General features: G+C 71.6%; 109 protein-coding genes, 1 tRNA gene and 4 pseudogenes. 62 read left to right on the top strand and 52 right to left on the bottom strand.

The annotated features are described in order from the left end of the window. The first annotated feature begins 251 nt into the window (after window positions 1-251). Together gltB and MMR14E_RS06455 are read left to right on the top strand one after the other, a co-directional pair. Window positions 252-4,967: a glutamate synthase large subunit gene (gene gltB, locus MMR14E_RS06460; RefSeq protein ID WP_419539308.1), complete on the top strand. Its 4,716-nt coding sequence runs from the start codon at window positions 252-254 to the stop codon at window positions 4,965-4,967. A gap of 102 nt (window positions 4,968-5,069) precedes the next feature. Beyond that, window positions 5,070-6,503 carry a glutamate synthase subunit beta gene (locus tag MMR14E_RS06455; RefSeq protein WP_331313348.1) on the top strand — a complete coding sequence of 478 codons (1,434 nt, stop codon included), beginning with the start codon at window positions 5,070-5,072 and terminating at the stop codon, window positions 6,501-6,503. A 24-nt stretch (window positions 6,504-6,527) separates the two neighbouring features. Here MMR14E_RS06455 and MMR14E_RS06450 read toward each other — a convergent pair whose 3' ends face one another. The 3 genes from MMR14E_RS06450 to galE all read right to left on the bottom strand — a co-directional run bounded on the left by MMR14E_RS06450 (window position 6,528) and on the right by galE (window position 10,239). Next, complete coding sequence (locus tag MMR14E_RS06450) at window positions 6,528-7,958, bottom strand: DUF459 domain-containing protein (protein WP_331313347.1); 1,431 nt, start codon at window positions 7,956-7,958, stop codon at window positions 6,528-6,530. A 93-nt stretch (window positions 7,959-8,051) separates the two neighbouring features. Beyond that, on the bottom strand, window positions 8,052-9,242 hold the full coding sequence (locus MMR14E_RS06445) for a lytic murein transglycosylase (RefSeq protein ID WP_331313346.1): 1,191 nt from the start codon (window positions 9,240-9,242) through the stop codon (window positions 8,052-8,054). 4 nt (window positions 9,243-9,246) lie between these two features. Continuing rightward, the gene (gene galE / locus MMR14E_RS06440) at window positions 9,247-10,239 is read right to left on the bottom strand and encodes a UDP-glucose 4-epimerase GalE (RefSeq protein WP_331313345.1); all 993 of its coding nucleotides are present in this window, start codon (window positions 10,237-10,239) and stop codon (window positions 9,247-9,249) included. A 171-nt stretch (window positions 10,240-10,410) separates the two neighbouring features. Between galE and galU the strand changes: the two genes are divergently transcribed. Then, window positions 10,411-11,280: a UTP--glucose-1-phosphate uridylyltransferase GalU gene (galU, locus tag MMR14E_RS06435; protein ID WP_331313344.1), complete on the top strand. Its 870-nt coding sequence runs from the start codon at window positions 10,411-10,413 to the stop codon at window positions 11,278-11,280. 355 nt (window positions 11,281-11,635) lie between these two features. On the opposite strand, the gene MMR14E_RS06430 is transcribed toward galU, so the two are convergent. Continuing rightward, on the bottom strand, window positions 11,636-12,538 hold the full coding sequence (locus tag MMR14E_RS06430) for an N-formylglutamate amidohydrolase (protein ID WP_331313343.1): 903 nt from the start codon (window positions 12,536-12,538) through the stop codon (window positions 11,636-11,638). 206 nt (window positions 12,539-12,744) lie between these two features. On the opposite strand from MMR14E_RS06430, the gene cpdR reads away from it, so the two are divergent. From cpdR to MMR14E_RS06410, 4 genes are all read left to right on the top strand, one after another. After that, window positions 12,745-13,101, top strand: a complete 357-nt coding sequence (cpdR, locus tag MMR14E_RS06425) for a cell cycle two-component system response regulator CpdR (protein WP_003603128.1) — start codon at window positions 12,745-12,747, stop codon at window positions 13,099-13,101. Window positions 13,102-13,215: 114 nt separating this feature from the next. Next, window positions 13,216-13,485, top strand: coding sequence for a glutaredoxin 3 (gene grxC, locus MMR14E_RS06420; protein ID WP_331313342.1), 270 nt, complete (start codon window positions 13,216-13,218; stop codon window positions 13,483-13,485). Next, on the top strand, window positions 13,478-14,335 hold the full coding sequence (locus MMR14E_RS06415; RefSeq protein ID WP_331313341.1) for a carbon-nitrogen hydrolase family protein: 858 nt from the start codon (window positions 13,478-13,480) through the stop codon (window positions 14,333-14,335). The genes grxC and MMR14E_RS06415 overlap by 8 nt, the downstream gene beginning before the upstream one ends. Before the next feature lie 20 nt (window positions 14,336-14,355). Next, window positions 14,356-14,814: a DUF1178 family protein gene (locus tag MMR14E_RS06410; RefSeq protein WP_331313340.1), complete on the top strand. Its 459-nt coding sequence runs from the start codon at window positions 14,356-14,358 to the stop codon at window positions 14,812-14,814. Between the two features lie 23 nt (window positions 14,815-14,837). On the opposite strand, the gene MMR14E_RS06405 is transcribed toward MMR14E_RS06410, so the two are convergent. Both MMR14E_RS06405 and MMR14E_RS06400 read right to left on the bottom strand, forming a co-directional pair. Further along, window positions 14,838-15,326, bottom strand: a complete 489-nt coding sequence (locus MMR14E_RS06405) for a disulfide bond formation protein B (RefSeq protein ID WP_273561935.1) — start codon at window positions 15,324-15,326, stop codon at window positions 14,838-14,840. Window positions 15,327-15,328: 2 nt separating this feature from the next. After that, complete coding sequence (locus tag MMR14E_RS06400) at window positions 15,329-15,910, bottom strand: YqaA family protein (protein WP_020091426.1); 582 nt, start codon at window positions 15,908-15,910, stop codon at window positions 15,329-15,331. A 126-nt stretch (window positions 15,911-16,036) separates the two neighbouring features. Here MMR14E_RS06400 and MMR14E_RS06395 point away from each other — a divergent pair. From MMR14E_RS06395 to MMR14E_RS06375, 5 genes are all read left to right on the top strand, one after another. Then, a tRNA-Leu gene (locus MMR14E_RS06395) sits at window positions 16,037-16,121 on the top strand. A gap of 165 nt (window positions 16,122-16,286) precedes the next feature. After that, complete coding sequence (locus tag MMR14E_RS06390) at window positions 16,287-17,225, top strand: NAD(P)/FAD-dependent oxidoreductase (protein WP_331313339.1); 939 nt, start codon at window positions 16,287-16,289, stop codon at window positions 17,223-17,225. Further along, entirely contained in the window at window positions 17,225-18,142 is a 918-nt protein-coding gene (locus MMR14E_RS06385) for a histone deacetylase (RefSeq protein ID WP_331313399.1), read from the top strand. The genes MMR14E_RS06390 and MMR14E_RS06385 overlap by 1 nt, the downstream gene beginning before the upstream one ends. A 198-nt stretch (window positions 18,143-18,340) precedes the next feature. Further along, window positions 18,341-18,514 (top strand): hypothetical protein, encoded by a 174-nt coding sequence (locus MMR14E_RS06380; RefSeq protein ID WP_331313338.1) that lies wholly within the window; start codon window positions 18,341-18,343, stop codon window positions 18,512-18,514. A 145-nt stretch (window positions 18,515-18,659) separates the two neighbouring features. Further along, window positions 18,660-18,902 (top strand): hypothetical protein, encoded by a 243-nt coding sequence (locus MMR14E_RS06375; RefSeq protein ID WP_331313337.1) that lies wholly within the window; start codon window positions 18,660-18,662, stop codon window positions 18,900-18,902. A gap of 212 nt (window positions 18,903-19,114) precedes the next feature. Here the strand turns inward: MMR14E_RS06375 and MMR14E_RS06370 are convergent, their stop codons facing one another. Further along, entirely contained in the window at window positions 19,115-19,750 is a 636-nt protein-coding gene (locus tag MMR14E_RS06370) for a 2-dehydro-3-deoxy-6-phosphogalactonate aldolase (RefSeq protein WP_331313336.1), read from the bottom strand. Further along, window positions 19,747-20,625: a 2-dehydro-3-deoxygalactonokinase gene (locus MMR14E_RS06365; RefSeq protein ID WP_331313335.1), complete on the bottom strand. Its 879-nt coding sequence runs from the start codon at window positions 20,623-20,625 to the stop codon at window positions 19,747-19,749. The genes MMR14E_RS06370 and MMR14E_RS06365 overlap by 4 nt, the downstream gene beginning before the upstream one ends. 210 nt (window positions 20,626-20,835) lie before the next feature. On the opposite strand from MMR14E_RS06365, the gene MMR14E_RS06360 reads away from it, so the two are divergent. From MMR14E_RS06360 to MMR14E_RS06325, 8 genes and pseudogenes are all read left to right on the top strand, one after another. Next, entirely contained in the window at window positions 20,836-21,594 is a 759-nt protein-coding gene (locus tag MMR14E_RS06360) for an ABC transporter ATP-binding protein (RefSeq protein WP_026604669.1), read from the top strand. After that, complete coding sequence (locus MMR14E_RS06355; RefSeq protein ID WP_331313334.1) at window positions 21,587-22,327, top strand: ABC transporter ATP-binding protein; 741 nt, start codon at window positions 21,587-21,589, stop codon at window positions 22,325-22,327. Before MMR14E_RS06360 ends, MMR14E_RS06355 begins: the two co-directional genes overlap by 8 nt. Window positions 22,328-22,421: 94 nt before the next feature. Then, window positions 22,422-23,639 (top strand): ABC transporter substrate-binding protein, encoded by a 1,218-nt coding sequence (locus MMR14E_RS06350; protein WP_331313333.1) that lies wholly within the window; start codon window positions 22,422-22,424, stop codon window positions 23,637-23,639. 28 nt (window positions 23,640-23,667) lie between these two features. Next, a complete protein-coding gene (locus MMR14E_RS06345) occupies window positions 23,668-24,555 on the top strand; it encodes a branched-chain amino acid ABC transporter permease (RefSeq protein ID WP_043380394.1) in 888 nt (295 codons plus the stop codon). A gap of 19 nt (window positions 24,556-24,574) precedes the next feature. Further along, a complete protein-coding gene (locus tag MMR14E_RS06340) occupies window positions 24,575-25,561 on the top strand; it encodes a branched-chain amino acid ABC transporter permease (protein WP_331313332.1) in 987 nt (328 codons plus the stop codon). Between the two features lie 146 nt (window positions 25,562-25,707). Beyond that, on the top strand, window positions 25,708-26,061 hold the full coding sequence (locus MMR14E_RS06335; RefSeq protein ID WP_331313331.1) for a hypothetical protein: 354 nt from the start codon (window positions 25,708-25,710) through the stop codon (window positions 26,059-26,061). A gap of 59 nt (window positions 26,062-26,120) precedes the next feature. After that, window positions 26,121-27,892, top strand: a pseudogene (mutL, locus tag MMR14E_RS06330) (DNA mismatch repair endonuclease MutL). Between the two features lie 187 nt (window positions 27,893-28,079). Then, entirely contained in the window at window positions 28,080-28,847 is a 768-nt protein-coding gene (locus MMR14E_RS06325; protein ID WP_331313330.1) for an SDR family NAD(P)-dependent oxidoreductase, read from the top strand. Between the two features lie 42 nt (window positions 28,848-28,889). Here MMR14E_RS06325 and MMR14E_RS06320 read toward each other — a convergent pair. After that, window positions 28,890-30,528, bottom strand: a pseudogene (locus MMR14E_RS06320) (AMP-binding protein). A 219-nt stretch (window positions 30,529-30,747) separates the two neighbouring features. On the opposite strand from MMR14E_RS06320, the gene MMR14E_RS06315 reads away from it, so the two are divergent. From MMR14E_RS06315 to MMR14E_RS06300, 4 genes are all read left to right on the top strand, one after another. Next, complete coding sequence (locus MMR14E_RS06315; protein ID WP_331313329.1) at window positions 30,748-31,287, top strand: phasin family protein; 540 nt, start codon at window positions 30,748-30,750, stop codon at window positions 31,285-31,287. After that, entirely contained in the window at window positions 31,284-32,222 is a 939-nt protein-coding gene (locus tag MMR14E_RS06310; protein WP_331313328.1) for an alpha/beta hydrolase, read from the top strand. The genes MMR14E_RS06315 and MMR14E_RS06310 overlap by 4 nt, the downstream gene beginning before the upstream one ends. A gap of 397 nt (window positions 32,223-32,619) precedes the next feature. Continuing rightward, window positions 32,620-33,060 carry a helix-turn-helix transcriptional regulator gene (locus MMR14E_RS06305; RefSeq protein WP_331313327.1) on the top strand — a complete coding sequence of 147 codons (441 nt, stop codon included), beginning with the start codon at window positions 32,620-32,622 and terminating at the stop codon, window positions 33,058-33,060. 44 nt (window positions 33,061-33,104) lie between these two features. After that, window positions 33,105-33,479, top strand: coding sequence for a cupin domain-containing protein (locus tag MMR14E_RS06300; protein ID WP_331313326.1), 375 nt, complete (start codon window positions 33,105-33,107; stop codon window positions 33,477-33,479). A 7-nt stretch (window positions 33,480-33,486) separates the two neighbouring features. On the opposite strand, the gene rsmD is transcribed toward MMR14E_RS06300, so the two are convergent. The 4 genes from rsmD to MMR14E_RS06280 form a co-directional block, all read right to left on the bottom strand. Beyond that, window positions 33,487-34,044, bottom strand: a complete 558-nt coding sequence (gene rsmD, locus MMR14E_RS06295) for a 16S rRNA (guanine(966)-N(2))-methyltransferase RsmD (protein ID WP_331313325.1) — start codon at window positions 34,042-34,044, stop codon at window positions 33,487-33,489. Further along, complete coding sequence (locus MMR14E_RS06290; protein ID WP_419539307.1) at window positions 34,041-35,183, bottom strand: pseudouridine synthase; 1,143 nt, start codon at window positions 35,181-35,183, stop codon at window positions 34,041-34,043. The genes rsmD and MMR14E_RS06290 overlap by 4 nt, the downstream gene beginning before the upstream one ends. Before the next feature lie 132 nt (window positions 35,184-35,315). Continuing rightward, window positions 35,316-35,492, bottom strand: coding sequence for a DUF1328 domain-containing protein (locus MMR14E_RS06285; protein WP_012317097.1), 177 nt, complete (start codon window positions 35,490-35,492; stop codon window positions 35,316-35,318). A 77-nt stretch (window positions 35,493-35,569) separates the two neighbouring features. Beyond that, window positions 35,570-35,761, bottom strand: coding sequence for a CsbD family protein (locus tag MMR14E_RS06280; RefSeq protein WP_012317098.1), 192 nt, complete (start codon window positions 35,759-35,761; stop codon window positions 35,570-35,572). A 146-nt stretch (window positions 35,762-35,907) separates the two neighbouring features. Between MMR14E_RS06280 and MMR14E_RS06275 the strand changes: the two genes are divergently transcribed. Together MMR14E_RS06275 and MMR14E_RS06270 are read left to right on the top strand one after the other, a co-directional pair. Further along, window positions 35,908-36,396, top strand: a complete 489-nt coding sequence (locus tag MMR14E_RS06275) for a nucleoside deaminase (protein ID WP_331313324.1) — start codon at window positions 35,908-35,910, stop codon at window positions 36,394-36,396. 63 nt (window positions 36,397-36,459) lie between these two features. Then, entirely contained in the window at window positions 36,460-37,164 is a 705-nt protein-coding gene (locus MMR14E_RS06270) for an SDR family NAD(P)-dependent oxidoreductase (protein WP_331313323.1), read from the top strand. Window positions 37,165-37,171: 7 nt separating this feature from the next. On the opposite strand, the gene MMR14E_RS06265 is transcribed toward MMR14E_RS06270, so the two are convergent. Next, on the bottom strand, window positions 37,172-38,986 hold the full coding sequence (locus MMR14E_RS06265; protein WP_331313322.1) for an outer membrane beta-barrel protein: 1,815 nt from the start codon (window positions 38,984-38,986) through the stop codon (window positions 37,172-37,174). A gap of 283 nt (window positions 38,987-39,269) precedes the next feature. On the opposite strand from MMR14E_RS06265, the gene MMR14E_RS06260 reads away from it, so the two are divergent. Continuing rightward, window positions 39,270-39,770: a MucR family transcriptional regulator gene (locus tag MMR14E_RS06260; protein WP_331313321.1), complete on the top strand. Its 501-nt coding sequence runs from the start codon at window positions 39,270-39,272 to the stop codon at window positions 39,768-39,770. Window positions 39,771-40,175: 405 nt separating this feature from the next. Next, the gene (locus MMR14E_RS06255; protein WP_331313320.1) at window positions 40,176-41,351 is read left to right on the top strand and encodes an MFS transporter; all 1,176 of its coding nucleotides are present in this window, start codon (window positions 40,176-40,178) and stop codon (window positions 41,349-41,351) included. Between the two features lie 4 nt (window positions 41,352-41,355). Here MMR14E_RS06255 and MMR14E_RS06250 read toward each other — a convergent pair whose 3' ends face one another. Further along, the gene (locus tag MMR14E_RS06250) at window positions 41,356-46,200 is read right to left on the bottom strand and encodes an NAD-glutamate dehydrogenase (protein WP_331313319.1); all 4,845 of its coding nucleotides are present in this window, start codon (window positions 46,198-46,200) and stop codon (window positions 41,356-41,358) included. 159 nt (window positions 46,201-46,359) lie between these two features. Here MMR14E_RS06250 and MMR14E_RS06245 point away from each other — a divergent pair, with 159 nt between their 5' ends. From MMR14E_RS06245 to MMR14E_RS06230, 4 genes are all read left to right on the top strand, one after another. Next, entirely contained in the window at window positions 46,360-46,776 is a 417-nt protein-coding gene (locus MMR14E_RS06245) for a MarR family winged helix-turn-helix transcriptional regulator (RefSeq protein ID WP_331313318.1), read from the top strand. Between the two features lie 29 nt (window positions 46,777-46,805). Further along, a complete protein-coding gene (locus MMR14E_RS06240) occupies window positions 46,806-48,092 on the top strand; it encodes an MFS transporter (RefSeq protein WP_331313317.1) in 1,287 nt (428 codons plus the stop codon). A gap of 192 nt (window positions 48,093-48,284) precedes the next feature. Beyond that, a complete protein-coding gene (locus tag MMR14E_RS06235; RefSeq protein ID WP_331313398.1) occupies window positions 48,285-49,451 on the top strand; it encodes a multidrug effflux MFS transporter in 1,167 nt (388 codons plus the stop codon). A 75-nt stretch (window positions 49,452-49,526) separates the two neighbouring features. After that, window positions 49,527-50,054: a DoxX family protein gene (locus MMR14E_RS06230; RefSeq protein ID WP_331313316.1), complete on the top strand. Its 528-nt coding sequence runs from the start codon at window positions 49,527-49,529 to the stop codon at window positions 50,052-50,054. Here the strand turns inward: MMR14E_RS06230 and MMR14E_RS06225 are convergent, their stop codons facing one another. Beyond that, window positions 50,055-51,500 (bottom strand): MFS transporter, encoded by a 1,446-nt coding sequence (locus tag MMR14E_RS06225; protein WP_331313315.1) that lies wholly within the window; start codon window positions 51,498-51,500, stop codon window positions 50,055-50,057. 207 nt (window positions 51,501-51,707) lie between these two features. Here MMR14E_RS06225 and MMR14E_RS06220 point away from each other — a divergent pair, with 207 nt between their 5' ends. From MMR14E_RS06220 to panE, 3 genes are all read left to right on the top strand, one after another. Beyond that, window positions 51,708-52,598 (top strand): DUF3313 domain-containing protein, encoded by an 891-nt coding sequence (locus tag MMR14E_RS06220; RefSeq protein ID WP_331313314.1) that lies wholly within the window; start codon window positions 51,708-51,710, stop codon window positions 52,596-52,598. A gap of 218 nt (window positions 52,599-52,816) precedes the next feature. Next, on the top strand, window positions 52,817-54,310 hold the full coding sequence (guaB, locus tag MMR14E_RS06215) for an IMP dehydrogenase (protein WP_331313313.1): 1,494 nt from the start codon (window positions 52,817-52,819) through the stop codon (window positions 54,308-54,310). A gap of 7 nt (window positions 54,311-54,317) precedes the next feature. Beyond that, window positions 54,318-55,262: a 2-dehydropantoate 2-reductase gene (panE, locus tag MMR14E_RS06210; protein WP_331313312.1), complete on the top strand. Its 945-nt coding sequence runs from the start codon at window positions 54,318-54,320 to the stop codon at window positions 55,260-55,262. A 21-nt stretch (window positions 55,263-55,283) separates the two neighbouring features. Here the strand turns inward: panE and MMR14E_RS06205 are convergent, their stop codons facing one another. Then, a complete protein-coding gene (locus MMR14E_RS06205; RefSeq protein ID WP_165923052.1) occupies window positions 55,284-55,457 on the bottom strand; it encodes a hypothetical protein in 174 nt (57 codons plus the stop codon). A gap of 202 nt (window positions 55,458-55,659) precedes the next feature. Between MMR14E_RS06205 and MMR14E_RS06200 the strand changes: the two genes are divergently transcribed. Both MMR14E_RS06200 and MMR14E_RS06195 read left to right on the top strand, forming a co-directional pair. Beyond that, window positions 55,660-56,994, top strand: coding sequence for an RsmB/NOP family class I SAM-dependent RNA methyltransferase (locus MMR14E_RS06200; RefSeq protein ID WP_419539306.1), 1,335 nt, complete (start codon window positions 55,660-55,662; stop codon window positions 56,992-56,994). A 115-nt stretch (window positions 56,995-57,109) separates the two neighbouring features. Further along, window positions 57,110-58,123, top strand: coding sequence for an alpha/beta hydrolase (locus MMR14E_RS06195; protein ID WP_331313311.1), 1,014 nt, complete (start codon window positions 57,110-57,112; stop codon window positions 58,121-58,123). Between the two features lie 4 nt (window positions 58,124-58,127). Here MMR14E_RS06195 and MMR14E_RS06190 read toward each other — a convergent pair whose 3' ends face one another. The 4 genes from MMR14E_RS06190 to MMR14E_RS06175 form a co-directional block, all read right to left on the bottom strand. Next, entirely contained in the window at window positions 58,128-59,366 is a 1,239-nt protein-coding gene (locus MMR14E_RS06190; protein ID WP_331313310.1) for a peptide ABC transporter permease, read from the bottom strand. A 106-nt stretch (window positions 59,367-59,472) separates the two neighbouring features. After that, window positions 59,473-59,997, bottom strand: a complete 525-nt coding sequence (locus tag MMR14E_RS06185; RefSeq protein WP_331313309.1) for a DUF2937 family protein — start codon at window positions 59,995-59,997, stop codon at window positions 59,473-59,475. 90 nt (window positions 59,998-60,087) lie between these two features. After that, the gene (locus tag MMR14E_RS06180) at window positions 60,088-61,101 is read right to left on the bottom strand and encodes a WD40 repeat domain-containing protein (protein WP_331313308.1); all 1,014 of its coding nucleotides are present in this window, start codon (window positions 61,099-61,101) and stop codon (window positions 60,088-60,090) included. Then, window positions 61,098-61,772 (bottom strand): YoaK family protein, encoded by a 675-nt coding sequence (locus MMR14E_RS06175; RefSeq protein WP_331313307.1) that lies wholly within the window; start codon window positions 61,770-61,772, stop codon window positions 61,098-61,100. The genes MMR14E_RS06180 and MMR14E_RS06175 overlap by 4 nt, the downstream gene beginning before the upstream one ends. Window positions 61,773-61,979: 207 nt before the next feature. On the opposite strand from MMR14E_RS06175, the gene MMR14E_RS06170 reads away from it, so the two are divergent. Continuing rightward, on the top strand, window positions 61,980-62,411 hold the full coding sequence (locus MMR14E_RS06170) for a response regulator (protein ID WP_331313306.1): 432 nt from the start codon (window positions 61,980-61,982) through the stop codon (window positions 62,409-62,411). 24 nt (window positions 62,412-62,435) lie between these two features. Then, window positions 62,436-62,801: a photosystem reaction center subunit H gene (locus MMR14E_RS06165; RefSeq protein WP_331313305.1), complete on the top strand. Its 366-nt coding sequence runs from the start codon at window positions 62,436-62,438 to the stop codon at window positions 62,799-62,801. Window positions 62,802-62,827: 26 nt separating this feature from the next. On the opposite strand, the gene MMR14E_RS06160 is transcribed toward MMR14E_RS06165, so the two are convergent. The 16 genes from MMR14E_RS06160 to MMR14E_RS06085 form a co-directional block, all read right to left on the bottom strand. Beyond that, window positions 62,828-63,457 (bottom strand): DUF2939 domain-containing protein, encoded by a 630-nt coding sequence (locus MMR14E_RS06160; protein ID WP_331313304.1) that lies wholly within the window; start codon window positions 63,455-63,457, stop codon window positions 62,828-62,830. Window positions 63,458-63,481: 24 nt separating this feature from the next. Next, window positions 63,482-64,036 (bottom strand): RNA pyrophosphohydrolase, encoded by a 555-nt coding sequence (locus MMR14E_RS06155; RefSeq protein WP_331313303.1) that lies wholly within the window; start codon window positions 64,034-64,036, stop codon window positions 63,482-63,484. Window positions 64,037-64,130: 94 nt separating this feature from the next. Further along, a complete protein-coding gene (locus MMR14E_RS06150) occupies window positions 64,131-65,366 on the bottom strand; it encodes a divergent polysaccharide deacetylase family protein (protein ID WP_331313302.1) in 1,236 nt (411 codons plus the stop codon). Window positions 65,367-65,539: 173 nt separating this feature from the next. Then, the gene (locus tag MMR14E_RS06145; RefSeq protein WP_331313301.1) at window positions 65,540-66,880 is read right to left on the bottom strand and encodes a S41 family peptidase; all 1,341 of its coding nucleotides are present in this window, start codon (window positions 66,878-66,880) and stop codon (window positions 65,540-65,542) included. After that, a complete protein-coding gene (locus MMR14E_RS06140; protein WP_331313300.1) occupies window positions 66,880-68,241 on the bottom strand; it encodes a murein hydrolase activator EnvC family protein in 1,362 nt (453 codons plus the stop codon). The genes MMR14E_RS06145 and MMR14E_RS06140 overlap by 1 nt, the downstream gene beginning before the upstream one ends. Window positions 68,242-68,253: 12 nt before the next feature. Then, window positions 68,254-68,748 (bottom strand): 23S rRNA (pseudouridine(1915)-N(3))-methyltransferase RlmH, encoded by a 495-nt coding sequence (gene rlmH / locus MMR14E_RS06135; protein WP_331313299.1) that lies wholly within the window; start codon window positions 68,746-68,748, stop codon window positions 68,254-68,256. A gap of 16 nt (window positions 68,749-68,764) precedes the next feature. Then, on the bottom strand, window positions 68,765-69,064 hold the full coding sequence (gene rsfS, locus MMR14E_RS06130) for a ribosome silencing factor (RefSeq protein WP_419539305.1): 300 nt from the start codon (window positions 69,062-69,064) through the stop codon (window positions 68,765-68,767). Between the two features lie 162 nt (window positions 69,065-69,226). Further along, window positions 69,227-69,886 carry a nicotinate-nucleotide adenylyltransferase gene (locus MMR14E_RS06125; RefSeq protein WP_331313298.1) on the bottom strand — a complete coding sequence of 220 codons (660 nt, stop codon included), beginning with the start codon at window positions 69,884-69,886 and terminating at the stop codon, window positions 69,227-69,229. 19 nt (window positions 69,887-69,905) lie between these two features. Then, window positions 69,906-71,204 carry a glutamate-5-semialdehyde dehydrogenase gene (locus tag MMR14E_RS06120; protein ID WP_331313297.1) on the bottom strand — a complete coding sequence of 433 codons (1,299 nt, stop codon included), beginning with the start codon at window positions 71,202-71,204 and terminating at the stop codon, window positions 69,906-69,908. A gap of 159 nt (window positions 71,205-71,363) precedes the next feature. Continuing rightward, complete coding sequence (gene proB, locus MMR14E_RS06115) at window positions 71,364-72,479, bottom strand: glutamate 5-kinase (RefSeq protein WP_331313296.1); 1,116 nt, start codon at window positions 72,477-72,479, stop codon at window positions 71,364-71,366. Between the two features lie 70 nt (window positions 72,480-72,549). Further along, window positions 72,550-73,578, bottom strand: a complete 1,029-nt coding sequence (obgE, locus tag MMR14E_RS06110; protein WP_331313295.1) for a GTPase ObgE — start codon at window positions 73,576-73,578, stop codon at window positions 72,550-72,552. An 88-nt stretch (window positions 73,579-73,666) separates the two neighbouring features. Continuing rightward, a complete protein-coding gene (locus MMR14E_RS06105) occupies window positions 73,667-74,263 on the bottom strand; it encodes a GNAT family N-acetyltransferase (protein WP_331313294.1) in 597 nt (198 codons plus the stop codon). 186 nt (window positions 74,264-74,449) lie between these two features. After that, a complete protein-coding gene (rpmA, locus tag MMR14E_RS06100; RefSeq protein ID WP_331313293.1) occupies window positions 74,450-74,716 on the bottom strand; it encodes a 50S ribosomal protein L27 in 267 nt (88 codons plus the stop codon). Between the two features lie 86 nt (window positions 74,717-74,802). After that, window positions 74,803-75,117, bottom strand: a complete 315-nt coding sequence (gene rplU / locus MMR14E_RS06095; protein ID WP_331313292.1) for a 50S ribosomal protein L21 — start codon at window positions 75,115-75,117, stop codon at window positions 74,803-74,805. A gap of 189 nt (window positions 75,118-75,306) precedes the next feature. Continuing rightward, the gene (locus MMR14E_RS06090) at window positions 75,307-75,690 is read right to left on the bottom strand and encodes a hypothetical protein (RefSeq protein WP_331313291.1); all 384 of its coding nucleotides are present in this window, start codon (window positions 75,688-75,690) and stop codon (window positions 75,307-75,309) included. Window positions 75,691-75,974: 284 nt separating this feature from the next. Then, window positions 75,975-76,607, bottom strand: coding sequence for a YceI family protein (locus tag MMR14E_RS06085; protein ID WP_331313290.1), 633 nt, complete (start codon window positions 76,605-76,607; stop codon window positions 75,975-75,977). Between the two features lie 132 nt (window positions 76,608-76,739). Here MMR14E_RS06085 and ruvA point away from each other — a divergent pair, with 132 nt between their 5' ends. From ruvA to MMR14E_RS06040, 9 genes and pseudogenes are all read left to right on the top strand, one after another. Next, window positions 76,740-77,357, top strand: a complete 618-nt coding sequence (ruvA, locus tag MMR14E_RS06080) for a Holliday junction branch migration protein RuvA (protein ID WP_331313289.1) — start codon at window positions 76,740-76,742, stop codon at window positions 77,355-77,357. Between the two features lie 235 nt (window positions 77,358-77,592). After that, window positions 77,593-77,865 carry a (2Fe-2S)-binding protein gene (locus MMR14E_RS06075; protein WP_331313395.1) on the top strand — a complete coding sequence of 91 codons (273 nt, stop codon included), beginning with the start codon at window positions 77,593-77,595 and terminating at the stop codon, window positions 77,863-77,865. A gap of 44 nt (window positions 77,866-77,909) precedes the next feature. Continuing rightward, complete coding sequence (bfr, locus tag MMR14E_RS06070) at window positions 77,910-78,407, top strand: bacterioferritin (RefSeq protein ID WP_012317139.1); 498 nt, start codon at window positions 77,910-77,912, stop codon at window positions 78,405-78,407. Window positions 78,408-78,526: 119 nt separating this feature from the next. Continuing rightward, window positions 78,527-79,324: a 4-hydroxy-tetrahydrodipicolinate reductase gene (gene dapB, locus MMR14E_RS06065; protein ID WP_331313288.1), complete on the top strand. Its 798-nt coding sequence runs from the start codon at window positions 78,527-78,529 to the stop codon at window positions 79,322-79,324. Next, window positions 79,321-79,980 carry a 2,3-bisphosphoglycerate-dependent phosphoglycerate mutase gene (locus MMR14E_RS06060; protein WP_331313287.1) on the top strand — a complete coding sequence of 220 codons (660 nt, stop codon included), beginning with the start codon at window positions 79,321-79,323 and terminating at the stop codon, window positions 79,978-79,980. Before dapB ends, MMR14E_RS06060 begins: the two co-directional genes overlap by 4 nt. After that, window positions 79,981-80,628 carry an alpha-ketoglutarate-dependent dioxygenase AlkB gene (locus MMR14E_RS06055; protein ID WP_331313286.1) on the top strand — a complete coding sequence of 216 codons (648 nt, stop codon included), beginning with the start codon at window positions 79,981-79,983 and terminating at the stop codon, window positions 80,626-80,628. Further along, window positions 80,625-81,569, top strand: a pseudogene (locus MMR14E_RS06050) (DUF817 domain-containing protein); the annotation flags it as partial. The gene MMR14E_RS06055 and the pseudogene MMR14E_RS06050, both read left to right, overlap by 4 nt. A gap of 137 nt (window positions 81,570-81,706) precedes the next feature. Continuing rightward, window positions 81,707-81,982, top strand: coding sequence for a DUF2809 domain-containing protein (locus MMR14E_RS06045; protein ID WP_331313285.1), 276 nt, complete (start codon window positions 81,707-81,709; stop codon window positions 81,980-81,982). Window positions 81,983-82,057: 75 nt separating this feature from the next. Further along, a complete protein-coding gene (locus MMR14E_RS06040) occupies window positions 82,058-83,026 on the top strand; it encodes a hypothetical protein (protein ID WP_331313284.1) in 969 nt (322 codons plus the stop codon). Between the two features lie 4 nt (window positions 83,027-83,030). Here MMR14E_RS06040 and MMR14E_RS06035 read toward each other — a convergent pair whose 3' ends face one another. The 3 genes from MMR14E_RS06035 to MMR14E_RS06025 form a co-directional block, all read right to left on the bottom strand. Continuing rightward, entirely contained in the window at window positions 83,031-84,650 is a 1,620-nt protein-coding gene (locus MMR14E_RS06035; RefSeq protein ID WP_331313283.1) for a gamma-glutamyltransferase family protein, read from the bottom strand. Between the two features lie 157 nt (window positions 84,651-84,807). After that, complete coding sequence (locus tag MMR14E_RS06030; protein ID WP_331313282.1) at window positions 84,808-85,230, bottom strand: hypothetical protein; 423 nt, start codon at window positions 85,228-85,230, stop codon at window positions 84,808-84,810. Between the two features lie 136 nt (window positions 85,231-85,366). Further along, window positions 85,367-86,164, bottom strand: a complete 798-nt coding sequence (locus tag MMR14E_RS06025) for a hypothetical protein (RefSeq protein WP_331313281.1) — start codon at window positions 86,162-86,164, stop codon at window positions 85,367-85,369. Between the two features lie 361 nt (window positions 86,165-86,525). Here MMR14E_RS06025 and MMR14E_RS06020 point away from each other — a divergent pair, with 361 nt between their 5' ends. Both MMR14E_RS06020 and MMR14E_RS06015 read left to right on the top strand, forming a co-directional pair. Further along, window positions 86,526-87,563: an aspartate-semialdehyde dehydrogenase gene (locus tag MMR14E_RS06020; RefSeq protein ID WP_331313280.1), complete on the top strand. Its 1,038-nt coding sequence runs from the start codon at window positions 86,526-86,528 to the stop codon at window positions 87,561-87,563. A 128-nt stretch (window positions 87,564-87,691) separates the two neighbouring features. Beyond that, window positions 87,692-89,524, top strand: coding sequence for an alkaline phosphatase family protein (locus MMR14E_RS06015; protein ID WP_331313279.1), 1,833 nt, complete (start codon window positions 87,692-87,694; stop codon window positions 89,522-89,524). 197 nt (window positions 89,525-89,721) lie between these two features. Here the strand turns inward: MMR14E_RS06015 and MMR14E_RS06010 are convergent, their stop codons facing one another. The 3 genes from MMR14E_RS06010 to MMR14E_RS06000 form a co-directional block, all read right to left on the bottom strand. After that, window positions 89,722-90,000, bottom strand: a complete 279-nt coding sequence (locus MMR14E_RS06010) for a DUF2312 domain-containing protein (RefSeq protein WP_026604676.1) — start codon at window positions 89,998-90,000, stop codon at window positions 89,722-89,724. Window positions 90,001-90,116: 116 nt separating this feature from the next. Continuing rightward, window positions 90,117-90,425 carry a DUF1244 domain-containing protein gene (locus MMR14E_RS06005; protein WP_331313278.1) on the bottom strand — a complete coding sequence of 103 codons (309 nt, stop codon included), beginning with the start codon at window positions 90,423-90,425 and terminating at the stop codon, window positions 90,117-90,119. Continuing rightward, on the bottom strand, window positions 90,422-91,252 hold the full coding sequence (locus MMR14E_RS06000) for an N-formylglutamate amidohydrolase (RefSeq protein WP_331313277.1): 831 nt from the start codon (window positions 91,250-91,252) through the stop codon (window positions 90,422-90,424). Before MMR14E_RS06000 ends, MMR14E_RS06005 begins: the two co-directional genes overlap by 4 nt. A gap of 189 nt (window positions 91,253-91,441) precedes the next feature. On the opposite strand from MMR14E_RS06000, the gene MMR14E_RS05995 reads away from it, so the two are divergent. From MMR14E_RS05995 to pyk, 3 genes are all read left to right on the top strand, one after another. Next, window positions 91,442-92,761 carry a glycerate kinase gene (locus tag MMR14E_RS05995; protein WP_331313276.1) on the top strand — a complete coding sequence of 440 codons (1,320 nt, stop codon included), beginning with the start codon at window positions 91,442-91,444 and terminating at the stop codon, window positions 92,759-92,761. Next, entirely contained in the window at window positions 92,727-93,209 is a 483-nt protein-coding gene (locus tag MMR14E_RS05990; RefSeq protein ID WP_331313275.1) for a DUF1036 domain-containing protein, read from the top strand. The genes MMR14E_RS05995 and MMR14E_RS05990 overlap by 35 nt, the downstream gene beginning before the upstream one ends. A gap of 139 nt (window positions 93,210-93,348) precedes the next feature. Continuing rightward, a complete protein-coding gene (gene pyk, locus MMR14E_RS05985; protein WP_331313274.1) occupies window positions 93,349-94,785 on the top strand; it encodes a pyruvate kinase in 1,437 nt (478 codons plus the stop codon). A 36-nt stretch (window positions 94,786-94,821) separates the two neighbouring features. On the opposite strand, the gene MMR14E_RS05980 is transcribed toward pyk, so the two are convergent. The 6 genes from MMR14E_RS05980 to ubiG all read right to left on the bottom strand — a co-directional run bounded on the left by MMR14E_RS05980 (window position 94,822) and on the right by ubiG (window position 99,020). Then, window positions 94,822-95,838, bottom strand: coding sequence for an alpha/beta hydrolase (locus tag MMR14E_RS05980; protein ID WP_331313273.1), 1,017 nt, complete (start codon window positions 95,836-95,838; stop codon window positions 94,822-94,824). Further along, window positions 95,835-96,443 carry a tetratricopeptide repeat protein gene (locus MMR14E_RS05975; protein WP_331313272.1) on the bottom strand — a complete coding sequence of 203 codons (609 nt, stop codon included), beginning with the start codon at window positions 96,441-96,443 and terminating at the stop codon, window positions 95,835-95,837. Before MMR14E_RS05975 ends, MMR14E_RS05980 begins: the two co-directional genes overlap by 4 nt. Before the next feature lie 139 nt (window positions 96,444-96,582). After that, window positions 96,583-96,708, bottom strand: a complete 126-nt coding sequence (gene ykgO / locus MMR14E_RS05970; protein WP_003601867.1) for a type B 50S ribosomal protein L36 — start codon at window positions 96,706-96,708, stop codon at window positions 96,583-96,585. Between the two features lie 177 nt (window positions 96,709-96,885). Continuing rightward, a complete protein-coding gene (locus tag MMR14E_RS05965) occupies window positions 96,886-97,506 on the bottom strand; it encodes a PAS domain-containing protein (RefSeq protein ID WP_331313271.1) in 621 nt (206 codons plus the stop codon). A 133-nt stretch (window positions 97,507-97,639) separates the two neighbouring features. Beyond that, a complete protein-coding gene (locus MMR14E_RS05960) occupies window positions 97,640-98,212 on the bottom strand; it encodes a YbhB/YbcL family Raf kinase inhibitor-like protein (RefSeq protein WP_331313270.1) in 573 nt (190 codons plus the stop codon). A gap of 46 nt (window positions 98,213-98,258) precedes the next feature. After that, window positions 98,259-99,020: a bifunctional 2-polyprenyl-6-hydroxyphenol methylase/3-demethylubiquinol 3-O-methyltransferase UbiG gene (ubiG, locus tag MMR14E_RS05955; protein ID WP_331313269.1), complete on the bottom strand. Its 762-nt coding sequence runs from the start codon at window positions 99,018-99,020 to the stop codon at window positions 98,259-98,261. Between the two features lie 237 nt (window positions 99,021-99,257). On the opposite strand from ubiG, the gene MMR14E_RS05950 reads away from it, so the two are divergent. From MMR14E_RS05950 to MMR14E_RS05930, 5 genes are all read left to right on the top strand, one after another. Further along, window positions 99,258-100,493 (top strand): aspartate kinase, encoded by a 1,236-nt coding sequence (locus tag MMR14E_RS05950; RefSeq protein ID WP_331313268.1) that lies wholly within the window; start codon window positions 99,258-99,260, stop codon window positions 100,491-100,493. A gap of 186 nt (window positions 100,494-100,679) precedes the next feature. Further along, window positions 100,680-102,941 carry a phosphoenolpyruvate--protein phosphotransferase gene (gene ptsP, locus MMR14E_RS05945; RefSeq protein ID WP_331313267.1) on the top strand — a complete coding sequence of 754 codons (2,262 nt, stop codon included), beginning with the start codon at window positions 100,680-100,682 and terminating at the stop codon, window positions 102,939-102,941. A gap of 220 nt (window positions 102,942-103,161) precedes the next feature. Beyond that, window positions 103,162-104,247, top strand: coding sequence for a peptide chain release factor 1 (gene prfA, locus MMR14E_RS05940; RefSeq protein ID WP_331313266.1), 1,086 nt, complete (start codon window positions 103,162-103,164; stop codon window positions 104,245-104,247). Between the two features lie 8 nt (window positions 104,248-104,255). After that, complete coding sequence (gene prmC, locus MMR14E_RS05935) at window positions 104,256-105,122, top strand: peptide chain release factor N(5)-glutamine methyltransferase (protein ID WP_331313265.1); 867 nt, start codon at window positions 104,256-104,258, stop codon at window positions 105,120-105,122. Between the two features lie 420 nt (window positions 105,123-105,542). Then, window positions 105,543-106,448 (top strand): DUF4167 domain-containing protein, encoded by a 906-nt coding sequence (locus MMR14E_RS05930; RefSeq protein ID WP_331313264.1) that lies wholly within the window; start codon window positions 105,543-105,545, stop codon window positions 106,446-106,448. Window positions 106,449-106,487: 39 nt separating this feature from the next. Here the strand turns inward: MMR14E_RS05930 and MMR14E_RS05925 are convergent, their stop codons facing one another. From MMR14E_RS05925 to MMR14E_RS05915, 3 genes are all read right to left on the bottom strand, one after another. Beyond that, window positions 106,488-107,210: an RlmE family RNA methyltransferase gene (locus MMR14E_RS05925; protein WP_331313263.1), complete on the bottom strand. Its 723-nt coding sequence runs from the start codon at window positions 107,208-107,210 to the stop codon at window positions 106,488-106,490. 10 nt (window positions 107,211-107,220) lie between these two features. Further along, a complete protein-coding gene (locus MMR14E_RS05920; RefSeq protein ID WP_020091512.1) occupies window positions 107,221-108,303 on the bottom strand; it encodes a Ppx/GppA phosphatase family protein in 1,083 nt (360 codons plus the stop codon). Between the two features lie 110 nt (window positions 108,304-108,413). Then, complete coding sequence (locus MMR14E_RS05915; RefSeq protein WP_012317168.1) at window positions 108,414-108,887, bottom strand: response regulator; 474 nt, start codon at window positions 108,885-108,887, stop codon at window positions 108,414-108,416. A gap of 314 nt (window positions 108,888-109,201) precedes the next feature. Between MMR14E_RS05915 and MMR14E_RS05910 the strand changes: the two genes are divergently transcribed. The 4 genes and pseudogenes from MMR14E_RS05910 to MMR14E_RS05895 form a co-directional block, all read left to right on the top strand. Beyond that, window positions 109,202-109,981, top strand: coding sequence for a cold shock domain-containing protein (locus tag MMR14E_RS05910; RefSeq protein ID WP_331313262.1), 780 nt, complete (start codon window positions 109,202-109,204; stop codon window positions 109,979-109,981). Window positions 109,982-110,079: 98 nt separating this feature from the next. Then, window positions 110,080-110,346: a hypothetical protein gene (locus MMR14E_RS05905; protein ID WP_331313261.1), complete on the top strand. Its 267-nt coding sequence runs from the start codon at window positions 110,080-110,082 to the stop codon at window positions 110,344-110,346. 162 nt (window positions 110,347-110,508) lie between these two features. Continuing rightward, window positions 110,509-110,820, top strand: a complete 312-nt coding sequence (locus tag MMR14E_RS05900; RefSeq protein ID WP_331313260.1) for an iron transporter — start codon at window positions 110,509-110,511, stop codon at window positions 110,818-110,820. A 26-nt stretch (window positions 110,821-110,846) separates the two neighbouring features. Beyond that, window positions 110,847-111,524 (top strand): annotated as a pseudogene (locus MMR14E_RS05895) (PepSY-associated TM helix domain-containing protein); the annotation flags it as partial. Window positions 111,525-111,575: the final 51 nt, after the last annotated feature.

Here is a 111,575-nt window from a genome sequence, read left to right as displayed (position 1 = left end):
GGCCGTGCATCCCGGCCGTCGCCGTCTCGCGCGCGGGCGAGAAATTCGGCAGACGGACACGGGCGCGCCAGCGCACCGCTCCTCGAGCGGTCCGGGTCCTCGATGAACGCAAGCCGACGGACGCGTCCCCCCGGACCGGCCGGATGGCCTGCGGCAAGAGGCCGAGCGCGGGGCGCCGACGGCTTGCGGGCATGAAACATGCTCGCGGGTTCTTGGCTGCGGACGGGTTCGAGGGAAGGACGAGACGAAGCATGTCACAACGCAGGCCCGCCGAAGAGTTTGCTGCGTCCACGGCCCTGGCTGCCGCCCCCCGCGGCGGCGCGATGCCGCTCATCGTGCGCGACCCCGCCCTCCCGAAAGCCCAGGGTTCCTACGACCCGGCCCACGAGCGCGACGCCTGCGGCGTCGGCTTCATCGCCGACATGCACGACCGCCGGACCCACGCGATCGTCGAGCAGGGCCTGAAGATCCTGGAGAACCTCGATCACCGGGGTGCCGTGGGCGCCGATCCCAAGATGGGCGACGGCTGCGGCATCCTCACGCAGATCCCGCACGGCTTCTTCGCCGAGGAATGCTCGCGTCTCGGCTTCGAGCTGCCGCCGGCGGGCGCTTACGCCATCGGTCAGTTCTTCATGCCGAAGGCGGAGGAGCCGCGGGCGATCATCCAGGAGATCGTCGAATCGGCGCTCGCCGCCGAGGGCCTGCCGCTCCTCGGCTGGCGCGACGTGCCGGTGGACCCGGAGGATCTCGGCGACGCCGTGAAGGCGACCGAGCCGCACCACCGGCAGGTCTTCATCGGTCGTCCCGCCTCGGTCACCGACCAGGACGCGTTCGAGCGCCGGGTCTACGTCGCCCGCAAGGTGATCTCCAACAAGGTCTACGGCCTCGACGATCCGCGGGTGAAGGAGTTCTACCCGGTCTCGGTCTCGACCCGGACCATCGTCTACAAGGGCATGGTGCTGGTCACGCAGCTCGGCGGCTACTTCCTCGATCTCAAGGACGACCGCTTCGTCTCGGCGATCGCCCTCGTCCACCAGCGCTTCGCCACAAACACCTTCCCGACCTGGCGGCTCTCGCACCCGTACCGGATGGTCGCGCACAACGGCGAGATCAACACGCTGCGCGGCAACGTCAACTGGATGGCGGCCCGCCAGGCGAGCGTCGATTCCGACCTGTTCGGCAACGACATCTCGAAGCTGTGGCCGATCTCCTACGAGGGCCAGTCCGACACCGCCTGCTTCGACAACGCCCTCGAGTTCCTCGTTCAGGGCGGCTACCCGCTCGCCCACGCGATGATGATGCTCATCCCGGAGGCCTGGGCCGGCAACCCGCTGATGAGCGAGGAGCGGCGCGCCTTCTACGAGTACCACGCCGCCCTCATGGAGCCGTGGGACGGCCCGGCCGCCGTGGCGTTCACGGACGGCCGCCAGATCGGCGCCACCCTCGACCGGAACGGCCTGCGCCCGGCGCGCTACATCGTCACCGACGACGGTCTCGTGGTGCTCGCCTCCGAGATGGGCACCCTGCCGATCCCGGACGAGAAGATCGTGCAGTCCTGGCGTCTCCAGCCGGGCCGCATGCTGCTGATCGACCTGCAGAAGGGCCGCATCGTCTCCGACGAGGAGATCAAGGGCGAGCTCGCCGCCGCGCACCCCTACGCCGATTGGGTGAAGAACACCCAGATCGTGCTCGAGGACCTGCGCCCGGTCCAGCCGCGCGAATCCCGCGGCGACGTGAGCCTGCTCGATCGCCAGCAGGCCTTCGGCTACACGCAGGAGGACCTCAAGCTGCTGATGCAGCCCATGGCGGTGACCGGCCAGGAGGCGGTCGGTTCCATGGGCACGGACACGCCGCTCTCGGCCCTCTCCGAGAAGTCGAAGCTGCTCTACACCTATTTCAAGCAGAACTTCGCGCAGGTGACGAACCCGCCGATCGACCCGATCCGCGAGGAGGCCGTGATGAGCCTCGTCTCGTTCATCGGGCCGCGGCCGAACCTGCTCGACATGGAGGGGGCCTCCCGGCGCAAGCGCCTGGAGGTCCGGCAGCCGATCCTGACCAACGCCGACCTGGAGAAGATCCGCTCGATCGGCCATTTCGAGGACCGGTTCGACACCAAGACCCTCGACATGACCTACCCGGCCGAGACCGGCGCGGCGGCGATGGACGGGGCGCTCGATCGCCTCTGCGACCGCGCCGAGGCGGCGGTGCGCGGCGGCTACAACATCATCGTGCTGACCGACCGGGCCGTCGGGCCGGACCGGATCCCGATCCCGGCTCTGCTCGCCACGGCCTCGGTGCACAACTACCTGATCCGCAAGGGTCTGCGGACCTCGGTCGGCCTCGTGGTCGAGTCGGGCGAGCCGCGCGAGGTGCACCACTTCGCGTGCCTCGCCGGCTACGGCGCCGAGGCGATCAACCCGTATCTCGCCTTCGAGACGCTGCTCGATATGAAGGACGAGTTCCCGCCGGACCTCACCGACGACGAGATCATCTACCGCTACATCAAGGCGATCGATAAGGGCCTGCTGAAGGTGATGTCCAAGATGGGCATCTCGACCTACCAGTCCTATTGCGGCGCGCAGATCTTCGACGCGGTCGGCCTGAACTCGACCTTCGTGGGCCGGGACTTCTTCGGCACGGCGACGACCATCGAGGGCGTCGGCATGGCGGAGATCGCCGAGGAGACGGCCCGTCGCCACCGCGACGCCTTCGGCGACGCGCCGGTCTACCGGAACGCGCTCGATGTCGGCGGCGAGTACGCCTATCGGCTCCGCGGCGAGACCCATACCTGGACGCCCGACACGGTGGCGACGCTGCAGCACGCGGTGCGCCTCAACGTGCCCGAGCGCTACCGGGAGTACGCCGCCCTGGTGAACCGGCAGGAGAACCAGCTCAAGACCCTGCGCGGCCTGTTCCGGATCAAGTCCGCCGCCGAGCTCGGCCGCGCGCCGGTCCCGCTCGACGCGGTCGAGCCGGCCTCCGAGATCGTCAAGCGCTTCGCCACGGGCGCGATGTCGTACGGCTCCATCTCCAAGGAGGCGCACGAGACGCTCGCCATCGCGCTGAACTCGTTCGGCGGCCGGTCGAACTCTGGCGAGGGCGGCGAGGAGGTCGAGCGGTTCAAGCCCCTGCCGGACGGGCGCTCGCGCCGGTCCTCGATCAAGCAGGTCGCGTCCGGCCGCTTCGGCGTCACGACGGAATACCTCGTCAATTCCGACATGATGCAGATCAAGGTCGCCCAGGGCGCCAAGCCCGGCGAGGGCGGCCAGCTGCCCGGCCACAAGGTCGACGCCAAGATCGCCAAGGTCCGCTACGCCACCCCGGGCGTCGGGCTGATCTCGCCGCCGCCGCACCACGACATCTACTCGATCGAGGATCTGGCCCAGCTGATCTTCGACCTGAAGAACGTGAATCCGTCGGCGGACGTGTCGGTGAAGCTCGTCTCCGAGGTCGGCGTCGGCACGGTCGCGGCCGGCGTCGCCAAGGCGCGGGCCGACCACATCACGATCTCGGGCTTCGACGGCGGCACCGGCGCGGCGCCGCTGACCTCGCTCAAGCACGCGGGCGGCCCCTGGGAAACCGGCCTCGCCGAGACCCAGCAGACGCTGGTGCTCAACGGCCTGCGCGGCCGCGTCGCCCTCCAGGCCGACGGCGGCATCCGCACCGGGCGCGACGTGATCATCGCGGCGCTGCTCGGCGCCGACCAGATGGGCTTCTCGACGGCGCCGCTGATCGCCGCCGGCTGCATCATGATGCGCAAGTGCCACCTGAACACCTGCCCGGTGGGCGTCGCCACCCAGGATCCGGTGCTGCGCAAGCGCTTCAAGGGCACGCCGGAGCACGTGGTGAACTACTTCTTCTTCGTGGCCGAGGAAGTGCGCGAGATCCTCGCGTCGCTCGGCTTCACGAAGCTGGAGGAGGCGGTCGGCCGCTCCGACGTGCTCGACAAGGTCGAGGCCATCGCCCACTGGAAGGCGCGCGGGCTCGACTTCACCAAGCTGTTCCACCGGCCGAAGGTGGCGGAGGGCACGGCGATCCGCCACGTGGAGGTGCAGCACCACCCGATCGACACGGTCCTCGACCGGCGCCTGATCGAGAAGGCGCAGCGCGCCATCGAGACCGGCGAGCCGGTGGTCATCACCGACACGATCCGCAACTCGGACCGGGCCGCGGGCGCCATGCTCTCCGGCGCGGTGGCGAAGGCGCACGGTCACGAGGGCCTGCCCGACGACACGATCGTGGTGAAGCTCGCAGGCACCGCCGGCCAGAGCTTCGGCGCGTGGGTGGCGGCCGGCGTGACCGTCGAGCTGACCGGCCACGGCAACGACTACGTCGGCAAGGGCCTGTCGGGCGGCAAGCTGATCATCCGGCCGAGCGACGCGCTGAAGGCGCCCCCGGAGCGGACCATCATGGTCGGCAACACCGTGCTGTACGGGGCGATCGCCGGCGAGTGCTACATCCGCGGCTCCGCGGGCGAGCGGTTCGCCGTGCGCAACTCCGGCGCCATCACGGTGGTCGAGGGCATGGGCGACCACGGCTGCGAGTACATGACCGGCGGCGTGGTCGTGTCGATCGGCGAGACCGGGCGCAACTTCGCGGCCGGCATGTCGGGCGGCATCGCCTACGTGCTCGACGAGGACGGCTCGTTCTCGGCGCGCTGCAACCTGTCGATGGTCGACCTGGAGCCGGTCGAGGAGGAGGACGACCTGATGCGTCGCTTCCACCAGGACGGCGACCTGGAGACCAAGGGGCGGGTCGACATCCTGGCCGACATGTCCGGGCACGACGAGGAGCGGCTGACGCAGCTCATCACCAATCATCTCAAGTACACGGGCAGTCCCCGCGCCAAGGCGATCCTGGACGACTGGAGCGGTTACCGCACCAAGTTCGTGAAGGTGATGCCGGTGGAGTACCGCCGGGCCCTGCGCGAGATGGAGATGGCGCGGATGCCGGTGGCCGCCGAGTAGGCGACGTCCTGAGACCGGGCGGGCAGCCGCCCGGTCACGCACTCACACGAGACGACGACGCGGGCAGCGCAGTCAGAGACTGGCCGGCCCAGGGGCTGACCAATGGGCAAGATCACAGGTTTCCTCGAGTTCGACCGGCAGGAGCAGAAGTACCAGCTCGCCGCCGACCGGGTCCGGCACTTCCGCGAGTTCACGCTCCCGCTCGACGAGCACGACCTGACCAAGCAGGCGGCCCGCTGCATGGATTGCGGCATCCCGTTCTGCCACGGGCCCACGGGCTGCCCGGTCCACAACCAGATCCCGGACTGGAACGATCTCGTCTTCCAGTCGGATTGGGAGGAGGCGTCCCGCAACCTCCACTCGACGAACAATTTCCCGGAATTCACCGGCCGCATCTGCCCCGCGCCCTGCGAGGAGGCGTGCACGCTGAACCTGGAGAACCAGCCGGTCGCCATCAAGACGATCGAGCAGGCCATCGCCGACCGGGCCTGGAACATGGGCTGGGTGAAGCCCGAGCCGGCGCAGGCCCGCACCGGCAAGCGCGTCGCGATCGTGGGTTCCGGGCCGGCCGGCATGGCGGCGGCCCAGCAGCTCGCCCGCGTCGGCCACGACGTCCACGTGTTCGAGCGCGAGCCGAAGGCCGGCGGCCTGCTCCGCTACGGCATCCCGGACTTCAAGATGGAGAAGCGCCACATCGACCGGCGCGTGCGCCAGATGGAGGCCGAGGGGGTCGTCTTCCACTACAACCAGAACATCGGCGTGACGAAATCGGTCGACGAGCTCAAGGCCGAGTTCGACGCCGTGATGTTCTGCGGCGGCGCGGAGGATCCCCGCAACCCGCAGCTGCCCGGTCAGGACCTCGAGGGCGTCCACTACGCGATGCCCTACCTCGTCCAGTCGAACCGGCGCGTGAGCGCCGAGCCGATGCGCGGCAACGGCGAGCAGCCGATCCTGGCTTCGGGCAAGAACGTGGTTGTCATCGGCGGTGGCGACACCGCGTCCGACTGCGTCGGCACCGCGTTCCGCCAGGGGGCCCTGTCGGTGACGCAGCTCGACATCCGCCCGCGCCCGCCGGAGCGCGAGGACAAGCTCACCGTATGGCCCTACTGGCCGACCAAGATGCGGACCTCGTCCAGCCAGGCCGAGGGCGCGGAGCGCGAGTTCCAGGCCGCGACCCTGCGGCTGGAGGGCAACAAGAAGGGCCAGCTCACCGGCGTGGTCTGCGCCCGGGTCGACGCCAAGCGTCAGCCGATCGCCGGGACCGAGTTCGTCCTGCCCGCCGATCTGGTCTTCATGGCGATCGGCTTCGCCGGATCGGTCCAGAAGGGGCTGCTGGAGCAGTCCGGAATCGGCGTCGACAAGCGCGGCAACGTCGAGGCGAACGAGGAGGACTACCGCACCTCGGACGCGAAGATCTGGGCGGCGGGCGACATGCGGCGCGGCCAGTCCCTGGTCGTCTGGGCGATCCGCGAGGGCCGTCAGGCGGCGCGCGCCATCGACGAGACCCTGATGGGCGCCAGCGTCCTGCCGCGCTGAGGGCGCGCGGAGGATCCGCCCGGCTCAGCCGGGCGGCCAGCGGAAATCGTCGGCGCGGCCGGGTTGCGGCATCGGTGCGTTGCCGCGCAGCAGTGTCCGCTCCACGGTCCCGGAATTGTCGGGGTCGCGCGGCCGTCCGTTGAGCAGCGCGCCGCCGGGCGACACCTCGCTCCGGCTCAGCGGCACCACGGGGCCGGCCGCGGGCTTCACCGGAAGCGCCGGCACGCCGGCCGGCTCGGGAAGGCTCGGCAGCATCGCGGTGATCTGACGATCGATCGCCGCGGTGTCGGTGGCCGGCGCGGTGCCGTCGAGGCTGGGCCCGGGGGTCGAGGACGGCGCGGTCGGCGCCACGGTCGCGGTCGGCGACGGCTCGGTCGTGCCCGGCACCGCGCCCATCAGCCGCTTCAGCTCGACATCGGCGAAGTGGGCGAGCTTCCGGTCGCCCGCCTTGGTGAAATGGACGCCGTCCGCGGTGCGGAGCTTGGCAATCTGACCCTCCGGATCCGGGCCCGACGCGGCGTACCGGTCCCGATCGTCGACGAAACCCGGCCAGATGTCGACGTAGGTCCCGCCGGCCTTGCCGACGGTGTCGCGGACGATGTCGTTCAGCGACGCGAGATCCCGGCTGAGCGTCTCGCTCTGGACGGGCGGCAGCCCGACCCAGATCAGCGGGATCTTGCGGTCGGTGAAGACCTTCACCAGCGCCTCGACCCGCGCGCGGTAGAGCGCGCGCCAGCGGTCCGTGAGGGGATCGACGGTCTCGTCGCCCTCGCGGATCGGCTGGCGGTCGTTGGCGCCCATCATCACGAGGGCGTATCGCACCTTCGCGTTGCTCTGGAGGTAATCCTGCGCGACCTTCGGCCAGTCGACCACGTCCTTGCGCACCAGACCGCTGTCGCCCTTCGCGCGGTCGATCACGGCGACGTCGGCGTTGTCCTCGAACACGTCGTCGAGGCCCTTGGCGAGATGGTCGGCAAGGGAGTCGCCGAAGACGGCGATCTGGACGTTCGGCTCGGTCTTGGCGACCGCGGGCTTCGGCGGCGTCGGCGCCCGGGCCGGACGGACCCGCCGCTTCACCGCGGGGGCCGGCCGCTGCGCCTCCCCGGTCGCGTACGGATTGCTGCGCTGGCGCGGCGCCCGGTAGGTGCGCTCCGGCTGCGGCGCCACCGGCTGGGGCCTGTCCTCCCAGGGCCAGTAGAACTGGCGCGGCGCCTCCTGCTGCGGGGCGTAGCGCGGCTGACGCCCGTACGTCCCGTCGTCGCGGTAATAGGCGTCCCGCGGCCGCCGACGCGGCGGAGCCTCGTAGTAGGTGCCGCCCTGCTGCTGCTGGTAGCTGTCGCCCCACTGCGCGCGGACCGGACCGCCGCCGAAGGCCGACAGCCCCGTGAGCCCCAGAAGGGCTGAGAGCGCGAGGAGGAGGGGGCGTTCCGAAGGACGCCGACGACCGAGGACCATGCGCATTCCGTACGCTTCACGCCGAACCGGGCCCGTTCGGACCGTGGCCACTATAGGTGGAAGCCACGTGCGGGTCTAAACCTCTCGCCGGGCTCAGCGTCGCGGCGCCGCTTTCCCGGTGACGCGGTCGAGCAGGGCCGGCGTGGCGTAGCCGTCGGCCGGCAGCCCGACGCTGATCTGGTAGCGCCGCACCGCCTCGCGCAACTTCGGGCCGGCCCGTCCGTCCGTCGGCCCGTCGTAGAAGCCGGCCGCCGCGAGGCCCGTCTGCAGGCCACGGAGGCCCGGCCCGTCGAGGCGCGCCCCGGCGGCCGGCCAGGGCGCGGCCAGCGGATTTCCGCCGGCGAGGCGGTCGGCGAGGTGGCCCACCGCCAGCGCGTAGGAATCGGAGGTGTTGTAGCCTCGGATGACCTCGAAATTGTCGGTGATCAGGAAGACCGGGGCGCCCAGCCCCCCGGGCAGGAGCAGGCTGGCGCGTCCGGCTCCCGGCAGCGCCTTCCCGTCGGTCCGGCGAACGCCGCGCTCGGCGAAGCTCCCGAGATCGCCCGCGTAGCGGCTCAGGTCGAAGTCCCGCGGCAAAAGCACCTCGTAGCCCCAGGAGAGGGCCGGATCCCAGCCGAGATCCTTCAGGTAGGCCGCGATCGACGCCAGCGAATCCGCCTCGCTGGTCCAGATGTCGCGTCGGCCGTCGCCGTCGAAATCGACCGCGTGGGCGAGATAGGTGGAGGGTAGGAACTGGACCTGACCCATCGCGCCGGCCCAGCTGCCGCTCATACGGTCGGGCGCGATGTCGCCGCGCTGCAGGATCGTGAGCGCGGCGAGGAGCTCGTCGCGGAACAGGCTGCCGCGGTGCCGCGCCTCGGCGAGCGTCGCCAGCGCCCGGACCGTCGGGACGCTGCCCGCGCTCGCTCCGAAATCCGATTCGACGCCCCAGATCGCCATCACCACCGGCCCAGGAACGCCGGTGCGGCCCTCGATCGCCGTCAGCGTCGACGCGAGGGCCGCCGCACGGGCGCGTCCGCGCGCGAGGCGGGCGGTCGAGACGGCGCCCACGAGGTATTCCCAGACCGGCCGGACGAACTCACTCTGCCGGCGGGTGCGCGCCAGGATGCCGGGATCGGGGCCCGTGATCCCGCGAAACGCCGCGTCGAAGGTCGCCGCAGAGACGCCCCGGGCCGCAGCGTCCGGACGCAGGGCCTCGACGAACGCCCGGAAAGCGTCCTCGGCGCGGGCCTGCCCGCTAGCGAGGCAGGCCGCCGCGGCCAGGACCCGTCGGCGGGAGAGCATCCGGTCAGATCCGATTGCGCTTCTCCAGACGCTCTTCCCAGGCCAGGGCCTGGCCGACGATGGCGTCGAGGTCGTCGTGCCGCGGCTGCCAGCCAAGGCGCTCGCGGATGCGCGCCGCCTCGGCGACGATCTGGGCCGGATCGCCGGCCCGGCGCGGGCACAGTCGTACCTCGAAGTCGCGGCCGGAGATCCGCTTCACGACCTCGACAACTTCCAGCACCGAGTAGCCGCGCCCGTAGCCGCAGTTCAGTGTCAGGCTCTCGCCGCCGGCGCGGAGGTGGTCGAGGGCGAGGCGATGCGCCTCGGCGAGGTCCGAGACCTGGATGTAGTCGCGCAGGCAGGACCCGTCCGGCGTCGGGTAGTCGGTCCCGAACACGTCGAGCCGGGCACGCTGTCCGAGCGCCGCCTGCGTGGCGACCTTGATCAGGTGCGTGGCGTTGGGCGTCGACTGGCCGGACCGCCCGTCCGGATCCGCGCCGGCGACGTTGAAGTAGCGCAGCACCACGTAGGTGAAGCCGTGCGCCTCGGCGGCGTCAGCGATCATCCACTCGCTCATCAGCTTCGAGCGGCCGTAGGGGTTGATCGGCTTCAGCGGCAGGTCCTCGGGAACCGGCGAGACGTCGGGCTCGCCGTAGACGGCCGCGGTCGAGGAGAAGATCACGTGCTTGACGCCGGCGCGCACCGACGCCTCGATCAGCGAGCGGGTCTTCACCGTGTTGGCGAGGTAGTAACCCAGGGGATCGGCGACCGACTCGGGCACGACGATCTTGGCGGCGAAGTGGGCCAGGGCGTCGATGCGGTGCTGAAGGATCGTCTGCGTCACCAGGGCCTGGTCGGCCACGTCCCCGACGACGAGCTTCACGCCCTCCGGAACCGCCCAGTCGAAGCCGGTGGAGAGATCGTCCAGGACGACGACCTCCTCATGGCCGGCATCGAGGAGCGCCAGCACCATGTGGCTGCCGATGTAGCCGGCACCGCCCGTCACCAGAACCGCCATCTCGCCCCCACTGTCGCCGCTTCGGCAACTGCTTACGCTTTTGCAGACGGGAAATTTACGCCCCGCCAGCTCATACTAACGACGTACATGCTTGCGACGGCTCGCGTTAAGCTATCTCACTGACCGCACAGCTGACCACGTCGTTCCATCCAGTTCCGGGGTTACCGCTCGATGAAACCGATCCGCAAGGCCGTCCTCCCCGTCGCGGGCCTCGGCACGCGCTTCCTGCCAGCCACGAAGGCGGTGCCGAAGGAGATGCTCACGGTCGTGGACCGGCCGGTGGTGCAGCACGTCGTCGACGAGGCCCGGGCGGCCGGGATCGAGCACTTCATCTTCGTCACCGGCCGCGGCAAGGCGGTGATCGAGGACCATTTCGACATCGCGTTCGAACTCGATCACACCCTGCAGGAGCGGGGGAAGACGGCCGCCTACGAGGAGTTGAGAAAAGATCTGCCGAAGGCCGGCCAGACCAGCTTCACCCGCCAGCAGGCCCCGCTCGGCCTCGGCCATGCGGTGTGGTGCGCCCGCGAGATCGTCGGCGACGAGCCGTTCGCGGTGCTGCTCCCCGACATGCTGAGCCGCGGCTGCATGGAGCAGATGCTGGCCGCCTACGATCGCCACGGCGGCAACATCATCGCCGTCGAGGAGGTGGCCCCCGAGGAGACGCACCAGTACGGTATCGTCAGCGTCGGCGAGACCTACGGCCAGTCGTTCCAGATCACCGGGATGGTCGAGAAGCCCAAGCAGGGCACGGCGCCGTCGAACTTCATCATCTCGGGGCGCTACATTCTGCAGCCCGAAATCTTCGGGATCCTCGAGCACGGCAAGAAGGGTGCGGGCGGCGAGATCCAGCTCACCGACGCCATGATCGACCTGATGGAGTCGCAGGCATTCTACGGGATGCGCTACGAGGGCCGGACCTACGATACCGGCTCGAAGCTCGGCTTCCTCACGGCGAATCTCGCCTACGCCCTGGAGCGGAACGAACTGGCGGGTCCCCTGCGGGCCGAGATCGAGAAGCTGCTCAAGAGCCAGGGCTGAGCGCCGGCCGCTGGCCGGCTCGGCCCAGTTGCAGGGATCCGGATTGCGGGACCCCGATCGCCGGTCATGGCGGTCGGGGTTCTTCGTTGTCGTTCGGGCTGTAACGGGACGCCGAGCGCGGCGCGGACGGCGAACGCGGTTCAGGTATGCGCGCAGAGCGGCCGCGACGGATGTTTTGCCCTTGCTTCTTGTGCGGCGCACTTTATTTTGTGCGTTGCGAGATCGCGATGGCGTCGCGGTCTCGCTGCCCTTCTTGGGCGTTTCCTCCCTAGACTTCGGGCCGCTCCTTCGGGAGTGGCCTTTTTTCTGTCCAGCACCCCGGCGTTCTTCGACGTGAACGGGTACGGCCGGGCCGCTATTCCGCGGCCATCCGGCGGGGAACGAGATCGTCGAGCTCCTTGGCGACGTCGACGATGACGGCCCGCAGGGCCTCCACCAGCGCCGGGAAGTCCGCCGTCATCGCGAGGCTGGCCTCGTTCATGTAGAGGCCGCGGTTCACCTCGATCTGGAGCGCGTGGCGGTCGAGATTCGGCTCGCCGTAATGCTCCGTGATGAAGCCGCCGGCATAGGGCTTGTTGCGCACCACGCGGAAGCCCCGGGCCCGGAAGGCCGCCTCGAAGCCGTCGATCAGGACGGGCGCGCACGCCGTTCCGTAGCGGTCGCCCAGCACCATGTCGGCCTTCATGTCCGGATCGCGTCCGAGGCTCGAGGACGGCATCGAGTGACAGTCGACCAGCATGCAGTGGCCGTGGGTGCGCGCGGTGCGCTGGACCAGGCCGCGCAGCGCGCGGTGATACGGCTTGTACAGGCTCTCGATCCGGGCGGTGGCCTCGGCGACTGGGAGGCGCCGGGTGTAGATCTCCTGGCCGTCGGCGACGACCCGCGGCACCGTTCCGAGACCGCCGGCGACGCGCATCGAGCGGGTGTTGGCGAAGGGCGGCAGGCGCCCCTCGAACATCCGCGGGTCGAGTTCGTAGGGCTCCCGGTTCACGTCCAGGAAGGCGCGGGGGAAGTTGGCGCGCAGGAGCGGCGCGCCCAGCTCGACGACCGACGCGAACAGGCGGTCGACATGGGCGTCCTCGGAGCGGCGCAGGGTCAGCGCGTCGAGCCGCGAGGCCGCGATGAAGTCGGGGGGGTAGACGGCCCCGGAATGACCGGTATTGAAGACGAAAGGCAGGGTGTGCGCCGCGGGCTCGTCGACCGCGAAGGCCGGGGCAAATCCGAAGGCGTCTGGCTGTACCGGTTCGGTTGCAGTCATCGGCTGGTGGACACCCCGGCGGTTGAACGAGGACGGCAGATGCTCACTGTGGTGCGCGATCGATCGCCTGTCCACTCCGCACCGGCGGCCGACGCAGTCGCCCGGGAGACACGCGGCACCCGCTGCGCGCTCCATCCTAACACCTTGTTTACCATCGCCTCCCTTTATGGGATCAACTTCTCGACTCGAAGGCTCGGATCCGGCCGATGAAAATCCTGCTGGCGGAAGACGACAACGATATGCGCCGGTTCCTGGCCAAGGCGCTGCAGAATGCGGGCTATGACGTCCTGTCTTTCGACAACGGCCTCTCCGCCTACAACCGGCTTCGCGAGGAGCCGTTCGAGCTGCTGCTGACCGATATCGTGATGCCCGAGATGGACGGCATCGAGCTGGCTCGCCGCGCCACCGAACTCGATCCCGACATCAAGGTGATGTTCATCACCGGCTTCGCGGCGGTCGCCCTCAACCCGGATTCGAAGGCCCCGAAGGACGCCAAGGTCCTGTCGAAGCCTTTCCATCTCCGCGACCTCGTGAACGAGGTCGAGAAGCTCCTGGCCGCCTGACCCTGTCGGCGCGCCGCGGGCGGCGCGCGCGCGTCCCTGTGGCCACACGGGCATAGGCAAGTCGCACCCCGCGCTCCTATATGTCGGGAGTTCACGCGCGGGACGACGATCGCGATGCAGCCGGTCACTATCTACACCACGGCCTGGTGTCCCTACTGCTCGGCGGCCAAGAGCCTGCTGAAGGAGAAAGGCGTCACCTTCCAGGAGATCGACGTCGAGCGCGTGCAGGGCGCCCGCACCGCCATGGTCGAGCGCGCCGGCGGTCGCACCAGCGTGCCCCAGATCTTCGTCGGCGCCACGCATGTCGGTGGATGCGACGATCTCTACGCCCTCGACCGGGTCGGCAAGCTCGACCCGCTGCTCACGGACACGGCCGATGCCTGAGTCCCGCTTCACGGCTGCCTGCGTGCAGATGCGGTCGGGGCGCGACCCGGCCGCCAACCGCGACGCGGCCGTGGCGGGCGTGCGCGAGGCCGCGGCGCGGGGTGCGGCCTACGTGCAGACTCCCGAGATGACCTCTCTGGTTGAGCGGAGCCGCGAGCGCCTGTTCGCCCACATCACCACCGAGGAGCAGGACCAAACCCTGGCGGCGCTCCGCGAGGTCGCACGCCGGACCGGAACCGTCGTCCAGATCGGCTCGATCGCGGTCAGGTCCGGGGACAAGATCGCCAACCGCGCCTACCTGATCGGCGCCGACGGCGAGATCCTGGCCTCCTACGACAAGCTCCATCTCTTCGACGTCGATCTGCCGAGCGGTGAGCGCTGGCGGGAATCCGCGACCTATTCCGGCGGCGCCTGCGCGGTGCTCGCCGAGACGCCGTGGGCCACGCTCGGCCTGACGATCTGCTACGACATCCGCTTTCCCGCCCTGTACCGCGCCCTCGCCGAAGCGGGCGCAGACGTGCTGACGGCCCCCGCCTGCTTCACCCGGCAGACCGGCGAGGCCCACTGGCACGTCCTGCAGCGGGCCCGGGCCATCGAGACCGGCGCCTTCGTGATCTCGGCGGCGCAGGGCGGTCGGCACGAGGACGGGCGCGAGACCTACGGCCACTCGCTGATCGTCGATCCCTGGGGCCGGGTCCTGGCCGATGCCGGCGGGGACGAGCCGGGGATCATCGTGGCGGAGATCGACCTCGCGCAGGTCGCCGAGGCCCGGGCCCGCATTCCCGCGCTGCAGCACGGCCGGCCCTTCACCGTTGAGCGCGTCGGTTCGCGTGTTCAGGCCGCGCAGTAAACGCCACAGCAAGCAAGAGAATGATCCGGTACAGTCTCGTCTGCGACGCCGGGCACGGCTTCGAGAGCTGGTTCCCGTCCTCCGATTCCTACGACACGCAGGCCGCGCGCGGCCTCGTGACGTGCCCGGTCTGCGACAGCGCCAAGGTCAGCAAGGCCCTGATGGTGCCGAGCGTCGCCCGCACCGACCGGGAGCGGGCGCCTGCGCCCGTGCCTGCCCCGCGGACTGAGGCGCCGGTGACGATGATCGCCGAGCCGGAGCGTCAGATGCGGGCGATGCTGCGCGCGCTCCGGGAACACGTCGTCGCGAATGCCGAGCATGTCGGGTCGCGCTTCCCCGAGGAGGCGCGCAAGATCCACTACGGCGAGGCGGAGGGGCGCTCGATCTACGGCGAGGCGAGCCCCGCGGAAGCCCGCGCCCTGATCGACGAGGGCATCGAGGTGGCGGCGATCCCGGTCCTGCCCGACGACCGGAACTGAGCGGCTTCGCCGGGCCCGGCGCTTCAGGGACGCAGCGCGGCGGTCCCGGCGAAGGAGGCCAGCACGGCCGAGATCGCGGCGCTCCAGCCGGCGAGCGACACGCCCAGCACCCGGAGCGCGGCCACCGAGCAGTCGACCACCTTCGTGGTCTGCAGGCTGTTGAGGAAGTCGCCGACCTGGCCCGGATTGGCCCCGGTGCCGCCGCCGCAATCGGCGGGCCCCGGCCAGAAGCCCCACTCCGCGCCGGCGTGGTAGATCCCGATCCCGGCCCCGTAGAGCAGGCCGAGGGCGGCGAGGCCGAGGGCGATCCGCGCCAGGCGCTCCGGCAGGAACAGGGCCAGCAGGCCCAGCGGCACGGCAGCGTAGTAGGGCAGCCGCTCGGTCAGGCACAGCTTGCACGGCGCGTAGCCGTATCCGTACTGGAGGACGAGCGCGGCCCCGACGGTGAGGGCGGACGCGATCGCCAGCCAGAGGCCAGCGGTCTTGAGGCGCAGGGCAGCCGCCGTGTTCATGGCTAGAGGATCACCTTGAAGAGCAGGAAGCCGAGGACGATGACGGCGACGGAGATCGCCGCGACCGCGTTCAGGTGCCGGTCGAGCACGCCGCGGATCTGGACACCGTAGCGGCCGAGCAATCCGGCGAGAATGAAGAAGCGGGCGCCGCGGGTCACGATCGACAGGATCGTGAACCAGAACAGGCTGTAATGCGCGAAGCCCGACGTGATCGTGACGAGCTTGTAGGGGATCGGCGTGAGCCCCTTCAGCAGGATCACCCAGTGGCCGTAGCGCGCGTAGGAATCCTGGAACGTCGCGGCCGAGTTCTGCAGGCCGTAGAGGCGGATCAGCCACTCGCCGACGGAATCGAACAGCAGGGCCCCGATGGCGTAGCCGACGAGGCCACCCAGCACGGAGGCGACCGTCGTGATCGCGGCGTAGAACCAGACCCGGTCCGGCCGCGCGACCGCCATCGGCACCAGCATCACGTCCGGCGGCACCGGGAAGAAGGAACTTTCGGCGAAGGCCACGGCGCCGAGCGCGTAGGGCGCGGATGGCCGGTCACTGAGGGCCAGGATCCACGCGTAGAGCCGGCGGAGCATTCAAGGTCCCGATTTGAGCGATCGGCCGCCCTTTGAGCATAGGCGCCCCGCCTTGGCCAGATCGCCGATCCGCGCAAAAACAACACTTGGCCGAGGCTGCCGACCTATGCGAAGAGCCGGTGGCACGCGGGTATGGCGGAATTGGTAGACGCGGGCGACTCAAAATCGCCAGCCGCAAGGCGTGGGGGTTCGATTCCCTCTACCCGCACCACCGCGCCATCGGCAGGCACGGGGCGTCGTCGGGCCGCCCGCCGGGATCCGCCCGCAGAGCCCGCGTCCAGCGCGATTGCGTCGCTCTGACGCCGCGCAGCGCGTCCCCTATCTTCGACCTCGCGCGGCCCGCACGGCCGTTCTTCGAAGCGGGGCAGGAGCTGTGGTGGATCTCGGAACGGTCGCGGTCCTCGGCGCCGGCATGGCCGGTGCGGCCGCTGCGCGCCGGCTCGCCGAGGCCGGCCTCGACGTCCGGGTCTTCGACAAGGGGCGGGGTGTCGGGGGTCGCATGGCGACCCGGCAAGTCGGCGAGATGCAGTTCGATCACGGCGCGCAATTCATGCGGGCGCACGGTCCCGCCTTCGCGGCGGAACTCGATCGGTGGGCTCGGCGGGGCGTCGTCGCGCCCTGGTCCGCCGCCGACCGCTACGTCGGCGTGCCCGGCATGACCGCGCCCGTCCGCGATCTGCTCGCGGGACTCCCGGTGTCGAGTGCCGCGACGATCGTGCGGCTTCGGCGGTCGGGGGCGCGCTGGCACGTCGAGGACGCGTCCGGCACCGTGCACGGCCCGTTCGACGGCGTCGCGATCACCTTCCCGGCCCCGCAGGTCGCGACGCTGCTCGCGGCATCGGGCGTCGGGCTGCCCGATATCGGACGCGCCTCCTACGCGCCGTGCTGGTCCCTCATGGTAGCGACGGACGCGCCGAGCCCGGACATCCTGGTCGAGCCGCACGCCGACCCGATCGCTCTGATCGCGCGCGATTCCGCGAAGCCCGGGCGGCCTGCCGGGTCCAGGCTGACCGTCCACGCGACGCCTTCTTGGTCCCGCAGACATCTCGAGGCGTCGCGCGAGGCCGTCGTCGCCGCGCTTCTCGAGGCAGCCGAGGACGTTCTCGGCCTCGCGCTGCGTCCGTCCCACGCGGAGGCGCATCGCTGGCGCTACGCCCAGGTCGAGACCGCCCTGGAGAAGCCCTGCCTGTACGATCCGGACCTGAGTCTCGGGGCGGCCGGCGACTGGTGCCTCGGAGCCCGGATCGAGGCGGCCTACGACAGCGGCGAGGCCCTGGCCCGGAGCCTCCTGGCGGACCTGAGCCGACCCGCGTGATTCCGCCGATCGCCTTCCATCCGGCCTACGAGGCGCCGCTGCCATCCGGCCACCGGTTCCCGATGCGCAAGTACGGCCTGCTCGCCGAGACGCTGGTCGCCAGAGGCCTGGCGCCCCTCGGCTTCGTCACGCCGGAGCCCGCCAGCGCGGATATCCTGCTGCGCGCCCACGATCCCGCCTACGTGAAGGCGGTGCTGGAATGCGATGTCGGGCGGGAGATCGAGCGGGCCATCGGCCTTCCGGTCGACGCGGCCCTGGTCCGCCGCTCCCGCGCGTCGGTGGGCGGCACCCTCCTGGCCGGGCGCCTCGCCCTCGCGGAAGGGCTCGCGGGCAGCGCCGCCGGCGGCAGCCACCACGCGCGGCGTCTTCAGGGCGCCGGCTTCTGCGTGCTGAACGACGTCGCGGTGGCGGCCCGGACCCTCCAGGCCGAGGGTCTCGTCCGGCGTGTCCTCGTGGTCGACCTCGACGTGCACCAGGGCGACGGGACCGCGGATTGCCTCGCGCAGAGTCCCGACCTTTTCACGCTCTCGATCCATTGCGAGAACAACTACCCTGCCCAGAAGATCGCCGGCGACCTCGACATCGGCCTCCCCGACCGGCTCGATGATGCGGGCTACCTCGATGTCCTGCGCGCCCGCCTGCCGCCGCTGCTCGACGCGTTCGCGCCGGACCTCGTCTTCTATAACGCGGGCGTCGATCCCCATCGCGACGACCGCCTCGGCCGTCTCTGCCTCACCGATGACGGGCTGCTCGCGCGCGATCGGTTCGTCGTGGCGCAGGCCCGCTCCCGCGGGATCGCGCTCGCGGCGGTGATCGGCGGCGGCTACACGCACGATGTCGAGGCGCTGGCGCGGCGCCACGCCCTGGTCTTCGAGGCTCTGGCCGCCGAGGCGGCCGCGGGATCGAGGCAGGGGTGAGTTGCCGCACGGTGATCCGGCGCGCGAACCCTGCCTGAGATCTGCGAGTGAGGCCGGTTTGCATCACGCGCCGGTCGATATGCAGTCTCCGTTTCCCCGGGAAAGGTTTTGGTCAGGGCTGCGGTCGAGGATGCGGGTCGGGCGGATTGATGAGGCGGATCCGCCGCTCGCATGCGATGACGCCGTTGGAGTTCGACCATGCTCGCGCGGGTCTGGGACGTGGTGAAGGCGACGCTGGCCGTGTCGGCCCTGATCGCCGCCGCCCTCGTCTCGGCGGACAAGCTCGATCGTCAGAGACCGCAACCGGTCGTCGGCGCGGCCATGGTCGAGCCGGTGATCACCGGTGCGATCGCACCGGATGGTCGCCGCTGAGTGCGTCGGCCCCGCGGGTCGGCGGCGGCACCCTGCGTCAGATTGAAACAAGCGCGACGGGATATCTTCCGCGGCGTCGACGTTCTCGCCGAACGCCGAGGCTTGGCCGCCCGCCGCCACGATCCGCCCAGGAGACATCACCGCGATGAAGTCCGCCCCCCTCGCCCTGTTCGCTCTCCTCGTCGGTTCGGCTCCGGCGCTCGCGGAGACCGGCGCCGACCGGGCCGCCTGCACGCCGGACGTGATGCGCCTGTGCGCCGCCCAGATCCCGAATGCGGGGGCGATCACCCTCTGCCTCCGCGAGAAGCGCGTGTCGCTGAGCGGTGCGTGCCGGACGGTCGTCGACCGGTCGGACCGACCGTCCCGCGAGATCGCGAATCGTCGATAGCGCGGCGCATCGCCGGCTGGCGACCTGCGCGGGGCGCGCGCCGGTGGGATGGCCGACCCCCGGGCGACGTGGATTCGGCCGTTCTGAGCACCGGTCGCGCCCGCGCGGGGAGGCCGGTTGTGGAGGTGCGCTCCCGGCCGAGGGCAGGGATCGCGGCCGATGCGGCTCACCGTGTCCGCCCGCCAGGAGCGGTTGGGGCGCCGGCATTGACCTCAGGCGCCGCGCCTGAACGCCGTCACGTAGGCCGTGGCGTCGCGGGCGACGTCCGCCGCCGCCTTCCCGGGCCGGTAAAGATTGGACCCGAGACCGAATCCGTCGGCGCCAGCCTGACGCCACCCAGCGACGGTCTCGGGCACGACGCCGCCGACGGCCAGCACCCGCGTATCCGGCGGCAGGACCGCGCGATGCGCCTTGAGCGCCAGGGGCGTCGCCACGTCCGCCGGGAACAGCTTCAGCGCGGTGGCGCCCGCCGCCAGCGCGGCGAAGGCCTCCGTCGGTGTTTGATAGCCCGGAAGGGAGACGAGTCCCGCCGCGACGGTGGCGCCGATCACGGCCGGATCGGCGTTCGGCGACACCACGAGGGTTCCGCCAGCGGCCTCGACCTCGCCGACCTGCGCCGGCCTCAGGACCGTGCCGGCCCCGACCAGCGCCCGCCCAGCGAGCCGCTCGGCGAGCGCGGCGATGCTCCGGAGCGGGTCTGGCGAGTTGAGCGGCACCTCGACGAGGGTGAACCCGGCCCCGACCAGGGCCTCCCCTACGGCCGGAGCCTCGTCCGGCGTGAGCCCCCGCAGGATGGCGACGAGCGGGCAGGCCGCGAAGGCCGCCTCGAAACGGTCGAGGATGGTCATGCCCGCAGACTCCAGATGGCGTGGATACCGGCCGTGGTTGAACCGTCAGGCACCATCACCGGATCCCCGCCCGCTTCGCCGACCGCGGCGGCGTAGAGGGCCGCGAGGTGGCCGCCCCCGAGCAGGTGCACCGGTCTGCGCCGCAGATCGGCCCGCGTGCCGAGATCGGCGCCGACTAGGATGCCGCTCGCGTAGGGGGCTGCCTCCTCGGGCGCGAGCCGGTCGAGCAGCAGGCCGGATCGAACTTCGAACAGGGTGGCTGCGAGATTGCCGGAGGCCAGGCCGCGGCGGATGCCCGCCCGGAAGGCGGTCCCGTCCTCGACCGCGCCGTCGAGCATTCCCGCCAGGATGCCGTGCGCCCGGAAGAGGGCGAAGAATTCCCCGGTCATCACCGTGGTGAAATCCGTGATGGCCCCGTCGACCGTCTCGATCCATTTGTTGTGCGTGCCGGGCTGGCAGAACAGGGCCGTCGCAGGGGCCGCGCCCACTCCGATCGCGCCAAAGACCTGGATCTCCTCGCCCCGCATCACGTCCGGACGCGCGCCGTCCCGCAGGGCCACTCCCGGGACGATCCGGACGTCGGGGACGGGCTCCAGGCAGGCCTCCGCCAGGGCGGCGAGGGTCGCCGGGGCATCCACGTATGGCGCCGACTGCCAGCCCCGATTGGAACCGACCATGCCCACGGCGATGACGGGGCGGGCGCCGAACCGCGCGCGCAGGGCCGCGATCTCCGCCGGATACGCGTCGGCTGTCAGGGCGAGCACGCCGCGCTCCTCGTGCAGGCCGTCGAGGACGGCTCCCGCCTCCGACATCGCGAAGGCCCGACGGTGCGTCGTGCCCCAGTCGACGGCGATGTAGGCCGCGCGACCGCCCATCTGGAAATCCCTCCGGCCGGTGCCGCCCGACTTGTCTGAGTTAAGTGGGCGCCGCGACGCGGTCAAGCTCGGTCCCCCGGCCGCCATGACACGGCCGGCGACTGATATCAGTCCCGGGGGATTGTCGCGCCGCCGCGAGCGTTTGCGATGGACTGTGCTGGCGCGGATCGGCGATATGGCGGCAAGAAATCAAACCCGGGAGGGACACGCTTGGCACGGGATGTGATCCTGGCGACCGATGGCCTGACGATGGAATTCCGCGGATTCCGGGCCGTCAACGGCGTGGCATTGCAGGTGGAACGCGGCACCATCCACGCCCTCATCGGGCCGAACGGGGCCGGTAAGACCACCTGCTTCAACCTGCTGACGAAGTTCCTGATCCCGACCGCCGGGACGATCCGCTACAAGGATCGCGACATCACGGGCCTGAAGGCGGCGGACGTTGCCCGTCTCGGCCTCGTGCGCTCCTTCCAGATCTCGGCCGTGTTCCCGCACCTCACGGTGATGGAGAACGTCCGCATCGCCCTGCAGCGGCGGCGGCGCGGCGATTCCTTCGACTTCTGGCGTCCTGAGCGGGTCCTGCGCGCTCTGAACGGCGAGGCGCTCGCCCTGGTCGAGGCGGTCGGCCTCTCGGACTTCGCCGACGTGCTGGCGGTCGAGCTCTCCTACGGGCGCAAGCGCGCGCTGGAGATCGCCACGACGCTCGCCCTCGATCCGGAGATGCTGCTCCTCGACGAGCCGATGGCCGGCATGGGCCACGAGGACGTCGAGCGCACCGCGCAACTCATCCGCCGGGTCTCGAAGGACCGCACCATCCTGATGGTGGAGCACAACCTCTCCGTGGTCGCCTCCCTGTCGGACCGGATCACCGTGCTGGCCCGCGGGCAGGTGCTGGCCGAGGGCGACTACGCCACGGTCTCGAAGGATCCGCGCGTGGTCGAAGCGTATATCGGGGCGGGACATGCCTGAGGCGGCTCTCAAGACATCTCCGGCGGCCGCGACCGACGCGCTGCTGACCGTCCGAGGCCTGGAGGGCTGGTACGGCGAGAGCCACGTTCTCCACGGCATCGACATCGACGTGCGCGCGGGCGAGGTGATCACGCTGCTCGGCCGCAACGGCGCGGGCAAGACCACGACCCTGCGGGCGATCATCGGCATCCTCGGCAAGCGTTCGGGCTCGATCGTGTACGACGGCGTCGAGACGGTGCGGATGGCCTCGCGGAACATCGCCCGGCTCGGGATCGGCTACGTGCCGGAGGAGCGCGGCATCTTCGCGAGCCTGACGGTCCACGAGAACCTGATGCTGCCGCCGCGGGTGAAGCCCGGGGGCATGTCGGTGGCGGACATCCACGCGCTGTTCCCGAACCTCAAGGAGCGCGCCGGCAGCCAGGGCACCAAGCTCTCGGGCGGCGAGCAGCAGATGCTGGCGATCGGGCGCATTTTGCGCACCGGCGCCAAGCTGATCCTGCTCGACGAGCCCACGGAAGGTCTCGCGCCGGTCATCGTCCAGCAGATCGGCCGGACCATCCAGCAATTGAAGGCTCAGGGCTACACCATCGTCCTGGTCGAGCAGAATTTCCGCTTCGCCCAGACTTTGGCGGACCGGCACTTCGTGATCGAGCAGGGGCGGGTGGTCGACATGATCCCCAATGCCGAGCTTGACGCCAATATCGACAAGCTGCACGCCTATCTCGGCGTCTGAACCTCGCACGCGAAAACCGTAGAAGCGCCAGAAAACGGCGCCCCGATACTCGGCCGGCGGGGGTCCGCCGCGCCGCTGGAGGATGGAAACGAAAATGCTCGGACGCATCGCCCGGCCCGTGACCCTCGCTGCCCTCGCCGGTGCCCTGATGATGGGCACCGCGGCCGCGCAGACCACCGTGAAGATCGGCATCCTGGGCGACCGCTCGGGCGCCTATTCGGACATCAGCGGCGAGGGCTCGGTCGTGGCCGCGAAGCTCGCCGTCGAGGATTTCAAGCCCGAGCAGCACGGGCTGAAGGTCGAGATCGTCTCGGCCGACCATCAGAACAAGCCGGATGTCGGCGCGGCCATCGCCCGGCAATGGTATGACCGCGACGCCGTCGACATGATCACCGACGGGGTGACCTCCTCGGTGGCGCTGGCGATCAGCCAGGTCACCAAGGAGAAGAACAAGGTCTTCATCGACACCGGCGCCGGCACGGCCGACCTCACCGGCCCGCAATGCACGCCGAACACGATCCACTGGGTCTACGACACGGTGGCGCTCGCCAACGGCACTGGCGGCGCGATGGTCAAGCGCGGCGGCAACACGTGGTTCTTCCTCACCGCCGACTACGTCTTCGGCCAGACCCTGCAGCGCGACACCAGCACGGTCATCACCAAGAACGGCGGCAAGGTCGTCGGCTCGGTGAAGACGCCGTTCCCGACCTCGGACTTCTCGTCCTTCCTGCTGCAGGCGCAGGGGTCGGGCGCCAAGGTGATCGGGCTGGCCAATGCCGGCACCGACACGATCAACGCGATCAAGCAGGCGGGCGAGTTCGGCATCACCGAAGGCGGCCAGGCGCTCGCCGGCCTCCTGGTCTTCTCCTCGGACGTGCACTCGCTCGGCACCAAGGTGGCGCAGGGGCTGGTACTCACCGAGCCGTTCTACTGGGACCTGAACGACCAGACCCGCGCCTTCTCGGACCGCTTCGCCAAGCAGATGAAGAACGGCTCGAAGCCGACCGCGAACCACGCGGGCGTCTACTCGGACGTGCTCCACTACCTGAAGGCGGTTGCCGAGACGAAGTCGACCGCCGACGGGGCCGCGACCGTCGCCAAGATGAAGGCGATGCCGACGGACGACCCGCTGTTCGGCAAGGGCGTGATCCGCGCGGACGGCCGCAAGATCCACGACATGTACCTGTTCGAGGTCAAGAAGCCCGCCGAGTCGAAGGGCGAGTGGGACCTCTACAAGAAGCTGGAGACCATCCCGGGCGATCAGGTCTTCCGGCCGCTCAACGAGGGCAACTGCCCGCTGGTGAAGGGCTGACGGTGGGATCGGGGCGCGGAGACCGGCCATGACCACGATCTTCGGTGTGCCGACGCAGGCCCTGTTCGGGCAATTGCTGCTCGGCCTGATCAACGGCTCGTTCTACGCGATCCTGTCGCTGGGGCTCGCGATCATCTTCGGGCTCCTGAACATCATCAACTTCGCCCACGGCGCGCTCTACATGATGGGCGCGTTCGTCGCCTGGATGCTGCTCACCTATGTCGGCCTCGGCTACTGGTGGGCGCTGGGGCTCGCGCCGCTGGTGGTGGGCGCGTTCGGCATCGTGCTGGAGCGGGTGCTGATCGCGCGGCTCTACAAGCTCGACCACCTCTACGGCCTGCTGCTGACCTTCGGTCTGGCGCTGATCATCCAGGGCCTGTTCCGCAACCAGTACGGCGTCTCGGGTCTGCCCTACGCGATCCCGGCCGAGCTGTCGGGCGGCCAGCGCCTGCCCTTCATGTTCCTGCCGAACTACCGCGCCTGGGTGGTGGTCGCCTCGCTGACCGTCTGCATCGCCACGTGGCTCGTCATCGAGAAGACCAAGCTCGGCGCCTATCTGCGCGCCGCCACCGAGAACCCGACCCTGGTCCAGGCGTTCGGCGTGAATGTGCCGCTGTTCCTGACGCTGACCTACGGGTTCGGCGTCGCGCTGGCGGGCTTCGCCGGGGTGCTGGCCGCGCCGATCTACTCGGTCAATCCCAACATGGGCGCCGACATCATCATCGTCGTCTTCGCCGTGGTGGTGATCGGCGGCATGGGCTCGATCATCGGCTCGGTGATCACGGGCTTCGCCCTGGGCCTCGTCGAGGGGCTGACCAAGGTGTTCTATCCCGAGGCGTCGGCCACCGTGATCTTCGTGATCATGGTGCTGGTGCTGCTCGTCAAACCCGCCGGCCTGTTCGGGCGCACGGCCTGATCGCGATCTGAGGCATCCCATGGCCGACACCGCCGCCCTCGACGCCGCCCCGGTCGCCGCCGCCGTGCCGACGAGCCGGGACGACAAGGCGCTCCACCGCCTCATCTTCGTGGGCATCGCGGTGCTGCTCGTCGTAGCACCGCTGGTCCTGTACCCCGTCTACCTGATGAAGGTGCTGTGCTTCGCGCTGTTCGCGCTCGCCTTCAATCTCCTGCTCGGCTACGGCGGCCTGCTCTCCTTCGGCCACGCCGCCTATTTCGGCATGGCGAGCTATCTCTGCGCCTACACGGCCAAGAGCCTGGGCTTCACGCCCGAACTGGCGATCCTCGCCGGCACGGTCACGGCCGCGCTGCTGGGTCTGGTCTTCGGCGCCCTGGCGATCCGCCGGCAGGGCATCTACTTCTCGATGATCACGCTGGCGCTCGCCCAGATGGTGTTCTTCTTCTCCCTGCAGGCGAAGTTCACCGGTGGCGAGGACGGCATCCAGGCGGTGCCCCGCGGCAACCTGTTCGGCGCGATCAGCCTCGCCGACGACCGGGTCATGTACGCGGTGGTGGCCGTCGTGTTCATGGCCGGGATGCTGCTGATCTACCGGATCATCCACTCGCCCTTCGGGCAGGTGCTCAAGGCGATCCGCGACAACGAGCCGAGGGCGATCTCGCTCGGCTACCGCGCCAGCCAGTACAAGCTCGCGGTGTTCGTGCTCTCGGCGACGCTCGCCGGGCTCGCGGGTTCCACCAAGGCGATCGTATTCCAGCTTGCCTCGCTCACCGACGTGCACTGGTCGATGTCCGGCGAGGTGGTGCTGATGACCCTCGTCGGCGGCATGGGGACGGTGTTCGGGCCGATCGTAGGCGCGCTGGTGATCGTCACGATGGAGACGTACCTGGCGCAGTTCGGGGCCTGGGTGACGATCATCCAGGGCTGCGTCTTCGTGCTCTGCGTGCTGCTGTTCCGCGAGGGCATCGTCGGCCTGATCGCCCGGCTGATCCGGCGGCCGCTCTAGCGTCTCGGGATTTCAGGCGCGGTGCCGGTTGCACCGCAGCAACGCGCCGTCGCGACCTGCTGCGGGGACGCGAGCTCACAACCCGTGGTGAGTATTCGTTAACCAAGACTGCCCACCGTGACGGCTCCTTACCGTCAGGGGCCGCCATGACCCAGGACCGAACACTCAGCATCGACGACCCCGCCCTCGACTGTCCGGTCGCGCCGGACGTGGTCGGCCGGCTCATCAAGGCCGATCCGGAGGGGGCCGCGTTCCTGCTCGACGGCATCCCGGAGGCGACGCGCGCCCGGCTCGCCGTCTGGCTCTACGGCCGCAGCCACACCCACGCGATCGGCGTGCGCGTCGCGGCGACCTGCGAGGGCGCGACCCTGCGGCGGACCGCGGGCCTCGTCGGAAACGTCCTCTACGACCTGTCCCGCCGCCCCGTGGCGGCGGCGAGCGACGGACCGCGCGGCGGCGCCGGCCGCATCTCTCTGGGCGGGTCGAAGCGCCGCGCCTGAACGGCCGGCGCGGTCGGACCGATTGGATCGCCGCCGCGCAGCGACTATCCTGCGCGCCGATGTCCTCCCTGTCCGCGCCGTCCGTCCGCCGCCTCGATCCCGTGCTCGTCGACCGCATCGCCGCGGGCGAGGTGGTCGAGCGCCCGGCCTCGGCCGTGAAGGAGCTGGTCGAGAACGCGATCGATGCCGGGGCCCGGGCCGTCGAGGTCACTGTCGAGGCCGGCGGGCGCCGGCTGATCCGGGTCGTGGACGACGGCCGCGGCATGACGCCGGACGATCTCGACCTCGCGGTCGAGCGGCACGCCACCTCCAAGCTCCCGGGCGGCGACCTCACGGCGATCGACACACTCGGCTTCCGCGGCGAGGCCCTGCCGTCGATCGGTGCGGTGTCGCGGCTCGCCATCGTCACCCGCGCGCCGGAGGCGGAGGCGGGGGCGAGCCTGACGGTCGACGCGGGGCTCAAGGGTCAGGTCCGCCCGGCCCCGGCCCAGCGCGGCACCCGGATCGAGGTGACCGAGCTCTTCGCCGCGACGCCGGCGCGGCTCAAGTTCCTCAAGTCCGACCGGGCCGAGAACGCCGCCATCGCCGAGACGCTGCGCCGTCTCGCCGCGACGCAGCCGGGGATCCGCTTCACCCTGAGGACCGATGCCGGGCAGCCCCTGGTCCTGCCGGCCGAGACCGGGGCCGAGGCGGAACTGCGCCGCCTCGCGGCGGTGCTGGGACAGGACTTCCTCGCCAACGCCCTGCCGGTTTACCTGGCCCGGGAGGGTTTCGCGGTGACCGGCCACGTCGGCCTGCCGACCTATCACCGCGGCGCGGCGACCCATATCCACCTCGCGGTCAACGGTCGCCCCGTGCGCGATCGGCTCCTGCTCGGGGCGATCCGCGGTGCCTATGCCGACACCCTGGCCTCGGACCGGCATCCGGTGCTCGGCCTCGCCGTCGCGTGCGACCCGGGCCTCGTCGACGTCAACGTCCACCCGGCCAAGACCGAGGTGCGCTTCCGCGAGCCGGGCCTCGTGCGGGCACTGATCGTGAGCGCGATCCACGACGCCCTGCGCCGCGGGGGCGCCCGCTCGGCCACCACGGGCGCAGCGCGGACCCTCGACGCCCTGCGCCCGGCGGGCCCGATCAGGCCGTCTGGGCCGGCCCCGAGCCCGACGCGGTGGTGGCCCCGCCCCAGGCCGACACCCGCGCCGCCGCCGAGGCCGCGGAGGCGCTCGATCATCCGCTGGGGGCCGCCCGCGCGCAGATCCACGAGACCTACATCCTCGCCCAGACCCGGGACGGCCTCGTCATCGTCGACCAGCACGCCGCCCACGAGCGCCTCGTCTACGAGCGGATGAAGGCCGAGCGGGAGACCGGCGGCATCGCCCGGCAGGGGCTCCTGATCCCGGACGTGGTCGAGATGAGCCCCGAGGAGGCCGACAGGCTCGTCGCGGCCGCTCCCGATCTCGACCGGCTGGGCCTGTCCATCGAGGCGTTCGGACCTGGGGCGGTGCTGGTGCGCGAGGTGCCGGCCGCGCTGATCGGTGCTTCGACGCGCGACCTCGTCACCGACATTCTCGACGCCCTGGAGGCCAGCGGCGACGAGGAGGGCGGCGTCCCGGCGACGGAGGGCGGCCCGCTCGGGCGGCGTCTCGACGCGGTCCTGTCGCGTATGAGCTGCCACGGCTCGATCCGAGCCGGGCGGCGCCTGCGGCCGGAGGAGATGAACGCGCTGCTGCGTGAGATGGAGGCGACACCCAATTCCGGACAGTGCAATCACGGACGCCCGACCTCGATCGAGCTGAAGCTCGCTGACATCGAGCGGCTCTTCGGCCGCCGATGAGCGGGCAGGGGCCGCAAGCCGGCTGGCGGAGCCGGCGGAGGCGGTCCACAACGGACGTCGACGCCGCGGCCCGAAGACCGGCGGCGCGTGCAGGGGAGGCGCAGAGCCATGACCGATCCCGTCATCACCGGTCCGTTCCGGGCCGCTCTGCGGAGCGTCGTCCCGGCCGGCGCCGCGGTGCGCTGAGATGGCGGGCCCGTTCGATCTCGCCGGCCGCCACGTCCTCGTCACCGGGGCCTCCAGCGGCCTCGGCCGCCACTTCGCCGCGACCCTGGCCCGCGTCGGCGGGCGCCTCTCGCTCGGGGCCCGCCGGGCCGACGCCCTCGCCGAGACCGTCGCCCGCGTCGCGTCCGCCGGCGGGGAGGCCCACGCCGTCGTCATGGACGTCACCGACGCCGGCAGCGTCGAGCGGGCGCTCGACGCCGCCGAAGCGCGGTTCGGACCCGTGGCGGTGCTGGTGAACAACGCCGGCGTGACGGCGACGAAGCCGGCCCTCGACCTCGCGGAATCCGACTGGGACACGGTGCTCGACACCAATCTCAAGGGCGTGTGGCAGGTCGCTCAGGCGACCGGCCGGCGCATGGTCCGGCACGGTGCGGGCGGCAGCATCGTCAACATCGCGTCGATTCTCGGGTTGCGGGTCACCGGCGGGCTCGCGCCCTACGCCACCTCGAAGGCGGCGGTCGTCCAGCTCACCAAGAGCCTCGCGCTCGAATGGGCACGCTACGGCATCCGGGTGAACGCCCTCGCGCCGGGCTACATCAAGACCGAGCTCAACGACGCCTTCTTCGAGTCCGATGCCGGCCGGGCGCTGATCAAGCGCATCCCGCAGCGCCGGCTGGGCGATGCGGCCGAACTCGACGGGCCGCTCCTGCTCCTGGCCTCGGAGGCCGGCGCCTACATGACCGGCAGCGTCCTGGCGGTCGACGGCGGCCACCTCGTCTCCGGCCTGTAGCGACCCCGCCCCGGACGCGTCCCACCGCGGGACCGGTGGGGGTCACAGGGCCCGCGCCTGCTCGCGCAGGACGAATTTCTGGATCTTGCCGGTCGAGGTCTTCGGCAGCGGCCCGAAGACCACCGTCCTCGGCACCTTGAACCGCGCCATGTGCTCGCGACAGAACGCGATCACGTCCAGGTCGCTCGGCACCGCCGAACCGGGCTTCACCTCGAGGAACGCGCAGGGGCTCTCGCCCCAGGTCGGGTCCGGCCGCGCCACGACGGCCGCCAGCATCACCGCGGGATGGCGCATCAGAACCTCCTCCACCTCCAGGCTGGAGATGTTCTCGCCGCCCGATATGATGATGTCCTTCGCCCGGTCCTTGATCTCCACCGACCCGTCGGGATGCCAGACCGCGAGGTCGCCGGTCCGGTACCAGCCGCCGGCGAGAGCCTGCTCGGTCGCGCCCGGGTTGCCGAGATAGCCCTTCATCACCGTGTTGCCGCGCAGGCGGATCTCGCCGACCGTCGCGCCGTCCCGCGGCACCGGCGCGTCGGTCGCGGTGTCGGCCACGCTCACCGCCTCCAGCGTCGCCAGGGGCACGCCCTGGCGGGCCATGCGGGCGTAGCGCTCGGCGTCAGAGAGATCGGTCCAGTCCGGCTGCGCCAGGCAGACCGTCGCCGGGCCGTAGCTCTCGGTGGCGCCGTAGAGATGCGTCACCTGGAAGCCCAGCTCCTCCATGGTGCGGATGATCGTCGACGACGGTGCCGCGCCGCCGACCGCGCAGCGCACCCGCTGGGGGAACGGCACCCGGTCCTGTGCCGGCGCGTGCGCGATCATCGAGAGGACGATCGGGGCCCCGCACAGATGCGTCACCCCGTGCTCGGCGATCAGCCGGAAGATCGCCGCCGGCTCGACCTTGCGCAGGCAGACCTGCGTGGCGCAGGCCGCGACGCTCGCCCAGGGGTAGGACCAGCCGCTGCAGTGGAACATCGGCAGGGTCCAGAGATACACGCTCTCGCCGGTCAGGCCGAACGTGACGGCGTTGCCGAGCGCCTGGAGATAGCAGCCGCGATGGCTGTAGACGGCGCCCTTGGGGTCGCCGGTCGTTCCCGACGTGTAGAGCAGGCAGAGCGACTGCCACTCGTCCTCCGGGCCGGTCCAGGCGTAGTCCGGATCGCCCTCGGCCAGCAGGGCCTCGTAGGGCAGGGCCCCGTCGATCCCGTTCCCACCGATCGCCACGACGAGGATCGGCTCGGCGAGATCCGCCAGCGCCCGGGCGGCCAGAGCGGCGTACTCGGCCTCGACGAGGAGCGCGCGGGCGCCCCCGTGCCGCAGCGAGAACGCGATCGTCGCCGCGTCGAGGCGGGTGTTGAGCGGGTTCAGCACCGCGCCGAGCATCGGCACGGCGAAGTGCGCCTCGATCATCTCCGGGACGTTCGGCGCCAGGATCGCCACGGTGTCGAGCGGCCCGATCCCCCGGGCCCCGAGGCCCGCGGCGAGGCGCCGGCAGCGCGCGTAGAGCTCCGCGTAGGTGAGGCGCCGGTCGCCGTCGATCACGGCGACCCGNGGCGGCCCGCGCCAGCAGGCTCACGGGCGTCAGCGGGACGTAGTTGGCCGGCCGGCGCGCGAGCCCGACCTCGAACGGATGCGCGCCCGTCTCACGGCTCGCGGCTCGGGTCGGACGGGTCTCCGTCATCGTGCAGCCTTCTGATCGGGCGGCGGGCGTGGCGTTCGCTCCGCGTGACGATGATTTCGCGGCCGCCGCCCCTGTCAATCGCGGGCACCGGGACAATGTGGGCCGCGCGCGGATTCTGTTACCCGGCCCTGTTGACGGGAGAACGCCCCTGGCGGATGCCCGTATTCCAGCCATGCGCCGTCGGGGCCGCGTGCGACCGGCCCATCCGGGGAGACGATTGTGGGGAACGACAACCTGCCGGCGATCTCCCAGGAGACCGGCCGCGCCGTGGCCGAGAGCGGCGTCGCCCGCGCGCGCGAGGCGTATGAGCGCTTCGCCGAGGCGGGCGAGATGGCGCTCAACGCCTTCGAAGCCTCGATGGCGCAGAGCTTCGAGGGCTGGCGCGCGGTCATGGGCTCCAGCCGCGAGACCGCGCACCAGCTCACCGACAGCAACGTGGCGGGGGTCCGCCGGATGCGCGAGCAGTGGGACGCCGCCGGCGCACGGCTCTACAACGCCTTCGAGGACAACGCCGTCCACGCCATGGCGGCGATGCGCGAGATCGGCCACCGGATGCTCGTCGCCTCCGACACGAATGTCCGCGCCAGCCTCGACTTCGCCGACCGCGTTGCCAAGGCGGCCGACGCCCGCGAGGTCGCGGCGCTGAACATCGCGTTCCTGCAGGAGCAGGCGCGTCGGCTGACCGACCAGATGGTCGACCTCCACCAGACGACCGGCCGTCTCGCCCGTGAGGCCGCCGCGCGCACGGAGACCCCGTGACCGCCGGCACCGTGGCGCCGAGATCCGCACCCGACGTGCCGCCGCGGCTCGACGGTCTGAGCCGCGCCGACGTGCCGTTCCGGACCGGCCATTTCCAGGCCTACGCACCGCACGACTTCCACCGCATCGCCTACGTGGAATGGGGTGAGCCGGATAGCCCGCACGTCGTCGTGTGCGTCCACGGCCTCAGCCGGCAGGGCCGCGATTTCGACGCCCTCGGCTACCGGCTGGCAAAGCTCGGCTACCGGGTGATCTGCCCGGACCTGCCCGGACGCGGCCTCAGCGGGTGGCTGAAGGACCCGGAACTCTACGGCCTGCCGCAATACGCCGCCGACATGGCCGCGCTCATCGCCCATCTCCGGGTTCCCGGAAAGATCGACTGGGTCGGCACCTCTCTCGGCGGCCTGACCGGAATGGTCCTCGCCGCGGCGGCCCGGTCCCCGATTCGCCGGATGGTGATCAACGATATCGGCCCGTTCCTGCCCTGGGCGCCGATCCGCGAGATCGGGTCGCGCCTGCGCGACGCGCCTCGACTCCACCATAACCTCGCCTCGGGCGAGTCGCGTCTCCGCACGGTGCTGGGGGCGTTCGGACCGCTCACCGACGAGCAGTGGCGCCACATCGCCAAGCACAGCTTCTTCCAGGAGCCCAACGGCGGCTGGCGGCCCCACTACGATCCCGGCATCGGCGACGCGTTCCGGCCCGGCCGCGTCTACAGCGTGAGCATGTGGCGCGACTGGGACGCGATCACCTGTCCGGTCCTGCTGCTGCGCGGCGAGCACTCGGAACTTCTCCTCGCCTCGACGGCCGACGAGATGACGCGGCGGGGACCGCCGACGCGGCGCGTCGAGATCCCCGAGTGCGGCCACGCGCCCGCGCTGCTGGACGACGACCAGTTGCGAATCGTCACCGATTGGCTCGGCCCGGCGGCGTGATTCCTCCGCCGTCACGCCGCGGCGAGCACTGAGTCGATCGCTTTCCAACGGACAGGCTTCGCACGCGCCGGCCCCGCGGCGCGACCGCGAGGCAGGCAACCCGATAGCGGCCAAAAGTCTTCAAGAGTGGATCTTTAGCCGATAACGCTCACTTATATTTGATCGAAGCCGGTATTTGAGTTGTTACGTCGGCAGGCATTGGGCGGCTCAGATTGCGGTCTTCTGGACCTTAGATTTCGAAAGCGTAACCATTCGTTGCGCGCGCGGCTGACCTGTGGCACTAACAGATGTCAGGTCTGGATCTTGGCCGCGCGATGTTGCACCTGTCGGTTGTGAGTGGCGCCCCGGATTCGGGCGAGCAAGCCTGCCAACAGCAAGAACATCCGGACTACCAACTATGGCGAACCCAACCCCCAAGCCGAAGCAGACCACAGCGATCGATCACGGGGTCGGCAGCCGCATCGCGTTTCTTCGGGCGGCTAACGGACTGAGTCAGTCCGCGCTGGCCAGCGCGCTGGGCGTCAGCTTCCAGCAGGTCCAGAAATACGAGACCGGCAAGAACCGCGTCGGTGCGGGCCGCCTGCAGGCGATCGCGGAGCGGCTCGGCGTCCCGGTCTCCAGCTTCTTCGAGCCCGAGCCCGAGGCGACGACCGATAGCGGTCCCGCCCTGCTTCGGGTTGCCGGCGCGGTCGAGTTGCTCCGCGCCTACAATCAGATCGCCGATGATCAGATGCGCCGCGACGTGCTCTCCCTCGTGAAGTCCGCGGCACGGATCGGCCAGACCCGGTCGGCGGACGAAGCGGCCCCGCGGGCGGGCGAGGCGTCGCGCAAATCCTGACATCCGGGCCGGCGCGGCGCCGCGCCAGCCCTTCGGGCGGGGTCATGGATACACTTCCGACGCTCGTGACCCACCTGCTCGCCGACCTCCCGGTTCGGGCGGACGACGAGATCGTGTCGGTGCTGGTTTCCGGTCCGGGTCTGCGGGTGGAGCGCATCGTCTCGACCGGTCAGGCGAGCCCGCCGGGCTTCTACTACGACCAGCCGCATTCGGAGTGGGTCGCCGTGCTGACTGGCGCGGCCGACCTGTGCTTCGCCGACGAAGCGGAGGCCCGTCGCCTGATCGCGGGCGACGCCGTGCTGATCGCGCCGCACCGGCGGCACCGGGTGGAGTGGACCGAGTCGCCGACCGTCTGGCTGGCGATCCATTTCGGGCCCGAGGTCGCAGCCGCGCCCTCGTCGCCGATCGATCGCGCCTAGGCGGGGTTCAGGCGGCGTATCGGGCGATCGCCACGGCCGTGTCCCCGTAGACGCGCCGTTCCAGCTCCGAGAAGCCCGCTGGCCAGACGAGCTGCGCGGCCTCGACCTCCTCGACGACGATGAGGGCCCCCGGTGCGAGCCACGCGCCCTCGGCGGCGCTCCTGAGGGCGCGCGGCGCCAGGTCACGCCCGTAGGGCGGATCGCAGAAGACCAGCGAGAATGTGCCCGCCGTGGAAGCCGGACCGAGGCGGGTCGCGTCCCGTCGGAACAGGCGGGTCACGCCTTCGGCACCCAGGGCCTCGATGTTCTCGCGAATCACCGCGCGCGCCTCGGCCCCCTCGTCGACCAGAAGGGCGTAGGTGGCGCCCCGCGAGAGCGCCTCGAAGCCGAGGGCACCCGTACCGGCGAACAGGTCGAGGACGCGGGACCCCGCCACGGCGTCGTCGTAGGCGTGCGCGAGCACGTTGAACAACGATTCACGCAGCCGGTCCGATGTCGGCCGTATGGCATCGGTGCGCGGCGTGGCCAGCCTCCGGCCCCGCCACGCGCCGCCGACGATCCTCATCGCGTCCCGCGCGGCGGCCGACCGCCGCCCGGTTTCGCACCGCCCGGCTTGGCTCCGTTGCGCCGGGGCGGCCCCGGCCGCGCGGACTCGGTGTCCCGCTCTGCCGGGCGAGCGCCGCCGAACGGCGCGATCGGCTCGCGAACCGGGCTGTCGAAATCCACGCCGGCCTGCTCGGCGAGATTCTTGCCGAGCTGATCCTTGAGGACGCGGGTCCGCACCTCCTCGACCAGGCCGACCTCCAGGTCGCCGAGCTGGAACGGGCCGAAGGAGAGCCGGATCAGCCGGTTCACCGAGAGCCCCAGATGCTCGAGGATGCGCTTGACCTCGCGGTTCTTGCCCTCGCGCAGGCCGAGCGTCAGCCAGACATTGTCGCCCTGCACGCGGTCGAGGGTCGCCTCGACGGGGCCGTACTCCATGCCGTCGATCGTGACGCCCTTGGACAACTTGTCGAGCTGGGCCTGATCGGTGTCGCCGTGGGCGCGGACCCGGTAGCGGCGCAGCCAGCCCGTGTCGGGGTGCGCGATCACCTTGGCGAGGCCGCCGTCATTGGTGAGCAGCAGCAGCCCCTCGGTGTTGATGTCGAGCCGTCCGACGGCGACGACCCGGGGCAGATCCTCCGGAAGCACGTCGAACACCGTCTGGCGGCCCTCCGGATCCCGGGCAGTCGTGACCACGCCCCGCGGCTTGTGGAAGATCCACAGGCGGCTGCGCTCCCGCGACGGCATCGGCTCGCCATCGATCAGGATCCGGTCGTTCTCGGTGACGTTGCGGGCTGGCGATGTCAGCGTCTCGCCGTTGACGCTCACGCGGCCGGCCAGGATCATCGTCTCGGCGTCGCGCCGCGAGGCGATGCCGGCCCGGGCCATCGCCTTCGCGATGCGCTCGCCCGGCGGCGTCTCGATCAGACCATCGGCGTCGGCGGACGGCGCGGATACAGGTTCCGGCGTAGGCTCCGCCTGCTGCGGGGGCTGCGGCTTTGCCTTCCGGGCGGGCTTCTTCGCGGTGGACTTCGCGGGCCCGTCGCCCTCGGCCTCGGCGCGGCCCGCATCGGTCGGCGGCGCCCAGCTCTCGGTACGCGCTGACTCGGGGGCCGGACGGGCGGTCCCCTCCGGCTGATCGTCGTTCGGCAAGTCGCTCATGCCTGCCGCTTATCAGAGCCGGTTCCGACAGGCGAGACGGGTTGTGCAACGGGGCGGGTCGCCTCAACGCAAAGAGGCGGCCCGTCGGGACCGCCTCAAGAACTCAGGGGCGGGTCGAGCGCCCCGCCCGCGTCAGAGCCGGGGCGAGCGCCCGCGCATCACGCCGAACACGGCGGAGATCAAGAAGAGCGCGATCGCCACGAAGAAGACGATCTTGGCCGCCTCCATCGCCGTGCCGGCGATGCCGCCGAAACCGAGGAGCGCCGCCACGAGAGCGACGACGAGAAACGTGACAGCCCAACCGATCATGGCATCCTCGCGTTATTCAGGTCGGTTCAGTGGTGGAACCCGCGCGCGGCGGGTTCCGTTCCGGTCGCGCTCGACGATCAGAGCTTGTCCGTGGCGGACTTCACCGCGCTCTTGGCATCGCCGACGGTGCCCTGAGCCTTGCCCTTCAGCTCCTGGGCAGCGCCCTCGGCCTTGAGCTTGTCGTTACCGGTCACGTCGCCGATGCCCTGCTTGGCCTTGCCGAGGGCCTCGTTGGCGACGCCCTTGATCTTGTCGGTGGTGCTGCTCATGGCGTTGTCCTCTTGTTCGATCTGCGGCGGCGCCGCACTGGTTCCTGAAACGGTCACGGTCGGCGGAATGTTCCAGGCCTTAACATTGACTTGGATCAGGTGGGCCCGCCGGCCCGTGCCCGCCGCGTCAGTGGGATGAGAACAGCTTGGCTGACGATCCGATCCGTCCAGAGGCCTCGGAATCGTCCGGACCCCTGACTGCGCTCGATCACGCTTTCGCGGCCGCCCGCGCCGCCGCCGCGGCCGGGGAGGTGCCGGTCGGCGCCGCGGTGGTCCGGGACGGGGCCGTCCTGGCGGTCGCGCACAACCGGCCGCGCGGACTGCACGATCCGACGGCGCATGCGGAGATCCTGGCGATCCGGGCGGCCTGCGCGGCGCTCGGCACCGAGCGCCTCGTCGGCTGCGACCTCTACGTCACCCTGGAGCCGTGCCCGATGTGCGCCGGCGCGATCTCCTTCGCGCGCATCCGCCGGCTCTATTACGGCGCGGCCGATCCGAAGGGGGGCGGGGTCGAGCACGGGCCGCGCGTCTTCGATCACCCGACCTGTCACCACGCGCCGGAGGTCTATGGCGGGTTTCGCGAGCGCGAGGCGGCGGCCCTGCTCCGGGCGTTCTTCGCAGAGCGGCGCGACTGACCCTATGCTCGGCGGGCGGACAAGTTCTCATCGGCCCGCAGGGCGCCAGCAGAGGAGAGCGCGATGATCCCCACCTATTCCAGAGCCCTGATCGTCGGGGCCGGTTCCGGCCTCAGCGCGTCGCTCGCGCGCCTGCTCGCGGCCGATGGCATGATGATCGGCCTCGCCGCGCGGAACGTCGACAAGCTCGCCGCCTTGGCGGCCGAGACGGGCGCGGCGGTCCATGCCTGCGACGCCAGCCAGCCCGCTGAGGTCGAGGCCCTGTTCGCCCGCCTTGAGCCCGCGCTCGGCGGTCCGCCGGACGTCGTCGTCTACAACGCCAGCGGCCGCCTCCGCGGCCCGGTCGCCGACCTCGATCCGGACGCGGTCGCACAGGCCCTGATGGTGTCGGCCTATGGCGGGTTCCTGGTGGCGCAGGCCGCGGCGCGGCGCATGCTGCCGCACCGCCACGGCGCGATCCTGCTCACCGGCGCCTCGGCGAGCGTGAAGGGCTTCGCCGGATCGGCCCCGTTCGCGATGGGGAAGTTCGCCTTGCGGGGGCTCGGCCAGAGTCTCGCCCGGGAACTCCAGCCCAAGGGTATCCACGTCGCCCACGTCGTGATCGACGGCGCGATCCGCAATCCGGCTCGCGGCGGCGAGCCGCCGGACGCGCCCGACAGCCACCTCGATCCCGACGCCATCGCCCGGGCCTACCGCGACCTCCTGCGTCAGGACCGGAGCGCCTGGACCTCGGAGCTGGAGCTGCGTCCCTGGACGGAGCGGTTCTGACCCCGTTTCAGGGATTCACCCGAAGGCCGAGCAGGAAGGTGTTCTCTCGGAAGCTGGAACCGGCGACCGTGCTGTCGAACTTCTGATAGATGTAGGTGCCGCGCAGGGTCAGCCAGCGGGTGAAGTGGTAGTCGAGCCGCGCGGTTGCCGAGAAGCCGTTCTCGCGGATGCTGCTGCTCTGGTAGTCGTTCCGGAGATACGATCCGCCCAGGACGATCGAGAGGTTGCGCAGCAGGTCGTGCTGCACTTCCAGCGTCGCGACCTCGGTGAGCACGCCGCTGGAGCCCGGGATCGTCGTCTCGGTGACGCCGGTCGCGGCGGTGAATCGCACGGTCGTGAGCGGGCTCGCCGCCCAGACCAGGGCCGCGTTGAGCAGCGGCGCGTTGATGTCGCGCAGGCTCGGGTCGACGTAGGTCCGGTGCTGGATGCCGGCAGAGATCTCGCCGGTCAGCGAGCGCGCGAGGCCGATGCTCGTCCCGAGGGCGACCGCGATGCCGTCCGAATCGCGCCGGATGCCGGTCGCATCGAAACGCTGGTCGTAGACGCGCGTGTCGCCGAGCAGGTCGATGAACGGGCTGAAATCCGGGTTGATCTCGTAGGCCGTGCGAAGCTGCAGGCTGTACTGGTTCAGGTTACGGTCGGACTGGTTGATGGTCGTCCCGTCCGACAGGCGCGCATTGTCGAACTCGGAGCGGTCGACGGACCCGCGCAGGGTGACGGACAGGCGGTTGAACGTCTCCGTCGCGCCGAGCGAGCCGCCGTACACGGCCAGGAGCGGCCGCGTCGTGGCGGTGGGGGCCTGGATGTTCGCGCTCGATGTGCGCTGCGTGTCCACCAGGAACCGTCCTTCCGCGTCGATGCGTAGGTCCCGGTCGGCGTCGATGCGCAGGCGGACCACGCCGTCGGCCGCGGGCCGGCTCGCCGCCTCGTTCTGCGGCGTCTCGAGGTACGAGCCTCGTAGCGAACCCTGCAGCGAACTGGAGGACCAGTTGCTCCGGAAGTCGACCGTGGCGTCGGTGCGCAGCGCGACCGAGCCCTTGGCGATCTGGCGGGCGGTCTGGTCGGGATTCGAGTCGTAGCCGACGCTCTGCGCGAAGGTCGGGAGCACCGTGAAGGTCCCGATCTGATAGCCGATCGGCGCGAAAGCCGGGTCAGTGGGGATCGCGCGGGCCAGGTCCGTGCCCAGGATGAAGCCCGGGGTCAGGAGGCCGAGGGCCGGCGCGATGGACTGGAACGGGAGGATCGGCCGGATCGGCGTCACGACCTGCGGATTCGGGACGCCGACCACCGCCTGCTGAACGACCGGGGTCAGCCGCAGGGCCGGCGGCGGGATCTGGGTCACGTCCTGGGTCACTCTCCGCGTCGCGGAGCCGATCCGCCGCGGCGGTGCGGCGCGCGTGCGCAGGAGCGTCGACGGCGCGAGGTTGGCCGGCGCCGTCGAGGATCCGCCGGTGCGCCGGCCCCCCGTGGTGACGCGGGTGCTGAGCTGGGACAGGCCGGCCTGACCGGGGATCAGTGCCGGCGCGGGGGGCGAGAGCGGCGACCGCAGGCTGTCGCCGCCGGTCTGCTCGCCGCCGGCCGCGTCGCCGCCCAGCGCGCCGCGATTCTGGTCGCGGCTCAGGCCGTCCGGGAGGCTGCGCTTCAGCGCGGGCAGGCCGTTCGGGGCCGTGTCCTGGCCGATGCCGGGATTGTCGGGCTGGCCGGTGACGGGACTGGTCGCATCGAACCGCTGGGCCGCCGCGGGCGCTGCGAGCGCGATGCCGAGCGCCGCGGCGGCGAGCCGCGTCCTCTGCCGTTCCCACCGGTCAGCCGCCGTCCGCACCTGATCCCGGTCTCCGCCAAAGTCCCCGGCCCCTCAGCGCGGAGATCACAGGCCACACCGTCCCAGAGTGGGTCGCCGGCATGGTTAACGAACCCTAGCGGCGGCGTGGTTAATGCAGCGTCAACGGCGGAGCGGCGGCGGGATCGGATGCGACGGATTGAGATCACCTGTCGATCACGAATACGTTTGAGATGATGCGTATAATATGCTACACACCTTCAGACTTCGATCGCATCCGAGAGGGATAGATCGGCCCAAATAACTGTAACCCCCGAGGTTTGCCGTGAGTGAGAACGCAGGCAGCGAGCAGAATCCGGCGATCGGGCTGGCGGTTGATATCGTGGCGGCTTACGTGTCGAACAACTCCGTTCCGGTGTCCGAGCTTCCCGGGTTGATCGGCGGTATCCACGCGGCTCTGAACGGTCTGACAACTCAAGGTCGCGCCACGAACTCGACCGTCGAGAAGCTAACTCCGTCGCAGATCCGTAAGTCGGTCACGACTGATCATATTGTCAGCTTCGAGGACGGGAAGCCGTACAAGACGCTCCGGCGGCACCTGACGCTGCGCGGCCTGACGCCGGAAGCCTACCGCGAGAAGTGGGGCTTGCCGCGGGACTACCCGATGACGGCTGCGAGCTACTCGGCGCAGCGATCGGAGCTGGCCCGGGCCCTCGGGCTCGGTCAGCAGCGCCGGAAGACCCGCGGCGGAGCGGCCGCCGCGGCCGAGGCGCCGCCCGCGCCGGTCGCCAAATCGCGGGGCCGGAAGAAGGTGCCGGCGGAGTAAGCGCGGCGACCGGATAGAGCCGTCGGTGTCCGACTCCCGCGGCGTCGCCCGCAATGCGAGCGGCTCCGCGAGCGTGCCTCCGTGGCGGATCGCGGCGGTCTGCCGGCGTCCGGCCGGCCCCTGACTCCGCGGTGGCGGGCGCTCGAACGGCCAAGCCTAGACCCTTCCGGCTCGGGCAGGACATGGTCGGCGCGCCGCGATTCGACCGCGCGTGTCGGTGGCGGCCGGACTTGAGGTTGCTCGGCCAAGCGTCGCCGGCGGCGGAGGCGACGATCGCCGGCTGAGCCGCGTCTCCCCCCTGCGCGCCGCGCAACTGTGCGCCGCGCCTCCGACGCTATCCAACGGCGACCGCGCTGCGATGCTGCTCTGCACCATCGGATCCCGCCCGCGCCGAAGGACGTCCCCGTGCCGCCCCTGCCGATCCTCGCCCTCGCCGTCGCCTCTTTCGGAATCGGCACCACGGAATTCGTCATCATGGGCCTGCTGCCGGAGGTGGCGCAGAGCTTCGGCGTCACCATTCCGCAAGCCGGCTACTTGGTTTCCGGCTACGCCATGGGCGTGGTCGTCGGGGCGCCGATCGTGGCGATTGCCACCGCCGGCCTGCCGCGCAAGACGGCCCTCCTCGCGCTGATGGCCGTGTTCCTCGCGGGCAATCTCGGTTGCGCGCTGGCGCCGAGCTACGGCCTGCTGATGGCCGCGCGGATCCTGACGGCCTTCGCCCACGGCGCGTTCTTCGGGATCGGCGCCGTGGTGGCACGGGATCTCGTGCCGCGGGAGAAGCGGACGCAGGCGGTCTCGCTGATGTTCGCGGGCCTCACCCTCGCCAACGTGCTCGGCGTACCGCTCGGCACCGCCCTCGGGCAGGAGGCGGGCTGGCGCGCCACCTTCTGGGCGGTGGTCGCGATCGGGCTCGTGGCGGGCCTCGCGATCCAGGTCTGCGTGCCGGACGGCCTGCCCGGGACGCGCGGCCGGCTCGTCAGCGAGTTCCGCGCGCTCGGGCGCTGGCCGGTGCTGCGGCCGATGCTGATCTCGACCCTGTCCTCGGTGAGCTTCTTCACGGTGTTCACCTACATCACGCCGTTCCTGACCGGCGTGACCGGTTTCACGTCGCAGGGCGTGACCGGCGTGCTGTTCGCCGCCGGCACGGGGCTGACCGTCGGCAATCTCCTGGGCGGGCATCTGGCCGACCGGGGCCCGATGGCGACCATCATCGGCAGCTTCCTGGGCATCGTCGCGGCCCTGCTGGCGCTGGCCGCGGTCGCGCACCATCCGGCGCTGACCGTCGCGGTGGTGGTGCTCTGGTCGGGGCTGGTCTTCGCCCTGGTGTCGCCCCTGCAGATCTGGGTCGTGGAGGCGGCCAGCGACGCGCCGAACCTCGCCTCGACGCTGAACCAGGGCGCGTTCAACCTCGGCAACGCCACCGGCGCCTGGATCGGCGGCACGGCGCTGACGCTCGGAGCCGGCTACGGCCAGCTGCCGCTGATCGCCGCGGCGGTGTCGCTCGTCGGGCTCGGGCTTGTGCTCACGGCGGTCAGTCGCGGGCGCCAGGGCGTCGCCCGGGCCTCGGCGCCGGGGGCCTGATCGCTCAGTCGGCCCGGACGAGGTCGCCGAGCAGGCTCGCCGCGACCGTCGCCTTGGAGACCGTGAGGCCGGACGCGCTGATCGCGTCCACGGCCTCGCGGATCCGGGCGAGCGACGCGCCGCGCGCCCGGATCCAGGCCTCCACCGCCTCCGGCCCGGCGCCGAGATCCGCCACCACCTCGGCCGTCAGCTTCCGGTGCGCGGCGGCGATGCCGGCGCCCGCGCGCTCCAACGCGACGCGGTCGAACGTGTCGGCCACCGGGACAGTCCGCGCCGCGGCGGCGAGGTCGTCCAGGCGGAAGGCGTGTTCCAGGGCGAAATGCGTCGCCGCGACTTCCTCGACCGGCCGGCCGCTGGCCTCGGCGACCCGGACGATGTCGGGTCCCGAGATCAGCGCCCTGAGCGAGGCGAGGCGCCGCGCCTGGGCCGGGGCCATGCCGTGCCCGGTCAACTCCGTCTCGCGAGCGCCGATCGCGTCCAGCGCCTCGGCGCCGAGCACCTTGGGCAGGGCCGCCTCCACGGCGGCGATGCCGTCCCGGTAGCGGGCGACCACAGGGGCGAGGCCGCCGCTGAGGTCGAGGTTGCGGATGAACCACACGATCCGGTTCGTCAGCAGATCCTGCACCTCCGCGTAGAGGTCGAGCTGGCCCTGCCCGGGAATCCGACCGGCGAGGCCGTCGATGGCGAGGTTCAGTTCCATCAGGCCGAAGGCGTCGCGGGTCACCGCGTACGCCTTGGCGATGGTCGCGGCGTCCGCCCCGGTGCCGTCGACGAGGCGCGTCACCAGAGATGGGCCGCCCCGATTGACGATGATGTTGGCGAGCGCCGTGGCGATGATCTCGCGGCGCAGGCGGTGACCCTTGACGGCGTCCGGGAAGCGTTCCCGCAGGGCCTTCGGGAAGTAGCGCTGCAACTCCCGATCGAAATACGGGTCGTTCGGCACGGCGCTCTCCAGGATCGCGTCGTGCAGCGACAGCTTCGCGTAGGCGAGCAGCACGGCGTATTCCGGCCGGGTCAGCCCCTCGTTCCGCCGCATGCGCTCGGCGAGCGTGCCGTCGTCCGGGAGGAATTCCACCGTCCGGTCGAGCCGGCCCTCCGCCTCCAGGGCCTGCATCGTCCGCATGGCGAAGCCGGTCTCGCCCAGCCCGCCGCGCTGGGCGAGAGACAGGGCGAGCGTCTGCAACTCGTTGTTGCGCAGCACGAGGCGTCCGACCTCGTCGGTCATGTCGGCGAGCAGGGCGTTGCGCGCCTCGTAGCTGAGCCTGCCGTCCCGCTCCGGGGTCATGAGGGCGATCTTGATGTTCACCTCCACGTCCGACGTGTTCACGCCGGCCGAGTTGTCGATGGCGTCGGTGTTGAGCCGGACGCCCGCGCGGGCCGCCTCGATGCGGCCGCGCTGCGTCAGCCCGAGATTGGCGCCCTCGCCGACCACCTTGGCGCGCAGCTCCGGCCCGGTGATGCGCAGGGCGTCGTTGGCGCGGTCGCCGGCATCCTCGTCGGTCTCGGTGGTGGCCCGGACATAGGTGCCGATGCCGCCGAACCAGAGCAGGTCGGCAGGCGCCTTCAGGATCGCCTGCATCAGCTCGGTCGGTGTCGCCTCGGACCGGTCGAAGCCCAGCGCGGACCGGATCGCCGCCGAGAGCGGCACGGTCTTCAGGCTGCGCGAGAACACGCCGCCGCCCTCCGAGATCAGGCCCGTATCGTAATCCGCCCAGGAGGACCGCCCCAGATCGAACAGCCGCCGCCGCTCGGCGAAGCTCGCCGCGGCGTCCGGGTTCGGGTCGAGGAAGATGTCCCGGTGGTCGAAGGCTGCGATCAGGCGGATGCTCTCGGAGAGCAGCATGCCGTTGCCGAACACGTCGCCCGACATGTCGCCGACGCCGACCGTGGTGATCGGGTCGGTCTGCACGTCCACGTCGATCTCGCGGAAATGCCTGCGCACCGCCTCCCAGGCGCCGCGGGCGGTGATGCCCATGCCCTTGTGGTCGTAGCCCTGGCTGCCGCCGGACGCGAAGGCGTCGCCCAGCCAGTGACCCTTCTCGAGCGACAGGGCGTTGGCGATGTCCGAGAAGGTGGCCGTGCCCTTGTCGGCCGCGACCACCAGATAGGCGTCGTCGGGGTCGTGCCGGACCGTGTCGGGCGGCGGCACGACGGCGTTGTCGACGATGTTGTCGGTGAGTTCGAGGAGCGTGCGGATGAAGATCCGGTAGCTCTCGGTCCCCTCCTGCATCCAGGCGGCGCGGTCGGAGGCCGGCGGCAGCCGCTTCGGGAAGAAGCCGCCCTTGGCGCCCACCGGCACGATCACGGCGTTCTTGACCTGCTGGGCCTTCACGAGGCCCAGGATCTCGGTGCGGAAATCCTCTGGCCGGTCGGACCAGCGCAGGCCGCCGCGTGCCACGTAGCCGAAGCGGAGGTGCACGCCCTCGACGCGGGGCGAGTAGACGAACATCTCGAAGAACGGTCGCGGCAGCGGCATCGCCGTCACCTTCGCGCAGGCGAACTTGAAGCTGATCGTCTCCCGCGGCTGCCCGTCGGCGCCGGTCTGGTAGAAGTTCGTCCGCACCGCCGCCTCGACGAGGTTGACGAACCGGCGCAGGATCCGGTCGTCGTCGAGGCTCGTGACCTCGGCGAGGGCGGTCTCGATGCCGGCGCGCACCTCTGCCTCCCGGGCGGTCCGATCGCCGGCGAGGGCCGGATCGAACCGGGCGCGGAACAGCGCCACGATCGCGCGCGCGATCCCGGCGTGGCGGCTCAGCGTGCCCGCGAGGTAATCCTGCCCGTAGCGGATGCGCAGCTGGCGCAGGTAGCGGCCCAGGGCCCGGAGCAGGGCCGCCTCCCGCCAGGGCAGGGCGGCCTCGAGGACGAGCCGGTTGTAGCCGTCGGACTCGGCGATGCCGTCCGCGATGGCGAGCATCGCGGCCTCGAGCGGGCGCTCCAGCGCCGCGAGGTCGATCGGGGCGCCGGTGGCGCGCTCGATCAGCATGTCATGCAGCCAGACCCGCGCGGCCTCGTCCGCCCCGGCCGGCGCGATCTGGTACGTGCGCTCGTTGATGACCCGGAAGCCGAGATTCTCGAGCGCCGGGACCCGGTCGGACAGCGCGATCGCGGTGCCGCGCGAGAACGCCTTCAGGCGGACCTGCGCGGCGGGGTCGCTGGCTCGCCTGTCGAGATGCACGGCGCGCGGCTGCGTCTCGCCGAGGCTGTCGAGGATCGTCACGTCCGCGACGGCGGCCTCCGGCTGGAAATTGTCCCGGTAGGCGGCCGAGAACGCGTCGCCGTAGCGGGCGGCCAGCTGCCGCGCGCGATCGCCGCCCTGCGACTCGGCCAGCGCCGCCCGCAGCGCGTCGCCCCAGGTGCGGACCAGGGCGACGATCCCGGCCTCGAGGGAGGCCGGGTCGTGCTCGGGGCTCCCCTGATCGGGCAGGCCGATGATGTAGTGGATGCGGGCCAGCGAGCCTTCCGGATAGTCGGGGTAGGCCGCGCTGAGTCGCCCGCCGTAGGACTCGGCCAGATAGCTGCCGATCCGGCCGCGAACCGCGGAATCGTAGCGGTCCTTCGGGACGTAGACGAGCAGCGACACGAAGCGGCCGAACCGGTCGGGGCGGGACAGCACGCGGACCCGCGGCCGGTCGGCCAGCGCGGCGATCGCCAGGGTGAACCGGTAGAGGCGCTCGCCGTCGATCTGGAAGAGCTCGTCGCGCGGGTAGCTCTCCAGCACGGCGAGGAGGCTCCGGCCGGCGTGGCTGGTCGGGTCCAGGCCGGCGCGCTGGACGACGGCCTGGACCTTCCGGCGCAGGACCGGAACCTCGCGGGCCGGGCTCGTATAGGCGGAGGCGGTGAACAGGCCGACGATCCGCACCTCGCCCGACAGCTTGCCGAGGCCGGAGAACAGCTTGACGCCGACGTAGTCCAGGTAGGCCGACCGGTGGACCCGCGACTTCACGCTGGCCTTGGTGATGATCAGCGGCTGCGGCTCTTCCAGGAAGGCGAGGATCTCCGGCGTGTAGTCCACCGGTGTCCGGCCCCGGCGCAGGGGCGTGGCGCCCGGGTCGCGGAGGACGCCGAGGCTCGACCCCTCGACCAGCGGGTGGGCCTCGCCGGCGATGCCGTGCTCCTGCATGCCCAGGACCAGGAACTGGCCGTCCGTCAGCCATTCGAGGAAGGCGCGCGCCTCCTCGGTCTCCGATTCCGGCATCGGGGTCGGCCCCCGGCCCAGATTGGTGGCGAGGTCGGTGAGGCGCGCCAGCATCGCGTCGTGGTCGTCGCTCGCGAGGGCGACGTCGCGGTAGACCGTCGCGAGGGCATTCAGGAGCCGCTCGCCGGTCTCGGCCGCCAGGCGGTCGAGATGGATGTGGATGAAGCTCTCGCGCGCGAGGCTCCCCTGCGCGTCCGCGGTCGTCTCCCCGACCACCCGGATGAGCCCGCCCGCGCCGTCCCGCTCCACCCCGAGGATCGGGTGCGCGACGAGGAGCGGCGCGAGACCCTGCTCGGTCAGCTCGGCCAGGGTCGAGTCGAGCAGGAATGCCCGGTTGTCGTTGATGACTTCCAGGACGGTCGTCTCCCGCGGGCGGCCGTCCCGGATCAGGTCACCGTCGCTGAGGCGCGTCCGCGCCGGGTCGCCCGGCCTGCGCGGCTCGGACAGGAAGGCGCGGGCGCGGGCGGCGAGGTCCGCCAGGACCGAGGCGTCGTAGGGCGCGAGATCCTCCGGTGTCACGCGGCCGAACAGGTCACGGACGAAGCCGCCCGGTCCGCCCTGCTCGGTGACGATGTCGGCGGCCGCCTCTATCAGCCCGGTGCGGGCCGTCTTCTGCTCCGAGGAGGACAACGCCGTCGCGGTCTCGAGTGTCATCGCGCTTCTCCCGAACCGGGTCACTCGCCCAAGCGATAGCAGCGTGACCGGCCGTGTCGATGACAGCGCCCGCCCGTTTCCGGGCCAACGGGTGTCGATCGCCGCGAACCGTCAGCTCCGGCTTGCCGGGCGCGCGATACGTGCATATACACCTATGGCATGAGCACCCCGTCGCCCGAGCCGTGCACCTGCTCCGCGCTGCGTCGCGCCACGCGGGCGCTGACGGCGAGCTACGACGCCGCCCTGAAGCCGACCGGGCTCCGCGTGACGCAGTTCGCGATCCTGCGCCATCTGGACCGTCTCGGGCCGGTCCCGGTCTCGCGCCTGGCCGCCGAGGCGGCGCTGGAGCGGACCACGATGGGCCGCAACCTCGACCCGCTCAAGCGCCGCGGCCTCGTTGCGGTCACGCCCGGCACGGCGGATCCGCGCGAGCGCCGCGTCTCCCTGACCGCGTCGGGCCGCGAGGCCCTCGCGGCCGCGACGCCCTACTGGCGCGAGGCGCAGAGCCGCATCAACGCCCGGGTCGATCCCGCGACCGTCTCCGCGGTCGCGGAGGCCCTGATCTCCGCCGCCTGACCGATTCGCCCCGCTTCCGGAGCCCGTCCATGACCGCCCTGACCGAGACGCGCCCCGGGTCGCGCCTGCACTACGCCTGGATCGTCGTCGCGGTGACCTTCCTGGTCCTGCTCGTCGGGGCCGGGGTCCGCGCCACGCCGAGCGTGCTGATCGTCCCCTGGGAGCGGGAATTCGGCTGGACCGCGGCCACGATCGGCGTCGGCATCGCGCTCAACATCTTCCTGTACGGGATGATCGGCCCGTTCGCGGTGGCGATCATCGAGCGGTTCGGCCTGCGGCGCTCGGTCTGCGGCGCGCTGCTGATCCTGGCGATCGGCACCGCCGCCACGAGCCTGATGACCGCGCCCTGGCAGATGGTCCTGCTCTGGGGTCTCGTCGTCGGATCGGGATCCGGCATGGTGGCCAACGTGCTGGGCGCCACCGTGGCCGGGCGCTGGTTCGCCAAGCGCCGGGGCCTCGTGCTCGGCCTGCTGACCGCGAGCAGCGCCACGGGACAGCTGGTCTTCCTGCCGATGCTGGCCTCGATCGCGGTGGGGCAGGGCTGGCGCTCCGTCTCGCTGGTGGTCGCCGCCGCGACCCTGGCGCTGATCCCGCTGGCCGCCCTGTTCCTGCGCGACCGGCCGGCCGATCTCGGGCTGCCCCGCTACGGCGAGGACGCGGTGACGCCGGCGCCGGTGCTGACCGAGAACCCGGCCGTGCGGGCGCTCCGGGGCCTGCGCATCGGCCTGCGCTCCCGGGACTTCTGGCTGCTCGCCGGCACGTTCTTCATCTGCGGCGCCTCGACCAACGGGCTGATCGGCACCCACCTGATCCCGGCCTGCATCGATCACGGCATCGCCGAGGTCACGGCCGCTGGCCTGCTGGCGCTGATGGGGATCTGCGACCTGATCGGCACCACGGCGTCCGGCTGGCTGACGGACCGGTTCGACTCGCGCAAGCTGCTGGCATGGTACTACGGCCTGCGCGGCCTGTCGCTGATCTTCCTGCCCTATTCCTTCGACTACAGCTTCTACGGCCTGTCGCTCTTCGCGGTCTTCTACGGGCTCGACTGGATCGCCACCGTGCCGCCCACCGTCCAGCTCGCGGGCAAATCCTTCGGGGAGGAGAACGCCGCGCTGATGTTCGGGTGGATCGCGGCCGCCCACCAGATCGGCGCGGCGTCCGCGGCGTGGCTCGCCGGCATGGTCCGGACCGAGAGCGGCACCTATCTCGGCGCCTTCGTATCGGCCGGGCTGCTCTGCCTCGTCGCCGCCCTGATGGCCGCCTTCGTCGGGCGCAAGCCGAGCGAGCCGGTCCTGCGCCCGCTACCGGCCTGAATTGCGCGGCGCGGGCGGGGTTGTCACAACTGCGCCGCGAAGGACGAGCCCTGATCGGCGCGTATCGGAGCATCCCGAGAGACCGCCGTGACCATCGCGATTCGGCCCGTGCCGCCGGTCCAGGACGTCCGCGCCCCGCGGCCCTGGTCGGGGCCGGGCTTCACCGAGTTCGTCGCCATCATCGCGCTGATGATGGCGGTGACGGCGATCTCCATCGACAACCTGCTACCGGCCTTCCCCGCCATCGAGGCGCGGTTCGCCGTGGCCGATCCCAACCGGCTGCAGCTCCTCGTCTACGTCTACATGATCGGCTTCGGCTTCGCGCAGATCGTCTACGGGCCGGTCTCCGACGCGATCGGACGCCGCCCGGTGCTGCTGGTGAGCCTCGCCGTCTACGTGGTCGGCTGCGGGCTGGCCATGGTGGCCCCGAGCTTCGGCTGGCTGCTCGCCGCGCGGATCATCCAGGGCATCGGCGCCGCCGGGGGGCGGGTGCTGTCCGTGGCGATCGTGCGCGACCGGTTCGCCGGGCGCGAGATGGCGAGCGTGATGTCGCTCACCATGATGGTGTTCCTGATCGTCCCCATGATCGCGCCGGCGATCGGCGGCATGATGCTGGCGCTCGGCTCCTGGGTCTACGTCTTCGTCTCGATGCTGGTCCTCGCCTTCTGGCTGACGCTCTGGTTCTCCCTGCGGATGCCCGAGACGCTGCACCCGGAATACCGCCGGCCGCTCTCGCCGGCCGCGACCTGGGAGGCGATCCGCCTGACGCTGAGGACCCGCGTCGCCGTCGGCTACGCCACCGCGCTCGGGCTGATGACCGGCTGCATCATGGGCTACGTCGGCTCGGCCCAGCAGGTCTTCGACACGGGCCTGTACCACCTCGGCCCGCTCTTCCCGCTGGCCTTCGGGCTCGTGGCCGGCGCCATGGGCGCGGCGACGCTGATCAACGCCCGGGTGGTCCGGCGGCTCGGGATGCGGGCGATGTCGCACAGCGGCGTCATCGCCTTCACGCTCGTCGGCCTCGCGCAGGTCGGCGTCGGGCTGGCCTATCACGGCCACCCGCCGCTGGCGCTGTTCCTGTCGATCCTCGCGGTGAACCAGTTCCTGATCAGCTTCGCGATGCCGAACTTCAACGCCCTCGCGCTGGAGCCCCTCGGGGCCATCGCCGGCACGGCCTCGTCATTCCTGGGCTTCTACACCACGATCCTGGGCGCGTTCTGCGGCTTCCTGATCGGTCAGTCCTTCGATGGCACGGTGCTCCCGGTGGCGATCGGCTACGCGGGCCTCGGCGCCCTGGCGCTCCTCGTCGTCGCCTGGACCGAGCGCGGCCGGCTGTTCCGCGGCGGCGTCGGCGGTTGAGGCGGCGTCCTTAACGGGGTCTTCAGCGGAAAGTTGCAATACTGAAGTCCTGATCCCCGCCGACCGGACACGCCCATGCTCGCCCGCGCCCAGGACGGAACCCTCCTCGTCGCGCGCCTGCTGCTGGCCGCTGCGCTTCTGCCGACCGGGATCGCCCGAGCGCTCAACGTGTCGGGCTTCGCGCTGACGCTCGCGGGGGCCGGGATGCCGTTTCCCAACGGCGTCGCCACCGCCGCCGTCGTGGTGCAGGTATTCGGACCGCTCGCCCTGATCCTCGGCGTCCTGCCCGGCCTCACCGGGCTGGCGCTCGCGCTCTTCGCCGGCGTGACGGCCTTCGTGCTCCATCCGTTCTGGTACTATGTGGGGCCCGCCGCGGTGGCCGAGCGCACGCTGATGCTGGCCGATCTCGGCCTCGCCGGCGGATTCCTCATGTACGCCCTGAGCGGTCCGGGCGCGCTCAGCTGGCAGGGCTGGCGCGCCGGCCCGCGCGCCACGGTGCCGAGCGCGAAGCCCGCCGCAGCGAAGGCCTCCGGAAAGGGCAGCGCGTCGCGGAGCGCCGGCAAGCGCGCCGCCGGCCGTGCGCCCGCCCGGGCCGCGGCCTGATCATCCGTGCCGCGGCCGCATCTCGGCGGTCGAGGACGCCGCGCCGGTTATCCTTCGCCCGGAGATCTCCGCGCCGGCATCCGGCGACAGGTTGCGGAAGGCCAGCGCCGAAACCGCCGAGATGACGGCGACGGCGAAGAAGGCCGGCCCGAAATCGCCCGCCTGGATCTCCGTCCGGCCGTGGAACCCGGCGGTCCCCTCGAGCGCCAGCGCGCCCAGCGTGACGCCGAGGCTGAGCGAGAGCTGCTGGCAGACGCTGGCGAAGCTCGTGGCCGCGCTCATCTCCTTCGATTCCAGGTCGGCGTACGCGATGGCGTTGACGCATGTGAACTGGATCGAGCGCGAGCAGCCGCCGACGAACAGCAGGATCACCATGATCCAGTGCGGCGTCTGCGCCGTGTAGAACCCGTTCACCGCCAGGAAGGCGGAGGCGATGACGGCGTTCCAGACCATCAGGGCGCGGAAGCCCGTGCGGCGCAGGATGCGCGGACCCAGGGTCTTCACGAACATCGCGCCGGCCGCCGCCGCGAAGGTGATGAGGCCGGATTGCAGCGCGTCGAGCCCGAATCCGACCTGCAGCATCAACGGCAGCAGGAAGGGGATCGCCCCGGTGCCGATCCGGAACAGGCTGCCGCCGAGCACGGCGACCCGGAAGGTCGGCCGCTGCATCAGGTCGAGCCGGACGATCGGGTAGGCCACCCGGCGGGCATGCGCCCCGTAGAGCGGCAGGAGAACCGCGCCCGCGGCGAGGCAGCCCCACGAGACGGCCGCCGGCAGCAGGTGCCGGCCGAGGGAGGCGAGGCCGAGCATCAGGGCGGCGAGGCCGGTCCCGAGAAGCACGAAGCCGAGCAGGTCGAGGGGCGGGCGCTCCGGCTCGCGCACATCCTCGAAGTACAGGCTCGCCAGCACGATGCCGGCGCAGCCGATCGGCAGGTTGATGAAGAAGATCCAGCGCCAGTCGAACCACGTGGTGATCAGGCCTCCGACCGGCGGTCCCAGCACCGGGCCGACGAGCGCCGGGAAGGTCAGGTAGGCGAGCGCCGTGACGAGCTGCGATTTCGGCACGCTGCGCAGGACCACGAGCCGACCGACCGGCACCATCATGGCGCCGCCCATGCCCTGGAGGAACCGCGCGGCGACGAACCACGCGAGGCCGTTCGCGGCCGCGCAGGCGAGCGAGCCCGCCATGAACACCACGAGGGCCGCGCGGAACACCGTCCGCGACCCGTACCGGTCCGCCATCCAGCCGCTCACCGGGATGAAGATCGCGAGGCTCACCAGATAGGAGGTGAGCGCGAGCTTGAGGGCGATCGGGTCCTCGTGGAGGCTCGCCGCGATGCTGGGCAGCGCCGTGGCGATCACCGTGGAATCGGTGTTCTCCATGAACAGCGCGGTGGCGACCGTCAGGGGGACGATCCAGAGCGGTCTTTGAGCGGTCGCGGGCATCACACAGCAGACGCATGTCGCGCCGCCGCGGTTGCACGGCAGCGCGGCCACCTCGCACCCTCGTGTTTCGCGAATGTATCCATCGTGCAACAGAGGTTGAGCCGCGGCGCGGAGCCACCTTTTTTGCGGGTGCTCCAATGGCTAAGTTTCAATCACGCGTCCGTGAGGCCGCTCCAGCCGGCCCGGGGCCGGCGCGCGAGGATTTCGATGCAGCCCAGCCCCAGCAAGGTCCGCTCCGTGGCGCGGATCACCGCCGGCGTCGCCCTTCTCTCGATGGTCGCCGCCTGCGGCACCGTCCTGCTGAACGATCGCGGCTCGCTGACGCGCTACGACCGGCTGAAGTCCAGCGATCAGGTCGCGTCGGCCTCGCGGATCTACGTCGACCGGCCGGCCCTGGCGAAGGCCCGGACCGTGCGCATCATCCCGACGGCGTTCCACGCCGACGTGTCCGGCGCCGCCCCGCTGACCGCGGCCGAGCGGCGCCTCATCGCAAACGCGGCCGACCGGGCGCTGTGCTACGACCTGTCGCTGAAGTACGACGTCGTCACGAGCCGCGACGCCGACCTCACCGTCCGGGCGCAGGTCACCCGCGTCGACCCGACGGACCTGCTCGGTGCCGGCGCGACCATCGCGGGCTCGGCGGGCGTGACGGTCGCGTCGCAGCTCGGTCTGAGCTTCGCGGAGGGTGTCGGGCGCGTGCCGATCCCGCGCGTGCCGATCGGGCTCGGAAGCCTGACGGTCGAGGCCGAGGCTCTGGACCGGCGCCGCGAGCAGCGGGCCGCCATGGTCTGGGGCGGGGCGGCCAACTCGTTCACCAGCCAGCCGCGCTTCTCCCGCGCCAGCGATGCCTACGACCTCGCCGGCGAGTTCGGCCAGGATTTCGGCTACATGCTGGCGACCGGCGACGACCCGTTCACGGCTCCGAACACGATCCCGACCTGGGACCGGATCCGCATCACCACCCTCGGCGAGGCCCCCCTCGACCCCGATTGCGAGGCCTTCGGCCGCGCTCCGGGCATCGACGGCATGCTCGGCGACTACATCGGCCTGCCGCCCGAATACACCGACAAGGGTCCGGCCACGCCGGCGATGCGCTGAGGCGCTCCCGCCGTCTCCGCGGCTGACCGCGGACGTCCGTTCACGCCACTGCCGCGCCCCTCGAGCGGGCGTGGATAAGCCTCGAGCCATGCGCGTTTTCGCGCTGCGACGCATCAACCGCGCATTGGCGCCTTCGCGGAGCCCGTGATACTGGCACTTGCCAACCCGATCCCGAAGCGCGACCTCCGCACGCGCCGCCGTCCGAGGAAAGTTGGCACATGGCCCGAGTAGAATCCGCATCGATCATCGAGGGGCTGACCTTCGACGACGTGCTCCTGCGGCCCGCCGCCTCCTCGGTGATGCCGACCGAGGTCAGCGTCGCCTCGCGGCTGACGCGCACGATCCCGCTCAACCTGCCGATCCTCGCCTCGGCGATGGACACGGTCACCGAGGCGCCGATGGCCATCGCCATGGCGGCCAATGGCGGCATGGGCGTGATCCACCGCAACCTCGAGCCGCCGGAGCAGGCCGAGCAGGTCCGACTCGTCAAGAAGTACGAGTCCGGCATGGTGATGAACCCCATCACGATCCATCCCGACGAGACCCTCGCCGACGCCTTCGAGGTGATGAAGCTCAACCGGATCTCGGGCATCCCGGTGGTCGAGCGCGGCCCCAACGGCTCGCGCGGCAAGCTCGTCGGCATCCTGACCAACCGCGACGTCCGCTTCGCGACGAACTCCAACCAGCCCGTCGCCGAGCTGATGACCCGCGACCGCCTGATCACGGTCCGCGAGGGCGTGACCCAGGACGAGGCCAAGCGGCTGCTCCACCAGTTCCGGATCGAGAAGCTGCTGGTCGTCGACGACCATTACCGCTGCATCGGCCTGATCACCGTCAAGGACATCGAGAAGCGCGTCGCCTACCCGAACGCCGTCAAGGACGAGCAGGGCCGCCTGCGCGTGGCCGCCGCCACGACGACCGGCGACAGCGGCTTCGAGCGGGCCGAGCGCCTGATCGACGCCGGCTGCGACGTGATCGTGGTCGACACCGCCCACGGCCACTCGATCAAGGTGCTCGACGCCGTCGCCCGGGTGAAGCAGCTCTCGAACGCCGTGCAGGTCATCGCCGGCAACGTCGCGACGCGGGACGGCGCCAAGGCGCTGATCGATGCCGGCGCCGACGCCATCAAGGTCGGCATCGGCCCGGGCTCGATCTGCACCACCCGCATCGTGGCGGGCGTGGGCGTGCCGCAGCTCACCGCGCTGATGGAGGCCGTCGAGGCGGCCGGCGAGGCCGACATCCCGGTCATCGCCGACGGCGGCATCAAGTATTCCGGCGACCTCGCCAAGGCGATCGCGGCCGGCGCCTCCGTGGCGATGCTGGGCTCGCTGCTCGCCGGCACCGACGAGGCTCCGGGCGAGGTGTTCCTCTACCAGGGCCGTTCCTACAAGTCGTACCGCGGCATGGGCTCGGTGGGCGCCATGGCCCGCGGCTCGGCCGACCGCTACTTCCAGGCCGAGGTGAGCGACACCCACAAGCTCGTGCCGGAGGGCATCGAGGGGCAGGTCCCCTACAAGGGCCCGGTCGGCAACGTCCTGCACCAGCTCGCCGGCGGCCTGCGCGCCGCCATGGGCTACGTCGGCGGCGCCACGATCCCCGAGTTCCAGGAGCGGGCGCAGTTCATCCGCATCACCAATGCCGGCCTGCGCGAGAGCCACGTCCACGACGTGACGATCACCCGCGAGAGCCCGAACTACCCGTCGCGGACCTGAGGGACCCATGCGCACGCTGATCGTCGGGGCCGGCGCGACCGGCGGCTATTACGGGGCGCGCCTCGCCGAGGCGGGCGCCGACGTGACCTTCCTGGTCCGGCCGGCCCGGGCCGCGAAGCTGGCGGCGGATGGCCTGAACGTCCGCTCGCCGCTCGGCGACCTGCACCTGCCCGGCCCGCCCACCGTCACGGCCGATAGGCTGGCCGGGGCCGGGCGGTTCGACCTCATCCTGCTGTCGTGCAAGGCCTACGACCTCGACAGCGCCGTCGCGGACCTCGCGCCGGCCGTGGGGCCCGACAGCGCGATCCTGCCCGTACTCAACGGCATGTCGCATCTCGACGTGCTCGACGCCCGGTTCGGCGCCGAGCGCGTGCTCGGCGGCTCCTGCGCGATCGCCGCGACGCTCGCGCCGGACGGCGCGATCCGCCACATGAGCGAGCTGTGCAGCATCACCTACGGCGAGCGGGACGGGTCGCGCTCGCCGCGGATCGAGGCCGTCGACGCGCTGATGCGCGGCCTCAAGTTCCAGCCGCGCCTGAGCGACGTGATCCTGCAGGAGATGTGGGAGAAGTGGGTGTTCCTGGCGACTCTCGCCGGGGTGACGACCCTGATGCGCGCGGCGGTCGGCGACATCGTGGCGGCGCCCGAGGGCACCGCGCTGATCGCGGCGCTGCACGCGGAGTGCACGGCCGTCGCCGCGGCGAGCGGCTTCGAACCGCGCGGCGTGGTGGCCGAGCGGGCGCGGGCGCAGCTGACGGCGGCCGGGTCCACGTTCACGGCCTCGATGCTGCGCGATATCGAGAACAAGGGCCGGATCGAGGCGGACCACGTGATCGGCGACCTGATCGCCCGCGGCCGGCGGCTGGCGCCGGAGGTGCCGTTCCCGCTCCTGACCGCGGTCTATACCGGCCTCAAGGCCTACGAGGCGCGGCGGGCGCGGGAGGCGGCCTGAGCCGCGCCCCGCGCGGTCGTCTCAGTAGCGGCCGGGCGGCGGCGGGGGCGGGTTACCGTATTCCAGCTGCGTCTTGGCATCGACCCGCGGGCGCGGCACCGGAGTCAACTCCGGCTGGGCGGCGGGCGCGCTCGCGCAGGCGGCCAGTGAGGCGGTGACCAGGGCCGCGAGGGCGACGCGAACGGTGGACGTCATGGGCTGGGTTACTCCCGGGATGCGCCCGGCGACGGACGGTCTGGTCCGGGGCGGGCGGATGCCATACGACACGCGGCGGCCCGCACGGCGGACCGCCCGCAGCACGGTCTGCGCCGCGAAGGTGCAGGAAGCTCGGCCGTAACGTGGCGGCATCGTGGGCCAAGCGTGGCCGTTTCACGTCGTCGTCCACGACGGCGTTGACGTGATCTCTGACGCATTCCGAAGGATCCGACCCCTGACCCCCGCTGCTCGCTGCTCCGCCGCCATCGAAGTCCTGACCGATATCGCCGAGCGCCGTCGGCCGGCCGCCGACGCCCTGAAGGACTGGGGTCTCGCCCACCGCTTCGCCGGTTCGGGCGACCGCGCGGGCATCGCCAGCCTCGTCTACGACGCCCTGCGGCGTCGGGCCTCGGCGGCCTGGATCATGGGCGCCGACACGCCGCGCGCCGTCCTGATCGGGACGCTGCGCCTCCAGCAGGGCCTCGCGGCCGCCTCGATCGCGGCCCTGTTCACCGGCGAGCGCTTCGCGCCGGCTCCCCTAAGTGACGACGAGCGCGCGCGCCTCGACAAGGGGACGCTGCAGGACGCGCCGCCCGAGGTGGCGGGCGACGCGCCGGCCTTCGTGCTCCCGGACCTCGCGGCCACTCTCGGCGACGACCTCGTTCCGGAGCTGAAGGCGCTGGCGCGGCGCGCGCCCCTCGATATCCGGGTGAACGCCCTGCGCGGCGACCGCGACGCGATCCTGCCGGCGCTCGCGGCCTTCGACGCTGCGCCGACACCGCACGCGCCGGCCGGCCTGCGCGTCCCGATCGGTGCCGACGGACGCGGTCCGGCGCTCCACGTCGAGGCCGAGTTCCTGGACGGCTGGTACGAGATCCAGGACGAGGGCTCGCAGCTGGCCGCGCTCCTTGCCGCGCCCCGGGCCGGCGAGACCATCGTCGACCTCTGCGCCGGCGGCGGCGGCAAGACGCTGGCACTCGCGGCCGAGACCGGCAACGGCGCCCGCCTGATCGCCACCGACGGCGATCCGCGCCGCCTCGCGCCGATCCACGAGCGCCTGCGCCGGTCCGGCGCCCAGGCCGAGGTGCGGACCCCGCGCAGCGGCAAGGCGCGGGCCGACGTGCTCGAGGACCTCGACGGTAAGGTCGACCAGGTCGTGGTCGACGCGCCCTGCACCGGGTCCGGCACGTGGCGCCGGAATCCCGACGCCAAGTGGCGGCTGCGGCCCGGGAGCCTCGCGCTTCGGACCGCCGAGCAGGCCCAGGTCCTCGATCGGGCGGCGCGGCTCGTCAAGCCCGGCGGCCGGATCGTCTACATCACCTGCTCACTGCTCGCGGCGGAGAACGACGCCGCCGTCTCCGGCCTCCTGTCGGGCTGGCGCGGCCGCTTCGACGGGGTCGCCGCGGACGAGGTGCTGGCAACAGGGCCGGACTCGCTCCGGGCAGCCGTGCGGAAGACGACCCACGGGATCCAGATGAGCCCGCTGCGGACCGGCACCGACGGCTTCTACGTCGCGGTGATCGCGCGTAAGGGCTGAGGCGCGCCGCCGCGACGGAACCGGCGTCGCCTCCTCGGGCGTTGCTCCCGCGCTCTCGCGGGAGCCGGGCTCGCCTCGGGGCAGTTCCGCGCGCGGCCTGATCCGGGAGATGTCCTTGCGCCTCGACCGCCGTGTCCTGCTCGCCGGTCTCGGAAGCGTCCTCGGGCTGCCCAGCGCCCGGGCGGAGGGCTCCGCGAAGACGGCACCGCAGCCCGCCCCACACGAGTCGGTCCGGGCGCTGCCGCGCTCGCTGCCCGGCGCGGACCTGCAGGTGATCGAGCTCTGGCCCGGCGCGCCGCCGGGCGGCGGCGACGGGCCGAACGCGGACGGCTACCGCTACGTCGAGGGGACGTTCGGCGACATCACCCGGGTCGCGCGGCCCTGTCTGCTGGTCATGCGGCCCGCCAACCCCAACGGCGCCGCGATGATCGTCGCGGCCGGCGGCGGCTACGAGTTCATCGCCATCGGCAACGAGGGCGTCCCGGTGGGCCGCGTCCTGAACGCCGCCGGCATCACGGTCTTCCTCCTCGTCTACCGCCTGCCCGCGGAGGCCTGGGGCTCGGGGCCGGACGCGCCGCGGCAGGATGCGCAGCGCGCCCTCCGGCTGGTCCGGGCGCGCGGCGCGGAGTTCGGCATCGACCCCGCCCGGGTCGGGGTGCTCGGCTTCTCGGCGGGCGGCCACCTGATGGGCGAGACCGCGGTCGGGAGCGCCCGGGACCTCTACGCGGGCGTCGACACCGCCGACGCCCAGCCCATCCGGCCCGTGCTGGCCGGTCTGATCTACCCGGTCATCACCATGCGCAAGCCGTTCGACCGGACCGCGACACGCCGCATCCTGGTCGGCGACGAGGTCACCCCCGACGAGATGAAGACCTACTCGGTGGATTTGCAGGTCGGGCCGGAGACGCCGCCGACCTTCCTGGTCCAGGCGATCGACGATCCCGTCGCGGTGGCTGACCATCCGCTGCTGATGTTCTCGGCGCTGCGGAAGGCGCGGGTCCCGGCCGAGCTGCACCTGTTCGAGCGCGGCGGCCACGGCTTCGGCCTCGGCGCACCCGGGACGCCCGCGGCAGCCTGGCCGGGCCTGTTCCTGGCCTGGATCCGCCTGCACGGCTTCCTGCGCGCCTGATCGCTCACTCCCCCCGCGTCTGCAGACGGTGCAGCTTGGCGACCTTCGGCCGGCTGGTCCGAAACTGGCCGCGCTCCACCGCGACGAAGACCACGATCGCGATGGCGAGCGTCGTCAGCCACCAGACCGCGGTCAGACCGACGCTCAGGCAGGCCACCGTGAAGGCGGCCGCGAAGCAGCCCATCGCGCCGGGCACCAGCGCCGGGCCGTCCCGACCCGCCCGCCGGATCGACGCGTACAGGGCGAAGGCGGCGGCCAGCGCGCCGACGATGCCGAGCTCGTACCAGAACTCGAAGAGCGCCGTGGTCGGTGCGTTGGCCGGCAGGAGGCCGACCAGGCGTCCGCGCAGGGCCGTCTCGAAGCCGTGTCCGGTGATCAGCCGCACCGGGTCGGAGGTCACGACCTTCTGCCAGCTCTTCAGCGACAGCACCGCGGGTGCGACCGGGCCGAGGAGGGCGGCGCCCACCGGCCGCGCCAGGAAGGGGAGCAGCGGAGCCGCTGCCAGCAGGGCGGCCGAGAGGATGGCGGTGAGCGACACGCCGAGCCGCGGCCGGTAGCTCGTCGCCGCGAAGGCGACGGCGCCGACCGACAGGGCGGCGATCTGGGTCCCGTCCGGCTGGACCGTGAGGGCGAGGGCGACGAGCAGCGCGAGGCCCAGCGCCTCCCGGTCGCGGCGCCGGGACCGCAGCCACGCCAGGGCCGGCCAGAGGAGCAGGATGAGCAGGACGAGCCCGCGATCGAGCGCGCCGTCATCCTCGACGCCGGACGGCGCCAAGTGGGCGCCGAACAGCCCGAGCATGATCGCCACGATCGCGCCCGCCACGACGCCGAGCGGCAGGAGATAGAGGTTCGCCGAGCGCATCCGGTCGGGCAGGGCGAGGTAGCCCAGGAGGGCGAGGCCGATCGTTGCGCCGAGATTGGCGAGCCGCTCGAGCGCCGGCCCGAGGAAAGGCGTCCAGGTCAGCGACAGGGCCGACCAGAGGACGACCAGCATGCCGGCCAGGAAGGCCGGAGCGTTCAAGAGGCGGAAGGTCGCCGGGCGGACCGGGCGCTGGCGCCGGTCGATGACGCTGGCGATGATCAGCAGGATCACGGCGATCGGCGCGAGGATCACCGAGGCGCGGCGGGCCACCTGCGCGAGGACGGGGAGAACCACGAACAGGCCGAAGAAGCCGATACGCCGCAGCAGGGCGGCGGCGTCGAGCGCCGGATCGATGGTGGTGGAGTTCGACGCGCGCGGCATCTTGCGCCTTCTCCCGGACCGGGACGGCCGGATCCCTGCTCGATACGCAAGGCCCGCGCAAGCCGCTGTAGACGTGGCGCCACAGTCCGGCCCGTGCGAACCGCGCCTACACCGCGGTGGCGGTCTCCCGCGGGCGCCGGCGGACGGCCCGCCGGCCGACATCCGAGGCGACGCGCCAGCCGCCCCACGCGACGAAGAACCCGATCAGACCGGCGGCGAGGCCGTCGGCACTCGTGGGCACGGCCGGGCTGAAGTCGCGATAGGCGGCCTCGGCCACCGGCAGGTCGGGATCGCGCAGCATCGCCACCACCCGGCCCAGGGGGCTCGTCGCCGCATTCAGGGCCTGTTGCTGGGCGCTCAGGCGAGCGAGGCGCGCGATGTCGGACTGGGCGGCCTCGCCGCGGCGGGCGACCAGCTGGTCCGGGCTGGCCCGCAGCCGATCGACGGCGCCCTCGCGCGTCGTGCCGGACGCCTGCGCGTCGGATTCGAGGACCGCCACCTGTCGACGGAGCTCGTCCGCGGCGCCGCCGAGGCGCTGCGCGTATTGCTGCGCGAATTCGGGAGCCTGCGCGGCGACCACGCCTCCGAGCAGGCCGAGGGCGAGGCCGAAGGTGCGGAACACGCGAAACATGTCTGGCCTCCGGCGCAATCGACCCCCGACAAAGAGCACGCGCGGGGCCGCGGTTCCAGCCGGGGCGCCGCGACGACCGGCTCGGAGGGCTCAGGCCGGCAGCGTCAGGAGCCCGGCCTTGCCGTCGGCGCAGCCGAACAGCAGACGGCTGCCGCGCGCGTCCCAGCCGAGCGCCGTGACGCCGCTGCCCTGGACGGCCGGGCGCACCAGCAACTCGGCCGCGTCGGTGAAGCGGACGAGCAGGATGCAGCCGTCCTCGTAGCCCATGGCCAGCACGGGCGCCTTCGGGTGGAACGCCACGCGGGCGACGCGGGCGGGCCGGACACCGCATTCCCGCGGCGCCTTGCCGGTCGGACCCTCCTTGCTGTCGAAGGGCCACACGATCGCCGCCTCGGCACCGCTGGTGGCCAGCCAGTTCCCGTCGAACGACCACGACATCGATCGGACCTTGCCGGGGTAGCCCGACATCCGCATGTGGCCGCGATCCGGCTGGAGGCGCCAGCCGTGCAGGCTGTTCTCCTGCATGGTCGAGACCACGAAGCGCCCGTCCGGCGACCACGTGACGTCGATATGCGAGCCCTTCCAGGTGATCACCTCGGCGGGCGTCTCCAGGTTGGGGTACCAGAGGCTCACGCCGTTGTAGTGGGCGACGCCCAGCCGGTAGCCCTTGGGCGCGAAGACGAGGCCGCGGGCGGAGGACGGCGCCTCGAAGGTCTTCTCGCGGCCCTTGGCGTCGCGGGCCACGACGGTGCGGCCGGCCGACCACGCCACGGCGCCGTCGGGATGGGCGGCGAGCGCGTCGATCCACGCGCCGCCCTTGGCGAGGCCGACCTGCTCCATCGCGCCATCGGCGCGGATCGACACCACCCGGCCGTCGTCGCCCCCGGTGAGGAGCCGGTCGGCTCCGGCCGCCGCGACGAGGATCCCGCTGTCGGGATGCGCGGCGACACGGGCGATCCCGTCGTCCCGGACCAGCGCGACCGTACCGTCGCTCAGCGCCAGGACCGGCTCATCCTTGAGGAAATGCGCGGCGAGCACGTGCTCGCCGGGCTCGAGCGCGGCGACGTGGCTGGTGAGGGACGGGTTGCTGACGGGGCTGCTCATGTCGGGGGGACCTTCGCGGCCGGCGGCGCGGTGCGCAAGACCAGGAACGCGGTTATCGACGCCAGCCCGCCCGAGATCGCCGCGGGGGCGACGAGCGCGTACAGGCCGAACTGCTGGTAGGCGTGCGCGCCCAGATAGGCGCCGAACAGCAGCGAGATCCAGACGAGGGCGTCGCCGAGCCAGCCGAGCGGATCGCCGGTCCGGGTCAGGGCCTGCGCGATCTTCTGGCCGAGGCTGAACAGCGCGCCGGTCACGAAGGTCGTGCCGGCCCGGAATCCCTTCACCTGCGCCAGGACCGCGTTCTGGGATCCCATCGCCACGGCGACGAAGAAGGCCGCGAGGCCGAGTTCGGGCGACTGGAGACCGAGCCCCAGACTGGCGAGGACCAGCAGGGACTCGTAGGCGAGGACCGCCGGCGTGGCCCACCGCGGCGGCACCAGGATCGCCAGCCCGCTCCCGAGGACCGATCCCGTCAGGAACGCGGCGATCAGGATCGCGGGGAGGATCATGCGGTGCGGCTCGACCTGGGCGCCGAGCACCGCGAGCTGCGTAGTGTTGCCGCTCATGAAGGATGTGTAGAGCCCCCCCAGCCGGACGAAGCCGAGGGCGTCGACGTAGCCGGCCATTCCCGTGAGGAGCAGGCCGACGCCCAACTGCCAGCGGCGGTTCACGCTTCGCCCTCCTGCGCGCTCACCGGTAACGTTCCGTTAACCATTCCGGCGCCTTCGTTGAGGGGTGCCGGGCCGCGGTTAACGCGCCGCTCACCAAACCCGAGCAATTCGATGCAAACACGGTGAACGCCGCGTCGGAGGGGGCCGTTGCCCCAGCGATCCGGCTCGGGGACACCGTGCCCCCGCCGGGTGAGTGGGAGTTGCGTCATGGTTCCGTTCGCCGCCGCTTTCGTCTGCCCGACCCTGCCCGTTCCGGACCGGGGCGCCGCCACGATCCTGGTCGTCGAGGACGAGCCGACCGTGTGCGAGCTGGCCGCCGAGGCGCTCCTCGACGAGGGGTACCGGGTGCTCACCGCCGCGGATGCCTGGGAGGCCGAGGCGATCCTGGCGCGGGAGAGCGTCGACCTGCTCTTCACCGATATCGATCTGGCCCGCAACACGGACGGCCTGTCGCTCGCCCGGTGCGCCCGCCGGCTCTCGCCGGATCTGCCGGTCGTCTACACCTCCGGCGGCCGGGCGTCGCTCGCGGCCTGCGAGGCCGTTCCGGGCTCGGTCTTCGTGCCGAAGCCGTACCGGCCGAGCCAACTCGTGGCGCTGACGCAGGACGTCCTGCGCACCGCGCCCCTCCACACCTTCTGAACTGGACCTCCGAGGATATCCGCCATGTGGCGCTCTCTTCCCGCAATCGGCCTCGCGCTCGCCGCCGCGGTCGCTGCATCGCCGGCCCGGGCCGCCTGCGACGTGAAGGGGGCGCAGATCGAGGAGGCGATCGCCAAGAAGAGCGAGCTCCGTGAAGACGCCAACGCCCAGCTGGTGCGCGATCTCCGGACCCTGCGCGACGCCGCGATCGTCCTCGAGAGCTACAAGTTCCCGGGCGAGTGCGAGGTCCTGCTCGGGATCGTGCGCTCGCTGCTCGCCAACCCCGCGAAGACCATCGAGCAGAGCGGCGACACGGACGAGGAGAAGGCCGAGGACCTGATCGAGGCGCGCGAGCCCAAGGCCGCGGTGGGCGCCCCGAAGGCGAAGTAGCGACCCCGCGTCGGCGCCGCGCCCGGTCAGCGCTCCTCGCCCGCGCTGGCCCCGATCTTGGCACGCGCCAGCGCGCGGCTGAGCTTGGCGGCGATCTGCTCGCGCAGCGTGTCGGCCATCTCGATGTCCACGAGGCGCCAGCTCAGGCCGCGCAGCCGCAGCCGGATCCGCGTGCGCTCGGCGCGGGATCCCTCCGGCGGGATCGGGATCACGACCGCGCGGAACCCGCGCATCTCCAGGGCCGCGTAGTACGGCATGAGCCGCCCGAGGCTGCGGATGACCAGACCCTCCGGCCGGGTGCCGGCCGGCCGCTCGACGTCGAGCTTGTCGGGCCAGCCGTTGGCCAGCAGATCCATCACGGTCTCCGGCGTGACCATCGTCTCGGACAGCGCCAGGGCGAGGCCGTAGGCGGCGTCGTTGAGGCGCTGCCGGTCGCGGGGCTCCAGGTCGGAATCGGTCTCGGCGGCGACGCGCATCGCGGCGGTGATCTGCCGGACCAGCGACAGGCGCAGCGTCCGGAAGTTCACGTGGCTCTCGACGTAGGCGGCGTCGTGCCGGCGCACCGCCTGCGCGAGATCGTAGAGCGACCAGAGGGGGCTCATCGTGAAGGCGAGCCACGCCAGGGCGAGGGCGACGGGGACTGCGAGCCAGCGCACGGGCTCAGCGCCCCGTCCGCGCGGTCATGACCGCGCCGCCCATCGATCGAGGCCGGAGAATGCCGCGACGACGCGCTCGTAGACCGGCCGCTTGAACGGAACGATCAGGTCCGGAAGTTCGGACAGGTGCGCCCAGCGCCAGGCGTCGAACTCCGCCTTGTGGGCACCGCCGCCCGGTCTGAGCACGTCGATCAGATCCTCGCTCCCGACGAATCCGTAGGCGAACCATTTCTGCGTCTGGCCCCGGTAGCGACCCTTCCAGGCCTGCTTCATCACCGCGGGCGGCAGGTCGTAGGGCAGCCAGTCCGGGATCTCGGCCAGGAGCTTCACGGCCTCCGGCGGAACGTTGGTCTCCTCGTAGAGCTCGCGGCGCGCGGCGGCCTCGGCGCCCTCGCCGGGATCGATGCCGCCCTGCGGCATCTGCCACATGTGCGGACCGTCGACGTGTTCAGGACCCGCCTCCTTGCTGCGGCGCCCGACGAACACACCGCCGGAAGGTGCGATGAGGGCGATGCCCACGCAGGGCCGATAGGGCAGGGCGGTGCCCGGGTCCGAATCCGTTACCATCGCGGCGACCATAGGTCAGGGGTGGGCGAGGCGGCAACGGCGACCAAGTCTTCACCGGCCCGGACGGTGCCGGATCTACTTGCGCTGACTTCGAACACGGACGCGCTCAATCGGCCGTGGAGACACGCTTGTCGCGGGCGCCCCGCAGCGCCACGCTCGCCGGCACCAGGCGCAGCCCGCGCGAATCGATCTCCTTCGCCCAGCGGGCGATCCGATCGACGCTCAGCGGTGTCCCGGTCGCCGAGACCAGGGCGAAGCCGTTGGCACGGGCCCGGGCCTCGGCCTGGGCGAGCGCGGCGTCGATCGCGTCGGCGCGCGGCGTGGCGTCGAGGACGATCTCCGCGCGGGCGAACGGCGTCTTGCCCTTGTTGGCCGGCGGCGCCGCAGGTTTCGGGGCCGTGCCGTCATCGATAAACCCGAGACCGCGGGCACCGATCTCGCGCAGGACCGGCTCGAAGGCCGCGTCGGCCATCAGCTTCGAGCCCATGAAATTCACCAGGCCGACGTAGCCCGGGAAACGGCTCAGCGCCCAGGCCAGGCGGTCCGCGTTCTCCGGTCCCCGCAACGCGGTCAGCAGCGTCTGCGGTCCCGGGTCGCTGTCGGGATAATCGAAGGGCTCCATCGGGAGCTGCAGGAAGACCTCGTGTCCGGCGTCGCGCGCCCGGGCGGCCGCGCGCTCGGTCTCCCCGCCGTAGGGCAGGAAGGCGAGGCTCACGGCGGCGGGCAGGCGCGCGGTGGCGCCGGCGGTGGCGGCCTGGCCGACGCCGAGACCGGTCACCACGATCGCGATGCGCGGCCCGGAGCCGGCCTCCTCGGACCGGGCGTAGACGTCGAGGGCACGGATGCGGCCCTCGCCCAGCTTCGGCATGACGCCGTGTCGGCCGGATTCGCTGATCCGCGGATCCGGAGCCTGGGCGAGCCGCGGGGCGCTCGGCGGCGGCACGCGGATCACCACGGCCTCGCTCGGCCCGCTGCCGGCCGGGCGAACGACCGTGACGCCGGAGGCGGTCTCGACCTCCTCGGCGCTGCGCTGGAGCGGCGCGGTTCCGGGGTTGGTCGTCGTGACCTGGGGTTGCTGCACGGCCGGCGCCTGCGCGGCCGGCCGGGCCGCGGGTTCGCGCATCGTGATCGCCACCTGGACGCTGGGCTCGCCGCCGTGGGGATCGCCCAGAGCGAGCACCAGGCCCGCCGCCACCGCGAAGCCGGTCGCGAGCGCCGCGGCCGCGATCTTGGGCCTGCGGGCGGCCGCGATCAGCCGTCCGATCCGGCCTGCGGGCTGCTCCGGCGCCGCCTCCGGCACCCCGAGGGGGCGCGTGAGGATATCGTCGGTGGACTCGGTCAAGCGGCTCTCGATACGGGATCGCGGTTCCTGCGCCGGTCGGCGCGGTCCCAACCCACGCGTCCATTGCGGCCGGGTATGGTTAATGTTCCGCTAAGCTCGGTCCCAGAACGGGAAATCCCGCCCGGCGGGACGCCGGACGGGATCGGGTCAGAGCGGCACTCGGTCCTGCGCGATCAGTTCGGCAGGCTGGGCTTCTGCTGCTGCGGTGCGGGCGTTCCGTTGGCGGCGCCCTTCTGGATGCCGTGGAGGAAGTCGACGGCCGCGATCAGCTGCTTGTCCTTGGCCGGATCCGGCGGGACGTAGGCGGAGGACCCGCCGCGCTCGTCGGTGTCCTTCTGCTTCAGGTGGCCCTTGAGCCCCGCCTCGCCCTTGGTCTCGTCCTTGCCCTTCAGCTCGTCCGGCACGTCCTGCGTGACCTCGACGTCCGGCTCGATGCCCTTCGCCTGGATCGAGCGGCCCGACGGCGTGTAGTAGCGCGCCGTGGTGAGCCGGAGCGCGCCGGAGCCGCCGAGCGGGATGATCGACTGGACCGAGCCCTTGCCGAAGGAGCGCGTACCCATGATGGTCGCGCGCTTGTGATCCTGAAGGGCGCCGGCCACGATCTCGGAGGCCGAGGCGGAGCCGCCGTTGACGAGCACCACGATCGGCTTGCCCTTGGTCAGATCCCCGGCCTTGGCGGAGAAGCGCTGGGTCTCGTCCGGGTTGCGGCCGCGGGTGGAGACGATCTCGCCGCGATCGAGGAACGCGTCGGAGACCATCACGGCCTGATCGAGCAGGCCGCCCGGGTTGTTGCGCAGGTCGACGATGTAGCCCTTGATCTTGTCGGCACCGATCTCGCCCGTGAGCTTGTCGATCGCGGCCCGCATGCCGTCGAAGGTCTGCTCGTTGAACTGGGTCAGGCGGATGTAGGCGACGTCGCCGCCCTCGACCTTCGAGCGCACCGGCTTGATCTTGATGACGTCGCGGGTGAGCGTGACGTCGATCGGATCCTTCGATTCCTTGCGGGTGATCTTGAGCTTGACGCTCGAGTTGACGGGCCCGCGCATCTTGTCGACCGCCTGGTTCAGGGTGAGGCCCTGGACCTGATCGTCGTCGATCTGCGTGATGACGTCGTTCGCGAGCAGGCCCGCCTTCGCCGCGGGCGTGTCGTCGATCGGCGTGACGACCTTGATCAGGCCGTCCTCCATCGTGACCTCGATGCCGAGCCCGCCGAACTCGCCGCGGGTGGTGGTCTGCATGTCGCGGAACGCCTTCGCGTCCATGTAGCTCGAGTGCGGATCGAGCGACGTCAGCATGCCGTTGACGGCCGCCTCGATCATCTTCGACTCGTCCGGCTTCTCGACGTAGTCGGTGCGGACCTTCTCGAAGACGTCGCCGAACAGGCTGAGCTGGCGGTAGGTCTCGGCCGAAGCGGCGACGGCCCGCGGACCCGACAGGAAGTCGGTCTGGGTCGCCACCATGGACGTTCCGGCACCGAGGAAGGCGCCGAGCATGATCAGGGAAGTCTTGCGCATCAGCCGCGAACCTTCTCGCCAAGTACCGTATTGTTCGGGCTCTTCGCCCACCACGGCTCCGGATCGATGGAGCCGCCGTCCTTCTTGAACTCGACGTAGAGCGTCGGATCACCCTCGGACCCGCCAGGACCCGCGCCCTTGTCGCCCATGTTGCCGACCGGTTCGCCCGCGAGCACGAACTGACCGACCTCGACGCTGATCTGGTCCATTCCCGCGAGCAGAAGATAGTAGCCGTCGCCCGCGTTGATGATCAAGAGTTGGCCATAGGACCGAAACGGCCCGGCGAACTGCACCCACCCGTCGGCCGGCGAGGAGACCGACGCCTTCGGGCGGGTCGTGAACGACACGCCGCGGGTCGTCCCGCCATTGCCATCGGGCTGGTTGAAGCCCCGTGCGACGCGACCGCTCACCGGCCGCGGCACTTCGCCCCGCGCGTCGGCGAAATGCACCTTGGGGGCCAGCCGCGCGGGGTCGCGGAAGCCGGCCGCGGCGAACCGCTCCTGGGTGATGCGCACCTCGCGCTCCGCGGCGGCCTTGGCCTCCTCGGCGGAGCGCTTCGCCGCCGCGACCTCCGCCTCCGTCCGGTCGAGCAGGTCCTTCAGGGTCTTGGCCTGGGCGCCGAGCTCGGTGGCGCGGCGGCGTTCGGCCGTGAGGCCGCTCTCCACCTCCGCCTGCCGCGCGCGCCGGGCGGCGACCAGCGCCTGGAGGCGCTGCTGCTCCCGCGCCCAGCCTGCGAGATCGTTCGAGAGGCCTTCCTTGTCCTGCGCGATCAAACCGCGCAGCCTGATCATTTCCGCGAGATCGGCCGCGAGCGTGTCGACCTCACCGCGCAGTTCCGGCACCACCGCGCCGAGCAGCATCGAGGTCCGGATCGCGGCCAGCACGTCCTCGGGACTGACCAGCACGGCCGGCGGCGGGCGGCGCCCCATGCGCTGGAGCGCCGCCAGGATCTCGGCGACGACGCCGCGCCGACCCTGCAGCGAGTGGCGGATCGCGGCCTCGCTCTCGCTCATCGCCTTCAGGCGCTCCTCCAGGCGGCTCAGGCGGTCTTCCGTCGCCTGCGCCTGCCGGTTCGCGTCGAGCAGGGCGGTGTCGAGCTTCGCGCGATCGGACCCGATCGCCGCGATCTCGGCCTCGAACTGCGCACGCTGTCCGGCGCTGGCGGCGAGGGCGTCCTGCACGCGCTTCAGGTTCTCGGTCCGGCGCTCCCGCTCCTCGTTGGCCCGCTGGATCGCCTCGGGATCGGTGGGCTTCGGGGTCTCGGCGCGCACCGCGGCGGTGATCGACAGCACGGCCAGCAGGGCGAGTGCCGCGCGCGCGCGCCGCGGCACGGGCTTCGGCTCGGCCTCGGGATCTGACATCCTCACGGCCGCTCAGCCCGCCTCACCGCGATGGTACGGGTGTCCGGCCAGGATCGTGAGGCTGCGATAGAGTTGTTCGAGGGCGAGCACGCGAACGAGTCCGTGGGGCAGGGTGGCGGCCCCGAACGACAGGATCAGCTCCGCCCGCGTCCGAATTGAGGCGTCCAGCCCGTCCGGCCCGCCGATCACCACGACCAGGGCCGGCCGGGCCGCGTCGCGCCAGCCGGCGACGCGCTCGGCCAAGGGCTCGCTGCCGAGATCGGCCCGACCGCGCTCGTCATAGGCGACGAGGACACCGCCCGCGGGCATATGGGTCGCGAGCGCCGCCGCCTCCTCGGCGCATCGGTCGGGGGCGCGACGGGCGCGGGATTCCGGGATCTCGGCCATGTCGCAGGACGGGAAGCCGAGGCTGCGCCCGAGCTGCGCGGCGCGGTCGCGATATCGTGACGCGAGTTCGCGCTCGGGCCCGGCCTTCAGCCGTCCGACCGCGGCCAGGACCAGGCGCACCGGACCGCCGTCCGGCCTAGCCGGCCGCGAGCCCGACGGGACGGTCGGCGCCCCACATCTTCTCGAGATTGTAGAAACCGCGGACCTCGGGGCGGAAGATGTGCACCAGCACGTCGCCGGCGTCGATCAGCACCCAGTCGCAGGCCGGCATGCCCTCGACCCGGGCGTTGCCGTAGCCGCGGTTCTTCATCTCCTGGATGATCTTGTCGGCGATCGAGCCGACGTGCCGCTGCGAGCGACCCGACGTGATGATCATCGTGTCGGCGAGCGAGGTCTTGCCGGCCAGATCGATCGCGATCGTCTCCTCGGCCTTCATGTCGTCGAGGCATTCGAGGGCGAGCGCCTTCAGGTCGTCCGAGCGCGCCTGACCGGCTTCGACCGGGGCCTGGACGGGGGTGCGGATCGTCTCCGTGTGACTGGTTTCGGGCAGAGTCCTGGTTCCTCGTTCTGCCGCACGGCGTCGTCGGGCCGCGCGGGATCAGGTGAAATTGGCGGTATCGGGCCGCGATTGCAACCGCGCAGGCTCCGGCCGCGCCGTCCGCGGACCCGTGCGCGCGCGGATCTGCGTGGACGACAGGGTCGAGCGGGGCCCGTGCAGGAACAGCCAGGCCGGCGGCGGCCGCAGCGCGAGCCCCGACGCCGCCGCCTCGGGAACCCGGGTGTCGGCGAGGCGCCGCGCGGCCCGGGCACTCAGCGGCGTCATGGTGAAGCCGGGGCGGTCGATCACGGCGATCGGCACGAGGCGGGCGATCTCGGCGAATCCCTTCCAGCGATGGAAGGTCCCGAGGGAATCGGCCCCCATGATCCAGACGAAGTGAACGCCCGGGCACCGGCGCGTGAGGAACCGCAGCGTCTGGACCGTGAAGCGGACGCCGAGCGCCGCCTCGAACCCCGTGACGGCGATCCGCGGGTGCCGGGCGATCGCGCGCGCCTGGGCGCACCGCGCCTCGACGGAGGGGAGGGCGCTCCGGCTCTTGAGCGGGTTCCCCGGGCTCACGAGCCACCAGACCCGGTCGAGGCCGAGCCGGCGCAGGGCCGCGAGCGTCACGTGCCGGTGGCCCAGATGGGCGGGGTTGAACGATCCGCCGTGGAGGCCGATCCGCATGCCGGGGGCGCTCGGCGGCAGGGTCAGCCGCACGCCGGGCCGTCGGTTCGCGTCACGGGCGGGTCTGTCCGCTGCCGTGGACCCGGTACTTGAACGTGGTCAGCTGCTCGACACCCACCGGGCCGCGCGCGTGCATCCGCCCGGTCGCGATGCCGATCTCGGCCCCGAAGCCGAACTCGCCGCCGTCGGCGAACTGCGTGGAGGCGTTGTGCGCGACGATCGCCGAGTCGACCTCGGCCAGGAAACGCGTCGCCTCGGCGTCGTTGTCGGTGATGATCGCGTCGGTGTGATGCGAGCCGTAGGTCTCGATGTGCTCGATGGCGGCCTCGATCCCGTCCACCACCCGCACCGCGATGATCGCGTCGAGGTATTCGGTGTGCCAGTCCTCTTCGGAGGCGGCGGTCACGCGCGGATCGACCGCGCGGGTCGCGGAATCGCCCCGGACCGCGCAGCCGGCGTCGAGCAGCGCCTGGACCAGCGGCGCGAGGTGCGTCTCCGCGCAGGCGCGGTCGACAAGCAGGGTCTCGGCGGCGCCGCAGACGCTGGTCCGGCGCATCTTGCTGTTGAGCAGCACGGTGCGGGCCATGTCGAGGTCGGCCGCTGCGGCGACGTAGACGTGGTTGATGCCGTCGAGATGGGCGAAGACCGGCACCCGTGCCTCGGCCTGGACGCGCTCCACGAGGCCGCGGCCGCCGCGCGGGACGATCACGTCGACGCAGCCGTCGAGGCCGGCGAGCATCAGCCCGACCGCGGCGCGGTCGCGGGTCGGCACCAGCTGGATCGCGTCCTCCGGCAGGCCCGCATCGGCGAGCCCCCGGCTCATGGCCTTCGCGATCGCCATGGCGCTGCGGTGGCTGTCCGACCCGGCGCGGAGGATCGCCGCGTTGCCGGCCTTGAGGCAGAGCGCGCCGGCATCCGCCGTCACGTTGGGACGCGCCTCGAAGATGACGCCGACCACGCCGAGCGGCACCGCGATGCGCTCGATCAGCAGGCCGTTCGGCCGCTCGATCGCGGCGAGCTGGCGCCCGACCGGATCGGCCAGCGACCCGACCTTCTCGACGGCGTCCGCGATGGCCGCGAGGCGCCCGGGATCGAGCGTGAGCCGGTCGACCAGCGCGGCGGTCTGGCCCGCGCTGCGGGCCGCGGCCACGTCCCGAGCGTTCGCGCTCAGGATCTCGTCGCGGCTGGCGCGGATCCGCTCGGCGATCAGCTTGAGCGCCACGTCCTTGGTGCGCGCCGAGGCCAGCGCCATGCGCCGCGCCGCCGCCCGGGCGCGGCGGCCGATCGCCGCCATCTGCTCCGGAAGGGCGTCGGCCTCGGCGAAGTCCGATCTCAGGTTCAGGACGGGCACGCTGGCGTCCTCTTGTGTCGACGGCCGCGCGCGCGGCCCGGACGGGGGAGAGCGCCGTATTTGCACATCGCGCGCCGTCCCGACAAGAGTGCCGGGCCGGGAAGGATGGCGATCATCGAGACGAAAAATTGTAAATCAACAAGCTTGAATCGGCGATTTCTAGAACAGTGCCAAGTCATCGCGGTGCACCATCCAGGCACGACCGGGATAGTTGAGCAGTTCGGGAATGCGCGCGCTCGGATGACCGATGATCAGCGCGGCTTCGGCGCTGTCGTAGGCCACCAGGCCGCGGCCGAGGATCCGGCCCTCCGGATCGCGGATCATGACAGCGTCGCCGCGGGAGAAGCTGCCCTCGATCGCCCGCACGCCCACCGGGAGCAGGCTGGCCCCGCTCCGGAGCGCCTGCTCGGCGCCCGCGTCGATCGTCAGGGTGCCGCGCGGCTCCAGCGAGCCGGCGATCCAGGTTTTCCGGGCGGCCGTGGGCGTGGAGCCCGACAGGAACCACGTGCAGCGCGCCCCGTCCCGCACGGCCCGGAGCGGATTCTTCCCGCGCCCGTCCGCGATGACCAAGTGCGTACCGCCCGAGGCCGCGATCTTGGCGGCCTCGACCTTGGTGCGCATGCCGCCCCGCGACAGCTCGGAGGCCGGGCCGCCGGCCATCGCCTCGATCTCCGGGGTGATGCGGTCGACCACGGCGAGGTGGCGCGCCTCCGGATCGCTCTGGGGCGGCGCGGTGTAGAGGCCGTCGATGTCGGAGAACAGCACCAGCACGTCGGCGTCGATCATGGTGGCGACCCGGGCGGCGAGCCGGTCGTTGTCGCCGTAGCGGATCTCCGAGGTCGCCACCGTGTCGTTCTCGTTCACGACCGGGACCGCGCGCATCTCCAGGAGCTTCAGCACGGTGGCGCGGGCGTTGAGGTAGCGGCGGCGCTCCTCGGTGTCCTGCGGCGTCACGAGGATCTGGCCGGCGACGATGCCGTGATGGCCCAGGGCCTCAGCCCAGTGGCGCGCCAGGGTGATCTGCCCCACCGACGCTGCGCCCTGGCTCTCCTCCAGGCGCAGGACGCCGGGCGGCAGGCCCAGCACCGTCCGGCCGAGGGCGATGCTGCCCGAGGACACGACCAGGACGTCCACGCCCCGCGCGTGCAGCTCCGCGATGTCCTCGGCCAGCGCGGCGAGCCAGGCGTGGCGCAGGCGGCCGGCACTGCGATCGACCAGCAGGGCCGAGCCGACCTTGATGACCACACGGCGGAATTCTTCGAGGGCGGGGATCATGATTCTTGCGAGGAGGCGCGTACGAGGCGGGTGTGAACCAAGACCCGCCCTTTGAACAGTCGGTCGAGGGTCACGGCTGCCAGGCGGCCACCGGCTTCCGTTCGGCCTCGGCGCTGGCATCGATCTCCGCCTGGAGCGCCCGCAGCGCCTCGGGCACGCCCTTGCGGCTCGCCGAGGACAGGACCAGCGGCGCGCGGCCGGCGGCGCGTTTCAGCTTGGCCACCTGGCTCTTGAGCGTGTCGGCGTCGAGGGCGTCGGCCTTCGACAGCGCCACGATCTCGGGCTTCTCCGCGAGTCCGTTGCCGTAGGCCTCGATCTCGCCGCGGACCAGCTTGTAGGTCTTGCCGGCATGCTCGCTCGTGCCGTCGACGAGGTGCAGCAGCACCCGGCAGCGCTCGACATGGGCGAGGAACTTGTCGCCGAGGCCGACGCCCTCGTGGGCGCCCTCGATCAGTCCCGGGATGTCGGCGAGCACGAACTCGCGCCCGTCCGACCGCACCACGCCGAGGCCGGGATGCAGGGTCGTGAACGGGTAGTCGGCGATCTTCGGCTTCGCCGCGGTGACGCTCGCCAGGAAGGTCGACTTGCCGGCATTCGGGAGCCCGACGAGTCCGGCATCTGCGATCAGCTTGAGCCGCAGCCAGATCCACATCTCCTGGCCTTCCAGGCCGGGATTGGCGTGTTTCGGGGCCCGGTTCGTGGAGGTCGTGAAGTAGGCGTTGCCGAAGCCGCCGTTGCCGCCCTTGGCGAGGCGGATCTTCTGGCCGACCTCGGTCAGGTCGGCGAGCAGCGTCTCGCCGTCCTCGGAGAAGATCTGCGTGCCGGCCGGGACCTTCAGGACCGTGTCGGCGCCGTTGGCGCCGTGGCAGTTCGAGCCCATGCCGTGCTCGCCCTTCTTGGCCTTGAAGTGCTGCTGGTAGCGGTAGTCGATCAGGGTGTTGAGACCCTCGACGCACTCCACCCAGACATCGCCGCCGCGGCCGCCGTCACCGCCGTTCGGTCCACCGAACTCGATGAACTTCTCGCGCCGGAACGAGACGCAGCCGGGACCGCCATCACCGGAGCGGACATAGACCTTGGCTTCGTCGAGGAACTTCACGACCTGAATCCTTTGTCGGGCGCGGATTCGCGACCCGCACCATCACCCTGTCGGCGGCCGCCGGCCAGCCCGGCGCCGCGGGGCCGCCTCAGGCGGCCCGAGTCATCGCCGGCTCCGATGCCGGATTCTGCCAGCGCCGCCGGTCGAGACTGAAGAGATCGATCGGCAGGTCCACGCCGCGCGCTGGGAAGGGCCGGGACGCGCTGCCGGTCGGCACGAAGCCGCAGGCTTCCAGCACGCGCCGGGACGCCGGGTTGACCGCGCGGGCCGAAGCGGCGAGTTCCGTCCCGCCGGTATAGGCGAAGAAGGCGTGGCACAGAGCCGTCGCGGCCTCGGCCATCAGGCCGCTGCCCCAGTAGGGCTGCCCGAGCCAGTAGCCGAGTTCCGGCGGCGCGCCGGCCCGCCCCTCGATGCTGATGACACCGATGAGGCTGCCGGGCGCCGCCCGCGGCGCGAGAGCGAGTGTGAGCGCGGAGCCCGCGGCGTTCTGCGCGCGCGCCTGCAGCAGGAACGCGTCCACCTCCGGGGCCGGGAGCGGGTGCGGCACCCGTGCCAGCATCTCGGCCACCGACGGGTCGCCGGCCAGCTTCAGGATCGCGTTCCTGTCCTTGGCGGTCGGCCAGCGCAGCCACAGCCGCCGCGTTTCGATCCGGAAAACGTCATCACGGGTCAGATCGGGGAACATCGTGCCCTCGCAGGGCGGCGCGCCCGGATCCGGGGCACCGCCTCAAGACGACGAAGGGGAGGATGGCGTCCCATCCTCCCCGGTGTTCCGTCCGACCCGGCCCGTCAGGGGCTCGGCAACGACGTCTCCGGTCCGGTGTGGGACACCGGGCGGGACGCCAGCTTCGCCACTCAGGGCGCCCGCCTCTTATTCCGCGGCCTCGGCCAGCGGGGTAACAGCTACGAAGGCGCGCCCGCGGCGCGTCTCGAAGCGGACATGGCCCGGTACCAGCGCGAAGATCGTGTGGTCCTTGCCCATGCCGACATTGGCGCCGGGATGCCATTTGGTGCCGCGCTGACGCACGATGATGTTGCCCGGAATCACGGCCTCCGAGCCGAACTTCTTGACGCCGAGGCGCCGGCCTTCCGAGTCGCGACCGTTGCGGGACGAACCGCCAGCCTTCTTGTGTGCCATGGGATGAGCTCCGAATTCTGTGTGGCGTGGATGCGGTCGCGGATCGGTCCCTCAGGGGACCGTACGCGCCCAGCGTCTGGCGTGCGTCAGGCCGAGATGCCCGTGATGCGCACGACCGTGTGGTCCTGCCGGTGACCGCGGCGGCGGCGGGAGTTCTGCCGGCGGCGCTTCTTGAAGGCGATGACCTTCTTGTCGCGACCGTGGCGCACGATCTCGCCCGTGACGCTGATGCCCGACAGGGTCGGGGCGCCGACCTGGGTCGCGCCCGCGCCGTCGGCGAACAGGAGGACCTCGCCGAAGGTCACGGCCTCGCCGGCCTCGCCCGCCAGGGAGGCGATGGTGATGGTGTCGTTGGCGGCGACGCGGTACTGCTTACCGCCCGTCTTGATGACTGCGAACATCGTTCTCTCGTGTTCTCGAACGGCCTCCGGGGCGGTTGCCCCTGGACCGGCTTCTTGTTTGAAGTCATTGCGCGGGCGTTCGGCCCGGACAACGCGAAACGCGCGGACCCCAGCAGAGGCCGCGCGCCATGCGGGGTCACTACGGGTGCGGCGGCGCCGTGTCAATCCGCGCCAACCTGAAGGGCGGCGTCAGCGGATCGGCGCGCCGGTCGCCAGGATGCCCTTCGCGACGCTGCCCGCCGGGCCGAAGGCGGCCAGCGCCTGCGCGCACCAGGTGTCCCGGCCGTCGGCGGCGAGCTGCTGACGCACCTGCGTGGCGCGGGTGCGCAGCTTCTCCTCCAGCATCGCCTCCTGCCCGGCATTGACCCGGGCCGCGAGGCGGAGCGTCGTCAACTGGCCGGCGCGGACCTGCACGCCCGGACAGGCCTGCTCGGCGATGATGGTCGTGGCCGCTGCCGACGCGTAGTTGTCGAGGGGTGAGGCCGGGGCTGCCGGGCTGGCCGGCGCCTGCGCGGCGGCCGTCCCCGCGAGGCTCAGCGTCAGGGCAAGAGTGGGGACACCGACACGCCGCACGGCTCTGATCTCCAGGGTTGGTATCGATCGGCGCGGTGACGCGCCCGCCCCGCTCGGGACGATGCCGGGCGTTGCGCGGGAGACGGGTGGTCCTGGGAGGCCAGCGTCCCGCGGCGGCACCGCGACGGCGGCTGACTACACCCCCGGCAGCGGGGCGTCACCCGTCGCGTGGCCTCTCGCGCCGGGTCCGATGCCGGCCGTGCAGGGGCCCGGCACCGAGACGGCACCGCGGGTCCCGGATCGGTCGCGACCCGGCGGGATGACAGGGAGCGGCCGGCGTTCGGTCAGGGCGCGGCCTTGAACTCGCCCTCGATGCGCAGGCTGACCTCGTCGCCGAGCTGCGGCAGGTAGGCGTTGATGCCGAAATCCGAGCGCTTGACGACAGCGCGCCCGTCGAAGCCGACGGTGTAGCGCTGATCCACCGGATGGATGCCGGCCTGGTTGAAGGTGGCGTCGATCGCGAACGGCCGGACCGTCCCCCGCAGGTTGAGGTCGCCGGTGATCCGCGCGGTGGTCGGACTGGTGGGCTCGACCTTGGTGGCGGTGAAGGTGGCGGTCGGGAACTTGGCCGTGTCGAAGAAGTCGGGAGCCGCGAGGTGCTCGTTCAGCCGCGCGCTGCCGGTCAGGACGCCGCCGAGCGGCACGGTCACCTCCAGGCGACTCTTCTCCGGCGCCTTGGGATCGAGCTGGAGGGTGCCGCTGAGCCCCGCGAACTGGCCGTAATAGGTCGAATAGCCGAGATGCGAGACCGACCACGTGATCTTGCCATGGTCCGGATCGAGCACGTAGCTGCCGGGTCGGACCTGTGTCGGGTCCGCGCTCGGCGCCACGGGGGCGGGCGGGGCCGCCGGGTCGTCCGCGGCCCGGGCCGGGCCGGCGCAGATCAGGCCGATCAGGACAAGAAGTGGCGCGCGCATGGTCATCCCCCCGCGACCGGCCAAGCTCGGCCGGCGCGGGCCCGTGATTTCATGATCTCCCTCCGCGCTCAAGCACGTCTGGCGGAGGCCGACGCGGTTCTGTAGGCAGGCCGAGGCAGCGGCAGGCAAGGCATGATTGGCAAGCTCAAGGGCGTCGTGGACTCGTTCGGCGAGGATTTCGTGATCCTCGACGTGTCGGGTGTCGGCTACATCGTCCACTGCTCGGCGCGGACCCTCCAGCGCATGCCCAAGGTCGGCGAGCCCGCGGAACTGTCGATCGAGACCCACGTCCGCGAGGACATGATCCGCCTCTACGGCTTCCGCTCGGACGCCGAGCGGGAGTGGTTCCGCCTGCTCCAGACCGTCCAGGGCGTCGGCGCGCGGGTGGCGCTCGGCGTGCTCTCGGTGCTGGAGCCCGAGGCGCTGGCGAGCGCCATCGCCACCGGCGACAAGGGCTCGATCAGCCGGGCCCCGGGGGTCGGGCCGCGCCTCGCCGCCCGGCTCGCCGCCGAGCTCAAGGACAAGGCGCCGGCCTTCGCACCCGTCGACCCCGCGCTGGTCGCCCTGACGGGCGCCGTCGAGGAGGGCGCCGCCCCGCAGCCGGTGGCGGACGCCGTCTCGGCCCTGGTCAATCTCGGCTACCCGCAGGTCCAGGCCGCCGCCGCCATCGCGGCCGCGCTGAAGGGCGCGGGGGAGGGCGCCGAAGCGAAGGTGCTGATCCGGCTGGGCCTGCGCGAGCTCGCCCGCTGACGGCCCGACCCGACAGACCTGACGCGCCCCCTAGACGTGACACTTGGGGCGCAGTCAGATCGCGCGCCCTTGACCCGCGCGCCCTTGACCCGCGCGGCCGACGGTGCCATGTCCGCCGCGGCCACTAAGACATTGAAAAGCCAGCTACTTTTCAACTCTTCTAAACTGGCGCGTGTATCCGGAAGGGTCGTCGACGACCACGACGGGCGCGGGGATGACGGGATTTGCGGCGCGCATGATCGTCTGTTCTTGTAACGTCTTGTCGGACGGCGCGGTCCGAGGCTGCCTGGCGCCCGGACCCGGCTGCCCGCGCACGCCCGCGCAGGTCTATGCCTGTCTCGGCTGCAGCCCGAAATGCGGGCGCTGCGCCCGCACCATCCGATCCATCATGCAGACCGCCTTAGGCGAGGCCGCTGCGGCGGAGAGCAGCCATGCTTGCACGACGGCTTGCGCGAGCGCCTGTAGTTTGGTGAAATTCCAAAGTGCGGATGAGGGAGTCGCGGCCTGATGCTTCTACCCCCCGCCTGAGAGCACGGTAAGGAGTACGGGGGCATGAAGGGCGACACCAAGGTCATCGAGTATCTGAATCGCGGCCTGCGCAGCGAGCTGACCGCCGTCAGCCAGTACTGGCTGCATTTTCGCATGCTCAATGACTGGGGCTACGTCGAGCTGGCGAAGTTCTGGCGCAAGGAATCGATCGAGGAGATGAACCACGCCGACCGGTTCATCGACCGGATCCTGTTCCTCGACGGGTTCCCGAACCTCCAGGAGCTCGACCCGCTCCGGATCGGTCAGAACGTCCAGGAGATCCTGGAGTCCGATCTCGCCGCCGAGAACGAGGCCCGGAGCCTCTACCTCGAGGCCGCGAAGTACTGCGACTCGATCAACGACCGCGTGTCGAAGCGCCTCTTCGAGGATCTGGCCGAGGACGAGGAGGGTCACATCGACTTCCTCGAGACCCAGCTGGAGCTGATCAAGCAGATCGGCCTGCCGCTCTACGCGCAGAAGCATATCGGCGGGCTCGAGCAGATCGCCCCCGAGAAGGAGTGAGAGTGCCCGGGCGCCCGCCGACCGCGCGGCGGGGCGGGCGCCCGGATCGCCAAGCGGTCAGGGGCGGGGCCGGCGCGGACCGGTCCCTGAGCGCGTGAGACGGCAAGCTGGGGAACGGGATGCGGCTCGTGGTGGTGGGCGCCGACGGGCGCATGGGGCGGATGCTGATCCGCGCGGTGGCTCAGGCCGAGGGCTGCACGCTCTCCGCGGCGATCGAGCGCGACGGTTCACCGGCGCTGGGGCAGGACGCCGGCGTCCTCGCCGGGCTGCCGCCCCTCGACGTGCCCGTCACCGACGACGCCCTCACGGCCTTCGCGGCCGCCGACGGCGTCCTCGACTTCACCGCGCCGGCCGCCACCATCGCCTTCGCCGAGCTCGCCGCCCAGGCGCGCATCGTCCACGTCGTCGGCACGACCGGCCTGTCGGAGGACGACTTCGCCAAGCTGAAGGCGGCCTCGTACCACGCCCGCATCGTGCAGTCGGGCAACATGTCGCTCGGCATCAACCTGATGGCCGCCCTCGTCCGCCGGGTCGCCAAGGCCCTCGGCGACGAGTTCGACATCGAGATCGCCGAGATGCACCACCGCATGAAGGTGGACGCTCCCTCCGGCACCGCGCTGATGCTCGGCGAGGCCGCCGCGGAGGGCCGCGGCGTCGACCTGAAGGCGGTCCGGGTGTCGACCCGGGACGGGCATACCGGCGCCCGCCGGCCCGGCGATATCGGTTTCGCAACACTCCGCGGCGGCAGCGTCGTCGGCGACCACAGTGTGATCTTCGCCGGCACCGGCGAGAGCCTGACGATCAGCCACCACGCCGCCGACCGGGGCCTGTTCGCGACGGGCGCCGTCAAGGCCGCGCTCTGGGCGCATCCCAAGCCCCCGGGCCTCTACACCATGGCCGACGTGCTCGGCCTATGATTGGCGGCGCGGCCTCGACGGAGCGGCTGCTCGTCCTCGTCCGGCACGGTCAGAGCGAGTGGAACCTCCAGAACCTGTTCACCGGCTGGCGCGACCCGGACCTGACCGAGCGCGGCGTCGCCGAGGCGCGGGCGGCCGGACGCGGGCTGAAGCGGGACGGCTACGGCTTCGACGTCGCCTTCACCTCCGAGCTGATCCGGGCGCAGCGCACCTGCGCGCTGGTCCTCGAGGAGATGGGCCTGTCCGCGATCCCGGTCCTGCGCGAGCGCGCCCTGAACGAGCGCGATTACGGTGACCTCTCCGGTCTCAACAAGGACGAGGCCCGCGCCCGCTGGGGCGACGCGCAGGTCCACGCTTGGCGCCGGGGCTACGACGTGCGGCCGCCCGGCGGCGAGAGCCTGAAGGACACGGCCGCGCGGGTTCTGCCCTGCTACGTCGCGACCATCCTGCCGCGCGTTATGGCCGGCCAGCGGGTCCTGGTGGCGGCCCACGGCAACTCGCTGCGCGCGCTGGTGATGGTCCTCGACGGCCTGACCGAGGCGCAGGTGCCCGATCTCCAGATCCGGACCGGCGTGCCGCTGGTCTACCGCCTGAACGCCGACACCACGGTCGCGTCGAAGACCGTGCTGGAGCAGGTCGTCAAAGCGGACCGCTGAGTGGCGATCGAACTCGCTCCCGGCCTGATCCATCACCCCGGCTTCCTCGACGCGGCGGCCCGCGCGCAGCTCACCGCCGAGATCGCCGCGGTCCTCGCCGAGGCGCCCCCCGTCACGCCGCGCATGCCCCGCACCGGCAAGCCGTTCTCGGTGCGGATGTCGAATGCCGGCCCCCTCGGGTGGGTCTCGGACGTCGCGGGCTACTGCTACCAGCCGGACCATCCCGAGACCGGTCGGAACTGGCCGGCTCTGCCGCCGACCGCCCGCGCGGCCTGGGCGGCGCTCGCGGCCTATCCGGCGCCGCCGGAAGCCTGCCTCATCAACCTTTACGCGCCGGGCACCCGCATGGGCCTCCACCAAGATCGCGATGAGGCGGATCTCGCCGCGCCGGTCGTGTCGCTGTCCCTCGGCGCGGCGGCCCTGTTCCGCTACGGTGGCCTGAGACGGTCTGACCCGACCCGCTCGATCCGGCTGCAGGCCGGCGACGCACTGGTGATGGGTGGCGCCTCGCGGCTCGTCTTCCACGGCATCGACCGGCTCTATCCGGACGGCGACCTGCTGGAAGCTGCGGACGGGCCCGCGTTCCTGCCGCCGGGGGGGCGCTGCAATCTCACCCTGAGACGCGTCACGGTGCCCGCCACGCCATGACGCGCGAGCAGGATCGGGAGAAGGAGCTGCCCGTCATACCGTCCGCGATCCCGAGCGGCGGCGTCAGCGCGGCGGCGCAGTGGCCGGCGCTCGCCGGCTTCGTCGCGGCCGAAGCCCGCCTCCAGGAAGCGGCCCTGGCGCGCGGGCGCGTCACGGCCGGGCTCTACGAGTTCGTGCGGTTCGGGCTCAAGCAGGGCTGGGCCTGCCTGTTCGGCGGCCTGCTCCTGGCGCTCATGCTCGGCACGCGCCTCGTCTGGCCGGCCTCGGCGCCCATCGCCCGGTACGACGTGCTGTTCCTCGCCGCCCTGGTGCTCCAGGTCGCGATGCTGCGGCTGCGGATGGAGACGTGGTCGGAGGCCCGGGTGATCCTGGTCTTCCACGTCATCGGCACGGCCATGGAGATCCACAAGACCGCGATCGGCAGCTGGGTCTACCCGGAGGCGAATCTGTTCCGGCTCGGCGGCGTCCCGCTGTTCACGGGCTTCATGTACGCGGCGGTCGGCAGCTATCTCGCCCGCGTCTGGCGCCTGTTCGATTTCCGGTTCACGCGGCACCCGAGCCTGCGCCTGCTCGCCGTCCTGTCGGTGGCGATCTACGTCAATTTCCTCATCGATCATCGCGGCATCGACCTGCGTTTCGGACTCATCGCGGTCGCGGTCGCGGCCTTCGCCCCCGCGACCGTGTACTTCAAGGTCTGGCGGGAGCACCGCACCATGCCGCTCCTGCTGGGCCTGCTGCTCGTCGCGCTGTTCATCTGGTTCGCCGAGAATCTCGGCACGCTGTCCGGCACGTGGTTCTACCCGAACCAGCGGCAGCAATGGTCCATCGTCCCGGTGGCCAAGCTCTCGTCTTGGTTCCTGCTGATGATCGTGTCCTACACGCTGGTCGCGCGGGTGAACGGCATCGCGACCTGGCCGGCCGTGCCGGCCGCGCCCGCGCGTCGGGAGCTGCCGATGGTCCGCGCGACCCATCTCGGCGTCGCGGCCGCGGTGATCGCCCTCGGCCTGCTGCTGCGCGTGCCGCACTGGGGCCTGCCGCTCGCGATCCACCATTACGGCGGCGGGATCCTGTGGGGGCGATGCTGTTCTTTCTGGTCGCGGCCCTGCGACCCGGCAGCTGGGGCCTGCGCTCCTGCCTGATCGCCGCCTTCGCGGCCGCCGCGCTCATCGAGAGCAGCCGGCTCGTCCACACGCCGGCCCTCGACGCCTTCCGGACGACCCTGCCGGGTCAGCTCCTCCTCGGCTCCATCTTCTCGCCGTGGAATCTCCTCGCCTACGGCGTCGGGATCGGCGCCGCCGCCGCGCTCGCGCCTTCCCTTCATCGTGAACGCAGGCGCGCCGCGTTGCCGGCTTGACAGAACAGGTCGCCCGGCAGACCCATCGGGTGCGGACTAACCCAAAGTTGGGTCCACCAGGAGAACCGGTTTTCGATGCGGATGCGCAACCTGACGCTGCGTCTCGGACGGGTTCTGTGCGCAGCCGCGCTGGCGGCCAGCCTCGGCTCGGCCGCCCGGGCCGGCGATCCCGTCTATCCCGCGGGCTCGCGCTTCGGCTTCGACCCGCCCGCCGACATGTCGCTGTCGCGGCGCTTCTCGGGCTTCGAGCGGAAAGAGGGTGGCGCGACCGTGTCGGTCGTCGAATTGCCCGCGAACGCCTTCGCGGAGCTCGTCAGCGGCTTCACCGATGCCAACCTGCTGAGCCAAGGCTTCGCGGTCGAGAAGCGCGAGGAGGTCAAGATCGGCGACAACGAGGGCATGCTCTACACCGGTGAGCAGCCCGCCGATCCCGGCTCGTCCGCGCCGGCGATCCGGAAGTGGATCCTCGTGGTTGGCACACCGACCGTGACCGGGCTGATCATCGCCCAGGCGCTGCCCGACGCCGAGACCGAGGCCTCGATGCGCAGGATGGTGACCGGCGTCACCCTCCGGCCGGCCCTGTCGCTGACCCAGCAGGTCGACGCGCTGCCCTTCCGCATCGCCGACATGGCGGGCTTCCGGCCGGTGCGGGTGATGGCCGGCAACTCGGTCCTCCTCACCAGCGGCCCGAAGGACCAGATGCAGAATCTGGAACAGCCGATCCTCGTCCTCGCGCAGGCCGTGCAGCAGCCGCCCGGGGCCGAGCAGCGAGACGGCTTCGCCCGCGCCGCCCTGGCGTCCAACCAGACGCTGAAGGACTTCGTCATCGAGCGGGCACAGAGCTACCGCTCGAACGGCGTCGACTGGCACGAGATCGTGGCCCGCGCTCTCGATCAGCCGACCAACCAGCCGGTGGTCGTGATGCAGACCATCCGGTTCGCACCGGACGGCTACGTCCGCGCCCTCGGCGTCGTGCGGCAGGACCAGCGCGACGGCGTCCTCGCCAAGTTCCGCCAAGTGGTGGACAGCCTTCAGGTGAAGTAGCCGCTCACCAGACGGCGGCCTGCCCGTCGCGGCGCGGGTCGCTCGCCGCCACGTAGCCCTCGACGGCCGGATCGCCCATCCGCCAGATGAACTGGCCGGCGCCGAAATCCTGGTAGCTGTCCTCGATCACTTCGAGCCTGTGGCCGAGGGCCTTCAGTCGCTCCAGGGTCGCCCCCGGCATCGCCGCCTCGACGTTGATGTCGAGGCCCTCGTTCACCCGCCAGCGCGGCGCGTCGCAGGCCGCCTGCGGATTCTGACCGTGGTCGATCATCCGCACCAGGGTCTGCACGTGCCCCTGCGGCTGCATGTTGCCGCCCATCACGCCGAAGCTCATCACGGGCGCGCCGTCCTTCGTGAGGAAGCCCGGGATGATCGTGTGGAACGGGCGCTTGCCGGGCGCCACCACGTTGGGGCTCTCCGCATCCAGCACGAACCCGTAGCCGCGGTTCTGCAGGGAGATGCCCCAGCCCGGGACGACGACGCCCGAGCCGAAGCCCATGAAGTTCGACTGGATGAAGCTGACCATCATGCCGGATTCGTCGGCCGCGGTGAGATAGATCGTGCCGCCAGCGGGCGGCTTGCCCGGGCCGAAGACCTGCGCGCGGTTCCGGTCGATCAGCTTGGCCCGCTCCGCGAGGTAGGCGGGATCGAGCATGGCCTCCGGCGTCACCTCCATCCCACGCGGGTCGGCGACGTACCGGTAGGTGTCGCTGAAGGCGAGCTTCATCGCCTCGATCTGCAGGTGCTGCGCCTCCGGCCCGTCCACCGGCAGGCCGCCGACGTCGAACTGCTCGAGGAGGCCGAGCGCGATCTGCGCCGCGATGCCCTGGCCGTTCGGCGGGATCTCGTGCAGCGTGTAGCCGTGATAGTCCTTCGCCGTCGGCGTCACCCATTCGGGGCGGAACGCCGCGAGGTCGGCGGCCGTCATGGCGCCGCCGTTGGCCCGCGCGTGCGCGGCGATCGCCTCGGCGATCTCACCCCGGTAGAAGGCCTCGCCCTTGGTCTCGCCGATCAGCCGCAGGGTCTTTTCGGCCCCCGGAAAAGTCACGAGCTCGCCGACATCTGGCGCCCGACCCCGCGGCAGGAAGAACTCCGAGAAGCCCGGCTGGCGGGTGATCGCGTCGATCCGCGCGGCGGCGGCCCATTTCTGCTGGACCACGACCGGCGCGAGGTACCCGCGCTCGGCGATGCGGATCGCGGGCTGCATCAGGTCGGCGAAGGGGAGCCGGCCGAAGCGCTCGCTCAGCGCCGCCCAGGCGGCCACCGCGCCCGGAACGGTGACCGAATCCCAGCCGCGCATCGGCGGCCGCTCGGCGGCGCCGTACTTCGTCAGGAAGTAGTCCCGGCTCCAGGCAGCCGGGGCGCCGCCCGAGGCGTTGAGGCCGTGAAGCGCCTTCCCGTCCCACAGGATGCAGAAGGCGTCGGAGCCGAGGCCGTTGCTGCACGGCTCGGTGACGGTCTTGGCCGCCGCCGTGGCGATCGCGGCGTCGACCGCGTTGCCGCCGGCCTGGAGCATCTGGATGCCGGCCTGTGCCGCCAGCGCGTGCGAGGTCGCCACGCAGTTGCGCCCGAACATCGGCATCCGCAGCGACGGATACCCGGTCACCCAGTCGAACGGCTTCATGGCACAGTTCCCGGCCTCGGCAGCCCACGCGCTCCCGCGGCACTTGGCATACAGGATATCCGGCCTCGGTGAAGGCGTGACCAGGCAGATCCGCCAACGAAAAACGCGGGCCCGAGGACCCGCGCTTCGCGATCATCATGCTGCCTGACGGGCCGCCTCAGTAGGGGCGGCCGTAGAGCGGCGAGGTCGGATCCAGCCGGTCGACGAAGGAGAGGTCGACGTTGCGGATCGCCGACGAGCGGGCGCCGATGAACGGCCCGTTGGTGATCGGGTCCGGCAGGATGCCGCGACCGAACCGGTCCGTCGGGCCGTAGGGCGGGGTCAGCTGGTTCGAAGCCGCGATCAGGTACGGATTCAGGGCCGGGTTGCGCGAGCCGCCGGCGCCCGGAACGTTCGAGGTCAGCGGCACGTTGCCGGCGTCGAGCCAGCTGCGCGGGCGCACGCGGATCGGGAGCGGCCGGCTGACCCGGTAGATCGGGCCGGAGACGTAGCCATCCTGAGCCTGGGCCGGCGCGGAGGCCAGGGCGCCGAGGCCGGTGGCGGCGACGACGCCGAGAAGGGCGATCTTGAGCGAGCGCATGGCCAACCTTGTCCTTGAGTGCCATCAGTATGGCGACCGAAGCTTAACAGTTCGCCGCCTTTGACGATAAGACGCTTGGGCGAGGCTGTTGTTCCGTCCTTATGGCTGAGCTTGTGCGTTTTGCCACACTCCGGCCTCATTTTTTATTTTGCGGCCGCCGGATTAACGATCCGACCCCTCCCGGAGGCGCTGTCCCGGCCGATGCCGGGCACGCGCCCGCCGGATCGGGCGCGACCGAGAAGGCCGCCGTCGTGGCGACATCGGCGAGGTCGACGAGGCTCAGCGCGTCGAGCATGCAGCCGAGGGCCTGCGGCTCCGGCGGGCGCGCGAGGGGCGCGCAGAGCCATCCGTCGAGCTGGAAAGCCGTGTCGCGGGTGACGAAGCCGGTGCAGGTCCGCTGCGCGGGGCCCGCGAAGGTCACCTCCAGGGTCTCGACCGCACCGAACTTGGTGCGGATCTGGTCGCGGGCGCCGGTCCGGGCCACCGCCAGGGCCGGCCGGTCGAGGGCCGGACCGTTCGCGGCGCGCCGGGCCATGACGACGAAGAGCGCCGGCGGTGCGCCGGAGCGGGGCCCGCGGGTGAGCTGGATCCGCAGCGCCGGCGCCTCGATCGCCGCGACGTCGCCCTGGACGAGGGTGTCCTCGCGCAGCCCGGTCCGCGGATCGACGCGGGCGGACACGCGCACCGGATCGAGCCCGGGTTCCGCGAGGTTGAACTGTGCGACCGAGGCCGCGGGTGGCGCCGGAGAGGCCTGGACCGACGGGACGAAGGCGGTCTCCGCGGCCGCCGNGGGCGCCGAGGCCGGGGCCTCGCCGGGCCAGCGGGGGAGGGCCCACAGCAGGGCAATCGCCGCCGCGGCGAGGACGATGCGCAGGCCGAGAGATCCCGGGGAGACCGGGGCGTCAGCCGCGCGCGCGGCCCGTTCGCCCGGCACGCCGAGCCCGATCCGATCGACGAGGGGCGCTGTTCCGCTCAGGGGCGTGCTCCGTGGCGGCGGGAGGCCGCGGGGTAGTCGCCAGCGTCGCGCCGAAGGATTGAATTCCCCCTGCCGGCCCGAGGCCATCACCGGGTTTCCGGAGGCAGGGTGAATCGAGGGTTGCGCCGTCGGCGGCCTTGACAGCGCGCGCCCTTGCGCGCCTTGCTCGACCCGGCCGTCGCCCCCACCTCCGCGGAGGACGGGGTCTGCGGCCGCGCCCGTTTGGCGGGCGCGTCCGGCACGAACGATCCTTCGGCCGCTTGTACTGGCACAGGCGCGGCACCCGGATCGGTCGGGGTTTTCCGCGCGGAGACGAGAGATGGGTTACAAGGTCGCCGTCGTCGGCGCCACGGGCAACGTGGGCCGCGAGATGCTCGATATCCTGGCCGAGCGGGCTTTCCCCGCCGACGAGGTCGTGGCGCTGGCCTCGCGCCGCAGCCAGGGTCAGGAAGTCTCCTACGGCGACAAGACGCTCAAGGTCAAAACGCTGGACACGTACGATTTCGCCGACACCGACATCTGCCTGATGTCGGCCGGCGGCGAGGCGTCGAAGGAGTGGTCGCCCCGCATCGGCCAGCAGGGCTGCGTGGTCATCGATAACTCGTCGGCGTTCCGCTACGACGCCGACGTGCCGCTGATCGTGCCCGAGGTGAATGCCGACGCGGTGGTGGGCTTCACCAAGCGCAACATCATCGCCAACCCGAACTGCTCGACCGCGCAGCTGGTCGTCGCGCTCAAGCCCCTCCACGAGGCGGCCACGATCAAGCGCGTGGTCGTCTCGACCTACCAGTCGGTATCGGGCGCCGGCAAGGAGGCGATGGACGAGCTGTTCAACCAGACCCGCGCCGTGTTCACCGCCGGCGAGATCAAGCAGGGCGGCAAGTTCACAAAGCGCATCGCCTTCAACGTCATCCCCCACATCGACGTGTTCATGGAGGATGGCTACACGAAGGAAGAGTGGAAGATGGTCGCCGAGACCAAGAAGATGCTCGACCCGAAGATCAAGCTGACGGCGACCGCTGTCCGCGTCCCGGTCTTCATCGGTCACGCGGAATCGGTGAACATCGAGTTCGAGCAGCCGCTCACGGCCGAGAAGGCCACCGAGATCCTGCGCGCTGCCCCCGGCGTGCTGGTGATCGATAAGCGCGAGAACGGCGGCTACATGACCCCCCACGAGGCGGCCGGCGAGGACGCGACCTACATCTCGCGCATCCGCGAGGACGCGACGGTGGAGAACGGCCTGAACTTCTGGTGCGTCTCGGACAACCTCCGCAAGGGCGCCGCCCTCAACGCGGTGCAAATCGCCGAGGTGCTGGTCAACCGGAAGCTGCTGAACCGCGCCAAGCGCGCGGCCTGAGACATGCCCCCCTCCCGCCGGGAGGGGGGAGCCTCCCGTCGGATCCCTGGGACACGATTCCTGGGATCCGTCACGCGCTTGTCATCGTTCGGGCTCACGCCGCGGACCGGATCACACGGAGATTCGGTATGCGGCGCGCCCTCGTTTCCTGCCTCGTCGGTCTGAGCATCGCCGGACCGGCCCGGGCCGAGCCGCAATCCCGCAACGTCGTGCTGTTCGTCGCCGACGGGCTGCGCGACGGGCTGGTGAGCGCCGCGACCGCGCCGGCCATGGACGGCCTGATGAAGGCCGGGGTGCGGTTCACCAACACCCACTCCCTGTTCCCGACCTTCACCATGCCGAACGCCACCGCGATGGCGACGGGCCACATGCTGGGCGATACCGGCCAGTTCGGGAACACGATCTACACGGCCTTCCCGGTCCCCGGGGCGGGCGAGAGCCTCACGCCGTTCCTCGAGAACGACCCAGTCCTGGGCGACGTCGACGCCCATTTTGCCGGCAACTACCTCAACGAGGAGACGATCCTTCGGGCGGCGCACGCCCAGGGCCTCTCCACGGCCAGCGTCGGGAAGCTCGGGCCCGCGCTGGTCTTCGACCACACGGCGCGCTCCGGGCAGGAGAGTGTCCTGGTCGACGACAGCACGGGGCGGCCCGGCGGCATCCCGCTCGGCGACGAACTCCGCGCGCGCCTGCAGGCGGCCGGCCTGCCCCTGCAGGCGCCGACGCGGGGCGCCAACGGCCAGTCCGGCACCGCCGAGGTGCCCGGGACGCTCGCCGCCAACGTCGACCAGCAGGCCTACTTCACCGACGTGGCGACTAAGGCGGTCCTGCCGCTGTTCAAGGCGCGCGGTAAGCCGTTCGTGCTCGTCTACTGGTCGCGCGATCCCGACGGGACGCAGCACAATCAGGGCGACAGTCTCGGGCGGCTGGTGCCGGGGATCAACGGACCGACGAGTTTGGCTGCGATCCGCAACGCGGATTCCAACCTGGCCGCGCTGCTCGGCGCGCTGAAGGCGCAGGGCCTCGCGGAGAGCACCGACGTGATCGTCACCTCCGATCACGGCTTCTCGACGATCTCGAAGGAGAGCGCGACCAGCTTCGCCGCGTCGCAGAGCTATCCCGGCGTCCCCAAGGGCCAGCTTCCGCCGGGCTTCCTCGCCGTCGACCTCGCGCACGATCTCGGTCTCGGCCTGTTCGATCCGGACGCCAAGGGTGCCAAGCTCGGGCCCGACGCCTTCCCGAGCCGGGCCAACGGCCTGATCGGTGCGGATCCGGCGAAGCCGGCGGTCGTGATCGCCGCCAACGGCGGCTCGGATCTGGTCTACCTGCCGGAGGGCGACCGGACGCTGGCGCGGCGCGTGGTCGAGGCGCTGTCCCGGCAGGATTACGTGAGTGGCCTGTTCGTCAGCGCGGCTCTCGGCCCGATCCCGGGGACGCTGCCACTCTCGGCGATCGCCCTCGACGGGTCGGCGCTGACGCCGATGCCGGCCATCGTGGTCAACTTCCGGAGCTTCTCCACCGGCTGCGCCGATCCGACCACCTGCGGCGTCGAGGTCTCCGATACCGGGCTTCAGCAGGGGCAGGGCATGCACGGCAGCTTCTCGCGCGCCGACACCCGCAACGTCATGGGCGCGATGGGGCCGAGCTTCCGGGCCGGCCTGCGGAGCCCGGTCCCGGCGAGCAACGCCGACCTCGGCAAGACGATCGCCCAGCTCCTGGGCCTGACGATTCCCGGCAAGGGCCAACGGGTCGGACGCGTCCTGACCGAGGCACTGGCGAATGGCAGCACGCCGACCTTTGCCCGTGCGGAGGTTCGCTCAGAGCCGGATGCAGCCGGCCACGTCACGGTGCTCGCCTACCAGACGGTGGGCGAGGCCCGGTACTTCGACGCCGCCGGTTATCCCGGCCGCACCCTCGGCCTCGACGTGCCGGCCCTCTCGGCCGCCGCGGACGCGCGCTGAGCGTCGCGCCGTCCGGGCCCCCGGGGCGGAGCGCGTCGAAGCCGTTCCCTCCCGCGCCTCATCAGGATGTGCCCGCGTCGGCGGGCCTCGGAGGACGGCTCCGGGCAGGCGCGCGCTATCGGAAGGGCTCCGTCGAGGCCCCCGACACCACAGCCATTGGCCGCAGTGTGGATGAATCGGGCTTCTGCCTGAACCGACTACGCCATGCCGAGGGCCTGCATGTACAGCTCGAGGATCGCCTCCTGCTCCTGGCGCTCGCTGTGATCCTGCTTGCGGATGCGCAGGATCGTCCGGACGGCCTTCGCGTCGAAGCCCCGGCCCTTCAGCTCGGCGAACACCTCCTTGATGTCGCCCATGATGCCGGCCTTCTCCTCCTCGAGGCGCTCCAGGCGCTCGATGAACTGCTTCAGCTCGTCCGCGGCCACGCCCTCGGCCGACGAGACGTCGCCGCCGGGCCGCTGCGCGGCGGTGGGCATCGAATGGGCGTTCATGGGGCTCTCCCGAATGCACGGCGCGGTTGCGCCCTGGACCCGTGGTTAACGGGCCGGCCTTACCGGAAGCTTAGCCGATTCGCCGCCGAGCGGGCGCAGCCTCAATGGTCCTTGGGCTGCGCGGCCGCGAAGCCGGCCTGCTGCTCCGGACTCGCCTCCGTCTGGAAGCGCGCCTTCCACTCGGCGTAGGGCATCCCGTAGACCGCCTCGCGGCTCTCGTCCTTGGTCAGGGCCACGCCCGCGCCGTCGGCGGCGTCCTTGAGCCAGTTCGACAGGCAGTTCCGGCAGAAGCCCGCGAGGTTCATCAGGTCGATGTTCTGCACGTCCGTCCGCTCGCGCAGATGCGCGACGAGGCGGCGGAACACCGCGGCCTCGAGTTCCGTCCGGGTCCGGGGATCGATCTCGCTCATCGGTCGCAACTCTCTTCAGGTCGGGCGGGCCGCTCCCGATTTCGGGACCGGCCGGACGGAGATCCAGCCGCGAGCAGCGGGCGCAGGAGGCGGGCGAAGCGCGCGGCCCACTCCGCCTGCCCGTCCGCGCCGGCGATCAGGTCCTGGCGGATCTCCACGAGGGCGTTCGCGAGGCCGCGCGCGGTGGCGTGGCGGTCGATCGTGTCGCCCGGCAGGCCGCCGCCGTAGGGCTCGTTGTCGCCGACGGTGAGCCCGGCCGGATCGGCCTCCAGCGCGCGGATAAGCGGGCGCGCGAAGCGGTCGTCGCGGTCGTAGAGGATGCCGACCTGCCAGGGCCGCGCGATCCTGCGCCAGTAGGGCGTGAAACTGTGCATGGTCAGGAGCACGGGCGGCCGGCCCGCGGCCTGGGCGGCGGCGATCGCGTCGTCGATGGCCGCGTCGAACGGCGCGTAGAAGCGCGCGATCCGGGCCTGCTTGCCGGCCTCGTCGATCCGGGCATTGCCCGGCACGACGGCGCCGTCGGACAGGCGCATGACCAGGGTCGGGTCGGCGCGCCCGCGATTCGGGTCGATGATGAGGCGGGAGAAGTTCGTCAGGATCGCCGGGGCGCCGAGCTGCGCGGCGAGGCTCCGCGTCACCGCCGCCGCGCCGATGTCGTAGGCGATGTGCCGGGCATATTCCGACGCCGGCACGCCCAGCGCGATGTCCGGCGGGACGAAGTTCGAGGCGTGGTCGCAGGCGATGACGAGGCCGCAGGCGGGGTCGCCGGGGATGATCTCGCAGGGATGCGCCGGTGGGACGGCCGCTTCTGTCTCCGGACGGGTCACGGGGCTCCGAGGTCTTCAGAGGGTCTTCAGATCTGTGCGAGGGCGCCGATGGCGCTTGCCGTCGCGCGGCCGCTCGGGCAGATCACCTATCAAGGATCGTGCGCTCACGGCAAGAAACGGGCCCGCCGCCCCGACAAGAAACGGGCGGGGAGTGCGCGACGCGAACAAGAGAGGAGCCCGTTCGACGCCATGACCGAGACCGTTCCGCCCGTCACCGATGCGGCCACCCGGGACCAGCGCGCGCTCCTCGACTCGATCCTCGCGGCCGCGATCCGCGCTGCCCATCCGGATCTCTGCCTGCCGCCGCACCTGCCGGAGCCGAGCCCGGGTCGCCTGATCATCCTGGCCGCCGGCAAGGCCGCCGGCAGCATGAGCGCCGTGGCGAGCCGCTTCTACCGCCAGAAGCACGGGCTCGGTGACGACAGGATCGTCGGCCTCGCGGTGGCGCGCCACGGCTACGGGCAGGAAGCGCCGGGCATCCACATGGTCGAGGCGGGACACCCGGTCCCCGACGAGGCCGGCATCTCGGCGACCCGGGAAGCGCTGCGGCTCGCCACCGAGGCCGGGCCGGACGACGAGGTGCTGGTGCTGCTCTCGGGCGGCGGATCGGCCAACTGGATCGCCCCCGCCGGCGACCTGACGCTCATCGAGAAGCAGGCGATCACCCGGGCGATGCTCCGTTCCGGCGCGCCGATCGGCGAGATCAACACGGTGCGCAAGCACATCTCGCGGATCAAGGGCGGCCGGCTCGCCCTCGCGGCCCGCAACGCCCGGCGCGTCCTGACCCTGGCGATCTCCGACGTGCCGTTCGACGATCCGGCGGTGATCGCCTCCGGGCCGACCGTGCCCGATCCCTCGACCCTGGCCGACGCCCGGGCCATCTGCGAGAAGCGCGGCATCCCACTGCCCGAGGAGGCGGTGCGCCTCCTGAACGACCCCAACAACGAGACGCCGAAGGCCGGCGATCCCGCCTTCGCCCGCGCCGAGTACCGCATCATCGCCCGGCCGATCGACGCCCTGAACGCCGCCGCCGAGGCGGCCCGCGCGGCCGGCTACGAGCCGATCCTGCTGGGCGCCGACCTGGAGGGCGAAGCCCGCGAGGTCGCGGCCGAGCACGCGGCGAAGGCCAAGCGCCACAAGGCGGCCGGCAAGCGCGTCGCGCTGATCTCCGGCGGCGAGCTCACCGTCACCATCCGCGGCGAGGGCCACGGCGGTCCGAACCAGGAATACGCCCTGGCGCTGGCGGTCGCGCTCGACGGCGAGCCCGGCATCTTCGGCATCAGCGCCGACACCGACGGGACCGACGGTGGGCGCGGCCTCGCCACCGACCCGGCGGGCGGCCTCGTCGACCCCACGACCCTCGAGCGGGCCCGGGCCGCCGGCCTCGACCCGGCCGCGATGCTGGAGCAGAACGACTCCACCGCCTTCTTCGCGGCCCTCGGCGATCTCGTGAACCCCGGTCCGACCTGTACCAATGTCAACGACTGCCGCATCATCCTCGTCAACTAGGTCTCGCGTCTCGGCGGCTCAGCTCCTCCCGGCAGTCACGGTCCTCGGCCTCGCGCTCCTCGGCGCGAGCCCCGCCAAGGCGGACCTGCGCCTGTGCAACCAGACCGCCAGCAAAGTCGGAATCTCGCTCGGCTACCGCGATCCCCAGGGCTGGGTGACGGAGGGCTGGTGGGACCTGGCGCCGAAGGCCTGCGAGACGCTGCTCAAGGGCGCGCTGGCGGCGCGGTTCTACTACGTCTTCGCGGTCGACTACACGCGGGGCGGCGAGTGGAGCGGCCGTTCACTGATGTGCACCCGCGATTCGGAGTTCACGATTCGCGGCATCGAGGATTGTCTCGCCCGCGGTTACGACCGCAACGGCTTCTTCGAAGTCGACACCGGCGAGCAGAAGAGCTGGACCATCCAGCTCACGGATCCGAACCGGCCGGACGCGCCGGCGAAACCGTAATGTGAAGGCAGCGGCCGAGACTGCGGTCTTGACGCTGTCCGGCTCGGGATGCTCACAGCCGGTCTGCGCTCTCTGCGCCAGATCTTTCAACCGCCGGCGCTCGACGCCGCGCGGCAACGAGAACACGGAGGAAATACGCTTGAAACGGTCACGCCGCACGAAGATCGTCGCCACCCTCGGTCCGGCCTCCGATTCGCCGGAGATGATCGAGCGGCTGTTCCGCGCCGGCGTCGACGTATTCCGGCTCAACATGAGCCACCTGCCGCGCGGGAAGCTGCCCGAGAAGGTGGAGGCGATCCGCACCATCGAGCGCGAGGCCAAGCGGCCGATCGGTATTCTGGTCGACCTGCAGGGGCCGAAGCTGAGGCTCGGCACCTTCGCGGAGGGCGCCGCGATGATCGAGGCCGGTGGCACCTTCGTCCTCGACGGCGACCCGACGCCCGGCGACGCCGCCCGCTGCCACCTGCCGCACCCCGAGATCCTGGAGGCGCTGGAGCCGGGCCACGCCATCCTGGTCGACGACGGCAAGCTGCGGCTGACCGTGCTCGAGACGGCGCACAACCGGGCCGTGACCCGCGTCGAGGTCGGTGGCCGGATCTCGAACCGGAAGGGCGTGTCTCTGCCGCACACCGTGATCCCGGTGCCGGCCATGACCGACAAGGACCGGGCCGACCTCGATGCCGGCCTGAACGCCGGCGCCGACTGGATCGCCGTCTCGTTCGTCCAGCGTCCCGAGGACGTGGCCGAGGTGAAGAAGGTCTGCGCCGGCCGCGCCCTGGTGATGGCCAAGATCGAGAAGCCGCAGGCGCTGGCGCGCCTCGACGAGATCATCGAGATCTCCGACGGGCTGATGGTCGCCCGCGGCGACCTCGGCGTGGAGATGCCGCTGGAGCAGGTCCCGGGCGTTCAGAAGCGCATCACCCGCGGTGCCCGGCGCTACGGCAAGCCGGTGGTCGTGGCCACCCAGATGCTCGAATCGATGATCACCGCGCCGGTGCCGACCCGGGCCGAGGTCTCCGACGTCGCGACGGCGGTCTACGAGGGCGCCGACGCCGTGATGCTCTCCGCGGAGAGCGCCTCGGGCGCCCACCCGATCGGGGCCGTGGAGACCATGAACCGCATCGCCGAGCAGGTGGAGCGGGACGCGATCTACTGGTCGATCATCCGGGCGCAGAGCGCGACCCCCGACGAGACGGCGGCCGACGCCATCGCGGCGGCGGCGCACCAGATGGTCGACGCCTTGAGCCTCGACGCGATCATGGCCTGGACCAATTCCGGCTCCACGGCCCTGCGGCTGTCGCGCGAGCGACCGAACGCCACGGTGATCGCCCTGACACCCCGGCGCGAGACCGCCCGGCGCCTCGCCCTGGCCTGGGGCACGCACCCGATCGTCACCAAGGACGCCAGCGACGTGGACGACATGTCGTTCCGCGCGGCCAAATTCGCGGTGCGCGAGAAGTTCGCCGCCGTGGGGGATCGGGTGATCGTCGTGGCCGGCCTGCCGTTCGGCACGCCGGGCGCCACCAACCTCGTACGGCTGACCTTCATCACCCGCGAGCATGCCGAGAAGGCCTGACGGCACCGGGGTACGCGAACGGGGCCGACCGGCGCGTCAGTGCGCGACGGCCGGCTCCGGACCGGCCGCGCCCGCCGCGCCGGCGAGCCGGGCGACCTCCTCGGTGACCCGATCGGCGGCGACGTACTGGAGCATGTGGCCGATGCCCGGCAGCAGCACCAGCCGCGCGCCGGGGATCGCGCGGGCCAGCGGCACAGCCTGCGTGTCGGCGCGGACGATCGGGTCCGCCTCGCCGGAGATCACCAGGGTCGGCACGCGGATCGCGCCGTAGCGCGGGCTCTGCGCCGCGAGGGCGCGCGGAAGGCCGAGCAGGTCCTGGACGTTGGCGAGCAGCGTTCCGGGCCGCAGGACCAGGTCCGACCGCGCCAAGTCCGGGTAATCCGCCCGCGGCGGTTGCGGCTGGAAGACCCGGCGTGCCGCCTCGGGCAGGAAGTGGCGCGCGATCGGCAGCCCGACGGTCCGGCTGAGCAGCCACGCCACCGGCGGGGTCACGGCGAGCCGCCAGTACCAGGGCAGGTCGGGCATCCGGTCCGGCATGGGCATCGCCACCGGCGCCGCCAGGGCGAGGGCCGAGACCCGATCCGGGTGGTCGAGCGCGAGGGCGAGGGCGAGGGCACCGGCCCAGGAATGGCCGAACACGAGCGCCGGACCGACGCCCATGCGCTCCAGCGCCTCCGCGATCAGCCCGGCCTGCGCGGCGGGCGGCGCGGCGTCGCCGCCGCCGATCCGGTCGCTCCAGCCGAAACCCGGCCGGTCGAAGGCGATGACCCGGAAGCCCCGCGCCGCGAGCCGGCGGCCGATCCCCTCCATGGGATCCGACGCGTTGGCCGAGGCACCGTGCAGGAGCACGAGGGGCGGCCCGTCGGCCGGCCCGTCCTGCAGGGTCGCGAGCCGCCCCCCGGTGACCGTGACGAACGGACCCGCGGGCGGGTTGGCGGCACCGACCCGGAGCGTGATCACCAGCGTCGCCAGCGCGCCGGCCGCCAGCACGAGGCCGGCGAGGGCGAAGGGCAGGGCCAGAAGGGTGAGGAGGACGGCGGTCACCCGGGTCACAGGTCGCGGCCGTCAACCTCCGGAGTGAGGCGGTTGATCGCCTCGCCGATCTTCTCCATCTGCGGGTAGAGCGACCGCGCCCGCCGGAAGGCGGCCAGAGCCCGCGCCTTGTCGTCGAGCGATTCGTAGATCCGGCCCATCGCGGCCCAGGCCTCGAAGTGGCGCGGCTCCAGCACCAGGGCCCGCTGCAGGTCCGCCAGGGCGTCGTCCTTGTCCGACAGCAGCCAGAACACCGTCGCGCGCCGGTTCCAGCCCTCCGACCAGTTCGGTTCGAGGGCGGTGACGCGGTCCATCAGCTCGGCCGCCAGGGGGAAGTCGCGGTCGGTGACCGCCTGACGGGCGCGGTCGGTGAGAAGGTCGGCCGTCGGGCTGCCCGACCCGGCCATACGCCGCTCGATCAGCCGGGCAATCCCCTTGGCTTCCGCCGGATCCTCGCTGGCGCGCAGGCGCGCGAACAGGTCATCGAGGCTCGGCGGCTTGGGCGCCGGCTTCGCCTCGGGTGCGGCGCGGCCGGGACGCGCCGTGTCCGGAGCTGCCTGCGCCGGCACCGTCGCGGCGAGGGCCGACAGGCAGACCAGGGCGGCGAGGATGCGGGTCGGCGTCATGCGGCCAGACTGTGCGCGGGCCCGGCATCCGTCAACGTGCCGCGGTGCCGCGCGCATGCGGAAACGGCCGCGCCCCTCCGGGCGCGGCCGTCCCAACGTCGATCGTCGTCCGACCCGGCCTGGGCCGGGCGGAGAAGCCTCAGCCCTGGCGGGCCTTGAAGCGCTTCTGGGTCTTGTTGATCACGTAGACCCGGCCCTTGCGGCGCACGAGCTGGTTGTCGCGGTGGCGGCCACGCAGGGACTTGAGGGAGTTGCGGATCTTCATGGGTCTCTCGAGCCCGGAGGGCCGTCCGTTGTGCAAGGTATCGGGAACGTGGTCACGAGGCGGGACGCGGGGTCGCGTCCAGCGATCACGGCTCACGCATCGCGGGATGGCGCGGCCATATCAGGATTCGCCCCCGGAAGGCAAGGCGCGACGGCGATCGTGCGGAGGCGGGCCGGCTCAATGGACCCTGTCGAGATCCGGCACGGCCGGCGCGAGCACGAGCTGCCGGCCGATCTCGTGCAGCAGCACGTCGAGCAGCGGCTTCAGGCGCTCGAAGCCCAGCTGGGGCAGGCCGTCCTCGGCAGCGTTGTAGAGGGCCAGGGCCATCTCGGCGACGCGGTCGATACCGCCGGCCGCCACGTCGGTCGCGCAGAAGGCGGACTCGTCGAGGAAGCCGTCGCGGCCGCACTCGGTCACGTCGATGACGATCCCGTGCGCCTCGCTGACGCTGCCCTCGCTACTCAGGATGAAGCGGCCGCGCGCGAGGACCCAGCGGACCTCACCGGGCGCCGGGACGGTCCGGTGCTGCGCGATGAACAGGCCGCCCTGCCGGCGCAAGTCGTCGAGGTTCTGCGCGATGCGCCGCCGATCCTCCGGGTGGATGCGGTCCAGGAAGGCTCCGAAGGTCGTGCCGCTCCCGCTCTTCGTCCTGGGCAGGCCCAGCATCGTCGCGGCGACGGGGTCGCACCGGAGCACATCGTCGCCGATGTGCCAGGTCCAAGTCCCGACATGCGACACAGCGAGCGCCCGCGCCACGCTGCTGCCGCCCCGCCGCTTCGCGCGCACGTCGACGCCCACAGGCTCGATCTCCAGCCATTTTCAGGCGGTCTGCCCAGACCGCTTCATTGGTCGACACAATACTGAGATCACGAATGCGGCACAACGCGCAGCTTCGACAGGGCTGAGCTGTATCGCGGCGATGACAGCCCGATCAGGGCCGATGGTAAATGCCGGTCAATATCCCCTTGGCGAGGACCTGACCGCACATGGCCTCGATCAGCGCGCCGCGGCCCGGCCCCTCGTCCAGGGCGAGGGGAAGCCGGAGCGCGTAGAGCTGGAACAGGTACGGATGCGGCCCGTGCCCGCTCGGCGGGTCCGGCGGCAGCCACTCCGCGCGCAGGAAGCTGTTGCGTCCGACCGCCCGGACGGTGCCCGCGTGCCCTGGGCTCGGCAGCGCGCCTTCTGGCAGCGCGGCGAGATTCGGCGGGACCGACCACGCGATGAGATGGACCAGCGGCCGCGGCGTGGGGCTGCCCGCATCCTCAACGAGGATGACGAGCGCGGCGGTGCCCTCCGGCAGTCCGCTCCAGGCGAGGGGTGGCGACACGCCCGCGCCGTCGGCCGTGAAGCGCGCGGGCAGGTCGTCGCCGTCGGAGAAGGCCGGACTCGACAGGCTCACGGTCTCGGGCACATCGGGGAAGTCCGCGCGGGACGCCGTCTTGTCGAGGCCCGCCTTCAGCCCCGACAGGGCCTCGCCGATCAAACCGGGAATCTTCTCGAGCATCGCCGCGTCCTCCGCCGCGATGCCAACGGCGCGGTCCGCGACGCGTTCACGCCGAGCGCTCGGCCGCGACCATATAGTTCACCGCCTTGTCGCGGCTCGTGCGCCAGCCGTCCGTCAGCGGGTTGTAGGTGACCCCCACCGTGTCGGTGACGTCGAGCCCCCCGGCCCGGATCGCGCGGCCGAGCTCGTCCGGCGTCACGAACTTCTCCCAGTCGTGCGTGCCGCGCGGCAGCCAGCCGAGCACGTACTCGGCGCCCACGATGGCGAGCGCGAAGGAGCGCAGCGTGCGGTTGAGGGTGGCCCCGAACAGCATGCCGCCGGGCTTCACGGCCGCGCAGGCGGTCCGCACGAAGGCCGGCATGTCGGAGACGTGCTCGACGACCTCCATGATCAGCACCGCGTCGAAGCGCTCGCCGCCGGCGACCACCGCCTCGATGGTCTGCCCGCGGTAGTCCACCGGCACCCCGGCCGCCTCGGCGTGGGCCCGGGCCACCGCGACGTTCTGCTCGGCCGGATCGAGTCCGGTCACCCGGGCTCCGAGCCGGGCCAGCGGTTCCGAGAGCACGCCGCCTCCGCAGCCGACGTCGCAGATCGTCAGCCCTTCGAGGGGGAAGGGGGTCTTCGGGTCGCGGCCGAACCGGCGGCAGAGGGCGTCGCGGATGTAGGCGAGCCGCACCGGGTTGAACCGGTGCAGGACGCGCATCGGGCCGGTCTCGTCCCACCACGTGGCGGCGAGCGCGTCGAAGCGCGCAACCTCGCCGCGGTCGACGAACCCGTCGGTGACCCGGTCGGTGGCTGCCCTGTCCATGCGCGTTCCGTCCTCATGCCGACGGGCGGGATCCGCCGCGCGGCGTCTTGGCTGTGTCGTTGCTGCGTCGTGTCCGCGCTCTAGCACGACGTTCGCACGGAAGTCGCCGCGGCGCGCGGGCGCCATGCTTGGCCGGTTGTTGACACTCTCCCGGGCCGCTTGTACCCGCCGGGCACCGTCCGGACGGGGCTGCAGCGGCCCGTCCAATCGCCACCGGGAACCCGCGACCGAGAGACCATGCCCCGTCTGGTGATGAAATTCGGCGGCACCTCCGTCGCCAACGTCGACCGTATCCGCAACGTGGCGCGCCACGTCGCCCGCGAAGTGGCGGCCGGATACGAGGTCGCCGTGATCGTCTCGGCCATGTCGGGCAAGACCAACGAGCTGGTCGACTGGGTCAAGGACGCGAACCCGCTCTACGATCCGCGCGAGTACGACGCCGTCGTCGCGTCGGGCGAGCTCGTCACAGCCGGCCTTCTGGCGATCGCGCTCCAGAAGGACGGGATCAAGGCCCGCTCCTGGCAGGGTTGGCAGATCCCGGTGGTCACCTCGGACGCGCACGGCTCGGCCCGCATTGCCGAGATCGATCCCAAGAATCTCGAGGCGGGCTTCGCCAAGGGCGAGGTCGCGGTGATCGCCGGTTTCCAGGGCGTCCACGACGAGACCGGCCGCGTGACGACGCTCGGCCGCGGCGGCTCCGACACCTCCGCGGTGGCCGTGGCGGCCGCGATCGGGGCCGAGCGCTGCGACATCTACACGGACGTGGACGGCGTCTACACCACCGACCCGCGCATCGTCCCGAAGGCCCGCCGCATGGAGCGGGTGACCTTCGAGGAGATGCTGGAGATGGCCTCGCTGGGGGCCAAGGTGCTGCAGGTCCGCTCGGTGGAGCTCGCCATGGTCCACCGGGTTCCGACCACGGTCCGGTCCTCCTTCGATCCGCCGGACGCCGCGCGCCCGGGCACCCTCATCTGCGACGAGGACGACATCGTGGAACAGCAGATCATCACCGGGATCGCCTTCTCCCGGGACGAGGCGCAGATCACCCTGCGCAAGGTCAAGGACAGCCCGGGCGTCGCCGCCGCGATCTTCGGGCCGCTGGCGGATGCCAACATCAACGTCGACATGATCATCCAGACGGTGTCGGGCGACCAGTCGACCACCGACATGACCTTCACGGTGCCGTCCGCCGAGTACGAGCGCGCCCGGAAGATCCTCGACGAGGCCCGCGCGCAGATCGGCTACGCGCAGATCGAGGGCGCCACCGACGTGGTGAAGGTGTCGGCGATCGGCGTCGGGATGCGCAGCCACGCGGGCGTCGCCGCCAAGGCGTTCCGGGCGCTCGCCGAGAAGGGCATCAACATCCGCGCGATCACCACATCGGAGATCAAGTTCTCCGTGCTGATCGACGCCGCCTATACGGAGCTTGCCGTGCGCACGCTTCACTCGCTATACGGCCTGGACCAGGCCTGAGCCTGGGACGCGGGTTCGAGCGGGGCGCGTGGTGTGAACTGAACAGTCACGGGCCGATTCGCCGATCCCAGAACGCCTCTGGGGCCAGCGGTCCGGCCCTTCCGGCGCCGACCGTCCCGGGTTTGGCGCCAAGGTTGCAGGGTGGTCGACGCCAAGGCCACTCACCGACGCTGGAACGACGAACCGATGCCCGCTGCGCCCGGAGGCCCGCGCCTGCTGCTGCGCCGCCTCCGCGAAGCGATGGCGGAGCCGGTCAGTCCCCAGGCGCGCCTCGACCGCATCGTCGTCCTGATCGCCGCCAACGTCGTGGCCGAGGTCTGCTCGGTCTACGTGCTGCGCGACGACAACACCCTCGAGCTGTTCGCCACCGAGGGCCTGAACCGCGAGGCGGTGCACCAGACCCGCATGCGCACCGACGAGGGCCTCGTCGGCCTCATCGCGCGCACGGCCGAACCGCTCTCGCTGTCCGACGCCCAGAACCACCCGGCCTTCTCCTACCGGCCGGAGACCGGTGAAGAGGCCTACCACGCGTTCCTGGGCGTGCCGCTGCTGCGCGCAGGCAACACGCTCGGCGTCCTGACGGTCCAGAACAAGACCTACCGCGTCTACTCCGAGGAGGAGATCGAGGCGCTCCAGACCACCGCCATGGTGCTCTCGGAGATGATCGCCTCGGGCGAGCTGGAGGGGCTGGCGCCCGATGCGGGCACGGCGGCCCGCCGCCCGGTCCTGGCCCGGGGCATCGCCCTCGCGGACGGCATCGGCCTCGGCCACGTGGTGCTGCACGAGCCCCGCGTCGTGGTGAAGACGCTGATCGCCGAGAACGTCGAGCGCGAGGTCGCGCGCCTCGACGCGGCGATCGAGGAGGTCCGATCGGCGATCGACGCCCTGGTGGAGCGCGGCGACCGGATCGGCACCGCGGAATCGCGCGAGGTTCTCGAGACGGTCCGGATGTTCGCCCACGACAAGGGCTGGCTCCGGCGGATGCGCGAGGCCGTTGGCTCGGGCCTGACCGCGGAGGCAGCGGTCGAGCGCGTCCAGTCGGACAACCGCGCCCGGATGATGCGGCAGTCCGATCCGTACCTGCGCGAGCGGCTGCACGATCTCGACGACCTCACCAACCGCGTCCTGCGCACCCTGATCGGCCCCGAGGCGGCCGGCGCCCTGGTGCTGCCGGAGAACGCCATCCTGGTGGCGCGCACCATGGGGCCGGCCGCGCTCCTCGACTACGAGGCCTCGACCCTGCGCGGCATCGTCCTGGAGGAGGGCGGTCCGACCAGCCACGTCGCCATCGTGGCCCGGGCGCTCGGGATCCCGGCGGTCGGCGAGGTGGAGAACGCCACCGCCCTGTGCGACGCGGGCGACGCCATCATCGTCGACGGCGTGGCGGGCGAGATCCATGTCCGGCCCGGCCCCGAGGTCGAGGCCGCCTACGCCGAGATGGTGCGCCTGCGCGCCCGCCGGCAGGAGCAGTACCGGGCGCTCCGCGACGTCCCGGCCCAGACCCGCGACGGCGTGCGCGTCGGCCTGCACCTCAACGCCGGCCTGCTGGTGGATTTCAGCCACCTGCAGGAGACGGGCGCCGAGGGCGTCGGCCTGTTCCGCACCGAGCTGCAGTTCATGGTCGCGCAGCGCATGCCGTCGGCGGCCGAGCAGGAAGAGCTGTACCGCAAGGTCTTCGCGGCCTCGGCGGGCAAGTCCGTCACGGTCCGCACCCTCGACATCGGCGGCGACAAAATCCTGCCCTACATGGCCAAGCTCGAGGAGGAGAACCCGGCGCTCGGCTGGCGGGCGATCCGCATCGGCCTCGACCGGCCGGCTCTGCTGCGCATGCAGCTGCGCGCCCTCCTGAAGGCCGCCGACGGCGACCCGCTCAAGATCATGTTCCCGATGGTCGCCACGGTGGACGAGTTCGTGCGCGCCCGCGGCATCGTCGAGCGCGAGAAGGCCTACCTGAAGCGGCACGGCTACCGGCTTCCGACCGATTGCCGCCTCGGCGCGATGATCGAGGTCCCCTCGCTCCTGTTCCAGATCGACGAGATCGCCCGCGAGGCCGACTTCCTCTCGGTCGGCTCGAACGACCTGATGCAGTTCCTGTTCGCGGTGGACCGGGAGAACCGGCGGGTCGCCGACCGGTTCGATCCGCTGAGCGTCGCGGCGCTGCGCGCGTTCCGGCTGATCGCCGAGCGGGCCGACGCGGCCTCGTGCCCGGTCACCGTCTGCGGCGAGATCGGCGGCCGGCCCCTCGACGCCATGGCGCTGATCGGCCTCGGCTACCGGCAATTGTCGATGTCGCCGGCCGCGATCGGCCCGGTCAAGGCGATGGTGCTGAGCCTCGACGCGGCCGCCGTCGCCGAACTCATCGACGCCGAGATGGCGCGGATGCACGACGGCGACTCCCTGCGCCCGGCGCTCACGGCCTTCGCGCACGCGCACGGCATCCCTATCTAAGCGCGATAGCGACCCTTGCCGAACATTCGGCCGGGGTTGTACGGCAACGCCACGACGATTTCGGTCGACGCGCCGCGGCTTCCGCTCTCGGACGGACGAGGCGTGGATTTGGGGGACGTCCCGCCGGGTCCTGAACCTCCAAGCCACGCAGCTCCGTCCCGCAGGACGAGACCCGCGCCCGGCCCGGAACCGCACGCGCAGACCTGCAGAAACACGGGCGATGATCCCCTTTCCCACCGAGCGCCTCGACGCCATCCTGGCGCGGCACGACATCGTCACCGCGCAGCTCGCCTCCGGCGAGATCGATCCCGAGACCGTGGTCCAGCTCTCCCGCGAGCTGTCCGACCTCGACCCGGTCGTGGCGGCGATCCGCGCCTACCGCGCCGCCCTGGACAATCTCGCGGGCGTCGAGGCCCTGATCGACGAGCCCGGCACGGATCCGGAGATGCGGGCGCTCGCCGCCGAGGAGAAGCCGGAGGCGCAGGAGGCGCTCGAGGCCGCCCACCGGACCCTCCAGCTCCTGCTCCTGCCGAAGGACGCCGCCGACGAGAAGAGCGCGATCCTGGAAGTCCGCGCCGGGACCGGCGGCGACGAGGCCGCCCTGTTCGCTGGCGACCTGTTCCGGATGTACGCGAAGTACGCCGAGTCGAAGGGCTGGCGGGTCGAGGTAATCTCCGAGAGCGAGGGCACGGTCGGCGGCTTCCGCGAGGTCGTGGCCGAGGTGAAGGGCCGGGGCGTGTTCGCCCGCCTCAAGTTCGAGAGCGGCGCCCATCGGGTGCAGCGCGTCCCCGACACCGAGACGCAGGGCCGGATCCACACCTCGGCCGCCACCGTGGCGGTGCTGCCCGAGGCCGAGGAGGTCGACATCCACGTCAACGACGCGGACCTGAAGATCGACACGATGCGGGCCCAGGGCGCGGGCGGCCAGCACGTCAACAAGACGGAATCGGCGATCCGCATCACCCACCTGCCGACCGGAATCGTGGTGTTCGTCCAGGAAGAGCGGTCGCAGCACAAGAATCGGGCCCGCGCCATGGCGCTCCTGCGGGCGCGGCTCTACGACGCCGAGCGCAGCGCCAAGGATTCGGCCCGGGCGGCCGACCGCAAGGCGCAGGTGGGCTCCGGCGACCGCAGCGAGCGGATCCGGACCTACAATTTCCCGCAGGGGCGGGTGACTGACCACAGGATCAACCTGACCCTGTACAAGCTCGAGGAGGTGATGGCGGGGACCGCCCTCGACGAGGTGGTCGACGCCCTCATCACCGAGCACCAGGCGGAACTGCTGGCCGCCGAGGGCATGGCCTGATCCGCGCCGTGACGCCGGACGCGATGCAGGACCTGACCCGCCGCGAGGCGCTGCGCGCGCTGACGGCGCGCCTGCACGCGGGTGGCGTCGCCGAGGCGGCGGGCGACGCCCGGTTCCTGCTGCTCGGCCTCCTCGGCCTGGAGGCGCGAGACCTGCTGATCGAGGGGGATCGCCGCGTCGGCGCGGCGGACGCGGCCAGCGAGCCGGTCGCCCGCATCCTCGGCGCCTGGGAGTTCTGGGGCCTGCCGTTCCGGCTCGGGCCCGACACGCTCGTGCCTCGCCCGGACACCGAGATCCTGGTCGAGGTCGCGCTGGCCGCGCGGCCCGACCGCGCGGCGCCGCTCCGCTGCCTGGACCTGGGGACCGGGACGGGCTGCATCCTGACCGCCCTCCTGTCCGAGCGACCGCGCGCCACCGGCGTCGGGCTCGACCGCTCCGAGGGCGCCCTGCGCGTCGCCCGGGACAACGCCGCCGCCAACGGCGTCGGCGACCGGGCCCGCTTCGTCGCCGGCGACTGGTGCGACGCCCTGCGTGGCCGCTTCGACCTCGTGGTCTCGAACCCGCCCTACATCGCCCGCGCCGTCATCGCGACACTGGAGCGGGAGGTTCGCGGGCACGACCCGGCGGCCGCCCTCGACGGCGGCACCGACGGGCTCGACGCCTATCGGCGGATCCTCGACGGGGCCGGCACGCGCCTCGCGCAGGGCGGCCTGCTCGTGCTCGAGATCGGCTACGACCAGGCGGAGGCCGTCGCGGACCTCGCGCGCGCCGCCGGCTATCGCGAGCGCGGGTTGACCCGCGATCTTGCCGGTCATGACCGAGTCCTGTGTTTCGACCGGCCGGAGGGTCTTTTATCCGGCCACAGGGATGCCTAAGTCTGGGTCGACCATCCCGGCACCGAAAAATTGCTTGTTGCATCAACCGGGGAACGCTAGAGTCGGCTTGAAGATCGCGAACCGTCCGTTAAGACGGACGGCTGTAAGGTCGGTGGTGACCATGGGTCGCCGATTGGTTCGCTGATCCCCCTAACCCGTCGAACCAGAACGCGCCGGTGCCAGCGCGGCGGGACGACACATTCGAACCTGACAATCGACTGAGGATCGGCGGCTTTCACCGGGCGCCCGGTTCGAGGGGTGGTCAGGCAGACGCGCGGACCGGAGAGCGGTCCCACGCGCGGCGCCGCCGGATGCGCTTGGCCGGTTCGCGCCACGAGATCCGCCCGGGCGCCTCCGTAGACAGTCGTTTGCGTGAACGAGGGTCATAACAGACCGATGAGACCAAACCAGAATCGACGGATGCGCGGCCGGAACCGGCCGAAGGGTCCGAATCCGCTGACGCGCTCCTACGAATCCAACGGTCCCGACGTCAAAATCCGCGGCACCGCGCAGCACATCGCCGACAAGTACGCGCAGCTCGCGCGGGATGCTCTGGCGGCCGGCGATCCGGTCGCGGCCGAGAACTACTTTCAGCACGGCGAGCACTACTTCCGTATTGTCTCCGGTGCTCAGGACCAGAATCGTCCGGCCAACACCGGTGGTTATGCCAGTCGTCCGTACGACGATGACATGGATGAGGGCGACGACGACGCCCAGGGCAACGGCGGATCGCAGAACGGTCACGCCTATAACGGCTACGACGACAACGATCCCGGCCAGCAGCCGCAGCCCTACGAGAGCCGTCCGGACGGGAATCAGGACGGCCGCCAGGGCCGCGACCGGTTCCAGAACCGCGACCAGCGCCGGTTCGACAACAACGGCCGCCAGGATTACCGGCGCCAAGACCAGCCGCGTCAGGACTATCAGCGCCAGGACTACCAGCGGCAGGACTATCGCCAGGAGAACCGGCAGGATCGTCAGGACCGCCAGGATTACGGCCGCTCCGATTACCGCCAGGAGCGGCACGAGGGCCGGCCGGATCGCCAGGACCGTCCGGACAATCGGCAGGATGGCCGCCAGGACTCGCGTCAGGACAATCGCGGCGACCAGGGCCGCTACGAGAACGGGCGTGGCGATGCCCCGCGCGCCGAGAATCGGCCGGAGGCCCGTCCCGAGGCTCGCCCGGAGCGGGCCCCCCGCGCCGAGGCCGCGCCGCGCCGCCGAGGTGGGGCGCCCAGGCCGCCCGGCAGCGGCGCGAGCGGGCGTGGAGCAGGCCGCTCTGCCGCACGTAGCCGAGGCGGCGCAGGGGCAGCGGCGCCGGGTTGAGGACGGACAGGGCCCAGGCGAGCAGCATCGCCGGGCGGCTCAGCCCTCGTCGGAGGGCGTGGCCCGGGACGGTGCGCGGTAGCCGGTCGCCAGCACGTAGAGCTCGCTCGAATCGGCCCGGCTCGCGGCCGGCTTGACGTGGCGGACCGTGGCGAAGTCGCGCTTCAGGTCGGTGAGCAGCGCGCCCTCGGTGCCGCCCTGGAGCACCTTGGCGAGGTAGGCGCCTCCGGGCCCCAGAATCTCGCGGGCGAACTCCGCCGCGGTCTCGGCGAGGCCGATGATGCGCAGGTGATCGGTCTTCTTGTGGCCGGTGGCGTTGGCGGCCATGTCGGACATGACGAGGTCGGCGGGGCCGCCGAGCAGGCCGGTCAGCCGGGCGGGAGCCTCGGGATCGAGGAAGTCCAGGGTGATGAACTCGACCCCGGCCATCGGCTCGATCTCCAGGAGATCGATGCCCACGACCCGGCCCGTCGGCCCGACCACCCGAGCGGCCACCTGCGACCAGCCCCCCGGCGCGGCGCCGAGATCGACGATCTTCTGGCCGGGCCGCAGGAGCTTGTAGCGCTCGTCGATTTCCAGGAGCTTGTAGGCAGCCCGGGACCGGTAGCCCTCGCGCTTGGCGCGGGCCACGTAGGGATCGTTGAGCTGGCGCTCGAGCCAGCGCTTCTGGGACAGGGTCCGTCCGCGGCCGGTCTTCACCCGCTGCTTCAGTTCGCCCCGGACGCCGCCGCCGGAACTCGCGCCGCCGCGCCGGTCGCTCATCGCGCCGCCCTCATCGGACCGCCTTCCGGTTCCAGACCCCGTCCTCCCGCATCATGTTCATCAGCAATCCTTCGCGCAGGCCACGATCGGCGATGCGCAGGCGCTCCGAGGGGAACGCCCGGCGGATCGCCTCGAGGATCGCGCAGCCCGCGAGCACGAGATCGGCGCGGTCGCGGCCGATGCAGGGGTTGTCGGCGCGCTGCTCCAGGCGCGTGTCGAGCAGGTCGTCGATGGCGGTCGAGACCGCATCGTCGCTCATCCACAACCCGTCGACGCGCCGACGCTCGTAGCGGGCGAGCCGCAGATGCATCGCCGCGATGGTCGTGACGGTCCCGGACGTGCCGAGCAGGTGGAAATGCGGCGCCGTCGCCGCGGGCGCGGCGCGGAGCGCGAAGGCCGAGAGCTTCTCGGCCACCTCCTCGACCATACCCTCGAACATGCGCCGGGTGACCTCGGCGCCGCCGTGGCGCTCGGCGAGCGTGACTACGCCGACCGGCAGCGAATCCCAGGCCCGGATCCGCAGCGTCGGGTCGGTCGACGGGTTGGCGGCCGCCCCGTCCAGCCATGCGATCTCGGTGGAGCCGCCGCCGATGTCGAAGATGATGACGGATTCGGCGAGCGGGTCCGCGAGCGCCGCGCAGCCGGTGACCGCGAGATAGGCCTCGGTCTGCCGGTCGACGATCTCCAGGTCGAGGCCGACGCCGCGGCGGACGCGCTCCACGAAGGCGGCGCCGTTCACCGCGAGGCGGCAGGCCTCCGTGGCGATGATCTTGGCGCGCTGCACGCCGCGGGCCTGCATCTTGGCCCGGCAGATCCGCAGGGCCTCCACGGTCCGCTCGATCGCCGCCTCGCTCAGGCGGTCGGACGTGCCGAGCCCCTCGCCGAGTCGCACGATCCGCGAGAACGCGTCGATCACGCGGAAGCCGCTGAAGGTCGGCTCCGCGACCAGCAGGCGGCAATTGTTGGTGCCGAGGTCGAGCGCCGCGTAGGCGGCGCGGCGACGCTCGCGGCCCGGCACGGGGGCTTGCGTCTGGAGCGGCACCGCGCCGGTCTGGATTCGGGACGGCGCGGCCGCGGCGGTCTCGTCCCTCATCGGCGCGGCCGTCGATCCTTCGGGTCGGCCTTGAGCAGCGCGCTCGGCCTTACTTGATCTGCGACCCTACAGGCTCGGCGGGGAACTGCAACGCCCGATCGCGGTCGCGGTCAGGCGACGGCCTTCATCGCGCTGGCCCGGCGCGGGATGGGGCGCAGGAGGCTCTTCACCTGCGAGTAGGGGCGGGGCCGGTTGATCACCTCGTCCAGGCGCGACCACAGGGTCTTGGGCGAGAACGGCTTCGCGATGATCTCGTTCACGCCGAGCGCCACGGCCCGGTCGACCACGTTCCGGCGGGGCTGGGCCAGCATCAGGATGATCGGGATCGTGGGGCAGGGGGAGGTGGTCGGCGTCCGCGCGAGCCGGATGAACTCCTCGCCGGACAGGATCGACAGGTCCCAGTCGATGATGCTGATGTCGGGCTTGCTCTCGGCGAGCACGCCCAGCGCCTCGGCCCCGTCCGGCGCCTCCAGCACGCGCTTGATGCCGACGCGCATCAGCATGTCGCGGACGATTCGGCGGATGTAGAGACTCTCGTCGACCACAAGAGCGGAGAGATCGGGGAAAGTCGGTGTCGCGATCATGGCCGGCCGGTTCTGCGGGGCGCGGGGGGCAGTCTAGCCGGACAGCCTTTGCGTTTCGCTAACGCCTTCCCTCGAATGAGAAAGGCCCACCCGGGAGACGGGGACGGACTCCGTTGTTTGCCGCAAGAAAGTAACGAAACGGGCGCCTCTGGGCCAAGAAGGTCCTTGCGGTCAAGGCCCGATTGCGTCAGGACTGGGGCGTTATTCTTGGTTACCGCGACCTGGGGTAATGATAGTGCGGGGCGTGGGCTGTCTGGGATGGCGCGCACGCGGTATTCGAGACAAGGGCGGCGGACGGTTTTTGCGAGCTTTCTATGGGACGTGGTCGTGATTTCAGAGGGCCGCAGAAGCGCGGCTTCGACGAGAGTGGCGAGCCGAGATGGCCTGATCAGGCTCCCCCCAGCGGCGGATACGGCGGCGGCGGTTTCGGCGGTGGCGGCGGTGGTTTCGGCGGGGGCGGTTTCGACCGCGGCCCGTCGCGTGGCGCGGCTCCGGTCGCGTCCGGACCGGAGCGCGATGCGACGGTCAAGTGGTTCAACAAGGAGAAGGGCTTCGGCTTCGTCGAACTCGGCGACGGTTCGGGCGATGCCTTCCTCCACATCCGCGCTGTCGAGGCGGCCGGCCACGACGATCTGATGCCGGGCACCCGGCTGACGGTCACGACGGCCCAGGGTCAGAAGGGCCCGCAGGTCACGAGCGTCACCAGCGTCGACACCTCCACGGCCGAGGCGCCCGCGCCCCGGCGTGAGTTCCGTCCGCGCACCGGCGGCTTCGGTGCCGGCGGCGGCTACGGCGACCGCGATCGCGGTGGTTACGGCGGCGGTGGCGGCTACGGCGGCGGCGGTGGCGGTGGCGGCGGTGGCCGTTTCGCCAGCGGCCCGTCGGTCGAGATGAGCGGCACCGTGAAGTGGTACGATCCCGCCAAGGGCTTCGGCTTCGTCTCGGTCAACGACGGCGGCAAGGACGTGTTCGTGCACCGCTCCGCGCTGTCGCGCGCCGGTCTCGACTCGCTCGCCGAGGGTCAGCAGGTCACGCTCGGCGTGGTCGAGGGCCAGAAGGGCCGCGAGGCCCAGAGCATCAACGTCGAGGATTGAGGATCACGCGGCGGTCTCTCTCCCGCCGCGATCCGCGCGAAGACTGCGAGGCGGCGGCCCCCTCCGGGGCCGCCGCCTTCCTCGTTCGGGGACGATCCATGCGCCGCCTCGCTCTGTCCACGGCTCTGATATTGCTCGCGGGGGGAGCCCGGGCCGAGGACTTCACGGGCTTCTACGCGGGGATCAACGCGGGCTACGGCTGGGGACACGCGCGCGACGGCCGGATCGCCGGCCCGGCATCCGGGTCCGCCGCGGCCTCGGCCAAGCCGGACCCGTGGGCCGATCTGCCGCCGAGCGCGCGGAACGCGGCCGTCGCGATCCGCAAGTCCGGTCGGGACGCGGCGTCGGGACTGGTCGGCCCCTGATTCGGATCGGGCGAGCGCGGGGCAGGACCTCGGGTTGCGCCGCCATGCTTGGTCCTAAACACCTCGTTTCACACTGGAATCGTTCCGGAACATAGGCGTTGCGCCGCGGCTTCGGCCGCTGCTAGGTCGCGCCATGGGTTCACGGGAACGAGAGGTGGCGCCATGAGCGCCCGTGCCATGCCGACGCTGATCGACCGCGTCGCGATCGCCGGCCGGGTGCTGCTCGCGGCCCTCGGCGGTTACGCGGTCGCCGCCCTGGCGAGCGCGCTCCTGGCGCTGCTCCTCCCCCTCCCGCGGGCCGAGGCGGTCTCCGCCGGCACGCTCGCGAGCTTCGCCATCATGGCGGGGGCGGTGATCTGGGTCTTCGCGGCCCGCACGCTCGGCCGGGCGACGCTGGGCCTCGGCCTGACGGCGCTCCTGCTGACCGGCGCCCTGTGGCTCGCCGGCGCCTTCGCGCACGGGGCGGCCGCGTGAGCGCGGGGCGGAGCTTCCGCCAGGCGATGGCGTGGCTGCACACGTGGTCCGGCCTCGTGGTCGGCTGGGTGCTGTTCGCGATCTTCGTCACCGGCACCGCCAGCTACTACCGCACCGACATCTCGGACTGGATGCGGCCGGAACTGTCCGCGACAGCCCCCGATCCCGCCGCAGCGGCGACGCGGGCCGGCGCCTTCCTGCGCAGGACCATGCCGGACGCGGCCGGCTGGTCGATCAAGCTGCCGAACGCCGAGACTTCGGCCGTCGAGGTCTACTGGTGGCAGAATTTCAGCGGGCCGTTCCACCACGCGCTCCTCGATCCCGCGACCGGCGAGCCGGCCCGCGTCCGCGACACGCGCGGCGGCGACTTCCTGTATCGCTTCCACTTCGAGCTGAGCCTGCCGCCGATCTGGGGCCGCTGGATCGTGTCGGCCTGCGCCATGGTCCTGCTGATCGCGCTGATCTCCGGGATCGTGACGCACCGGCGGATCTTCGCCGATTTCTTCACCTTCCGGCGCGACCGCTCGGCGCAGCGCGGCTGGCTCGACGCCCACAACGTGGTCGGCGTGCTGGCGCTCCCCTTCCACCTGATGATCGTCTACACGGGCCTCGTCACCCTGTCGGCGACGCTGATGCCCTGGGGCATGAAGGCCGTCTACGGCGACGACATGCTGCGCTACTATGCCGAAGCCGGCCTCGCGACGCCGGGTGCGGCCCGACGCTGGTTGTCATCGGTGTAGAAGATGGCCGAACGA

The organism is Methylobacterium mesophilicum (genome assembly GCF_036441335.1).
GTDB lineage: Bacteria > Pseudomonadota > Alphaproteobacteria > Rhizobiales > Beijerinckiaceae > Methylobacterium > Methylobacterium mesophilicum_B.
The sequence above is the reverse complement of the archived record's forward strand: the minus strand, read 5'-3'. Positions and strand labels throughout refer to the sequence as shown.

Bases quoted from the DNA above. Each gene is read 5' to 3' on its own strand.
- gltB (WP_419539308.1), top strand. From the start codon at position 252: ATGTCACAACGCAGGCCCGCCGAAGAGTTTGCTGCGTCCACGGCCCTG.
- MMR14E_RS06455 (WP_331313348.1), top strand. From the start codon at position 5,070: ATGGGCAAGATCACAGGTTTCCTCGAGTTCGACCGGCAGGAGCAGAAG.
- MMR14E_RS06450 (WP_331313347.1), bottom strand. From the start codon at position 7,958: ATGGTCCTCGGTCGTCGGCGTCCTTCGGAACGCCCCCTCCTCCTCGCG.
- MMR14E_RS06445 (WP_331313346.1), bottom strand. From the start codon at position 9,242: ATGCTCTCCCGCCGACGGGTCCTGGCCGCGGCGGCCTGCCTCGCTAGC.
- galE (WP_331313345.1), bottom strand. From the start codon at position 10,239: ATGGCGGTTCTGGTGACGGGCGGTGCCGGCTACATCGGCAGCCACATG.
- galU (WP_331313344.1), top strand. From the start codon at position 10,411: ATGAAACCGATCCGCAAGGCCGTCCTCCCCGTCGCGGGCCTCGGCACG.
- MMR14E_RS06430 (WP_331313343.1), bottom strand. From the start codon at position 12,538: ATGACTGCAACCGAACCGGTACAGCCAGACGCCTTCGGATTTGCCCCG.
- cpdR (WP_003603128.1), top strand. From the start codon at position 12,745: ATGAAAATCCTGCTGGCGGAAGACGACAACGATATGCGCCGGTTCCTG.
- grxC (WP_331313342.1), top strand. From the start codon at position 13,216: ATGCAGCCGGTCACTATCTACACCACGGCCTGGTGTCCCTACTGCTCG.
- MMR14E_RS06415 (WP_331313341.1), top strand. From the start codon at position 13,478: ATGCCTGAGTCCCGCTTCACGGCTGCCTGCGTGCAGATGCGGTCGGGG.
- MMR14E_RS06410 (WP_331313340.1), top strand. From the start codon at position 14,356: ATGATCCGGTACAGTCTCGTCTGCGACGCCGGGCACGGCTTCGAGAGC.
- MMR14E_RS06405 (WP_273561935.1), bottom strand. From the start codon at position 15,326: ATGAACACGGCGGCTGCCCTGCGCCTCAAGACCGCTGGCCTCTGGCTG.
- MMR14E_RS06400 (WP_020091426.1), bottom strand. From the start codon at position 15,910: ATGCTCCGCCGGCTCTACGCGTGGATCCTGGCCCTCAGTGACCGGCCA.
- MMR14E_RS06380 (WP_331313338.1), top strand. From the start codon at position 18,341: ATGCTCGCGCGGGTCTGGGACGTGGTGAAGGCGACGCTGGCCGTGTCG.
- MMR14E_RS06375 (WP_331313337.1), top strand. From the start codon at position 18,660: ATGAAGTCCGCCCCCCTCGCCCTGTTCGCTCTCCTCGTCGGTTCGGCT.
- MMR14E_RS06370 (WP_331313336.1), bottom strand. From the start codon at position 19,750: ATGACCATCCTCGACCGTTTCGAGGCGGCCTTCGCGGCCTGCCCGCTC.
- MMR14E_RS06365 (WP_331313335.1), bottom strand. From the start codon at position 20,625: ATGGGCGGTCGCGCGGCCTACATCGCCGTCGACTGGGGCACGACGCAC.
- MMR14E_RS06355 (WP_331313334.1), top strand. From the start codon at position 21,587: ATGCCTGAGGCGGCTCTCAAGACATCTCCGGCGGCCGCGACCGACGCG.
- MMR14E_RS06350 (WP_331313333.1), top strand. From the start codon at position 22,422: ATGCTCGGACGCATCGCCCGGCCCGTGACCCTCGCTGCCCTCGCCGGT.
- MMR14E_RS06345 (WP_043380394.1), top strand. From the start codon at position 23,668: ATGACCACGATCTTCGGTGTGCCGACGCAGGCCCTGTTCGGGCAATTG.
- MMR14E_RS06340 (WP_331313332.1), top strand. From the start codon at position 24,575: ATGGCCGACACCGCCGCCCTCGACGCCGCCCCGGTCGCCGCCGCCGTG.
- MMR14E_RS06335 (WP_331313331.1), top strand. From the start codon at position 25,708: ATGACCCAGGACCGAACACTCAGCATCGACGACCCCGCCCTCGACTGT.
- MMR14E_RS06325 (WP_331313330.1), top strand. From the start codon at position 28,080: ATGGCGGGCCCGTTCGATCTCGCCGGCCGCCACGTCCTCGTCACCGGG.
- MMR14E_RS06305 (WP_331313327.1), top strand. From the start codon at position 32,620: ATGGCGAACCCAACCCCCAAGCCGAAGCAGACCACAGCGATCGATCAC.
- MMR14E_RS06300 (WP_331313326.1), top strand. From the start codon at position 33,105: ATGGATACACTTCCGACGCTCGTGACCCACCTGCTCGCCGACCTCCCG.
- rsmD (WP_331313325.1), bottom strand. From the start codon at position 34,044: ATGAGGATCGTCGGCGGCGCGTGGCGGGGCCGGAGGCTGGCCACGCCG.
- MMR14E_RS06290 (WP_419539307.1), bottom strand. From the start codon at position 35,183: ATGAGCGACTTGCCGAACGACGATCAGCCGGAGGGGACCGCCCGTCCG.
- MMR14E_RS06285 (WP_012317097.1), bottom strand. From the start codon at position 35,492: ATGATCGGTTGGGCTGTCACGTTTCTCGTCGTCGCTCTCGTGGCGGCG.
- MMR14E_RS06280 (WP_012317098.1), bottom strand. From the start codon at position 35,761: ATGAGCAGCACCACCGACAAGATCAAGGGCGTCGCCAACGAGGCCCTC.
- MMR14E_RS06270 (WP_331313323.1), top strand. From the start codon at position 36,460: ATGATCCCCACCTATTCCAGAGCCCTGATCGTCGGGGCCGGTTCCGGC.
- MMR14E_RS06250 (WP_331313319.1), bottom strand. From the start codon at position 46,200: ATGACACTCGAGACCGCGACGGCGTTGTCCTCCTCGGAGCAGAAGACG.
- MMR14E_RS06245 (WP_331313318.1), top strand. From the start codon at position 46,360: ATGAGCACCCCGTCGCCCGAGCCGTGCACCTGCTCCGCGCTGCGTCGC.
- MMR14E_RS06240 (WP_331313317.1), top strand. From the start codon at position 46,806: ATGACCGCCCTGACCGAGACGCGCCCCGGGTCGCGCCTGCACTACGCC.
- MMR14E_RS06235 (WP_331313398.1), top strand. From the start codon at position 48,285: ATGGCGGTGACGGCGATCTCCATCGACAACCTGCTACCGGCCTTCCCC.
- MMR14E_RS06230 (WP_331313316.1), top strand. From the start codon at position 49,527: ATGCTCGCCCGCGCCCAGGACGGAACCCTCCTCGTCGCGCGCCTGCTG.
- MMR14E_RS06225 (WP_331313315.1), bottom strand. From the start codon at position 51,500: ATGCCCGCGACCGCTCAAAGACCGCTCTGGATCGTCCCCCTGACGGTC.
- MMR14E_RS06220 (WP_331313314.1), top strand. From the start codon at position 51,708: ATGCAGCCCAGCCCCAGCAAGGTCCGCTCCGTGGCGCGGATCACCGCC.
- guaB (WP_331313313.1), top strand. From the start codon at position 52,817: ATGGCCCGAGTAGAATCCGCATCGATCATCGAGGGGCTGACCTTCGAC.
- panE (WP_331313312.1), top strand. From the start codon at position 54,318: ATGCGCACGCTGATCGTCGGGGCCGGCGCGACCGGCGGCTATTACGGG.
- MMR14E_RS06205 (WP_165923052.1), bottom strand. From the start codon at position 55,457: ATGACGTCCACCGTTCGCGTCGCCCTCGCGGCCCTGGTCACCGCCTCA.
- MMR14E_RS06190 (WP_331313310.1), bottom strand. From the start codon at position 59,366: ATGCCGCGCGCGTCGAACTCCACCACCATCGATCCGGCGCTCGACGCC.
- MMR14E_RS06185 (WP_331313309.1), bottom strand. From the start codon at position 59,997: ATGTTTCGCGTGTTCCGCACCTTCGGCCTCGCCCTCGGCCTGCTCGGA.
- MMR14E_RS06180 (WP_331313308.1), bottom strand. From the start codon at position 61,101: ATGAGCAGCCCCGTCAGCAACCCGTCCCTCACCAGCCACGTCGCCGCG.
- MMR14E_RS06170 (WP_331313306.1), top strand. From the start codon at position 61,980: ATGGTTCCGTTCGCCGCCGCTTTCGTCTGCCCGACCCTGCCCGTTCCG.
- MMR14E_RS06165 (WP_331313305.1), top strand. From the start codon at position 62,436: ATGTGGCGCTCTCTTCCCGCAATCGGCCTCGCGCTCGCCGCCGCGGTC.
- MMR14E_RS06155 (WP_331313303.1), bottom strand. From the start codon at position 64,036: ATGGTCGCCGCGATGGTAACGGATTCGGACCCGGGCACCGCCCTGCCC.
- MMR14E_RS06145 (WP_331313301.1), bottom strand. From the start codon at position 66,880: ATGCGCAAGACTTCCCTGATCATGCTCGGCGCCTTCCTCGGTGCCGGA.
- MMR14E_RS06140 (WP_331313300.1), bottom strand. From the start codon at position 68,241: ATGTCAGATCCCGAGGCCGAGCCGAAGCCCGTGCCGCGGCGCGCGCGC.
- rsfS (WP_419539305.1), bottom strand. From the start codon at position 69,064: ATGAAGGCCGAGGAGACGATCGCGATCGATCTGGCCGGCAAGACCTCG.
- proB (WP_331313296.1), bottom strand. From the start codon at position 72,479: ATGATCCCCGCCCTCGAAGAATTCCGCCGTGTGGTCATCAAGGTCGGC.
- MMR14E_RS06105 (WP_331313294.1), bottom strand. From the start codon at position 74,263: ATGTTCCCCGATCTGACCCGTGATGACGTTTTCCGGATCGAAACGCGG.
- rpmA (WP_331313293.1), bottom strand. From the start codon at position 74,716: ATGGCACACAAGAAGGCTGGCGGTTCGTCCCGCAACGGTCGCGACTCG.
- rplU (WP_331313292.1), bottom strand. From the start codon at position 75,117: ATGTTCGCAGTCATCAAGACGGGCGGTAAGCAGTACCGCGTCGCCGCC.
- MMR14E_RS06085 (WP_331313290.1), bottom strand. From the start codon at position 76,607: ATGCGCGCGCCACTTCTTGTCCTGATCGGCCTGATCTGCGCCGGCCCG.
- ruvA (WP_331313289.1), top strand. From the start codon at position 76,740: ATGATTGGCAAGCTCAAGGGCGTCGTGGACTCGTTCGGCGAGGATTTC.
- MMR14E_RS06075 (WP_331313395.1), top strand. From the start codon at position 77,593: ATGATCGTCTGTTCTTGTAACGTCTTGTCGGACGGCGCGGTCCGAGGC.
- bfr (WP_012317139.1), top strand. From the start codon at position 77,910: ATGAAGGGCGACACCAAGGTCATCGAGTATCTGAATCGCGGCCTGCGC.
- dapB (WP_331313288.1), top strand. From the start codon at position 78,527: ATGCGGCTCGTGGTGGTGGGCGCCGACGGGCGCATGGGGCGGATGCTG.
- MMR14E_RS06060 (WP_331313287.1), top strand. From the start codon at position 79,321: ATGATTGGCGGCGCGGCCTCGACGGAGCGGCTGCTCGTCCTCGTCCGG.
- MMR14E_RS06045 (WP_331313285.1), top strand. From the start codon at position 81,707: ATGCTGTTCTTTCTGGTCGCGGCCCTGCGACCCGGCAGCTGGGGCCTG.
- MMR14E_RS06040 (WP_331313284.1), top strand. From the start codon at position 82,058: ATGCGGATGCGCAACCTGACGCTGCGTCTCGGACGGGTTCTGTGCGCA.
- MMR14E_RS06035 (WP_331313283.1), bottom strand. From the start codon at position 84,650: ATGAAGCCGTTCGACTGGGTGACCGGGTATCCGTCGCTGCGGATGCCG.
- MMR14E_RS06030 (WP_331313282.1), bottom strand. From the start codon at position 85,230: ATGCGCTCGCTCAAGATCGCCCTTCTCGGCGTCGTCGCCGCCACCGGC.
- MMR14E_RS06020 (WP_331313280.1), top strand. From the start codon at position 86,526: ATGGGTTACAAGGTCGCCGTCGTCGGCGCCACGGGCAACGTGGGCCGC.
- MMR14E_RS06015 (WP_331313279.1), top strand. From the start codon at position 87,692: ATGCGGCGCGCCCTCGTTTCCTGCCTCGTCGGTCTGAGCATCGCCGGA.
- MMR14E_RS06010 (WP_026604676.1), bottom strand. From the start codon at position 90,000: ATGCCCACCGCCGCGCAGCGGCCCGGCGGCGACGTCTCGTCGGCCGAG.
- MMR14E_RS06005 (WP_331313278.1), bottom strand. From the start codon at position 90,425: ATGAGCGAGATCGATCCCCGGACCCGGACGGAACTCGAGGCCGCGGTG.
- MMR14E_RS05995 (WP_331313276.1), top strand. From the start codon at position 91,442: ATGACCGAGACCGTTCCGCCCGTCACCGATGCGGCCACCCGGGACCAG.
- MMR14E_RS05990 (WP_331313275.1), top strand. From the start codon at position 92,727: ATGTCAACGACTGCCGCATCATCCTCGTCAACTAGGTCTCGCGTCTCG.
- MMR14E_RS05975 (WP_331313272.1), bottom strand. From the start codon at position 96,443: ATGACGCCGACCCGCATCCTCGCCGCCCTGGTCTGCCTGTCGGCCCTC.
- ykgO (WP_003601867.1), bottom strand. From the start codon at position 96,708: ATGAAGATCCGCAACTCCCTCAAGTCCCTGCGTGGCCGCCACCGCGAC.
- MMR14E_RS05960 (WP_331313270.1), bottom strand. From the start codon at position 98,212: ATGCTCGAGAAGATTCCCGGTTTGATCGGCGAGGCCCTGTCGGGGCTG.
- ubiG (WP_331313269.1), bottom strand. From the start codon at position 99,020: ATGGACAGGGCAGCCACCGACCGGGTCACCGACGGGTTCGTCGACCGC.
- MMR14E_RS05950 (WP_331313268.1), top strand. From the start codon at position 99,258: ATGCCCCGTCTGGTGATGAAATTCGGCGGCACCTCCGTCGCCAACGTC.
- ptsP (WP_331313267.1), top strand. From the start codon at position 100,680: ATGCCCGCTGCGCCCGGAGGCCCGCGCCTGCTGCTGCGCCGCCTCCGC.
- prfA (WP_331313266.1), top strand. From the start codon at position 103,162: ATGATCCCCTTTCCCACCGAGCGCCTCGACGCCATCCTGGCGCGGCAC.
- MMR14E_RS05930 (WP_331313264.1), top strand. From the start codon at position 105,543: ATGCGCGGCCGGAACCGGCCGAAGGGTCCGAATCCGCTGACGCGCTCC.
- MMR14E_RS05925 (WP_331313263.1), bottom strand. From the start codon at position 107,210: ATGAGCGACCGGCGCGGCGGCGCGAGTTCCGGCGGCGGCGTCCGGGGC.
- MMR14E_RS05920 (WP_020091512.1), bottom strand. From the start codon at position 108,303: ATGAGGGACGAGACCGCCGCGGCCGCGCCGTCCCGAATCCAGACCGGC.
- MMR14E_RS05915 (WP_012317168.1), bottom strand. From the start codon at position 108,887: ATGATCGCGACACCGACTTTCCCCGATCTCTCCGCTCTTGTGGTCGAC.
- MMR14E_RS05910 (WP_331313262.1), top strand. From the start codon at position 109,202: ATGGGACGTGGTCGTGATTTCAGAGGGCCGCAGAAGCGCGGCTTCGAC.
- MMR14E_RS05905 (WP_331313261.1), top strand. From the start codon at position 110,080: ATGCGCCGCCTCGCTCTGTCCACGGCTCTGATATTGCTCGCGGGGGGA.
- MMR14E_RS05900 (WP_331313260.1), top strand. From the start codon at position 110,509: ATGAGCGCCCGTGCCATGCCGACGCTGATCGACCGCGTCGCGATCGCC.